General features: G+C 25.1%; 85 protein-coding genes (1 of these 85 cut by a window edge). 69 read left to right on the top strand and 16 right to left on the bottom strand.

All coding sequences use genetic code 11. The annotated features are described in order from the left end of the window. The 17 genes from AYC59_RS04110 to AYC59_RS04190 all read left to right on the top strand — a co-directional run. On the top strand, positions 1-864 hold the 3' portion of the coding sequence (locus tag AYC59_RS04110; protein WP_066895490.1) for a tetratricopeptide repeat protein. The gene continues 54 nt to the left of window position 1, outside the view; the window shows 864 of its 918 coding nt (coding positions 55-918); the start codon falls outside the window, past its left edge; its stop codon occupies positions 862-864. A gap of 7 nt (positions 865-871) precedes the next feature. Beyond that, positions 872-1,717: a D-alanyl-D-alanine carboxypeptidase family protein gene (locus AYC59_RS04115; RefSeq protein WP_066895492.1), complete on the top strand. Its 846-nt coding sequence runs from the start codon at positions 872-874 to the stop codon at positions 1,715-1,717. Further along, a complete protein-coding gene (lgt, locus tag AYC59_RS04120) occupies positions 1,717-2,580 on the top strand; it encodes a prolipoprotein diacylglyceryl transferase (RefSeq protein ID WP_066895494.1) in 864 nt (287 codons plus the stop codon). Before AYC59_RS04115 ends, lgt begins: the two co-directional genes overlap by 1 nt. Before the next feature lie 107 nt (positions 2,581-2,687). Then, positions 2,688-3,083, top strand: coding sequence for a hypothetical protein (locus AYC59_RS04125; protein WP_066895496.1), 396 nt, complete (start codon positions 2,688-2,690; stop codon positions 3,081-3,083). 20 nt (positions 3,084-3,103) lie between these two features. Then, entirely contained in the window at positions 3,104-4,684 is a 1,581-nt protein-coding gene (rny, locus tag AYC59_RS04130; protein ID WP_066895498.1) for a ribonuclease Y, read from the top strand. 75 nt (positions 4,685-4,759) lie between these two features. Next, the gene (locus AYC59_RS04135; RefSeq protein ID WP_066895500.1) at positions 4,760-5,539 is read left to right on the top strand and encodes a TIGR00282 family metallophosphoesterase; all 780 of its coding nucleotides are present in this window, start codon (positions 4,760-4,762) and stop codon (positions 5,537-5,539) included. A gap of 1 nt (position 5,540) precedes the next feature. Continuing rightward, a complete protein-coding gene (gene cmk, locus AYC59_RS04140) occupies positions 5,541-6,191 on the top strand; it encodes a (d)CMP kinase (RefSeq protein WP_066895502.1) in 651 nt (216 codons plus the stop codon). After that, complete coding sequence (gene alr, locus AYC59_RS04145; RefSeq protein WP_066895504.1) at positions 6,160-7,197, top strand: alanine racemase; 1,038 nt, start codon at positions 6,160-6,162, stop codon at positions 7,195-7,197. Before cmk ends, alr begins: the two co-directional genes overlap by 32 nt. Next, positions 7,197-7,763 (top strand): CvpA family protein, encoded by a 567-nt coding sequence (locus tag AYC59_RS04150; protein ID WP_066895506.1) that lies wholly within the window; start codon positions 7,197-7,199, stop codon positions 7,761-7,763. Before alr ends, AYC59_RS04150 begins: the two co-directional genes overlap by 1 nt. After that, positions 7,756-8,979 (top strand): M16 family metallopeptidase, encoded by a 1,224-nt coding sequence (locus AYC59_RS04155; RefSeq protein ID WP_066895508.1) that lies wholly within the window; start codon positions 7,756-7,758, stop codon positions 8,977-8,979. Before AYC59_RS04150 ends, AYC59_RS04155 begins: the two co-directional genes overlap by 8 nt. Further along, a complete protein-coding gene (rodA, locus tag AYC59_RS04160) occupies positions 8,966-10,081 on the top strand; it encodes a rod shape-determining protein RodA (RefSeq protein ID WP_066895510.1) in 1,116 nt (371 codons plus the stop codon). The genes AYC59_RS04155 and rodA overlap by 14 nt, the downstream gene beginning before the upstream one ends. After that, positions 10,078-10,914: an RluA family pseudouridine synthase gene (locus tag AYC59_RS04165; protein WP_066895512.1), complete on the top strand. Its 837-nt coding sequence runs from the start codon at positions 10,078-10,080 to the stop codon at positions 10,912-10,914. The genes rodA and AYC59_RS04165 overlap by 4 nt, the downstream gene beginning before the upstream one ends. 101 nt (positions 10,915-11,015) lie before the next feature. After that, entirely contained in the window at positions 11,016-11,213 is a 198-nt protein-coding gene (locus AYC59_RS04170) for a cold shock domain-containing protein (protein ID WP_066895514.1), read from the top strand. Positions 11,214-11,286: 73 nt separating this feature from the next. After that, positions 11,287-12,210, top strand: coding sequence for an ABC transporter permease (locus AYC59_RS04175; RefSeq protein WP_066895516.1), 924 nt, complete (start codon positions 11,287-11,289; stop codon positions 12,208-12,210). Continuing rightward, positions 12,207-12,968: an ABC transporter permease gene (locus AYC59_RS04180; protein WP_066895518.1), complete on the top strand. Its 762-nt coding sequence runs from the start codon at positions 12,207-12,209 to the stop codon at positions 12,966-12,968. The genes AYC59_RS04175 and AYC59_RS04180 overlap by 4 nt, the downstream gene beginning before the upstream one ends. Next, entirely contained in the window at positions 12,955-13,680 is a 726-nt protein-coding gene (locus AYC59_RS04185; RefSeq protein ID WP_066895520.1) for an ATP-binding cassette domain-containing protein, read from the top strand. Before AYC59_RS04180 ends, AYC59_RS04185 begins: the two co-directional genes overlap by 14 nt. Further along, a complete protein-coding gene (locus tag AYC59_RS04190) occupies positions 13,664-14,311 on the top strand; it encodes an ATP-binding cassette domain-containing protein (RefSeq protein ID WP_066895522.1) in 648 nt (215 codons plus the stop codon). Before AYC59_RS04185 ends, AYC59_RS04190 begins: the two co-directional genes overlap by 17 nt. Positions 14,312-14,330: 19 nt before the next feature. On the opposite strand, the gene AYC59_RS04195 is transcribed toward AYC59_RS04190, so the two are convergent. From AYC59_RS04195 to AYC59_RS04210, 4 genes are read right to left on the bottom strand one after another with little or no spacing between them, the layout of a single operon-like run. Further along, a complete protein-coding gene (locus AYC59_RS04195) occupies positions 14,331-15,224 on the bottom strand; it encodes a DUF4300 family protein (protein ID WP_066895524.1) in 894 nt (297 codons plus the stop codon). Beyond that, positions 15,225-15,761: a YiiX/YebB-like N1pC/P60 family cysteine hydrolase gene (locus AYC59_RS04200; RefSeq protein WP_066895526.1), complete on the bottom strand. Its 537-nt coding sequence runs from the start codon at positions 15,759-15,761 to the stop codon at positions 15,225-15,227. 2 nt (positions 15,762-15,763) lie between these two features. Beyond that, complete coding sequence (locus tag AYC59_RS04205) at positions 15,764-16,321, bottom strand: hypothetical protein (protein ID WP_066895528.1); 558 nt, start codon at positions 16,319-16,321, stop codon at positions 15,764-15,766. Next, positions 16,321-18,513, bottom strand: coding sequence for an ATP-dependent helicase (locus tag AYC59_RS04210; protein ID WP_066895530.1), 2,193 nt, complete (start codon positions 18,511-18,513; stop codon positions 16,321-16,323). Before AYC59_RS04210 ends, AYC59_RS04205 begins: the two co-directional genes overlap by 1 nt. A 122-nt stretch (positions 18,514-18,635) precedes the next feature. Between AYC59_RS04210 and trpS the strand changes: the two genes are divergently transcribed. Both trpS and AYC59_RS04220 read left to right on the top strand, forming a co-directional pair. Continuing rightward, the gene (gene trpS / locus AYC59_RS04215; protein ID WP_066895532.1) at positions 18,636-19,613 is read left to right on the top strand and encodes a tryptophan--tRNA ligase; all 978 of its coding nucleotides are present in this window, start codon (positions 18,636-18,638) and stop codon (positions 19,611-19,613) included. Continuing rightward, positions 19,610-20,119 carry a hypothetical protein gene (locus tag AYC59_RS04220; protein WP_066895534.1) on the top strand — a complete coding sequence of 170 codons (510 nt, stop codon included), beginning with the start codon at positions 19,610-19,612 and terminating at the stop codon, positions 20,117-20,119. The genes trpS and AYC59_RS04220 overlap by 4 nt, the downstream gene beginning before the upstream one ends. Before the next feature lie 69 nt (positions 20,120-20,188). Here AYC59_RS04220 and AYC59_RS04225 read toward each other — a convergent pair whose 3' ends face one another. Next, the gene (locus AYC59_RS04225) at positions 20,189-21,118 is read right to left on the bottom strand and encodes an L-lactate dehydrogenase (protein WP_066895536.1); all 930 of its coding nucleotides are present in this window, start codon (positions 21,116-21,118) and stop codon (positions 20,189-20,191) included. Positions 21,119-21,444: 326 nt separating this feature from the next. Between AYC59_RS04225 and AYC59_RS04230 the strand changes: the two genes are divergently transcribed. The 4 genes from AYC59_RS04230 to AYC59_RS04245 all read left to right on the top strand — a co-directional run bounded on the left by AYC59_RS04230 (position 21,445) and on the right by AYC59_RS04245 (position 24,100). Continuing rightward, a complete protein-coding gene (locus AYC59_RS04230) occupies positions 21,445-22,176 on the top strand; it encodes a MerR family transcriptional regulator (RefSeq protein ID WP_066895539.1) in 732 nt (243 codons plus the stop codon). A gap of 103 nt (positions 22,177-22,279) precedes the next feature. Further along, positions 22,280-22,870 carry a crossover junction endodeoxyribonuclease RuvC gene (gene ruvC, locus AYC59_RS04235; RefSeq protein WP_066895541.1) on the top strand — a complete coding sequence of 197 codons (591 nt, stop codon included), beginning with the start codon at positions 22,280-22,282 and terminating at the stop codon, positions 22,868-22,870. Positions 22,871-22,872: 2 nt separating this feature from the next. Then, complete coding sequence (locus tag AYC59_RS04240; protein ID WP_066895543.1) at positions 22,873-23,826, top strand: DHH family phosphoesterase; 954 nt, start codon at positions 22,873-22,875, stop codon at positions 23,824-23,826. After that, positions 23,819-24,100 carry a hypothetical protein gene (locus tag AYC59_RS04245; RefSeq protein WP_066895545.1) on the top strand — a complete coding sequence of 94 codons (282 nt, stop codon included), beginning with the start codon at positions 23,819-23,821 and terminating at the stop codon, positions 24,098-24,100. The genes AYC59_RS04240 and AYC59_RS04245 overlap by 8 nt, the downstream gene beginning before the upstream one ends. Before the next feature lie 245 nt (positions 24,101-24,345). Here the strand turns inward: AYC59_RS04245 and AYC59_RS04250 are convergent, their stop codons facing one another. Together AYC59_RS04250 and AYC59_RS04255 are read right to left on the bottom strand one after the other, a co-directional pair. Further along, on the bottom strand, positions 24,346-25,017 hold the full coding sequence (locus tag AYC59_RS04250) for a TetR/AcrR family transcriptional regulator (RefSeq protein WP_066895547.1): 672 nt from the start codon (positions 25,015-25,017) through the stop codon (positions 24,346-24,348). A 27-nt stretch (positions 25,018-25,044) separates the two neighbouring features. Further along, positions 25,045-25,737: a copper homeostasis protein CutC gene (locus tag AYC59_RS04255; RefSeq protein ID WP_066895549.1), complete on the bottom strand. Its 693-nt coding sequence runs from the start codon at positions 25,735-25,737 to the stop codon at positions 25,045-25,047. 158 nt (positions 25,738-25,895) lie between these two features. Between AYC59_RS04255 and tpx the strand changes: the two genes are divergently transcribed. The 32 genes from tpx to AYC59_RS04410 all read left to right on the top strand — a co-directional run bounded on the left by tpx (position 25,896) and on the right by AYC59_RS04410 (position 58,634). Beyond that, positions 25,896-26,396, top strand: coding sequence for a thiol peroxidase (tpx, locus tag AYC59_RS04260; RefSeq protein WP_066895551.1), 501 nt, complete (start codon positions 25,896-25,898; stop codon positions 26,394-26,396). Between the two features lie 37 nt (positions 26,397-26,433). Further along, on the top strand, positions 26,434-27,363 hold the full coding sequence (locus tag AYC59_RS04265; protein ID WP_066895553.1) for a tRNA dihydrouridine synthase: 930 nt from the start codon (positions 26,434-26,436) through the stop codon (positions 27,361-27,363). Between the two features lie 50 nt (positions 27,364-27,413). Then, a complete protein-coding gene (gene mnmA, locus AYC59_RS04270; RefSeq protein WP_415635706.1) occupies positions 27,414-28,517 on the top strand; it encodes a tRNA 2-thiouridine(34) synthase MnmA in 1,104 nt (367 codons plus the stop codon). Between the two features lie 9 nt (positions 28,518-28,526). Then, positions 28,527-30,320: a hypothetical protein gene (locus AYC59_RS04275; protein ID WP_066895556.1), complete on the top strand. Its 1,794-nt coding sequence runs from the start codon at positions 28,527-28,529 to the stop codon at positions 30,318-30,320. Continuing rightward, entirely contained in the window at positions 30,321-30,842 is a 522-nt protein-coding gene (locus AYC59_RS04280) for a hypothetical protein (RefSeq protein ID WP_066895558.1), read from the top strand. Beyond that, a complete protein-coding gene (gene rsmB, locus AYC59_RS04285; protein WP_066895560.1) occupies positions 30,842-32,116 on the top strand; it encodes a 16S rRNA (cytosine(967)-C(5))-methyltransferase RsmB in 1,275 nt (424 codons plus the stop codon). Before AYC59_RS04280 ends, rsmB begins: the two co-directional genes overlap by 1 nt. Before the next feature lies 1 nt (position 32,117). Further along, a complete protein-coding gene (locus AYC59_RS04290) occupies positions 32,118-33,860 on the top strand; it encodes an NUDIX domain-containing protein (RefSeq protein ID WP_066895562.1) in 1,743 nt (580 codons plus the stop codon). After that, a complete protein-coding gene (locus AYC59_RS04295) occupies positions 33,860-34,423 on the top strand; it encodes an RNA methyltransferase (protein WP_066895564.1) in 564 nt (187 codons plus the stop codon). The genes AYC59_RS04290 and AYC59_RS04295 overlap by 1 nt, the downstream gene beginning before the upstream one ends. Before the next feature lie 9 nt (positions 34,424-34,432). Further along, positions 34,433-34,825, top strand: a complete 393-nt coding sequence (locus AYC59_RS04300; protein ID WP_066895566.1) for a PTS-dependent dihydroxyacetone kinase phosphotransferase subunit DhaM — start codon at positions 34,433-34,435, stop codon at positions 34,823-34,825. 8 nt (positions 34,826-34,833) lie between these two features. Further along, the gene (locus AYC59_RS04305; protein ID WP_066895568.1) at positions 34,834-35,529 is read left to right on the top strand and encodes a hypothetical protein; all 696 of its coding nucleotides are present in this window, start codon (positions 34,834-34,836) and stop codon (positions 35,527-35,529) included. Between the two features lie 9 nt (positions 35,530-35,538). Further along, a complete protein-coding gene (locus tag AYC59_RS04310) occupies positions 35,539-35,874 on the top strand; it encodes a hypothetical protein (RefSeq protein ID WP_066895570.1) in 336 nt (111 codons plus the stop codon). Further along, entirely contained in the window at positions 35,862-36,350 is a 489-nt protein-coding gene (gene rimM / locus AYC59_RS04315; protein ID WP_066895572.1) for a ribosome maturation factor RimM, read from the top strand. The genes AYC59_RS04310 and rimM overlap by 13 nt, the downstream gene beginning before the upstream one ends. After that, positions 36,351-37,088 carry a tRNA (guanosine(37)-N1)-methyltransferase TrmD gene (gene trmD, locus AYC59_RS04320; RefSeq protein WP_066895573.1) on the top strand — a complete coding sequence of 246 codons (738 nt, stop codon included), beginning with the start codon at positions 36,351-36,353 and terminating at the stop codon, positions 37,086-37,088. Between the two features lie 31 nt (positions 37,089-37,119). Beyond that, on the top strand, positions 37,120-37,815 hold the full coding sequence (locus tag AYC59_RS04325; protein ID WP_066895575.1) for an ankyrin repeat domain-containing protein: 696 nt from the start codon (positions 37,120-37,122) through the stop codon (positions 37,813-37,815). A 21-nt stretch (positions 37,816-37,836) separates the two neighbouring features. Beyond that, positions 37,837-39,546: a phosphoenolpyruvate--protein phosphotransferase gene (gene ptsP, locus AYC59_RS04330; RefSeq protein WP_066895577.1), complete on the top strand. Its 1,710-nt coding sequence runs from the start codon at positions 37,837-37,839 to the stop codon at positions 39,544-39,546. A gap of 8 nt (positions 39,547-39,554) precedes the next feature. Then, positions 39,555-39,884: a hypothetical protein gene (locus AYC59_RS04335; protein WP_066895579.1), complete on the top strand. Its 330-nt coding sequence runs from the start codon at positions 39,555-39,557 to the stop codon at positions 39,882-39,884. Between the two features lie 13 nt (positions 39,885-39,897). Then, positions 39,898-40,449, top strand: a complete 552-nt coding sequence (locus AYC59_RS04340) for a DJ-1 family glyoxalase III (RefSeq protein WP_066895581.1) — start codon at positions 39,898-39,900, stop codon at positions 40,447-40,449. 112 nt (positions 40,450-40,561) lie between these two features. Next, positions 40,562-40,786 carry a hypothetical protein gene (locus AYC59_RS04345; RefSeq protein ID WP_066895583.1) on the top strand — a complete coding sequence of 75 codons (225 nt, stop codon included), beginning with the start codon at positions 40,562-40,564 and terminating at the stop codon, positions 40,784-40,786. 281 nt (positions 40,787-41,067) lie between these two features. Then, the gene (locus AYC59_RS04350) at positions 41,068-42,321 is read left to right on the top strand and encodes a glucose-1-phosphate adenylyltransferase (RefSeq protein ID WP_066895585.1); all 1,254 of its coding nucleotides are present in this window, start codon (positions 41,068-41,070) and stop codon (positions 42,319-42,321) included. 10 nt (positions 42,322-42,331) lie between these two features. After that, positions 42,332-43,723 (top strand): glycogen synthase, encoded by a 1,392-nt coding sequence (locus tag AYC59_RS04355; protein ID WP_066895653.1) that lies wholly within the window; start codon positions 42,332-42,334, stop codon positions 43,721-43,723. A gap of 641 nt (positions 43,724-44,364) precedes the next feature. After that, the gene (locus tag AYC59_RS04360) at positions 44,365-45,987 is read left to right on the top strand and encodes a YadA-like family protein (protein ID WP_156445479.1); all 1,623 of its coding nucleotides are present in this window, start codon (positions 44,365-44,367) and stop codon (positions 45,985-45,987) included. 175 nt (positions 45,988-46,162) lie between these two features. Then, the gene (locus AYC59_RS04365) at positions 46,163-48,736 is read left to right on the top strand and encodes a YadA-like family protein (protein WP_066895589.1); all 2,574 of its coding nucleotides are present in this window, start codon (positions 46,163-46,165) and stop codon (positions 48,734-48,736) included. 385 nt (positions 48,737-49,121) lie between these two features. Then, a complete protein-coding gene (gene acpP / locus AYC59_RS04370; protein ID WP_066895591.1) occupies positions 49,122-49,352 on the top strand; it encodes an acyl carrier protein in 231 nt (76 codons plus the stop codon). Positions 49,353-49,355: 3 nt separating this feature from the next. After that, positions 49,356-50,054: a ribonuclease III gene (gene rnc, locus AYC59_RS04375; protein WP_066895593.1), complete on the top strand. Its 699-nt coding sequence runs from the start codon at positions 49,356-49,358 to the stop codon at positions 50,052-50,054. A gap of 1 nt (position 50,055) precedes the next feature. Beyond that, the gene (gene coaD / locus AYC59_RS04380; protein WP_066895595.1) at positions 50,056-50,562 is read left to right on the top strand and encodes a pantetheine-phosphate adenylyltransferase; all 507 of its coding nucleotides are present in this window, start codon (positions 50,056-50,058) and stop codon (positions 50,560-50,562) included. Further along, the gene (radA, locus tag AYC59_RS04385; RefSeq protein ID WP_066895597.1) at positions 50,552-51,904 is read left to right on the top strand and encodes a DNA repair protein RadA; all 1,353 of its coding nucleotides are present in this window, start codon (positions 50,552-50,554) and stop codon (positions 51,902-51,904) included. Before coaD ends, radA begins: the two co-directional genes overlap by 11 nt. Before the next feature lie 3 nt (positions 51,905-51,907). Further along, positions 51,908-52,966 carry a DNA integrity scanning diadenylate cyclase DisA gene (gene disA, locus AYC59_RS04390; RefSeq protein ID WP_066895599.1) on the top strand — a complete coding sequence of 353 codons (1,059 nt, stop codon included), beginning with the start codon at positions 51,908-51,910 and terminating at the stop codon, positions 52,964-52,966. Positions 52,967-52,976: 10 nt separating this feature from the next. Beyond that, positions 52,977-53,126 carry a hypothetical protein gene (locus AYC59_RS07915; protein ID WP_169792223.1) on the top strand — a complete coding sequence of 50 codons (150 nt, stop codon included), beginning with the start codon at positions 52,977-52,979 and terminating at the stop codon, positions 53,124-53,126. Positions 53,127-53,134: 8 nt separating this feature from the next. Beyond that, complete coding sequence (locus tag AYC59_RS04395; protein ID WP_066895602.1) at positions 53,135-54,607, top strand: aminoacyl-histidine dipeptidase; 1,473 nt, start codon at positions 53,135-53,137, stop codon at positions 54,605-54,607. Between the two features lies 1 nt (position 54,608). Further along, positions 54,609-55,724 (top strand): ribonuclease M5, encoded by a 1,116-nt coding sequence (gene rnmV, locus AYC59_RS04400; RefSeq protein WP_169792224.1) that lies wholly within the window; start codon positions 54,609-54,611, stop codon positions 55,722-55,724. 82 nt (positions 55,725-55,806) lie between these two features. Continuing rightward, a complete protein-coding gene (gene aphA, locus AYC59_RS04405; RefSeq protein ID WP_066895606.1) occupies positions 55,807-56,544 on the top strand; it encodes an acid phosphatase AphA in 738 nt (245 codons plus the stop codon). 125 nt (positions 56,545-56,669) lie between these two features. Continuing rightward, entirely contained in the window at positions 56,670-58,634 is a 1,965-nt protein-coding gene (locus AYC59_RS04410) for a M13-type metalloendopeptidase (protein ID WP_066895608.1), read from the top strand. A 27-nt stretch (positions 58,635-58,661) separates the two neighbouring features. On the opposite strand, the gene AYC59_RS04415 is transcribed toward AYC59_RS04410, so the two are convergent. The 3 genes from AYC59_RS04415 to AYC59_RS04425 are packed head-to-tail and all read right to left on the bottom strand — an operon-like array spanning position 58,662 to position 62,421. Next, on the bottom strand, positions 58,662-59,156 hold the full coding sequence (locus AYC59_RS04415) for a flavodoxin (RefSeq protein ID WP_211260006.1): 495 nt from the start codon (positions 59,154-59,156) through the stop codon (positions 58,662-58,664). Between the two features lie 9 nt (positions 59,157-59,165). Next, positions 59,166-61,805 (bottom strand): single-stranded-DNA-specific exonuclease RecJ, encoded by a 2,640-nt coding sequence (gene recJ / locus AYC59_RS04420; protein WP_066895612.1) that lies wholly within the window; start codon positions 61,803-61,805, stop codon positions 59,166-59,168. Positions 61,806-61,815: 10 nt separating this feature from the next. Beyond that, positions 61,816-62,421: a hypothetical protein gene (locus AYC59_RS04425; RefSeq protein ID WP_066895614.1), complete on the bottom strand. Its 606-nt coding sequence runs from the start codon at positions 62,419-62,421 to the stop codon at positions 61,816-61,818. Between the two features lie 171 nt (positions 62,422-62,592). Between AYC59_RS04425 and AYC59_RS04430 the strand changes: the two genes are divergently transcribed. From AYC59_RS04430 to AYC59_RS04455, 6 genes are all read left to right on the top strand, one after another. Beyond that, the gene (locus AYC59_RS04430) at positions 62,593-62,871 is read left to right on the top strand and encodes a cupin domain-containing protein (RefSeq protein WP_066895616.1); all 279 of its coding nucleotides are present in this window, start codon (positions 62,593-62,595) and stop codon (positions 62,869-62,871) included. Further along, on the top strand, positions 62,868-63,446 hold the full coding sequence (gene coaE / locus AYC59_RS04435; protein WP_066895618.1) for a dephospho-CoA kinase: 579 nt from the start codon (positions 62,868-62,870) through the stop codon (positions 63,444-63,446). Before AYC59_RS04430 ends, coaE begins: the two co-directional genes overlap by 4 nt. After that, the gene (yihA, locus tag AYC59_RS04440) at positions 63,436-64,017 is read left to right on the top strand and encodes a ribosome biogenesis GTP-binding protein YihA/YsxC (RefSeq protein ID WP_066895620.1); all 582 of its coding nucleotides are present in this window, start codon (positions 63,436-63,438) and stop codon (positions 64,015-64,017) included. The genes coaE and yihA overlap by 11 nt, the downstream gene beginning before the upstream one ends. Before the next feature lie 4 nt (positions 64,018-64,021). Continuing rightward, on the top strand, positions 64,022-64,588 hold the full coding sequence (locus tag AYC59_RS04445) for a LemA family protein (RefSeq protein ID WP_066895622.1): 567 nt from the start codon (positions 64,022-64,024) through the stop codon (positions 64,586-64,588). 1 nt (position 64,589) lies between these two features. After that, positions 64,590-66,356 carry a DUF2207 domain-containing protein gene (locus AYC59_RS04450; RefSeq protein ID WP_066895623.1) on the top strand — a complete coding sequence of 589 codons (1,767 nt, stop codon included), beginning with the start codon at positions 64,590-64,592 and terminating at the stop codon, positions 66,354-66,356. Between the two features lie 70 nt (positions 66,357-66,426). Next, positions 66,427-67,008 carry a tetratricopeptide repeat protein gene (locus tag AYC59_RS04455; protein WP_066895625.1) on the top strand — a complete coding sequence of 194 codons (582 nt, stop codon included), beginning with the start codon at positions 66,427-66,429 and terminating at the stop codon, positions 67,006-67,008. A gap of 214 nt (positions 67,009-67,222) precedes the next feature. Here the strand turns inward: AYC59_RS04455 and AYC59_RS04460 are convergent, their stop codons facing one another. From AYC59_RS04460 to dinB, 6 genes are all read right to left on the bottom strand, one after another. Then, a complete protein-coding gene (locus AYC59_RS04460; protein ID WP_066895627.1) occupies positions 67,223-68,788 on the bottom strand; it encodes an Rqc2 family fibronectin-binding protein in 1,566 nt (521 codons plus the stop codon). Position 68,789: 1 nt separating this feature from the next. Further along, positions 68,790-69,455, bottom strand: a complete 666-nt coding sequence (locus AYC59_RS04465; protein ID WP_066895629.1) for a MarR family winged helix-turn-helix transcriptional regulator — start codon at positions 69,453-69,455, stop codon at positions 68,790-68,792. Positions 69,456-69,463: 8 nt separating this feature from the next. Continuing rightward, the gene (gene rpe, locus AYC59_RS04470; RefSeq protein ID WP_066895631.1) at positions 69,464-70,096 is read right to left on the bottom strand and encodes a ribulose-phosphate 3-epimerase; all 633 of its coding nucleotides are present in this window, start codon (positions 70,094-70,096) and stop codon (positions 69,464-69,466) included. A 7-nt stretch (positions 70,097-70,103) separates the two neighbouring features. Further along, positions 70,104-70,976 carry a ribosome small subunit-dependent GTPase A gene (gene rsgA / locus AYC59_RS04475; protein ID WP_066895633.1) on the bottom strand — a complete coding sequence of 291 codons (873 nt, stop codon included), beginning with the start codon at positions 70,974-70,976 and terminating at the stop codon, positions 70,104-70,106. Continuing rightward, positions 70,966-71,859 (bottom strand): PASTA domain-containing protein, encoded by an 894-nt coding sequence (locus tag AYC59_RS04480; RefSeq protein WP_066895635.1) that lies wholly within the window; start codon positions 71,857-71,859, stop codon positions 70,966-70,968. Before AYC59_RS04480 ends, rsgA begins: the two co-directional genes overlap by 11 nt. 91 nt (positions 71,860-71,950) lie before the next feature. Continuing rightward, a complete protein-coding gene (gene dinB / locus AYC59_RS04485) occupies positions 71,951-73,120 on the bottom strand; it encodes a DNA polymerase IV (protein ID WP_066895637.1) in 1,170 nt (389 codons plus the stop codon). 100 nt (positions 73,121-73,220) lie between these two features. On the opposite strand from dinB, the gene AYC59_RS04490 reads away from it, so the two are divergent. The 8 genes from AYC59_RS04490 to AYC59_RS04525 all read left to right on the top strand — a co-directional run. Further along, a complete protein-coding gene (locus AYC59_RS04490; RefSeq protein WP_066895639.1) occupies positions 73,221-74,333 on the top strand; it encodes a cysteine desulfurase family protein in 1,113 nt (370 codons plus the stop codon). Positions 74,334-74,350: 17 nt separating this feature from the next. Further along, complete coding sequence (locus AYC59_RS04495; RefSeq protein WP_066895641.1) at positions 74,351-77,605, top strand: DNA polymerase III subunit alpha; 3,255 nt, start codon at positions 74,351-74,353, stop codon at positions 77,603-77,605. Between the two features lie 60 nt (positions 77,606-77,665). Further along, positions 77,666-78,049: an Asp23/Gls24 family envelope stress response protein gene (locus AYC59_RS04500; RefSeq protein WP_066895643.1), complete on the top strand. Its 384-nt coding sequence runs from the start codon at positions 77,666-77,668 to the stop codon at positions 78,047-78,049. After that, positions 78,042-78,644, top strand: a complete 603-nt coding sequence (amaP, locus tag AYC59_RS04505; protein ID WP_066895645.1) for an alkaline shock response membrane anchor protein AmaP — start codon at positions 78,042-78,044, stop codon at positions 78,642-78,644. The genes AYC59_RS04500 and amaP overlap by 8 nt, the downstream gene beginning before the upstream one ends. Before the next feature lie 12 nt (positions 78,645-78,656). Next, positions 78,657-79,049, top strand: a complete 393-nt coding sequence (gene nusB, locus AYC59_RS04510) for a transcription antitermination factor NusB (RefSeq protein WP_066895647.1) — start codon at positions 78,657-78,659, stop codon at positions 79,047-79,049. A 48-nt stretch (positions 79,050-79,097) separates the two neighbouring features. Further along, positions 79,098-80,441, top strand: coding sequence for a Trk system potassium transporter TrkA (gene trkA, locus AYC59_RS04515; RefSeq protein ID WP_066895649.1), 1,344 nt, complete (start codon positions 79,098-79,100; stop codon positions 80,439-80,441). A 6-nt stretch (positions 80,442-80,447) separates the two neighbouring features. Continuing rightward, positions 80,448-81,917: a TrkH family potassium uptake protein gene (locus AYC59_RS04520; protein WP_066895651.1), complete on the top strand. Its 1,470-nt coding sequence runs from the start codon at positions 80,448-80,450 to the stop codon at positions 81,915-81,917. A 221-nt stretch (positions 81,918-82,138) separates the two neighbouring features. After that, positions 82,139-82,359, top strand: a 221-nt coding sequence (locus AYC59_RS04525; RefSeq protein WP_211260007.1) for a type I restriction-modification system subunit M N-terminal domain-containing protein, incomplete at its 3' end; no start/stop codon positions are given.

The following is an 82,359-nucleotide window of genomic DNA, read 5'->3' on the forward strand; positions in this document are numbered from 1 at the left end:
AATGTGGAAAAAATAAGCCCTAAAAGTAATCCAAAAGATGATGACATGGAAATAGAAATAGTTTCTATAGATTCATCCTCTTTGTCTAAAAGGTTAGATAATAGAAATAAGGATTGGAGTTCAATTTTTACTCAATATCAAATAGAAAATTTTAATAAAGAAAATATATCTTTAGATCAAGTTTATCAATTAGAAGAATTAGCAAAAAAAGGAGATGAAGATGCTATTAATTCATTATCCTATGTTTATTATTTGATAAATGATCAATTAAAATTAAAAGAAATATTAGAATTAGGGTTAAAATATAATGTTAAAGAAGCTATATATAACTTAGTTCTTTTAGAGGTAGTTAATTTTAATTATGATAAATCTTTAAAATATTTAGAAAAATTACCTAAGGGATATAAAGAAAAAGAAGTTTTGAGTATTAAGCAAGAAATATATTTGGATCAAGTTTCACATGCCTTGAGAAGAAAAGAATATACAAGTGCTTTAAATAATTTGAAAAAAGCATATTCTTTAGGAATAAAGGACTTAGATTATGAGATATATAAGGTGTACTTAAGGTTAAAAGATAATGAAAATGCTCTTCATTGGTTAAAATTAGCAGCTGATAGAGGAGATAAATCAGTATTAAAAGAACTTGCTAATATGTATTCTAGTTTAGATAAATCAAAACAAGCAATAGAGATATATAATAGTCTTTATGAAAGTGGGGATATAGAGGTTTCTAGAAATCTTTATTATGAATATTTTAAGATACTAGATGCCAAATCAGCTATAAAATGGTATAAGATATCAAGAAATTTAGATTTAGTTGATATTAATCCAGAACTTGAAAATTTAGAAAATTTATATAAATGAGGTTAGTATGAAGAAATTATTTTTTATTATTTTCTTCCCTATATTATCATTTTCTTTCACAAGTAAGGAAATAAATTTATTGAATAATAAGATGTTTGAACTTAAAAAAGATGATTTTAAATATTATGAAAGTATGTATGTAGGGGATGAAAATAATAATGTTTATTATCAATATGATGCAACTGAAGTAAGACCTCTTGCATCTGTTACCAAACTTATGACAGCACTTGTGGTTTTTGATGATATAAATAGTGGTAAATATAGCTTAAATACTAAAATTACAGTAAGCCAAGAAGCATCGAAAGTACCTTATGGGTTTATTATTAAGACAGGTGAAAGCTATACAATAGAAGAATTGTTGAAATTATTACTTATTAATTCGTCTAATTCAGCAGCTTATCAATTAGCTCTGAATTCAACAGGAAATGTAGATACATTTGTTAATAAAATGAATCAAAAAGCTAAAAAATTAAAACTTAGATCATTAAGATACTACACTCCACATGGACTTCCCCCGAGTGATAGTAATAGAAAAATGGATATAGGAAATGCTCGTGATATATATAAGCTTGCATTAGTTGCGTTAAAAAATAAAGAGTTACTTAGAATATGCAATAATGAAAGTGTAAATATAAATGGAAATAAAATTAAATCTACAAATAGTTTGATAGGTAAATATGCAGAAGTTCAAGGTCTTAAAACCGGTTATCATAGTAAAGCTTTGTATAATATAGTTTATTATATGAATTTTGGTAATCAAAAAGTAGTTCAAGTAATTTTAGGTTCAAGAACAACGAATTTTAGAGAAAAAATTGGAATAGAAACAATAAATATAATGAGAGGAATTAATTAATGAAAACATATTTATTTAAAATAGGTACTTTTGAAGTTAGAATTTATTCTTTAATGTATATAATTGCTTTATTTACAGCAATGTTTTTAGCAAAACATGATGAAGTTGCTGAAAAAAGAGGAATGCCTAAGAAAAAAATAGAAGATTTTGCTTACTTTGAAATAGTTAGTGGGTTAATAGGAGCAAGAATATACTATGTTTTACTTAAATGGGATTTTTATAGTCAAAATTTATCAGAAATTATTAAAGTTTGGCATGGAGGTCTTGCTATTCATGGTGGAATAATAGGAGGTATAATAGGAGCATATATATTTTCTAAAGTTAATAAAATAGATTTTTGGGTTTTAACTGATATGGCTGTGGGGCCTTTAATACTTGGACAAGGTTTAGGAAGAATAGGGAATTTTGCTAATGGTGAAGTTCATGGTTTTCCAGTTATAACTCCAATTAGTGTTATACTAAAAGGTAACTTTTCAGAATGGTGGACAAGCTTTAAAGCTATGCCTTTACTTGAACAATTAAATTTCAAAGAATTAGTTCCATGGGGTGTTAGTTTTCCATTGGATACTCCTGCTGGAAGTGAATTTCCTAATATTAAATTACACCCAGCAATGCTATATGAAATGGTACTTAATTTTATAGCCTTTTATATCATTTGGTTTATATTTAGAAAAAAAGAATATAATCGTGGTGTTTTAAGTATGATATATATAATATCATATGGAATAATTAGAATTATTGTTTCTACATTTAGAGCAGAAGATTTACTTGTATTTGGAATAAGAATGCCATATATAATAAGTGGGATTATGATAATAGTAGGTATTTGTGGTATATTAGTATTAAATAAAAATAAAAATTAAACTTATTTAAGATAATTTTGGAATTAATTTCAGAGTTATCTTTTTTTCTTGCGCTTTATATTGAAAAAAAGATTAAAATGTGATAGACTAAATATAATGGGAGGATTATGAAAAAAGTATTGATTTTCGCATGTTTATTATTGCTTTTTAGTTGTTCTAGTATTGAAAATACTAGTAATTTAACAAATACTGAAATAAATGGTATATATAGTAAAATTAGAGAAGTTCAAAATGAAATAATTATGGATGCTAAAAATAATGATAAACAAAAAATAAAAGAAAGAGTGGTTAGCTCATTAATTAATGACATAAAATTTTCTTACTTAGATAAATATGATCTATCAAAAGCTTTGGTAGTATTTTCAGATGAAATAGAGATACAAAATATAAACAGTGCAAAAAGTGTACTTTTAATTAATTTTGAATTGGAAACTATGTATTTTGATGTCATTTGGAATTATGTAGAAAATAAATGGAAGATAAAGAGTATAGACCCTCAATAATAAATAGAGAGGAGAAATAGATGTTAAATTTTATACTAATTTTGATAGTTTGTGCAATATTAGTAATAGCTGTTTCATTATTTTTTGGTTTTAATATGATAAACAAAAAATTTACAACTAAATATGGTGAATATAGTGATTTAGAATTAATGATAGTTAATTTAAAAAGAAAATTAGAGACAGAAAAAAAAGAAGTAGAGAGAGAAATAGAATCGTTTAGAAAAGAAGAAACTTTAAAGGTTAAAGAGGAAATTTTAAGTCAAAAAAAATCAGCCGATGAAGAAATTAAAATAATGAAAGCTGAAATTTTACTTAAGGAAGAAAGAATTTCTAAAAAAGAAGAAAATTTAGAATTAAGAACTAATAAATTAGAAGAGAAAGAATTAAAATTAGAAGAGAAAAAAGATAAAATAATAGAAATTGAAAATGAATTAAATGTTATGATTCAAAAAGAAAGTGAAGAATTACAAAGAATTTCATCACTTACTCAAGAAGAGGCTAGAGAAATAATATTAGTTAAACTTGAAGATGAGTTAGAACATGATAAAGCATTAATAATAAGAGATTATGAATATAATATTGAAAGAGAAAAAGAAAGATTAGCAAAAAGTGCAATTGCTCATGCAATTAATAAAGCTGCATCAGATTATGTTGCTGATGCGACTATATCTGTTGTTCAACTTCCAAGTGAAGAAATGAAGGGGAGAATAATAGGTAAAGAAGGAAGAAATATTAGAGCACTTGAAGCTGCAACAGGGGTTGATTTAATTATAGATGATACTCCAGAGGCAGTTGTATTATCTTCATTTGATGGAGTAAGACGTGAGGTTGCAAGACTTTCACTTGAAAAACTTATTCAAGATGGAAGAATACATCCAACAAAAATAGAAGAAATAGTTGAAAAATCACAAAGTGAAGTTGAAGAAGAAATGATAAAAGTTGCAGAAGAAGCAATTTTAGAAGTTGGAATACATGCTTTACCTAAAGAAGTATTAAAAACTTTAGGAAGATTAAAATTCAGAACTTCATTTGGTCAAAATATATTACAACATTCAATAGAAGTTGCTCATTTATGTGCAGCACTTGCAGCTGAACTTGGAGCAAATATTGATTATGCTAAAAGAGCTGGATTATTACATGATATAGGTAAAGCCTTCTCTCATGAACAAGAAGGATCACATGCTATAAATGGTGCAGAGTTCTTAAGAAGATATTCAAGAGAAAATGAAGTTGTATTAAATGCAGTTGAAGCTCATCATAATGAAGTAGAGCCTACTTCAATAGAAGCTATAATAGTTCAAGCAGCAGATGCCATAAGTGCAGCAAGACCAGGAGCTAGACGTGAAACATTAACAAATTATTTAAAACGTTTAGAACAATTAGAAGAAATTGCAAATTCTCATGAAGGAATAGAAAGTTCTTATGCAATACAAGCTGGAAGAGAATTAAGATTAATAGTTAAACCAGAAGAAATAAGCGATGACAAAGCTATAATACTTTCAAGAGAAGTTGCAAAAGAAATAGAAGAAAAAATGCAATATCCAGGTCAAATCAAAGTTACTGTAATTAGAGAAACTAGATCAACAGAATATGCTAAATAATTAAATTAGAATAAAAAGTAAATAGGAGCAGTCATATAAAGAATAGACTGCTTATATTTTTAGAATGGAGTATTTATGAAATTTCTCTTAGTTGGAGATATAGTAGGATATCAAGGAGAGGATACATTAAATAAGTATTTAGCCAAACATGGTGAAAAATATGATGTTATAGTAGTTAATGCTGAAAATATAGACAATGGTTTCGGTATTACATCACAAAAAGCAAATAATTTATTAAACAATGGTGTGGATGTAATAACTTTAGGTAACCATAGTTTTGATAAAAAAGATGTGTATGAATATCTTAATAAAACAAAAAGAGTTATAAGACCATATAATTTTTCAGATAAAGCACCAGGGAATGGTTATACTATAATTGAAAAGAAAAATAAAAAAATAGCTATTGTTAGTTTACAAGGTAAGGTATATATGAATACCTTACATTGTCCTTTTATAGCTATAGATAGTTTACTTGAAGATCTAAAAGAAAAGGTAGATATTATAGTTGTAGATTTCCATGCAGAAGTAACGTCAGAAAAAATAGCTATGGGTTGGAATGTGGCTGGTAAGGTATCTATAATTTATGGTACTCATACTCACGTTCAAACTGCTGATGAAAGCATATTGAATAATAAGACAGCATATATTACAGATGTAGGTATGACTGGAGGTCATGATGGAGTTATAGGAATGAATAAAAAAGAAGTGATACAAAAATTTAAAACAGGCTTACCGGTTAAATTTACTGTTTGTGAAACTAATAAAAAAATAAATGCAATTGAAGTTTTAGTAGATGATAAAACTAATTATGCAATTGATATTAAAAGAATTAACCTTAAATATGAGGAGATTTAAAATGAGAATAGCAATTGATGGTCCATCAGGTAGTGGTAAAAGTTCTGTTGCTAAAGAATTAGCAAGAAGACTTAACTTATCACATTTAGATACAGGAGCAATGTATAGATTATTAGGTTATAAGGTATATAAAGATAAATTAGAGCTTGATAATATAAAAGAGATATTAAAAAATTTAGATATTAAAATAGAAGGTGAACAGTTTTATCTAGATGGTGAAGATGTAAGCAATAAAATAAGAGAAAATGAGATTTCTAAATATGCTTCGAATGTTTCAACTATAAAAGAAGTAAGAGAATATATGGTTTATTTGCAAAGAAAAATATCTGAAGATAAAGATGTTATATTAGATGGACGTGATATAGGTACGGTTGTGTTTCCTAATGCAGAAATAAAAATATATTTGACTGCAAGTCCAGAAGTTCGTGCTAAAAGAAGATTTTTAGAAGACGGTACATTAGATTATGAAAAAATATTAGAGGATATTAAAAAACGTGATTTTAATGATCAAAATAGAAAACATTCCCCTTTAAAAAAAGCAGAAGATGCAATAGAAGTTGATACAGATAATATGAATTTTGAAGAAGTTATAAATAAAATTATGGAGATAGTGGCAGAATATGAGAGCAAGAGCTGTAATAAATCTAGATAATTTAATATATAATTTGGAAGTTATATCAGATAAGATTCCAAAAGAAAAGATAATGGCAGTAATTAAAGCAAATGCATATGGTCATGGTTATGAAGAAATATTTAAAGAGTGTTTTAAATTTGGTATTAGATTTTTTGGAGTTGCGACAATAGAAGAAGCACAGGTTATAAGAAAGATAAATAAAGAGGCAAAAATATTAATTCTTTCTGCAGTTGAACCTAATATGTATTATGAGCTTTCAAAAAATAATATAGATATAACAATAACTTCATTTGAAGAAATTGAATATATTATAAACAATAATATTGAAGGTAATTATCATATAGCATATGATACAGGAATGGGAAGATTAGGTTTTAATGAATTTGAAATAGAAGAGGTTATAAAAAAATTAAAACCAGTAGGTATTTTTTCTCATTTGACATCAGCAGATAATGATGAATATTATACAAGATATCAATATGAAAAATTTATTAACATTTCTAAAAAATATGATATAAAATACAAACATCTACTAAATAGTTTTGGTTCTGAAAAATATTATGATTTTTTTGAAAGTTTTGATCTATATAGATTAGGTATATTAATGTATGGTGGAGAACTAACTAATATATATAAGCCTGTCATGAGTTTTGAAGCAAGAATTAGCTATATTAAAACTCTAGTAGAAGATAGTTATATAGGATATTCTAATACATATAAAGCTAAAAAAGGTGATATAATAGCAACAGTTTCTGCTGGATATGCAGATGGTATTTTTAGAAGTTTATCTAATAAATCTAAGGTATATTTAAGAGGAAAATATTATAATATAATAGGAAATATTTGCATGGATCAATTTATGATACTTGCTGATAATGATGTGAAATTAGGAGATTTTGTTGAAATATTCGGAGAAAATATTAAAGTTGAAGAACAAGCAAATTTAGCAAATACTATAAGTTATGAATTACTTTGTGCAGTTTCTCCTAGAGTTAATAGAGTATATGTAAAGGAGGAGATTTAATGATTTTAGATTTACTTTTTATTGCAATAACAATATTGTTTGTATTTTTTGGTTTGAAAAAAGGATTTGTAAAAGAATCACTTAGTTTATTTAAATTATTATTAATAATATATTTAATTCCAAAAGTATTAAGTATAGAGCTTTCATTTTTAGAAATTAATATAGATAATAGTATAACTAAATATGCTATGTATATAATTACATTTATTATAGTTTATGTAGCTATTTCTATACTTTCTATGATACTTTCTAAGTTTATAGATTCAACCCCACTTACATTTTTTAATAAAATACTAGGTGGAGTATTTGGATTTGTTAAATCTAGCATAGTTATATTTATTATATTTATAGTATCACTTGTAATTTCAGATAGAAATCAAGATGTTAAAAATATTCTTGAAAATAGTATAGTAACAGAATATGTATCTATTTATTTAGAACCATATAATACGTTATTTCCTGATTTTATAAAAACTAAATTAGATAATTTTACTATATATAGTAAAGAAAAACAATTTAAAAATAAATTGATTAAAGATATTCAGAAAGGAATTAGCTATGATTAAAATTTTAGATGTTTTAGGATCTAAGCTGATAACAAATAAAATAGATACAGATAGATCATTTACATTATCTATTATCTTTAGAACAGGTGCTAATAATGAAGATGAGAATGAGAAAGGATTATCTCATTTATTAGAACATATGATGTTTACTGGAACAAATAAGAGAACTTCTTATCAAATTAGTGAGGAAATGGATTTTTATGGTGCTAATTTTAATGCATATACTTCAAAAGAGGTTACAAATTACTATTTTTCATCTTTAACAAGTAAACAAAAGGAAACAACAGAAATATTTTTTGATATGATTTGTGATCCTATATTTCCTGAAAATGAATTAAAAAAAGAAAAAGAAATAATATTTGAAGAAATAAATATGAGTAATGATGAAACAAGACAAGTTAATTTTCAAATTATGTCAGAAAAGCTATTTACTGGTAATTTAAAATATAACATATTAGGGAGTATAGAAAGTGTTGGGAGTTTTACTAGAGAAAACTTAATGGACTATTATAGAAGAAGATATACTCAAGATAATATGATGATTTTAATTTCAGGAAATTTTGATGAAGAATTACTTATAAATATGATAAATGAATATTTTGTTAACATGCCTAAAAAATCTGTGAAAAAAGATTTTGAAAAGCCTATGTTGCTTAATAAAGAAGAATATATTAAAAGAGATCAGAATCAAGTCAATGTATACATGATGACTCAATTTAATAGAGAAAAAAAAGAAAGAAAAATAACACTTATTGAAATGATTTTAGAAATAATACTTGGAGATGGGTTTAGTTCAAGATTATTTCAAGAAATTCGTGAAAAAAGAATGTTAGCTTATTCAGTATATTCATTTGGTATGAATTATGATGATTTTGATGGTCTAGGAATATATATAGGAACATCTAAAAATAAATATGAAGAAGCTATTAAAGCAAGTAGGGAAGTTATTGATGAATTAAAGGAAAAAGGAATAAGTGAAAGAGAGCTTGAAAAAACTAAAAACTATATTTTATCTAGTAATGCAAGTGCTAAAGAAAATTCTAGACTTATATCAAGATACTATAATTCATATATTAATTATTCAAAGATATATACTGATGATGAAATAGAAATAATGCTTAAAGATATAACTGTAGAAGATATTAATAATAAGGCAAAAGAATTGCTTAATAATTTTAGTATTTGTGTAATAGGGGATATAGATGATAGACAATAAAAGAACATTAGCATTATTAAAAAATAGAATTTCAAAATTAGATAAGCCACTTTTAGCTATAGTATATACTCTTGTATTTATAAGTACATTATTTGTTTATAGTGCAACTAGATCTATGAGTTATGTAAGAAATAATTTGTTATGGATAGGAATAGGGACGTTAATTCTTTTTGTTATAGCTTTAACTGATTATAGAGCAAGTAAGAGATTTATAAACGGTATATATATATTTTCTATTTTAATATTGATTTATACAAGATTTTTAGGAGTTACTAAATTAGGAGCTAAAAGATGGATAGATCTTGGATTTATTCAAATTCAACCATCTGAATTTGTTAAGATATTCTTGGTTATGATACTTGCTTTTGGTATAGTTAAGAATTTTTCTAATGGAATAAATAATTTAAAAGATATAATAGCTTCATTTTTTCCAGCCATACCTATACTAGGTTTACTTTTAATACAACCTGATTTAGGAACAACTTTAATATTATGTTTTTCATTTTTATGTATATTAATATTATCAAGAGCTAATCTTAAGCCTATAGTTGCTATATTTATAGTTTTGGCAATATTTTCTGTACCTATATATACTTTTGTATTACAAGATTATCAGAAGGTTAGAATACAAACATTTTTAAATCCAGAAAAGGATATAAAAAATAAGGGGTGGCACGTAGCTCAGTCTAAGATTTCTATAGGATCTGGTGGTGTTGTTGGTAAAGGATATTTAGAAGGTAGTCAGAGTAGACTTAAATTTTTACCAGAATCACAAACAGATTTTATTTTCTCAGTTATAGGTGAAGAGGTAGGATTTTTAGGATCTTCATTTGTTCTTTTGCTTTATTTTTTACTAATATATAGCTTAATTAATATATCGAAAATAATAAATGATGATTATGGCCGGATAATACTTTATGGAATATCTGGAATATTTTTAGCCCATGTTATAATAAATGTTGGGATGACTCTAGGTATAGTTCCTGTAACAGGAAAACCTTTATTATTAATGAGTTATGGAGGTTCATCTTTTTTATCTTCATTTGCAATGATAGGACTTGCACAAAGTATTAAAACTAATAATGGTGATGGTAATAAATGATAAATAATTTTAAAGTTGATCAAGAACATGTTAATATGAGACTTGATAAATTTGTTAGAAAATATTCTAAGGAAGAAAGTTTAGCTTTGATTTTTTCTTTAATCAGAAAAGGAAATATTAAAGTTAACGGTAAAAAATCTAAAGAAAATTATAGATTATTAATAAATGATGAAATATATTTTCCAGATAATGCTAAAATTGAAATGGGGAATACAAAGATAAATAATAATATAAATATATCAAAGTTTAAAGATATGATAGTATTTGAAGATGATGATATATTTATAATCAATAAACCTAATAATATACCTATGCATAAAGGGAATAACCATGAATATGGCATATCTGAAATGGCTAAAAAATATTATAATAATTCTAATGTTAATTTTGCAAATAGGTTAGATTTAGAAACTGAAGGATTAGTTATAGGAACTAAGAATCTTAATATATTAAGAAAGATAAATCAAGTTATAAAAGATAGGGAAATATTAAAAAAATATATAGCTATGATTAATTCAAATAATCTTAAATTAAATGAGAAATTTATTGTTGAAAAACCTATAGAAGTAACTGAAACTGGAGTAAAAATATCTGAAAATGGATTATATTCTAAAACTATATTTAAAGTTATTAATATAGAGAAGGATAAAGCTTTTTTAGATGTTGATTTAAAAACTGGAAGAAAGCATCAAATACGTGTTCATTTAAGTAGCATAAATAAGCCAATAATAGGTGATAGGAAATATGGTGGAATTACTAGTAATAGAATGTATTTAAAATGTTATAGGATTAAGTTTTTAAATTATGACATAGAGATTGATAAGGTATTTTAAAAAATTAAAAAAATATTATAATAGAGTATTGACAAATTATAGTTATCAAGGTAAACTATACTATAAACAAGCCTAAGGCTTGGAGAATAGGAGGAAGTATTTTGTTAGGTAAAGTTAAATGGTTCAACGAAAAAAGAGGTATTGGATTTATCGCAGGAGAAGATGGGAAAGATTATTTCTTACATTTCTCTAAAATTATGAAAAGTGGTTTTAAAACTGTTGCTGAAGGAGAAGAAGTAGAATTCGAACTTGAAGAAAGTGAAAAAGGACCACAAGCAACAAACGTAGTTTCTAAATAGTTAAAAATAATTTATATAGAATAGAGTTTGGAGCTATCTCTTATGAGATAGCTTTTTTATTAGGAGGAAAATTTTGAAACAAATATTTAAAAAATTAATAAAAAGCGTTTTAACAATATTTTGTATAATAACTTTAACATTTTATTTAATACATATGTTACCATCTAATTTGATATATAATGATTCAGATATAGATGGGACTATGAAAGAAGCAATAATACAAAAATATAATCTAGATAAAAGTATTAATGAACAATATATATTATACTTAAAAGATATTTTTAAAGGTGATTTAGGAAAATCTATAAAATATGAAGATAAAAATGTAAGTGATGTAATATTAAGTAATTTTCCTGTATCTTTATCATTAGGAATAAGAACTTTAATATTGTCTATTATTATAGGAGTGCCTTTGGGTATATATTCTTCTATTAATAAAAAAATGAATAAATATGGATATATAATTAGTTATATAGTAATATCCATACCAAGTTTTGTAATAATTGGTTTTTTACAATTACTTGTTGTATATGTTAATAATAAATTTAATATTAGATTTCCTATTACAGGTTTTGATACTGAATTACAAAAGATATTACCAGTGTTATCATTATCATTTTTTACAACTTGTATGGTATTTAGAGTTATTAATATTAAAATAAGAGAAGAAATGGATAAGGAATATGTACAGTTTTATTTATCTTTAGGATATGATAAAAAATATGTTATCAAAAAGCATATATTAAAAAATATTTTGCCGACTATAATAACAACTTTAACTCCTCAGGTAATATCTCTTATTACAGGGTCATTTATTGTTGAAACTTTATTTGGAATACCAGGATTAGGAAAATATTATACAAGTTCTATTATAGATAGAGATTATACAATGGTTATAGGTCTTACATTATTTTACAGTATAGTTTTAATTTTATGTATAACTTTAATGGATATAATAACATTATTTTTAGATAAAAGAATAGAAGGTGAAATATGAAATTAAATAGAAAATATATCATATTGATACCTATGTTTTTTATAGTTTTAAATTTATTTAATAAATATGATGGTATTAGTCAAGATTTAGAAAATATTAATTCTAGATTTTTTGTAAATAACCATATCTTAGGGACAGATGAATTAGGTAGAGATATATTAGCAAGATTAGTACAAGGAAGTTTAAATACTTTAATTATATGTATAAGTATATGCTTTATTATTTTTATAATGGGAATTATTTTGGGGTATTTTATGGGCATTAGTAATAAAATAGATAAAATATTAATGGTTATAATACAGTTTATAATGTCCATACCTAGTTTGATTTTAACTATATTTATTTTAGTATTTATAGGTAATAGTATGTTCTTACTTATTTTTTCTTTATCAATAAATAGAAGTTTAAGAATGGCAATAATTGTAAGAAATGAGGTTAAGAAACTTAATGCACAAAATTTTATTTTGATATCAAAAATGATGGGAGCTAGTTCATTTCATGTATTAAAGAAACATATATTACCTAATATTATAGATATAGTATTATTTAGAATAAGTTTTATGATACCGGGAATAATATTTTCAGAAACATTTTTATCTTTTATGGGCATAGGTGTTAGACTACCAAAAGCAACATTAGGAAATATGTTATCTTCAGGTTTTAATGCCTTACTTATAAATCCTACACAATTTATATTGGTAAGTGTATTTATAGTTTTAATTACATTATTCTTTGGAGGTCTTAATGAAAATACTTGATATACAAAATCTATGTATTAAAAATAATGAAAAAACGATAATAGAAAATTTAGATTTATCAATAGAAAATGATAAGATTAATGTTTTAATAGGATCATCTGGAAGTGGAAAAACTCAAATAGCTAAAAGTATAATGAAACTTTCAGAACTTGATATACAAGGTGTAATAAAAATAAAAGGGAATGAAGATTATAAGTGTGGTAAAGATGTAGCATTAATTTTCCAAGATTTTGCAAGATCTTTAAATCCAGTTTTAAAAATAAAAGATCAAATGTTGGGGCCTTTGATATATCATAATATTTATGATGAAAAAACAGCACTAAAAAAAATAGAAGATATGCTTTTAAAATTAAATTTAAACTTAGATAGTTTAGAAAAATATCCACATGAATTAAGTGGAGGTCAAAAACAAAGAATAGTTATAGGTATAGTTTTATTATTACAGCCCAAGATTATAATTTGTGATGAAATAAGTTCAGGACTTGATAAAGAAAATGAAAACTATATTTTTGATTTATTAAAAAAGACGAATATTACTCTTTTAGTAATAACTCATAGTATAAATGTACTTAAAAATTATTCTGATAAAATAATATATTTAGACAATGGAACATTAAAATTTGTAGGGACATATAAAGAGTTTTTAAATATAGATGATCAGTATATTTCTAATATTAAAAAGTTAGGAGAAATTTATGATAAAGGTTGTTAATGTTAATAAAAAAATTGGAAATAAACAAATTTTATCTAATATATCTTTTGAGTTAAAAAAAGGAGATATAATGGGAATAATAGGTAAAAGCGGTGGAGGTAAAACAACCTTAGCGTATATAGTTTCTAATATTTTAAAAGAAGATGATGGGGAAATAATAGTTAATAATAAAAGTAAAAACAGCTATTCTTTAAAAGAATATTCTAGATTGGTATCTATAGTATTTCAAGAATACAGTACATGTTTAAATCCTAAAATGAAAGTATTTGAAATATTAAATGAGGTTTTTGAAATGCGTAATGAGATTATAGATGAAACTAAAGTTTTAGAAGTTTTAAAAATAGTGAATTTAGAAAATATAGATAGAAATAGGGTTTCTGAGAAATTATCTGGTGGAGAAAAGCAAAGATTAAATATAGCGCGTGCATTACTTATGGATACAGATATTTATATATTAGATGAGGTTATATCATCTCTTGATATAAATTTACAATTTCAGGTTTTGAATATATTAAAGGATCTTAACAAAATAGGTAAGACTATTATATTTATAACTCATAATATTGAAATTTTAAATTATTTGACAAATAATATATGGGAAATGAGTAATGGAAAGTTAGTTAAATTATAAAATGGAGCAATGCTCCATTTTATAGTTCACCTTTATTTGGATTAAATCTATAAGTATCTAATAATTTATCATTTTCCATAATTATTGGATCAGCAGTTGGCTGATTAAAATTAACATCATATTTACCCATTAAATAATCATTAAGTTCAGTTTTATCATTAAATAATATTGCTTGATATGGTTCTTGGAAAGCAATTTTTTCTATAAATAGAAATTTATCTTCATAAGGTAATAAAACTCCTATATGACCTATAAATAAATAATTATTTTCTTCTTCTTGCTCATGGAAGAAAACAGAAATTAATTTTATTTTTGAATCTGTAAATTCTATTTTTCTCTTTTTAAATTCATCTTGAATATTTTTAACATGTACTTTATAATCTTTAGTTAAAGTTGTAGGTACAGTTGAAAATAATACAAAGAAGTTAGATGTTTGATTTTCATCAAATAAATCTATAGGAGTATTTTTGATAGAATCTTTATCTATGAATAAATAATCAGTATCACCTATTTCTTTACTATTAACTTTAATTAAATCACTCATTAAAGTATAAGAAGTAATACGGCAATTAAATCCTGAAAATAAAGGGAAATTACTATTCCATTTTTCTTGCATTAAAAATTCATCATAATCAGCCTTTATACCATCTAATTTTTTAAATCCTGAATCAACTAAGGAATAATCATTTATACCATTATTAAATAGATTTACACTTTTTAAAAATATATCTGCTTGTTTTTCACTTACATTATTATCTATAAGAATATCTCTTACTTTATTTTGAATATCACTATCAACTAAATTAGAATAAGTGATTTTAGTTAAAAAATCTTTATTATCATTTCTAATTTCTTTTTCTTTGCAGGAAAGCAAGAATAATGTTGATATAATAATTGTTAGTATTTTTTTCATTTATTCTCCTTCTAAAATTACATTTTCTAGTAGTGGACTATTTAAAAAATCATAGGGTAATATAGGCCATTTATTTTTACCTAATTCAATACCAACTTCTTTATATAAGGTATATATAAATTTAGAACAATAGGTATCTATATTTTCACTACTATTATCAGTAAATACATTATATCTTTTATTGTAGTATTTATCCAAATTATTTCTAAGTTTAAGTTGGGTATCTTTATTTAAATTACTGTATCTCAATATAGTGATTTTTCTTTTTTCATTAATAAAGCTATATATAGGGTTATCAGTATAGTATTCAAAATAGCTTTTAAATTCTATTAATTTTAAATCTTCATTAAGTATATAACAATGACCCCATTGCTGAGTGAATTTATTTCCTTTTTCAAGCACTATTATATCATAGGGTTTTAATTTATCGTAATTAACGACTAAAGTTAAGAAAGAATACCATTTAGTATTATTTATATTGGCACTAAAATTTAAACTTGATAATACTAAAATAAATAAAATAATTAATTTTTTCATAATTAACCTTTTAAAGTAATATTTTCAAGTGTTGTAGTTTCCAAGAAATCAAATGGATATATAGGGTATTTATCAGGGAATAATCTTGTGTTACGTCCTAGTTTTTTACCTGCATCTAAAAATAAAGTATATATAAACTTAGAGCAATAAGTATGTATATCTTCAGAATTAGAATTAGATAAGAAAGAATAGAACTTATTGTAATAAAGTGGAGTATCCTTCTCCATCTGATCAACAAGAGCATCATCTATATATTTGTATCTTAATATTGCTATATTTCTGTTATTAATATTAAAGAAACTATATATAGGTGAATCAGCAAATACTTCAATAGCTCCTTTTATCTCGACTAATTTTTTATCTTTATTTACTAAAAATATATGTCCCCATGTTTGAGAAATTTGACTACCTACATTTAAAACTAAGATGTCATATGGTTGTATTTGATCCATATGAGCAGCAATTTCTTGGAATGTATACCATTTAAAGTCATTTTCGTTAAATTTTGCAAAAGAATTTAAACTAAAGCAAAATAATAATATCATTAATAATTTTTTCATTACTTTCCTACCTTTCTTAAGAATTTATCAATAAGTTTAGTTGCTATTTTTTTCTCTCCATCAAGAAATTGAACAACAACAGATTTTTCAGTTATTTGTTTAATTGTACCTTCACCATATGTATTATGGAATACTTTTTCCCCAACTTTATATCCTATATTAATATCTGTTTTTGGAGTAGTGTTTATTTTATTTTCAGTTATAAACTGAGTATATTCTCTAAATACAGGAGTTTTATTAAGTTCTGTCATAGTTTTTTGATACTTATACATATTAGGATTATGAATATCTTCTAAGATATCTTCATCAATTTCATCAAGAAATCTTGATCTAACTACACCATAAAGGAAATGGTTTCCGTATTTAGTACGTTCTAGTGCATGTGTTAAGAAAAGATTTTCTTCAGCACGAGTAAGTGCTACGTAGAATATTCTTCTTTCTTCTTCAAGTTCAGGATCATCAGGAGATAAATCATCACGAGGGAAAAGACCTTCTTCTAATCCTGTTAAAAATACTGTATTAAATTCAAGACCTTTAGATGAATGTATAGTCATTAATTTTACATAATCTTCATCTTCGTTAAGGTTATCAATTGCTGAATTTAAAGATATGTTTTCTAGATAATCTTGTAGAGATAAAAATCCTATTTCTTGTTCACTAAATGTAATAGAGTTTATAAGCTCATTAATGTTTTCACGTCTTTCATCACTATTTTCAAGAGTATTTAAATAGTCAAAATATGAAATTTTTTCTATTAATTCTTTTAGTAGATCAGAAGTAGTAATATTAGTTATATTTTCTTTTAATTCATTTATCATATTTCTAAATGATATGAATTTATTTTTTGCACTACCTGTAATTTGATCTTCTATAATATCTATAGCTTCAAATAATGATGTATTATTTTTTCTTGCAATTTGAGCTAAAGAATCTATAGTTTTAGGACCTATAGCACGTTTTGGAGTATTTATAACTCTTTCAAAACTTAAATCATCCTTTATATTATTTATTAATAAAAGATATGATATTAAATCTTTAATTTCACGTCTTTCAAAGAATTGTAATCCACCAAATAATTTAAAAGGTATCTTATTTTTCATAAAAGCTTCTTCTATAGCTCTTGACTGTGCATTAGTTCTGTATAAAATACAGAACTTACTAAAATCTTTTCCAGAAGCTTTAAGATCTAATATTTTTTCAGCTATAAATTCTGCTTCCTCTTTATTGTTAGAGGCTTTGAAAACTTTAACTTTTTCACCTAGATTATTAGCTGACCATAGTTTTTTACCTTTAGAAGAGTTATTATTCTTAATAACAGAATTGGCTGCATTAAGTATATTTTGAGTAGATCTATAGTTTTGCTCAAGTTTTATAACACTAGCATTAGGATAGTCGTTTTCAAAATTAAGTATATTTTGAATATTTGCTCCTCTAAAAGAATAAATACTTTGGTCTTCATCACCTACAACACATATATTTTTATACTTATTAGCTATTTTTTTTACCATTTGGTATTGTATTTCATTCGTATCTTGATACTCATCTATAAGTATGTAGACATATTTGTTTTGTATTCTTTCAAGTACATAAGAATCATCAAGTAATGCTTTTGCATTTACAAGTAAATCAGAAAAGTCCATAGAATTATTTTTTTCAAGATTTTCTTGGTACTCTTGAAATACTGTTTTTAATTTTTGGTTTATAGGGACTCTTAAATCTACTTGATTACCCATAGTAGTGTAATTAAGACCTAGTTCTTTTAATCTGCTTATTTGGTTTATAACAACACCAGGTTTAAATGTATTTTCTAAATTATTATCTTTTAATATTTTTTTTATTAAAGTTTTTTGATCAGAAGTATCGTATATATTAAAATTTGTTCCATATCCTATTCTTTCAGAATACATTCTTAATAATTTTACTGAAAATGAATGGAATGTAGATATTAATATATCTGAATTAGAACCTATTAAGGCTTCAACTCTTTCTTTCATTTCACGTGCTGCCTTATTAGTAAATGTAAGAGCTAATATATTTTTAGGACTAATTCCTTTTTCTTTTATCATATGAGCTATTTTAAAAGTGATAGTACGAGTTTTACCACTACCAGCTCCAGCAAGAATTAGTGTTTGACCATCTATTTTTCTAGCTGCTTCTTGTTGTTTTTCATTTAAGTTATCTAATATGCTCACAATTTTCTCCCTCGTTTAAATTTATATGTTATTATATCATAAAAATGGGAAAATATATACTTAAAATTAAGATATAAATATGGTATAATAATAAAAAGAAATTGATAGAGGAGAGTATATATATGAAAAGAAGTTTATCAGGTATTCAACCTAGCGGAGTACTTCATATAGGTAACTATTTTGGAGCTCTTAAACAGTTTGTTGATTTACAAGATAATTATAACGGGCTATATTTTATAGCTGATTATCATTCTTTAACAAGTCAAATAAATCCAGATGTTTTAAGAAAGCATAGTTTAAATGTAGTTCTTGATTATTTAGCAGCAGGTATAGATCCTAAGAAATCTAAAATTTTCTTACAGTCTTCAGTACCAGCACATACAGAACTTATGTGGATTTTATCTAATCAAACACCTATGGCATTACTTGAAAGAGGTCATGCTTATAAGGATAAGGTAGCAAAGGGAATAAAACCTAATGTAGGCTTATTTAATTATCCAGTTCTTATGGCATCAGATATATTAATTTATGATGCAGATGTAGTTCCTGTAGGAAAAGATCAAAAGCAACATATAGAACTTACTCGTGATTTTGCGGTAAGATTTAATGAGTTTTATCAAAAAGAAGTATTTAAATTACCTGAAGCATTAATTTTAGAAACTGTCGCAACAGTGGTAGGAACAGATGGTGAAAAAATGTCAAAATCTTACGGAAATATAATTAATATGTATCTACCAGAGAAAGAATTAAAAAAGCAAGTTATGAGTATAGTAACTGATTCAACTCCGCTTGAAGAGCCTAAAAATCCAGATAATAACGTTACTAAACTTTATTCGTTATTTGCAACTCCAGCAGAAGTTGAAATAATGAAAGAAAAATTTATAGCTGGTAATTATGGTTATGGTCATGCAAAAAAAGAATTATTTGAAAGAATTTTAGATTACTTTAGTAAACAAAGAGAATTAAGAATGAAGTTAGAAAATAATATGGATTATGTGTATGATATATTAAAAGATGGAGCTAAAATTGCAAGAGAAATTACAAGTGAAAAAATGAAAGTTGTAAGAGATACAGTAGGATTAATAGGAGGAGAATTATGAAAAAATATTTAAGTTTGGTTGTTTTATCTATCGTTTTAATGTCATGTTCAGTTCTTTCTTTAGTAGGACAGTATAATGTGTCAAATGAAAGAGTTAAACGTGCTATAGCAGCTAGTGTTGATGGTAGTCAAGATTATGTTGTTGTAAAAGGAAGTACAAAAGTTAGAGATGTTTATGTTCAAAATGGTAAATTACAAGTAGTTATAGATATTGAATCTAGTAATATACTAAGTGCTATATTTACTTCAAGCCCGAGTACTAAAGCAGTAGTTACTTTAGAAAGTGATATTAGATATGCTGATGGAAAACTATATACTAAAAATATTAGAGTTAAAAATATTGATGGTATAATAGGGGAAGATCAAGTTAAACAAATTTCTAATGCTTTAGTTTATACTTTATTAGATAATAAAGAAATATATGATTTTTCTAAAGATGGTATAAGCGCAAGAAGTATAAGAGATGTTTATGTAGGTCAAAATAACATAGTTGTAGATTTTAAATAAAATAGATTATTGAAAAAGGAGATTAATTTGTATGATATTATACATTTTAATCTCCTTATTATATATTTTCTATAATTCTAAACTCTTAATAACTTCTTTAAGAATTTTTTTAGTATTTTCTAGTTTTTCTCTTTCGCTTTCTTCAAATTCAGGACATATTTTCATTTGGAATCCATTTCTACCTATTATACTTGGAACAGAGTAGTAAACATCTTCAACTTGGTTATAAGTTGAAATAGTTAATATGCTATTTTCATCTCTTAATATAGCTTCAACTATTCTTCTAGTTGCCATTCCTATAGCATAATTAGTATATCCTTTTCTTGAAATAATTTCATAAGCTGCATTTTTAACTTTTTCGTGTATATTAGTTTTTAATTCTTCAGCATTTTTACCTTCTCTTTTGCAGTATTCATCAAAAGTTAATGGACCTATTGAAGCTGATGACCAAACAGGGAATTCTGAATCTCCATGTTCTCCTATAATATATGCGTGAACATTTCTAGCATCTAAGTCAAATTCTTCGGCAAGGTAATATCTTAATCTTGAAGTATCAAGTACAGTTCCAGTACCTATTACTCTATTTGCAGGGAATCCTGATAATTTATATGCCACCCAAGTTACTATATCAACTGGATTAGTTGCTATAACTAGTACTGCATTAGGTGAGTAACGTGTAACTTGAGGTATGATATTTTTAAATATTGCAACATTTTTATGAACTAAATCAAGTCTAGTTTCACCAGGTTTTTGACCTGCTCCAGCTGTTATTATTACTATATCTGAATCAGCCGTATCTTTATAATCTCCTGAAACTATATTAACAGTTTTAATAAAAGCTGCACCATGAGCTATATCTAAAACTTCCCCTTCGGCTTTATCTTTATTTACGTCTACTAAAACTACATGAGATGCAAGCCCAGATAATACAACTGAAAGAGTTGTTGCAGAACCTACAAAACCAGCACCTATAATAGAAACTTTTGATGTTTTCTTCATGATTACCTCCACTTTATTTTATTTAAAATTATATCACTTAAAAAATATGAATTCAAGATTTTTGGTTAAAATATATTTAAGAAAATAGTTTTATGAAAGATTAACTTTTTTATGTGGAATTATAAAATATATTATTTTGAATCTAACAGATAAATAGATTGGTTTAGTGACTAAAATGCAAGTGTAGTTTCAAAATGTGGAATTATATTTGTGGGTTAATGACTATATATTTTGAGAAAAATTTTATATTATTTATTGACACTGACGTAACGTAATAGTATAAGATAAGAGTAGATTAGCTAATTAAGTAAATGAAAGGAGAATTGATGTATCATATAAAAGAAGTTGCAAAAATTTCAGGAGTTAGCGTTCGAACTCTACATCATTATGATGAAGTTGGTCTTCTTGTCCCTGAAAAAGGTGACAACAATTATAGACTTTATAATGAATCTGATATAAATAAACTACAGCAGATACTTTTCTATAAAGTTTTAGGATTTAAGTTAAATGATATTAAACGATTGTTGCAAGATAATGAAGTGAATAGATTAGAAAGTCTTTTAAGGCAGAAAGAATTATTAAAAATAGAAAAAGAAAATTTAGAAAGATTATTGATAACAATTGAAAAAACTATAATAGATTATCAAGGAGGGAAAACAATGACGATAAACGAAAAATTTGATGGATTTAATAAAGAAAATTTTGGTATAATGTATGAAGATGAAGCAAAAGAAAAATATGGAGAATTTGCAGTGGAAAATGCCAAAAATAATATGAATGAAGAAGTTTTTAACAAATGGCTAAATATCTTTAAAAGTTTAAAAAAATTTAAAACAGAAGGATTAAATGTTGAAAATAAACAAGTACAAGAACAAATAGCCTTATTATATAATAATTTTAATGAATATGTCTTTGATTGTTCTTTAGAAGTATTTGCTGGTATTGGGAAAATGTATGTTAATGATGAAAGATTTAAAACTAATATTGATAAGGTAGGTCAAGGTACAGCACAATATTTAAGTGATGCTATTGCTTATTATACATTAAATAAAGACTAATTTAATTATATTTTAGGGACGATTATATATCGTCTCTTTTTCTTTCTTATTTAAATTGTTGTATTAATTTTAGAAATAAAGTATAATACTTTAGAGGTGAACTATGAGAATACTAGGAATAGATCCAGGTACAGCTATAGTAGGTTATTCTATATTAGATTATAAAAATAATAAAATAGAACTTATAGACTATGGGTGTATATATACTGATAAAGATTTAGATATGGCTTTAAGACTTGAACAAATATACTTGAAATTAGAAAGTATAATAAACTTATATAAACCAGATCAGATGGCTATAGAAGAACTATTCTTCTTTAAAAATCAGAAAACTATAATCTCAGTTGCTCAAGCAAGAGGAGTTATAGTTTTAAAAGCACAAATGTCTGGAATTGAAATCTTTAATTATACTCCGTTACAGGTTAAAACTGGTATAACAGGTTATGGACGTGCAAGTAAAAAACAAGTACAAGAAATGACCAAGGTAATACTTAAATTAAAAGAAATACCTAAACCAGATGATGCAGCAGATGCAATAGCTATAGGGATAAATCATATTAATACTATAAAAGGTGTAGGGTATATATTAAATAATCCTAGAGGAAACGTTAATAAAGTGACCTTGTTAAAAGAAAAAAAAGGAAATGAAATAAGCCTTGAAGATTATAAAAATATGTTTAATAAAAAGAGGTAGAGATGCTAAATAAAATAAAAGAAACTGTAGATAAATATAAGAATATAATAATATCAGCACATGTTAATCCAGATGGAGATGCTTTTGGTGCTTTATTTACATTAAAATATATTATAGAAGAATATGCGCCTGACAAAAATGTAGATATAGTAATACAATATGAATTACCTAAATATATTTATAAATTTCCTGAAAGTTCGTGTATAAAAAATAGTTATAATGAAAAAGAAGTTGAGCTTGTTATAATGGTTGATACAGCAAGTATGGAACGTGCAGCTATAGACAATAATATATTTAAAATTGCAAAAGAGACTATAAATATAGATCATCATATTAGTAATACAAAATACTTAAATATTAATTATGTGGAAGATATTTCTTCTACATCAGAATTACTTTATAAATTTTTAGAATTATTTAATGTTAAGCTAAGTGAAAAGATAGCTAAATTTATGTATTTAGGAATAATTAATGATACGGGTAATTTTAGACATGGAAATGTGACTAAAAATACATTTGAAGTAAGTGCTAAACTTATGGAAGTTGGAATAAATAATAATGAAATAAGTAATATACTATTTTCTAAATCAAAAGGTAAGGCTAAAGCTTTTGGACTTGCTTTATTTGATTATACTTTTATTAAAGAATTAGGTTTTGCATATTACTTTATTTGTAAAGAAAAAATGAAAGAATATAATTTAACAGATGAGGATGTAGATGGTATATCAGAATTATTAATAAGTATAGATGGAGTAAAAGTTTCTTTATTTATTAGAGAAGATGAAAAATCTAATTTGAAAGGTAGCTTAAGATCTAAAAAAATAGATGTAAATAATGTTGCAGGAGTTCTTGGTGGTGGAGGCCACAAACTTGCTTCAGGTTTTAGAACTAATTTATGCTTTGATGAAGTTATGGATATTATTATCAAAAAATTGGAAGGAGAAGAAAATGCGTAAATATTTAACAGCCTTGTTATTACCTTTAACTTTCTCTTGCTATGTTATTGAGACTCCTATGTCTAAATATACAGCAAAAGAAGTAAGTGCTATTGCAAGTAAAAAGGTTATGGAAGTAGAAAATGAAGAGATTACATATTCAGATACAAGAATTATGAAAAAAGGATATGGTAAATGGTATTTAACACTTTATGGTAAGAAGAATCTGTTTAAATTTGAAATAGATGAAAATGGAAATATATTAAAATATGAAAAACTAGATTATAATAATTAATTAAGTGGAGCATGTCTCCACTTTTAAATTAATACCTGAATTAAAATTAACAGGTAAGTTCTATATCACAGATAATAAAGCCTCATCTTTTGGTCAAAATCTAAACTTGAAGATAATTATAAAATTACAGTTAATTATTCGGGTATAAAAAATGATATCAAAGAACAACTAAATTAGAAATTACATTAAATATGATATATACTTGGTAAAATAAAAAGCGTTTTGAACACATGTTCTTAACGCTTTTAATCATTTATCATTTTTTCTATTAAGATATCAAAGAATTTTAAAAATTCATCAACAGGTTCTAAACTTTGCTCTCTTTTAAGTTTTAGACAACTTCCTTCTAAGTTGTTTATTAAAAGATAAGTATAAAATTCAGTGTAATCAGATCTATATTTTTCATGAACACAGCTAAGAGTCTCAAGAAAAAGATAAATTCTGTTTTCTATTTGTTTAAATGAATCTGAAATTTTTTCATTAATTTCATTACTTAAATTTGAAAGTTCTGCATTTAAGTTTCCTAAAGGTGAACCACCATAGAATTTAATGGTGTTTTCTTCTATATTTCCAAACAAACTATTTTCATTATTTTCTTTTTCTTGATTATCATTTTCTATTTCTATTATTGCTATATTATTAAGAAAGATAGAAAAAAAAGATTTTAATTTAAATATTGATAAATCATCTACAGTATTATCAAAAAGATCTAGTATTCTTTTTGTTTGGTACTCTATTACGTTTAAAAGTAATTCATCTTTATTTTTAAAGTAGTAATATAAAGAACCTTTTGGAATATTACAAACTTCAAGTATTTCATTAAGTCCAGTATTTACATATCCATTACGAAAAAAAAGATTAGCACTTTGTATTATTACATTTTCTTTTTTTTTGGAAAGATCTTTTTTGTTTGCCATATTTTTTCACCTCTATATATTGTAAACTTAAAATGTTATAAAGTCAATAGATTGTAATTTTTCTTCTGATGTAATAGTATTTTTACCAAAATTAATATCATAATCATTCTCTATTAATTCAGAAAAAGAACCATGCATATTTTTAATACCATTTTCTTTGAAAATATGTATATTTTCAGTATTTACACCACTACCTACTAATATATTTTCAAAAATATTACAAGCATTTAATATGTTATCTAGACCATCTAAAGCAATTTTTTCATGTCCTGATGTAAGTATTCTATCAATATTCATATTTTTTAATAGTTTAATATTTTTTAAGTAATTATCAGAAACATCTATAGCTCTATGGAATATTGCTTCTTTTTTGTATTTATGAATTAAAGTTATAAACCTATTTGTTTTATCTATATCTATTGTTTTATCCTTATTTAAAAATCCAAATACTATTCCTTGAACTCCAAGTTCTAAAAAAGTTTTAGCGTCTTCATACATCATATCAAATTCGTGTTTTGTATAATTAAAATCGCCTTCTCTACATCTAATCATAGTTACAACTGGATGTTTTGAAATGTTTATTGCAGTTTTAACAAAATTAAAGCTAGGTGTAAGTCCACCACAGCTTAACCCTTGATTTAATTCTAATCTAGCTATATTTTTAAATTTATTACAAATATAAATGTCTTCTATATTTCCTACACAAATTTCTAAACTCATATTACCTCCATTTATAAATTATACCACAAGATGAACCAAAAATATATTTTTTTAAAATAATTTATTATATACATTTAGAAAAAGGGGAAAAACTGGTAAAATTTTAATAAATTTAGTATAATAAAAAATATAAGAAGAGATATATTAGGAGGTATTTTATGCAAGTTACTATGGGTGGAATTCCTATGGAATTATTAGGGAAAGAAGTTAAAGTTGGAGATAAAGCACCATTATTTAAAGCAGTTAATGTAGATTTATCTGAATTTAGATTAGAAGATCATTTAGGAAAGGCTATAGTTCTTACATGTTTTCCATCAGTTGATACAGGAATATGTGCAGTTCAAGCAGCTAAATTTAATAATGAAGTTGGGAAATTAGGAGATAAAGCTTTAGTTGTTACAGTATCAAATGATTTACCTTTTGCTTTAACTAGATATTGTGCAGCAGAAGGTGTTGAAAATGCAATAACAGTTTCAGATCATAAAGATTTAGATTTTTCAATGCAATATGGGATGTTAATTGGAGATTTAAGACTTTTAGCAAGAGCAGTGTTTGTAATAGATCAAGAAGGTGTAATTAGATATAAAGAACTTGCTAGTGAAGTTAAAAGCGAATTAAACTATGAAAAAGCTTTAGAGGCCTTAAAAGAATTAATATAAACTGAATCGTATGATTCAGTTTTTAAATAGGAGAAAAATGAGAAAAAAGATATATATAGCACCTATGGCAGGTGTAACAGATTATACATTTAGACTTATACATGAAGAGTTTAAACCAGATCTTATGTTTACAGAAATGATAAATTCAAATATAATAGCAAATACAAAAATAAAAGAAGTTCCTAAAATTTTAAGGTTAAGAAAAGGAAATGCTGTTCAAATTTTTGGTGAAAATATTGAAAATCTTAAATTTTGTGCTAAATATGTGGAAAGTTTAGGGGTTGATCATATAAATCTTAATTGTGGTTGCCCTATGAAAAAGATATCTAGTAGCGGTAATGGTGCTGCTCTTTTAAGAGAACCTGAGAAAATTTATTCTATAGTTTCAGAATTAAAGGAAATTTTGAATCCTTATACTAAAATTTCTTTGAAAATAAGATTGGGATATGAAGAAGCAGATAAATATATGGATATAGCTAAAATTGCTGAAAAATTAAAATGCCATCATATTACAGTTCATGGAAGAACCAAAGCTCAGATGTATACAGGGAGTTCAGATTGGAATGCTATAAAAGAAGTAAAAGAAAATATTTCAATACCAGTTATAGGGAATGGAGATATTTTAACACCAGAAGATGCATTGGAAAAAATAAATTATTCAGGTGTTGATGGTATTATGCTTGCAAGGGGATTATTTGGTAATCCGTGGCTTATATCACAAATAAGAGAAATATTAGAATTTGGAAAAGTTAAAACAATAGTGACTGATATAGATAAAATTAATATGTTGATCAAATATTTAAAACAATATGAATTAGATAATAATGGAAAATTTATACCTGATATAAAAAAACATATATTTTGGTATACTGAAAATTTTGAAAATTCTGATTATATAAAAAATGAAGTAAACAAATATGATGATTATACTAAAATTATAAATGTTATAGAAACTAGTATAAAATAATATATATATTCTTGATAATAGTTGTGAAAAAAGGTATAATATAAATACTAATGTTTTATAAGGAAGTAGGAATAAATATGGCAAAAAAAGTTGTTTTAGGAATGTCTGGTGGGGTAGATTCTTCAGTTGCAGCTTTAGTCTTAAAAGAACAGGGTTATGAAGTTATTGGGGTATTTATGAAAAACTGGGATGAAAAGGATGAAAATGGACACTGTAGTGCAGATGATGACTACAATGATGTTATTGCAGTTGCAGAACAAATTGGCATACCTTATTATTCAGTTAATTTTGTTAAGGAATATTGGGATAGAGTTTTTGAATATTTTCTTTCAGAATTAAAATTAGGAAGAACTCCAAACCCAGATGTTATGTGTAATAAAGAAATTAAGTTTAAAGCCTTTTTAGAATATGCAGAAAAATTAGGTGCAGATTATATAGCTACAGGTCATTATGCAAGATTAACAACTAATGATAAAGGAGAAAAGGTACTTTTAAGAGGAGTAGATAATAATAAAGATCAAAGCTATTTTTTAAGTGGATTATCTCAAAAGCAATTAGAAAAAGTTATTTTTCCATTAGGAGAATATGAAAAACCAGAAATAAGAGAAATAGCTTTAAAACATAATTTGAAAACAGCTAAAAAGAAAGATAGTACAGGTATATGTTTTATAGGTGAAAGAAACTTTAAAGAATTTTTATCTAAATATTTACCTGCAATACCTGGTAATATAGTTAATATAGATGGAAAAGTATTAGGGAAACATACTGGACTTATGTATTATACGATAGGTCAAAGAAAAGGTATAGGTCTTGGTAATTCTAAAGATGGAACAGGAGAACCATATTTTGTTGTGGCAAAGGATATGGATAAAAATGAACTTGTTGTTGCACAAGGTGATGATAGTTTACTTTATTCAAAAGGCTTAGTTGTACATGATTTAAATTTAATAAATGATATAACTTTTCCATATGAATGTAGTGTTAAATTTAGATATAGACAAGATGATGTTAAGGCTGTAATAAATAAAGTTGATAATAAATATGAGGTTATATTTGAAAAACCTCAAAAAGCAGTTACAGTTGGACAAGTTGCTGTTATTTATAATAAAGAGGTTTGTTTAGGTGGCGGAATAATAGAAGATATCATAAAATAGGAGGTCGTAATGTTTTGGAATTTATTTAAAAAAGAAAAGAAAAACATTCATAAAGAATCTGTTAAAATAAAAGTTTTTGATGAAAATTTAAATGAAGAAATATTAGTTGAAAAAGACAAGTGGATAAAGACTTTCCTATATCCTAAAATGAAAGAAAATATAAATAATACAGAAAATTTATATAATCTTTTACTTATAGCACTTAATTATAATATATATGAAGAAGTATTAGAATTTGCCCTTATATTAAAAGATAAGGAACACTCATCTTTAAGATCCATGGAAATTTTATCAGAAATATATTTTTGTTCAAGTGATTATAGAGAAGTTTTATTTATTATAGATAAATATATAAGTGATGGAAATAATTTAAGCGGTATACTTTATTATTACTATGCACTTTCTCATCTATATTTAGAACTTGATGTAGAATATGAAGAAATAATAATAGAAGGATTAACTAAGTTTCCTAATAATAAAAAACTTGTTAAAGAATTTATAGAAATGTTAAATTCTAAAGAAGTTCATAATGCAAATGAACTTATGAAAAAAATGTCAGAAATAGATGGAGCGTATAGATTATGTATGATATTTGCAAAAAAAGAATATAAAAGTTCAAGATATCCTAGTGCAAATATATATATCTTAAAATCTATATTGTATGCTAAAAATAGAGTTGATATTTTATGTGAGATATCTGAAATATTGTTTAAGTATAATCAGTTTAGTGAATTTGAAGATCATATACTTACCAAATTTGATATTAATGAAAGAAAACTAGATTTCTGTAATATAGTTTTAAAATATTATTATCTTGTTATGAAATATATAGAAGGTCTAGATCTTTTAAAACAAATGTATGATATAAAACTTTATGATGAAAAGATTTTAAATAAATTAGTGTTTTATGAGAATGAATTTTTAAAAATGAAGTTAAAAAATAATAATATCGTTCTTTATGATAGAATTGAAAATGAAAATACAGATGGAAAGCAACAATATTTTAATATATTACACCCTTTATACTACTATATTTTAAATAGAAATGAAAAATTAGAAGTATCTAAAGATAGTTTAACAAATATAATGTTTCTACCTATAGCATTTGATACTGTTAAGCCTGTAAATAAAGAAATAAAAGATTATTTAAATATTATACCAGTTTTAATATTAGAAAAAATATACAAGTATACAAATATTAAGTTTCAGGTTACATATAATAAAAATGAAACATCTTTTATTGCTAAAAAAGGAAATTATGATTTAAACTTCTTTAAAGGTATATCTCATGTTAATCCAAAATTAAAGTATATAATAAGTGGTGTTTTAAAAGAAGAAAAAGATGGAACTTTTCTAGAAATATATAGATATGAATGTGAAAAAGATCAAATAGTTAGTATGGTTTCTCCAATACTTGTAACTAATGTTGATTCTTATTTGGCTATTAAAGTTATAAAAACTATAACAGATTATTTCAATATTATGCTTAATCTTAATGATTTTGATATTAAATTAGAAGATATTAATAGTATCAAGTATAGTTTGAATTTATTCTTTGATTTTGATAAAAGTAATAAATATAGATATTGGACAATGTTTTCACAATTAGAATATTATATAAAAAATATAAGTAAAGAAGAAGATATATTAAAAGCACTTACAATAATTAAGTTTATGAATATATATAATATGGAATATGATGGAAGATATAGAAATATTTTATATGAATTAAACTTAAAACTAAATGATAATAAAGAAATAACATCTATAATTCGTTCTGTTTTTGATAAAGAGGTGAATTAAATGTTAAAAAAAATTGAAGTTAAGAATATAATATATATATTAATTTGTTTCATATATATTTATGTTTTAACTAATCCTTTAGCTAATTTATATATACTTTTAGGATCTTTACTATTTACTTTTATGAGTATATTTTTTATGCAAGATTTACTTACTAAGTTAGCTTATAAGAATAAAAAAATGTATATTTTTATATTAATATCTACATTTATAGCTTTTATATTTGAAAGTGTACTTAATTCATCAGATTTTATAAATGATTCTATTTTAAAGTTTAATATATTACTTACAATTATGTTTGTCACGAGGGTTATGTATATTCTATCTGGTATAATTATATCTTTTTATGTAGTTGATACTAAACAAAAAAGATATCTATTAATACCTATTTTATTCATACTATCTGGTATATGTCTTTATCTTGAAATTATTAGTTCTTATGTACCTTATTTATATACACTAGCTATAATAGTGTACATAATTAATAATTTTATCAAAGCTGAGGAAGAAGGGGCTAAATAATGAGTATAAAAAAAGATGTTGTTAAGTTAATTGAAGATATAATAGAAGATGGTAAGTATAGTAATATACAAATGAACTATATTTTTAGTAAAAATAGTTATACTAGAAATGAAAAGGCATTTATAAATAACATAGTTAATGTTACAATTAAAAATTTAATGTATATAGATTACATCATAGAAAGTTTAGCTAAGTCTCCTAAAAGATATATTAAACAGATATTAAGAGTGAGTCTTGCCCAAATTCTATATACTAGTGCAGATTATAAAGGGGTAGTTTTTGAAGCAGTAGAGATTGCTAAAGAATATAATGAATTTCAAGCAAAATTTGTTAATTCATTTTTACGTAATTTTATAGAAAAAAAAGAAGAACTTGAAATTAATGCACCACTTAATGTTAAATTATCATATCCAAAATGGTTTGTAGAAAAAATGAAAATAGAATTTGGAGAAGATAAATATTTAGATGTGCTTAGAAGATATAAACAAAATAGTTATTTTTCTGTTAGAGTAAATCATAAAAAGTTATCTAAAGATAATTTTATTAAGTTAGTTAAAGATGTTGAAAGTGAAATCTTATTTGAAGTTGATAATGTATATTATTTAAATAATAATAAAATAACTAAAACAAGGGATTATTTATTAGGGAATATTCATATACAAGATGGTTCTTCTAATTTAGTTGTTAAAATTTTAAATGTTAAAGATACTGACTTAGTATATGATGCAGCAGCAGCTCCTGGTGGTAAATCGCTTGCTATACTAGAGGGGTATAATCCTTTAAAATTAGTTGCAACAGATATACATGAACATAAGGTGAATATGCTTAAGGAATTTGAAAAAGATTATGCTAACTTTGAAGCTATATGTTCAGATGCGACTAAATTTAATCAGGGGATGTATGATAAGATATTACTTGATGTACCTTGTTCTGGTATAGGAGTTTTAACTAAGAAACCTGAGAAAATATATAAATTAAAACAAAATGATGTAAAAGAAATAAAAAAAATACAAAAGAAAATATTTGATAATGTGTATAAGTTATTAAAAGAAGGTGGAGAATTAGTATATAGTACATGTACTATACTTCAAAATGAAAATACTAATAATTTAGAATACTTTTTAAATAAATATCCTGAATTAGAAGTTGTTGATGTAGAATTTCCTAAGGAAGTTAAAATTATTAAGGATAGATTTGGAGGAAATTTAATTTCTTATGAAAATAAATATTTAGATGGATTTTATATAGTTAAATTAAAGAAAGGTAAGAATTAGAATGCATATTAATTTAGATAAAAGAGTTCAATATATATTGAATATTTTAAATGAATATGGTAGTGCATATATCGTAGGAGGTGCTATAAGAGATATTTTGTTAGGTATAGAACCAGAAGATTACGATATAGCATCTAACATATCTATGAGTGAATTATTCTATATTTTAGATGAGTATAATCCAGTGGTTATTTCTGAAAAATATGAAATAGTATCTATTGAAATTGAAGGTATTAACATAGAAATAGCTCGTTTTAGAAAGGAAAATGGAGTTTTAGATGGTAGAAATCCAGAACATTTTTCTTTTGTAGATACTATAGAAGAAGATCTTAAAAGACGTGATTTTACAATAAATGCATTTGCATATAGTTCTAATACTGGACTTATCGATATATATAATGGTTTGGAAGATTTAGAAAATAGGAAAGTAAATGTAGTAGGTGAAGATGCATTCTTAAGATTAAAAGAAGATAATGTAAGAGTGTTGAGAGCCTTATATTTAGTATCTAAATTTGATTTCAAACTATCGTGTGAATTAAAGGAAGCTATAGAAAAATTTGATTTACAGAAAAAATACAAGATATCTAAAACTAATTTTTTTAAGACTTTAAATAAAATTTTATTTAATAAGTATTCATATAAGGCGCTTGATATGGCTATTAATTTAAATGTTTTAAATACTTATATACCTGAAATTAATAGTATTAATAAGAATAAAGTTATACAAAAAGATCTTGTAAATGCATATAAGGTTTACTGTAAATATAATGCTTATGAAGAAAAATCTATAGGTTATGCTATATTTTGTATATATTTAGGTAAATCTTTTTCAACTAAGAATTATATGTTCCCAAGTATATCTTTTGTTGAAGCATATTTGAAACAATTTAACTTAAATATAGTGGATATTATATTGATAAAAAATCTAATATATTATAGTAATATAACTGATAAAAAATTAGGTGTTTCATTTATTAAAAGAATGTTATTTGAATTTAGAAATAATAAGAATGTTTCAAAACTTCTAAATTTGATTTCATTTATAAATCATCACTCAAAAGATTATAATAATATTATGAAAAAAACTCTTGAGTTGTTGAGTAAAATACAATCTATATACTTTAATGGTGACATTATTTTTATGAATGATATGGATATAAGTATAGTAGATATATATAATTTAAAATTACCTATAGATATAAATAGAGATTATATTAGAAAAGAAATATATAATAAATTAATTGAAGGTGAACTTATAAATGTTAAAAAAGATATTATAGAATATATAAATGATAAATATGCTAATGGTTTGAAAATTACTGAAGTTAAATCTTCAGGAGCTTTAGTTTTTAGGTATGATAAAGAAAAAAAACTAGAATTTCTGTTAGTTAAAATTAATGGAGGTAATTGGGGATTCCCTAAAGGTCATATAGAAGAAAATGAGAATGAAATAGAAGCAGCTAAAAGAGAAATTAGAGAAGAAACTGGACTTGATGTAGAACTTTATTATTCAGATGAATTTAAAAAGGTTATATCATATATTACTAATGATGGTAATTTAAAATACGTTACTCTTTATTTAGCTGAGGTTGGAAATGATGATCAGGTTTATATAGATAATTATGAAATAGTTGATTATAAATGGTTAAGTCTTGATGAAGCTCTTAAGGTGATAACTTATTCATCTCAAAGAGATGTTTTACATAGTGCAAGATTATATTTATTTATGAGAAAGGGGATGTAATGAGAAATAATATTTTTTTAGGATTGGTACATTATCCAGTTTATAATAAAAATAGTGAAGTTGTTGCAACTTCAGTTACAAATTTTGATATACATGATATATCAAGATCATGTAGAACTTATGATATTAACAAATATTTTATAATAACTCCAGTAGATGCTCAAAAAGAATTGACTTCTAGAATAATAGGTTTCTGGCAAGAAGGAGATGGAATAGATTTTAATAAGGATAGAAATGAAGCTTTTGAAAATACTTTGCTTTCAGATAGTATAGAAGATAGTATAAAAACTATAGAAAAAATGACAGGGAAAAGACCTGTTATAGTTACAACTTCAGCTAGAATGTTTGAAAACACAGTTTCTTTTTCAGAGCTTAGTAATAAAATATTTAATGATGATGAAGTATATTTATTATTATTTGGTACAGGTTGGGGTCTAACTCAAGAAGTTATGGATATGTCTAAATATATATTAGAACCAATAAGAATAAATACAAGATATAATCATTTATCAGTAAGAGCTGCTGTAGCTATAATACTTGATAGATTATTTGGAGAAAAATAGGAGGAATTTATGGTAGGAATTGTTTTGGTTTGTCATAGTAATGCAATGACAGATGCATTTTTAGAATTTTGTGAAGTATTAAAACAAGAAGATTTTCCTTTGTTAAATGGGGGAGGATCACATTATGATACTTATGGTACTACACCTGAAATGGTTGCTAGTATTGTAAAAGAAGCAGATAAAGGAAACGGTGTACTTGCAATAGTAGATTTTGGTAGCTCTATTAATGCTGTACAAGGTGCTCAAAAAATATTAAAAGGTGAAATCGAGCTTGAAATAGCAGATTGTCCTTTTGTCGAAGGAGCTTTATCTGCTATAGCTGCAAATGATGAAAGTTTGGATTTAAAAACTTTAAAAATGATAGCAGAAGATAGTTCTAATTTTAAAAAAATTAAAGGCTAGGTGAATTTATGATTAGAGTTTTAGATTTGACAAGAGAATTTATAAGGTTTTTTAAAAATAATTGGTTTAAACTGATAATTATACTTTTAGCTAATATATTTATAAATATTTATGTAGCTAATTTTATTGATAATAGTAGTTCTACTTATTTTTGGGTTAGTAGTATATCTTTAATAATATTAGATATATTATTGCTTAATGTATTTATGTATGAATATACAGATAATAAGTTTAATTTCAGAAGGTTTTTAGAATATTTTGCTATAAGAATTGTTATAGTTTTAATAACATTATATACTGGAACTAATCATTTTTTAGCATTACCTTTTTCAACTGTATTAATGGTATTTAGTTTTATATTGATATTTTTTAAATATTTATATTATAGTGATGAAATAAGTTTATCAAATTCTATAGATTATTCTTTTACTTTATTTAAAGCGGTTTGGTTGCAAATTTTATCTATAATATTTATATATACTTTTTTAGTTGTTGTACTTACTCTTATAATGACATTTGCTTATATAGATACTAATACTTTAGCAAATATTAATGATTCTATTTTGTTACAACAATATATTAGAGAAAATACAATGATTATTTCTAAAAATTATTTATATATAACATTAATTGAGTTGTTAGGTATGATTGAATCGGTTTTAATAGGAGTTTATTACTATAGATTAAAAAAGATAAAAAATTAGGTGGTAATTATGTTTAAAGAAGTTTGTAAAGATAATTTTAAATTTATTAAAAGTACTTGGATTATATTATTACTTATGTCATTGTTTTTATCTTTTATAATGTATTTAGATATAAAGGTATTGTTGTTTAATATTATAGTAGCATTAAAGATTATGAGTATTTATCCTTACTTAGGAGGTTATGAATTATATGATGCATTACCAATGTTATTAAGAGCTTTATCTGATCCATTTATGATATTCATAATTATTTTAATTGGATTATTAGAAAATGCTTTAATTGGTTCATATTTCTATAATTTAAAAAAACTATACTACAATGAGGAGAGTGGATGGACAATTTAATATTAATAGGTCAGGTAACTGGTACACATAGATTATTAGGAACTGTTAAGGTTAATAGCAAGTTTCCTAATGTTGAAATTTTAAAAGGGTTAAGTGTAATACTTAAAAAAGATAATGATATTAAAATATCTAAAATTAATGATGTTAAAGGTATTACTGGAGGTAGAGTTCTATTTGATTTAGATAAAATAAATAATTTAGATCTTGCAAAAGAATTAGTGGGATATAAGATATATGTTAGATCAGACTTAGTCCCTGATTATAAAGAGGAAATTTCTATTATAGGGTATAATGTATATGATAAAGAAGAACATATAGGTGAAGTAATAGATATTTTAGAAACAGCAGCACATGAAATACTTATAGTAGATAATTTAGGAAGTGAAATTATGATACCATATATAGATGTGTTTGTAAAAGAAGTTGATGATGTAAAGAAAATAATTAAAGCAGAGTTAATAGAAGGAATGAGATAGATGAAAATAAGGGTACTTACATTATTTGAAGAGTTATTTTCGCTTTACCTTTCTCAAACTATAATGAAACGTGCAGATGACAATGATATAATTTATGATATTGTGAATATTAGAAATTATTCAAATAATAAACATAATCAAGTAGATGATACACCATTTGGTGGTGGAGCAGGTATGGTACTAAAACCTGAACCCTATTGGGCATATTTTAGAGAACTTAGATTAAATAAAGTAAAAAAACCTTATACTGTATTTGTAAGTCCACAAGGAAAAACTTTAGATCAAAATAAACTAATAGAGTTATCTAAAATAGAAGATTTATGTATAATATCTGGAAGATATGAAGGCCTTGATCAAAGAGTTATTGATAAATTTGTTGATGAAGAAATATCTATAGGAGATTATGTTTTAAGTAGTGGTGATTTGGCATCTCTTGTTTTAATAGATGGTATAGTTAGAATGAAAGATGGTATAATAAAAAAAGAATCATATGAAACAGATTCTTTCTATAATGGATTATTAGGATTTCCACAATATACAAGACCTCAGGTTATTGATAATATGACAGTTCCTGAAATTTTATTAAGCGGTAATCATAAATTAATAGATGAATATAGGTTTGAAAAATCTGTTTTTAAAACTTTAAAAAACAGACCAGATCTAATACAAGAAAAAATAGAAGATAAAAATTTCAAGAAAAAATATGATTTAATAATAAATCAAATTTTAAAAAAGTAAAAAATATGATATAATACAATGGTGATATAGAATGAGTAAAAAAATATTTATATTAATTTTTATTCTTTTGAATTTAATATCATATTCAGAAGATGAAAAAATATATATAGTTGGTGAAAAAGCAGAAATAGAAGAAAAAAATGAGAATAGATTAGAAACATTTTTAAATTCTATAAAATATTTTAATAATACAGTTGCACTAAACTATATTAATGGAAGTAAAAATGAGTATTCTACTGTTTATCCAGCTGGTTCATATTCACCAGGATTTCAAAATGTAATTACAAAATCAGAAGTGGATCCTATAGATATAAATCTTAAGAATTCAGTTGGAGAAAGTGCAGTTATACTTGCTATAGAATATGGAAATAATGCAATATTGAAAGAATTACTTAAACATGATGTAAACTTAAATGTTAAACATCCTGTATTTGGTAAATATCCTATACATTCAGCAGTGTATTTTCAAAATAGGGAAGCAGTAGAAATGTTGCTTGAAAAAGAACCGGATTTTGTAAATTTTAAAAATGATGTAGACGGTTGGATGCCACTTGAAGATGCGGTATTAAAAGGTGATGCAGATATAGTAAAATTACTTTTAGATAAGGGAGCAGATCCTAGACTTAGAGATTATTCTGGTAAAAGAGCTATAGATTTGGCGGTTAATTATGGTAAAGGTGAAATAGTTAAATTACTTAGAGATAAGATAGTTGAATTGAGAAAATAAATATACGTGGAGGAAAATGTTATGATGAGATTAACAGGAATAGGTGCATCTGAGGGTGTAGCAATAGGAAAAGTTTTAATTTTTCACCAAGAAGAATTAGAATTTCCTAAAGAGAAATTTTTAAGTAGTGAAACAGCTGAATCTGAAATTATTAAGTTAGAAGAAGCTATGAAAAAATCAAAAACACAATTAATCTCTATTAGAGAAAAAGTAAGGGCAAAACTTGGCGATGATAAAGCAGATATTTTTGACGGACATATACTTTTACTAGAAGACGAAGATTTAATGGATGAGATTACAGCTAAAATTAAAGAAGATGGGTTAAAGGCTCCTTATGCATTAAAAGAAGGAATTGATGGTTATTGTGAAATGTTATCACAACTTGATGACCCTTATTTAAGAGAAAGAGTAGCAGATTTCCAAGATATAGGAACTAGATGGTTAAAAAATTTATTAAATATAAAAATAAAAGATCTTAGTAATTTAGAACCTAATACTATAATCGTTACTAATGATTTAACTCCTTCAGATACAGCGCAATTAGACTTAGAAAATTGTAAAGGATTTGTAACTGAAGTTGGAGGTAAAACAGCACACTCTGCAATAATGGCAAGATCATTAGAAATACCAGCAGTAGTTGGAACTAAATCAATAATAACTACAGTTAAAGATGGAGAAGATATAATAATAGATGGAGATGAAGGAGAAATTTATTTAAGTCCAACTCCAGAATTAGTTAAAGAGTTTGAAGTAAAAAGATTAGAACAAATTAACGCAATAGAAGAATTAAGAAAATTAAAAGATTTAAAACCTATAACAAAAGATGGACACGAAGTTGAAATATGGGGAAATATAGGGAAACCTGAAGATGTAGAAGCAGTAATTGAATCTGGTGCTACAGGTATAGGATTATATAGAACAGAATTCCTATTTATGAATTCAGATCATATGCCTACAGAAGAAGAACAATATAGAGCGTATAGAGCAGTTGTTGAAAAAATGAATAATAATCCAGTAACTATTCGTACTATGGATATAGGTGGAGATAAAGAATTACCTTATTTAGATCTACCAAAAGAATTAAACCCATTCTTAGGATATAGAGCTATAAGAATATCTTTAGTTAACAAGGAAATGTTTAAAACTCAATTAAGAGCTATATTAAGAGCGTCTGCTTATGGAACAGTTAAAATTATGTATCCGATGATAAGTTCTATAAAAGAAGTTAGACTTGCTAATCAAATATTAGAAGAATGTAAAGCAGAACTTGATGCTATAGGTAAGAGATTTGATAGAAATATTAAAGTTGGTATTATGATAGAAACACCATCTTCTGCAATAATAGCATATAAATTTGCAAAAGAGGTTGATTTCTTCTCAATAGGAACTAATGATTTAACTCAATATTTCTTAGCAGTAGATAGAGGAAATGAAATGGTTTCAGATCTTTATTCAGCATTTAATCCAGCAGTACTTGAAGCTATACAAAAAGCAATAGACGCTGCACATAATCAAGGAATTTCTATAAGTATGTGTGGAGAATTTGCAGGAAATAAAGATGCTGCAGAATTATTATTAGGTATGGGACTAGATGCATTTAGTATGTCAGCATCTTCTGTATTAAAAGTTAAAAATAAAATATTAGAATGTAATTATACTGATGCTCAAAAATATAGAGATTTAATCTTAAGTAAAGATACAACAGAAGAAGTTATAGAGTCTCTAAGATAGGAGTTTAAATGAGAAAACTAAGAAGTGATAAAGAAGCAAAGAAAAAACAAAAAGAAGAATTATTAAATGAAGAAAGTAATAAAGAAGTAGATTATTCTAATGAATTACCTTTTACAAAATTTGATTATATAATTTATGCACTATTCTTTGTGGTTACGTTATTTAATAATAATGTTTTAGGTGTAGTAATGGTATTATCAGTAATACTTCTAGGTTCATTTATATATAAACAATTCAGTAAGAATTTATCAAATAATTTTATGTATAGATTATTTGTCTTCCTATTGTTATCAATAATAGCGCTGCCGGTACGTATGTTAATTCTTAAGTTTATGTAAGGAAGTGAATTAAATGAAAAAAATGTTAGTAATTTGGGTGAATGGACTTGAAGAAACTGAAACAATATTTCCTGTAGATTTAATGAGAAGAGCAGGAATAAAAGTTGATGCTGTAAGTATTACAGATAAACTTGAAATTTTAAGTTCTCATAATATATCCTTAAAGGCTGATAAACTATTTGAAGATATAAATATAGATGATTATGATGGAATTATGTTTTCAGGTGGTGCAGGTTATAAAGAATATGAAAAAAATTTATTTTTAAAAGAAACAGTTGAAAAATATATTTTAGATAATAAACTTGTAACAGCAATTTGTGCAGCACCTTCATATTTAGCTAAAATTGGAGTGTTAAAAAATAAGGAAGCTACAGTATATAAAGGGTTTGACCATTTTTTAACTGAAAATGGAGCTATATATGTAGATGTTCCAGTTATAAAAGCTAATAATATTATAACTGCAAGATCTGTAGCAGCTGCAAAAGATTTTGGACTTGAAGTAGTAGAATATCTTTTAGGAAAAGAAACTAGAATTAATTTAGAAGAAGAAATAATAAATTACTAGAAAAAGGCGAAAGCCTTTTTTTATTATTAGATTCATTAATTTTAAAATAAAATTAATTTCTATAGATTTTAATAATAAATTAGTTCAGGTAATATATAGGATAGTAATACTTTTGATAACTTTTTTAGTTACGTGGTATTATAGCACTCTTGCTGAAGCGAATAATAATAAAGGATTTGAAACTTTAATGGTTCATAGGATAGCTTGGATACATTTTGATATAATTATTAAAATAATAAGTTTAATATTAAGTGTTACAATATACCCACCAGCTATGAGCTATTCTATATTCATAACTCTAATATTCTTAGTTATTCCAAATCAATTTAAAAATTAGATGATATTTAAAAAATAGTAAATAAAATTATAGTAGGAGGTTGCTTTGTTTCGGAGTAATCTCTATTTTGTTGATAATAATATAAAAAATAAAGGATAAGATTTATAATATATACCAAAAAAATAGATGGTAAAATTTAAAATTACTATAAAGTTTGAAGGTGTATTTTTTGTATATATTTTTACTAAAAAATTTTTAAAACCAATAATATTTAATCTTGACAAAATATAAAATCAAGATATACTTTTAATAGATATATAAGTATAAAGGAAGTGAATATTATGGAAATGTTAGCTATGATTTTAGCCGGTGGAAGAGGTTCTAGACTTGATATACTTTCTGAAGAAAGAGTTAAACCAAGCGTGCCTTTTGCTGGTAAATTTAGAATAATTGACTTTACTTTAAGTAATTGTTCTAATTCTGGTATTTATGATGTGGCATTACTTACCCAATATTTACCTTTATCTCTAAATGAACATATAGGTTCAGGAAGACCTTGGGATTTTGAAAGAAGAGATTCAAGCATTACATTGTTACAACCTCACGAATCATTAAGAGGTCAATCATGGTATCAAGGTACTGCAGATGCTATAAGACAAAACTTAAAATTTATAAAAAATAAGAATCCTAAATATGTGTTAATATTATCAGGAGACCATATTTATAAAATGAATTATAAATGGATGTTAGATGAACATAAAAAGAATGATGCAGAATTAACAATAGCTGCTATTAATGTTCCTGTGGAAGAAGCATCTAGATTTGGTATTTTTGAAGTAGATGAGGATAAAAAGATTTTAAGTTTTGAAGAAAAACCAGAACATCCAAAAAGTAATTTTGCTTCAATGGGAATATATATCTTTAATACAGACTCTTTAATTAAATATATAGAAGAAGCTGAAGAAGTTGATCTTGACTTTGGTAAACATATTATACCTAAGATGATTAAAGAAGAAAGAAAAGTATTTGTTCATTGCTATGATTCATATTGGATGGATGTAGGAACTTATGATTCATACTTAGAAGCTAACCTTGATTTAATTAAAAAATCTGAAGAAGTTGGAATAAATTTATATGATCCTAATTGGAAAATTTATACTAGAAATGAAAACTTAGCTCCAGTAAGAATAGGTGTTACTGGAAGTGTTTTAAATTCATTAATATGTAATGGATGTAAAATAGAAGGTCGTGTTGAAAATTCAGTTTTAGGACCAGGAGTTACTGTAAGACATGGATCAACTGTAAGAAATAGTATAATATTTGCAGGAACATATATAGATGAAAATACACATATAGGTACAAGTATAATAGATAAAAATGTATATATTGGTAAAAACTCTATAATAGGACATGGAGACGATTATACACCTAATATAGAAAAACCAGACTTATTAAGTAAAGGTATAAATGTAATAGGAAAAGGTGTTAAACTTGGAGATGGAACAGTTATTGAAAGAAATGTTAGAATTTTTTCAAAAGTTGAATTAATGAATTATGGAAACTATATAACTAGTGGTCAAACAATAAAGAAATGAGTTGGGAAATATGAAAATAGTATATCTAGCTTCTGAAGTTTATCCTTTTTTTAAAACTGGAGGACTTGCAGATGTTATGGAAGCCCTACCTAAAAAGATGGTAGAATTCGGTCATGATGTGACAGTTATTATGCCTAAATATGATAAAATAGGATTAAAATATTTAGAAAAAATAGAATTTGTAGATAGAATAGAAATAAATGGAGAAATATTTAATCTTGTGAAATATCCTGATGAAAAAATAAATTACTTATTTATTGAAAATACAACATATTATGAAAGAGGACGTGTTTATGGGGATATGGATGAAGATTATCAATATGCACTATTTTGTGAAGCCTCTTTAATTTTTCTAAAAAGACAAAATATACAAGCAGATATACTTCATTGTAATGATTGGCAAACAGGTCCACTGCCGTATTTCTTAAAGGAAAGATACAAAAAATATGATCCATTTTATTGGGATATGAGGGTTGTATATACTATACATAATTTAATGTATCAAGGAAGATTTAATAATTATTCTTTTGATAGACTTGGATATTATAGAGATAGTGAAAGACTTAATTTTATGGAAATAGGACTTTCTTATTCTGATGTAATAAATACAGTTAGTCCAAGTTATGCAAATGAAATTAAATTCCCTTATTTTGCAGAAGGACTTGAATGGATAACATCATTTAAACATATATATGGTATATTAAATGGTATAAATGAAGAATTATTTGATCCGATGAATACTAAAGATATACTTCCATATAATGTGGATGACTTGAGTAATAAATTAGAAAACAAAAGAAAATTACAAGAAATGTTTTGTTTACCTAAAAATGATGATATGATAATAGGATTAGTATCTAGATTTGTTGAAGGTAAAGGACTTGATATAGTTAGTGCAAGAATAGAAGAACTTATAAAAAATGATTCAGTACAAGTGATATTTTTAGGTTCAGGATCAAGTTATTACGAAGATTACTATAGATATCTTGAAAATAAATATCCTAATAAATTTAAGGCTTATATAGGTTATTCAGAAAGTGTAGCTAATTTAATATATGCTGGGTCTGATTTATTCTTAATGCCATCAAGATATGAACCTTGTGGTCTTTCTCAAATGATAGCAATGAGATATGGAACTATACCGTTGGTAAGAGAAACAGGAGGATTAAGAGATACTGTTATACCTTATGATTTTACTAATGATAATGGTAATGGTTTTTCATTTTTGAATTTTAATGCTGATGATATGTTAAATACAATAAGATTTGCAGAATATGTATATTATGATAGAAAAGATGTTTGGAATAGACTAATTAAAAGAAATATGAAAATAGATAATTCTTGGAATAAATCAGCTAGAGAATATGAAAATTTATATAATATAGCTAAACAAACTCCCTAAAAATATATTGATTGGTATGCATTTTAATGATGCATACCTTTTTATATAATATCATAATAGTAGATTTTTTTGTTTATTATATGGTATAATCAGACATTTCGATAGAAAAAAAGATAAAAAATGCCCTTAACCTACTAAAAATGCAGGTTGTAGGGCATATATTTTTATTTTAAAAGTGTAGACATTAAATCTTAATCTTACAATTTTTCACAATATTTCTAATGTCATTACCATTAACTACAGTCTTATCTATCTGTATATCTAATAATTCAGTTATTTTATTATCTATTATACCTTCTCCTTTCCCTACATTGAAAAAGGAAACACATTTTGAATAAATAGAAAAAAATGAAAGTGTAATAATTATTAGAGTAAACATAAATTCTAAAATTATTACATTTTTTTTAAAATGTAAAAAAATAATTCCGTAATATGAAATATAGAAGGTAGAAAGGTTTGCGCATTATTGTTTGAAAAAGTAGAAAAATAGGGTATTAAGAACATGTTCTTTAGAGTATAATTTTTAAATAGGTAACAAATATTGACAAATTAAATAGGGGGGGGTATAATAATCTCTGATATTAAGAAAACTAGAATAAGGAGAATAAATAGAAAAAATTGATAAATTATTAAAAAGATATTTGAAAAGAAAAGTTAAAATGACAACTGCTTTGTTAGTTGCATTTTTGATTAGTGGGAGTTTGAGTTTTGCAAGTTCTAATGCTAGTGATACAGGTCCAGCTGATGTAGTTGAAGATAATCTTACTGATCTTTATTTAGAACCAGGAACATATACTCCAGATGAAGAAGGAAATATTAATATGACACTTATACATAGGCAAGGTGGTAATGGAGAAGATATGCCTGATGACTATAAGTATAATATGCCTAAAGAAGAATATGATAAGTTAAGTGATCATGATAAAGAAGTATTAGAAAAAAGAAGAGTTATAATAAAAAATGTTGTTAATAAGGATAAAATGACAGGAGATGTAACATCTACTACATTAACAATTACAAATGGAGATAATAGATTATTTGGAGATTCTAATTTAACAGTAGAACTTAAAGAAGATACAGTAGATACAGTACATTTAAAAGAAAATGCAGTAACAGAAAGTAAGTTAGCAACAGATTCAGTTACTGAAGGTAAAATTAAAGATAATGCAGTTACAAGTTCTAAATTAGCAACAGATTCAGTAACAACAGCTAAGATATTAGATAAAAATGTTACAACAGAAAAACTTGCAGATGGAGCAGTAACAACAGAAAAATTAGGAGCAAGTTCAGTAACTGAAGAAAAAATTCAAGATGGAGCAATTTCAAAAGATAAATTAAATACTGCTTTAAAAAATGAAATAGATGGAAAAGTTAATTTAAATGGAGAAAATATTGATGCAGAATCTAAAAAGAAATTAACAGTTAAATTAACAGAAGGAGCAGATGTATTAACAACACCAACAAATACAATAGTTACAGATACAATAGTAAAATCAGGACTAGATAAAAAGGTAGATATAGAATCTGTAAAAGGAAATATTACTTCTAAAACATTAATAATTAAAAATGGCGAAAAGAGATTAATTGGTGATTCTGATTTAGAAATAGAAATTAAAGAAAGTTCTATTACAAAAGAAAAATTATCTCAACCTTTAAAAACTAAGATTGATGAAATAGATAATAAAGCAGATACTAATGCTACAAATATATCAATACCTAACTATGTAAGAGCATTAAGTCGTGGAGCTAGTATTGAAAATCCTAATGAAATGTTAGTTAAAGATAGTGAAGTTAAAAAATATCTAGATTTAAATTACTATACAAAGCTAGAAGTTGATCGTATTAGTTCTAAATCAGATGTTGCACTTAGTGGAGTAGCTAATGCTGTTGCAATGGCAAATTTACCACAAGTATCAAGCTATAATGATTATAGACATATGGTTTCAGCATCTTATGGTAATTATGCAGGTCAAAGTGCTATATCAGTTGGTTTAAGTGGATTAACAGAAAATAATAGAGTGACATATAAATTATCTGGTGCACTTAATACTAAAGGGGAATTAGCACTAGGATTAGGTATAGGAGTAATGATAGGCAAAGCTAAAACACCAACGGTTGAAATGCCTACATCAATAAAAGATAAACTTGCAAAATCTGAAAATGAGAGAAAAGAAATGCAACAAAAATTATTAGAACAATCAAATCAAATAAACGATTTGTATAATATAATAAAAGAATTAAAACAAGAATTGAAAAAAAGATAAATTGAGATAGTTATTGAGAAATACTCCATAAAACTCATGTGAGTTAATGGCGTATTTATATTTAATATAGAAAGTATAATGGTTAAAAATATGATTAATTATTAGATATATTGACATTAACAATATTGACAAATTATGTTGGGGGGGGTATAATTTATACTGAAAAGGAGGTTGTATGAATAAGAAAAAGATTTTATTAATACTAGGTTTAATAATTATTGGAACAAGTATTAAAGCTTCTCCGACAGCCGATGAACTAAATGATAAGATAAATGCATTACAACAACAAATAGATGTATTAAAAAGAAAAAATGCTAATGCTTATTATGTTAAGATTAAAGGTGATGTATATGATACTGCTGTAAATACACCTAATGATACTGCAGATATAGGAGATGTTGGAGTAGATGGAGGATTAACACTATTACAAAGTGGTATTGCCATAGGACCAAGAGCAACAGTAAAAAATGCACCTAATGAACCTACAATAGGAGGGCAAAGAGATGCTACAAATGGAATAGCTGTTGGAGTTAGAGCACAAGTATTTGGAGCTAAAGATGGATTAGCTATAGGGACAGGAGCAAAAGTTGATACTGGAGCACAAGGTTCAATAGCAATAGGAACAGGGACAGAGGTTAGTAGAAAATTAGATGAAAGAAATATCCAAAATTTAGCTAGATGGTCAGTAGCTATAGGGACAAAGAATGTAAAATCACATGCTGAAAATGGAATAGCTATAGGGTCAGCAGATATACTAGCTGAAGATGTTGGTAGTGTAGCGATAGGTTCAAATGAAATAAAAGCAACACAACGTGCAGGTGTGGCTATAGGATCTGCAAAAATAAGTTCTACAAGTATGAGTTCAGTAGCAATAGGGTCATCTGGTATATCTTCAACAGGACATACAAGTGTGGCGATAGGGTCTTGGGTAGTTAGTTCTACGGCGAGTACCAGTGTTGCATTGGGGTCATCATATATAGAGGCAACTGATGAATATGCTCTTGCGGTAGGGTCAGAAAAGGTAAAATCTAAAAAGAATAAAAGTGTGGCAATAGGAGCATATAAAATAGAATCGGAAGCAGATAATTCTGTGGCAATAGGTTCAAACGAAGTATATTCAAAAGCAGAAAAAGCTATTGCTTTTGGTAATAATGTAGAAGTTAATGATAAAAATTCTATTGCGATAGGTTCAAGTTTAATATCACGTGGATTAAATGCGATAACTATTGGTAATAATTCAAAAGTTTCAAAAAATGATACAATAGCAATAGGGTCAAACACAATAGCATCTGGTATAAATGGTATTACTATAGGTAATAATTCTAAAGTATTAAAAGATGATAATGTGGCACTAGGGAGTGATTCTCTAGCTAATAAAGAAAGTAAAATATTAGGGTATAATCCTTATGAAATGTTTAATAAAGATGTTAGTAAGGGTGACCAAAATAAATTTATTACAGATAAAGCAATGGATTATAATAGAATAGATGCAGAAATTACACAACTTGAAACTGAAAAAGTAAATTTACAAACTGAACTTGCTGCAATAGAAAAACAAATGGAAACTACACATGATGATACGGAATATAATAAATTAATGAGACAACAAAGTTTGAAAAAATGGTATATAGGAGAAAAAGAGAAAGAAATTTCAACAAAAATAAAAGAAAGAAATGATTTATATCTACCTTGGATGTCAACATCAGGAGCAGTGTCAGTTGGTAATGTAGAAAAAGGTATAACAAGACAAATAACAAATGTATCGGCAGGAACTTTACTAACAGATGCCGTAAATGTAGCACAACTTAGAAATATTACATTAAATGTTAGAACGACAAAAGATGGAGATATACATAAAATAAAATTGTCTGAAAGTACTCTTAACTTAATTGGAGAAAATGGTATAACAACTAGAGTTGATGATAAAGGTAATATAATGATAGGAATGGCTAATGGAACAACACCACAACCAACTCCAACACCACAACCAACTCCAACACCACAACCAGCCCCACAACCAACTCCAACACCACAACCAGCACCAACTCCAGATAACACTATAGGAATAGGTAAAGTTGAAAAAGATAATTCTAATACTGTAACAGGTGGAACAGTATACAATGCTATAAATCCTATAATAGAAAAAGTTAATACTATAGGAACAGGTAAAGTAACAGTTGGAAATAACAATACTGTAACAGGAGATACAGTAGCTAAAGCTATAAATAGTATTGATAGAGTTAAATTTACTTCAAATTCAGAATACATAACAGTAGATAAAGTTGAAACTACTGATAATAATGGAGTTAAAACAGTTGATTATAAGTTAAAATTTGATGATTCTAAATTAGGTAATGTTAGTAAATCAGCAGATGCTGGAATAGCAAGTGCAATAGCAATGGCAAATTTACCACAAATAAATAATTCAACAGGACATAGATTTAATATAGCGAGTGCTATTGGTATACATAAAGGAGAAACAAGTATAGCGCTAGGTTTAAGTGGAATAAATCATAGAGGAACATTAGTATATAGAGCAAGTGGAACACTAAATACTAAAGGTAATGTATCATTTGGACTAGGTATAGGTTACCAATTTGATAAGAATACAAGAGATAATGATACTGAAAGAAATGATATAAATGAACTTAAAAATAAATTAGAAAATTTATCACGTGAAAATTCTGAATATAAAAATAGTATCAATCAATTGTTAAAGAGATTAGAAGCTTTAGAAAAAAATAAATAATATTTATAATAATTTTAATTAAGGCATGTGATTATAACATTTTATAATCACATGTTTTTTAATTAGATAAAAATTTGGGTAACGATTGACGGTTGATTGGTATTCTTGACAATATATTAATTTTACTAATGATTTTTGGGGGTGAAAATTTGGTTAGTGAGAAACTGATATAAATGAAATAAGTTTATATCTTATTAAAATTAAAAAATTATTATCTAATGGGAAGTATGATTTTGTGCATTTGGGGTTTACAAAAAAATTAATTTAAAAATTTTGTGCATTTTAAACTTTACACTCCATATAATATCATAATAGTAGATTTTTTTGTTTATTATATGGTATAATTAATATAATTGATATGAATGTATATTGAAAGGATAAAAGTATGTTAGAAGGATTAAAAGAGATAATATTAGAACAATTAGATGTTGATTCAAATGAAATAACATTAGATGCAAATATAGTAGAAGATTTAGGAGCAGATTCTTTAGATATTATTGAAATTGCTACAGCTTTAGAAGAAAAATATGGAATAACTATAGAAAAAGAAGAGATGAAAAATATTGTTAAAGTAGGAGATTTAATAAATTTAATAGAAAATAGGAGAACAAAGTAAGATATGAAAAATGATTTTGATGTTTTAATGTCAAAAATCAATTATAAATTCAAAAATATAAGGCTTTTATTTGAAGCACTTACACATAGATCATATTTAAATGAACATGCATCACGTAATATTAAAGATAATGAAAGATTGGAATTTTTAGGGGATGCTGTTATGGATTTAATAACGACTGAATATATTTATAAAAAAAATATAGAAAGTAATGAAGGTGATTTATCTAAAAGTAAAAGTAAAATAATAAGTGAGAAAGTTTGGGCATCGATAGCAAGAGATTTAGAAATAGGAAATTATATTTTCTTGAGTAACGGCGAAGAAATTAATGGAGGAAGAAAAAGAGATTCAATACTTGCTGATGCTTTTGAAGCACTTGTAGGAGCTGTGTTTTTGGATTCTGATTTTGAGACAGTAAAAAACATATTTGTGAATTTAATTGAAGATAAAATAAATAATTTAGATAAAATAGAAGGTATTTCAGATTATAAAACAACTCTCCAAGAAATGACACAAATGAAGTATAAGACTATACCAATATATCAAACGATTTCAGAAACAGGTCCAGACCATGATAAAACTTTTGAAATTGAAGTTATTATATCTAATAAAAGATATGCAACAGCTAAGGCTAAAAGTAAAAAAGAAGCTGAAAAAAAAGCAGCAAGTATTGCTATAGAATTATTAAAATTGGAGAAATAAGATGAATAAAAAAGTTATATATCCAGGAAGTTTTGATCCAATAACTAAAGGACATTTAGATATAATTAAAAGAACATCGATGCTTTTTGATGAACTTATAATAGGAGTTTTTGTAAACTATTCTAAGAAATCTTGGTTTAGTACTAATGAACGTGTTGAACTTATAAAAAAAGTATTAGAATCAGAGGGAATAACTAATGCGAAAATAGTTGAATTTTCTGGATTATTAGTAGACTATATTAATAAGAAAGATATAGATATATTAGTTAGAGGATTAAGGGCAGTATCTGATTATGAGTATGAATTGCAAGTTAATTTAACTAATATGGCATTGACTAATAAAAAATTTGAAACACTATTTTTAACAGCATCAAGAGAATATCTTTATTTGAGCTCTAGTATAGTTAAAGAAGTGGCTATAAATGGAGGCAATTTATTAGAATTTGTTCCTAAAATAATAATAGAAGATGTTATAAAAAAGGCAGAAAGTATAAAAGATGGCAGATAAAAAGAAAATAAAATATGTGTGTAATGAATGTGGTTATCAAAGTACTAAATGGATGGGGAAATGTCCAGCTTGTGATAGTTGGGGAACTATAGAAGAAGAAATAGAAGTTAAAATGTCAGGTATTAGAAAAACTGTTAAGAATGTTTCTTCTACTAAAATAAATGAGGTTAAGTTTGAAAAAGACTTTAGAGTAAAAACAAAATATGAAGAATTTGATAGAGTTTTAGGTGGAGGTCTTACTAAAGGAGAAGTAGTTTTAATTACTGGTAATCCGGGTATAGGTAAATCTACCTTTTTGTTGCAACTTTCAAATGAATATGCTAAAAATAGAAATGTTTTGTATATTTCAGGGGAAGAATCAGTTAAACAAATTAAAGAAAGAGCTGTTAGAATACAGGTTAATTCAAGTAAGTTAAACCTTTTAAGTGAAACAAATCTAGAAGTAATAGAACAAACTATAGAAAATGAAAAACCAGAAGTGATAATAATAGATTCTATACAAACTATATATTCTGAAAATGTGAGTTCAGTTCCAGGAAGTGTAAGTCAAATAAGGGAATGTAGTTTAAAATTAATAGATATAGCAAAAAATAATGATATTTCATTTTATATTGTTGGTCATGTTACTAAAGATGGTAAACTTGCAGGGCCTAAATTGTTAGAGCATATGGTAGATGCTGTACTTTCTTTTGAAGGTGATGAAAATAATTATTATAGAATAATAAGAAGTATAAAAAATAGATATGGATCGACAAATGAAATTTCAATATTTGATATGAGAGAAGATGGTGTTTCTGAAATTAAAAATCCATCTGAATTTTTCATATCAGAAAGAGATGAAAAAAATATTGGTAGTATAATAACAACATCTATAGAGGGTTCCAGAGTAATATTATTTGAAATACAGACTTTATCATTTCCTATAAAATTTGGTATACCCAAAAGAGTTATAGAAGGCTATGATAAAAATAGAGTAGAACTTTTATCTGCTGTTGTATCAAGAGTTTTTGGGATGGATTTATCAGGGAATGATATATATTTAAATATACCTGGGGGTATAGAAATTAAGGATCAATCTGCAGATCTTGCTATAGTTTTATCTTTAATATCAACTATAAGATCTATAGGTATAAGTCAAAAAATAGCTGCTATTGGAGAAATAGGGTTAAGAGGTGAGGTTAGAAAAGTTTCTTTTATTAAAAAGAGAATAAAGGAATTAGAAAAACTTGGTTTTACTGGAGTGTATTTACCTAAATTACATATGACTGAGCTTGAGAATTTTGAAACAACAGTAAAACTAAACTATATCAATAATATATCAGAATTGGTGGAAAGGCTGTGATTTATGTTAGTTAAACCTGAATATGAAAAAATTATGAAAAGTATATTTAAAATAGTGGCACCAGGACAACCTTTAAGAATAGCTATAGAAAGAATACAAGAAGCCTCTTTAGGAGGACTTTTGATATTAAGTTCTATAGAAAGTATAGAAAAATATGTAGATGGAGGATTTGTTTTAAATACAGCATTTAGTCCACAAAAGGTGTATGAACTTGCAAAAATGGATGGTGCAGTTTTAATATCAGAAGATCTTAAAACTATTTATGGAGCAAATGTTCAATTACAACCTGATAAAGAGATTCAAACTGATGAAAGTGGAACAAGACATAGAACAGCAGATAGAATAGCAAAACTTACTAATAAGTTGGTTATTACCATATCAGAAAGAAGAAAAAGAATAACAGTATTTAAGGGTGATTTTAAATACATTCTAGATTTAGTAGGAGATTTATTAACTAAGGCTTCACAAGCTATTATGTCTCTTGAAAAATATGCTATATCAGTTAATAAATATATGGAAGATCTAACATTATCTGAATTTGAAAATACTGTAATTTTAGAAGAAGTTTTAAACGGTCTTAGATATTTTTATCTTATGTTTATTATGGATAAGGAAGTTAATCAATATATTATGGAACTTGGGAATGAAGGTAGATTGATAGAATTACAACATCATGAAATAATGGCAAATCAAAGAATTACTTTTAATAATTTTGTTAAAGATTATACTTTAAAAATTAGTAAGAGTCCAGAAAAGATATTTGATGAATTGATGAAACTTGAAAAAGATGAAATTAGAGAAGATGCAAAAATTGCTAAAATTTTAGGATATGATTTAAAACAAACATTGTTAGATGAAACTTTAGAATCTAAAGGATATAGAATTTTAAGTTCAGCTAATAAGTTAACTAAAAAAGATGTAGAAAATATAGTTGATCATTTTAAAAATTTAAAAAGTTTATTATCATCAGGATATGATGAAATATATAGTATAAAAGGGATGGGGAAATTTAAAACTGAAAGAGTTTTAAGAATGAAAGAAAAATTTGAAAATAAATATTAGTGAGGAGTTTATGGAGTTTTATAAAAAATTAATAGTTAAAATACTTGAAAGAAGTGCTCTTGCAAGTGACGATAAAATACTTAAGAAATTAAAAAATAATGAAGATTTAAATCAAGAGGAAAGAAGATATTTAGAAGAAATTTTAGAAAATATTGTCTAGGAGGAAAAATGAATACAGTAACTAAAGGAATCTATCCTGAAAATGTACTTGGATTTTTTGAAGAAATTTCAAAAATACCTAGAGGATCAGGAAAAGAAAAACAAATAAGTGATTGGTTAGTAAATTTTGCAAAAGAAAGAAATTTGGAAGTATATCAAGATAAATATAATAATGTGGTTATAAAAAAAGAAGCAACAAGTGGATATGAAAACTATATGCCTTTAATTTTACAAGGACACATGGATATGGTTTGGGAAAAAAATAAAGATGTTGACTTTGATTTTGAAAAAGAAGGTATAAAATTAAAAATAGAAAATGGATATTTAATGGCACAAGGAACAACTCTTGGTGCAGATAATGGTATAGCTGTTGCAATGGCACTTGCTATTTTAGATTCAAAAGATATTAAACATCCAGCACTTGAAATTTTAATTACAACTGATGAAGAAGTTAATATGGTAGGTGCAGAAAATTTTGATACAAGTCTATTAAAAGGTAAGAAAATGATAAATCTTGATACTGAAGAAGTTGGGAAAATTTATGTAAGTAGTGCAGGTGGAGCAACTTTAAAATTAAGTAGTAAAGTTGAGAATTATTCATTAGATAAAGAAGATAAAGTATATCTTATAGAAATTCTAGGATTAAAAGGAGGACATTCAGGTGCAGAAATCCATTTAAATTTAGGAAATTCTATTAAGATATTATCTAAATTATTAAAACATCTTTCTATTAATCATAACTATGAACTTATAGAAATTGATGGCGGAAATAAGGATAATGCTATACCTAGAGAAGCACATGCTAAAATTGCAACTAGATCAAGTATTGATAGTATAAAAGAATTATTAGATAAATTTATAGTTGTTGAAAAAGACAATTATCCTGAAGAATTAGGATTAAGATATGAAATAAAAGAAATATCAGATAAATCTTTAAGAAAAATATCTGATAGAGATACACATAAATTAGTATCATTTTATAATGAATTTCCTCATGGAGTAAGAACTATGAGTCAAAGTATAGAAGGACTTGTTCAAACATCACTTAATTTTGGTGTTTTAAAAACAGAATTAGAGGGTAATAATTCAATATTTAAAATCAATACATTACTTAGAAGTTCAAGTGTAAAAGAATTAGATGATTTACAAGAATTTGTAATAGAATTAGCTAAAAAATATGAAACTGAGGGAGTTAAGGTACCATCTTTCCATCCTTGGGAATATAGGGAAGATTCATCTTTAAGAAGATTAAGTGAAAAAGTATTCTATAATAAATTCAATAAGGAAATTGAAATGAAGGCTATTCATGCTGGGCTTGAATGTGGTCTGTTTACAGATAAAATAGAGGATTTAGATGTAATATCATTTGGTCCAGATATTTTTGGAGCTCATACTCCTGAAGAAAGAATGGGACTTGAAAGTGTTAAAATTACTTGGGATTACTTATTAGAAATTCTTAAGGAATATAATTTGGTTGATTAAAATGATGGAAAAGTTAAAAATAGATGATATAGTTATAGTTGAAGGTAAAGATGATGTAAGTAAATTAAATCAAGTTATTGATGCTACAATTATACCTCTTCACGGTAGTGTGGGACTAAGTAGAGAAAAAATAGAGATAATAAAACAATTGTCTGAAAAAAATAATATAATATTATTAACAGATCCTGATTTTACAGGAAAGAGGATAAGAGATAAAATAAACTCTAGTGTTAAGTCAAACATATTTAATCTTTATGTTCCAAGAAGCATAGCAACTAAAAAAGAAAATGTAGGCGTTGAAAATGTTGATAAAGAGGAACTGTATAGAATATTTTTAGAATATTTAGAAAACAAAGAAGAAATTATTAAGAAATCTACATATAAGTATACGATAAAAGACCTTATAGAGCATAATTTAACAGGAACATTAGATTCGAAACTAAGACGGGAAGTTTTAGGAGATTTATTAAAAATAGGATATTTTAATTCTAAATCATTAATCAATGTTTTAAATGGTATGTGTATATCATATGAGGAATTTTGTAAGAAGATTATAATTATGAATAATAAACTTGATAGGAAAGAAAAGGTAGGTATAATATTTGGGAAATTTATACCCGTACATAATGGACATCTGAATTTTATAAAAGAAGCAGCTCAATTAGTTGATAAGTTGTATGTAACTTTGTGTGTTGAAAAAACTCGTGATGATAATTTAATTTTTAATTCAACTTTACCTAAGGTTATAACAGAAAATGATAGATATAGATTTTTGAAAAAAGAACTTTCAGGATTATTCAATGTTGAGATATTAATTTTAAGAGAAGAAGGAATAGAAACTTATCCTAATGGTTGGCTATCTTGGACTAAAAGAGTAGTAGAATTATTAGAAAAAAATAATATAGTTATAAATTCCGTTTTTTCAAATGAAACACAAGATACAGTTAATTATAAAAAATATTTTAAAGGGTATAAAGTTTTTTCTAAAGAACTTGATGTACATGTTATGGATCCTAAAAGATTTGCATATAATGTGTCTGCTACTAAAATTAGAACAAATTATGAAGAATATAAAAAGTATTTACCAAAATCAGTACTCGACTTTTTAGAAAAATAATTATAAATATAATAATAAGTATTGCATTTAAGAAAAATCAAGGTATACTTACTATGTAACTTGTAATTTATTGGAGGTCAAAATGAAAAAAATGATGTTAGTTGCCGCGTTAATGGCATTTGGGGCACTTTCTTATACTGCAGAAAAAGAACCTTATACTCATAAAGGTTATACAACTAAGGAATTAATGGTTGTTGGAGAAAATAATGCAAAAGAAGTTAAATGGGTAACTGTTGATGATATTAGAGAAAGTTTAAAAAATACAGGTCCTATAGTTGTTAGCTTTGACATAGATGATACAGTACTTGCATCAAGCCCATGTTTCTTCTACGGTGAAAAACATTTTTCTAAAGAAGGTGTTAAATACACTCGTAATCAAGAATACTGGAATTTCTTAGATGAATCTAAATGTGATGAATATTCATTACCTAAAAATTCTTCTAAAGAAATAATTAAAATGCATTTAGACAGAGGAGACCAAGTAATATTTATAACAGGTAGAACAGCTGCTAAAGGGTATACTGGAGATAAATTAGACTCAACAGCTATGATTTTACAAAAAGAATTTGGTATAACTAATATGAAACCTATTTCATATAGAACACCTGAAACAAAAGCAGCAAATAAATATGACAAAACTTACTATATTAAAAAATATGGTGTTTCATTACACTATGGAGATAGTGATGATGATATCTTAGCAGCAAGAGAATCAGGAATAAGAGGAATAAGAGTAGAAAGAGCTCTTAACAGTAATAATACATCAGGAGCTTTAAATGGTGGATATGGTGAAGAAGTAGTTAAAAATTCTTCATACTAGATAAATATAACAAACTGAATCAGTGTAAAAGCTGATTCTTTTTTGTTTATTTTAAAGAGTTTTTTACTTGCATCTAAAATATATATATGTTAAAATTAAAAAAAATGTAGAGAAAGGAAGATTAAATGAAGAAAATAATTAAGTTATTAACATTATTTGTATTAGCATCATTTTTATCTTTTTCGTCAAGTAAATCTGTAAGACTTGAAGATGATTTTTATACTTATGTTAATAAAGAGTGGCAATCTAAACATCCTATACCAAAAGGAGAAACTGATATAGATAATTTCTCTATAATTGTAGATAAAACAGAAGAACAATTAAAGAAATTAGTAGCTGAGTTAGTTAAAAATGAAAAGAAATTAAAAGAAGGTAGTGATGAACAAAAACTTGTTACTTTCTATGATATGGCTAAAGATTTTAAAACTAGAAATAAGTTAAGAATAAAACCTATACAAAATGAGCTTAAAGCAATAGGTTCAGTAAAAACAATGAAAGAATTTATTGAACTTAATAAAGAACAAATACTAACAGGTAATAGTATGATTTATTCTATATCTGTATATAAAGATACTAAGGATAATACTCAGAATGTTTTATACATAGATACTCCTGGTATAGGTCTTTCAAAACTTTATATCGAAGGTACTAATTCTTATGCTAAAAAGAGACAAAAAGCATATAAGAATAATTTAATAAATATATTCATGTATAAAGGGGATAGTAAAAAAGAAGCTATAAGAAAAGCTGATTTAGTATTTAATTTAGAAACTAAAATTGCTAAATTTATGAGAACTCAAGAAGAAGATCAAGATGTTGAGAAATCATATAACATATTGAGTATAGAGGATATAAATAATATAGCGAATAAGTTAGGATATAAAGAAATACTTGATAAATATGACTTATCTAAAGCTAAAAAAATTATAGTTTCAGACCCTAATTTCCTTGAAAAATTTACAGAATTATTAACTGATGAAAATTTAGAAGCATTTAAAGCAAAACAAGAATATACGTTAATAAAATCAAATACTATGTATTTAGATAAAAAGTTAATAGAAATATCTGCTAAATATTCACAAGAAATTTTAGGAGTATATAATATGGAAAATAATAGTACTTTAGCATATTATGTTACAAGTAGTATATTTTCTGATGCATTAGGAAAAGCATATGTAGATAAATATTTTGATCCTAAAACTAAGCAAGAAGTTATAAATATGATGGAAGATATTAAAGAAACTTATAGAAGAAGAATAAGAGAATTAGATTGGATTAAAGAAGAAACTAAAAATAAGGCAATAGAAAAAATAAATAAATTATCATTACATGTTGGATATCCTGATAAATGGGAAAATTTAAATGGAATAGAGATAAAATCATATGAACAAGGTGGAAATTTAGTTTCAAATAAAAATAAAATAGTTGAACATGAAATTATTAAGAATTTCAAAGAATTAGGAGAAAAACCTGATAGAAATAAATGGGGATCACCAACTTATGAAGTAAATGCATATTATGATATGGAGGCTAATGCAATAGTTGTTCCAGCTGGAATAATTCAATCACCATTATATGATCCTAAAGGAACTCCTGAACAAAAATTAGGGGGTCTTGGAGCTATACTTGGACATGAATTAAGTCATGGATTTGATAGAACAGGAGCATTATTTGATTCTAATGGTAATTTAAATCCTTGGTGGAATGAAGAAGACTATAAGCAATTCCAAATTAAAGTTAAGAAAGTTGCAGAGCTATTCTCTAAAATAGAAGTTAAACCAGGACATTTTGTTAATGGTGAAATATCAACAGGGGAAATAATGGCTGATATTGGTGGAGTTACAGTAGTTTTAGATATAGCTAAGCAAAAAGGATATGATTTAGATAAAGTGTTTAAAGCATATGCTAAAGTTTGGAGAGGAAATATTCTAGATGAAGCATTAATTGCTAATTTAACTGACAATCATCCACCTGCAAAGTATAGAGTTAATAATATAGTTAATCTTATGGATGATTTTTACAAGACATATAATATAAAAGAAACAGATAAAATGTATGTAAAACCTGAAGATAGAATAAAAGTTTGGTAAAAAAATGGAGATGTTTTATACATCTCCTTATTTCATTTCTTCTTTAAGTTGTTCACACCATGCATTAACTCTATCTTCAGATAAGTCAGGTTGATTTAATTCATCTATTGCAAGGCCTATAAATTTTCCATTTTTAACAGCTGCAGATCTTGTAAATTCATAGCCATCTGTATCTGTAAATCCAATTAATTTTGCGTTTGCTTTTTTTGCTTTATTATACAATATCTCTATAGCATCTATGAATGAATCAGAAAATGATGCTTGATCTCCTGTTCCAAATAATGCAACATACTTATCACTTAAATCCATATCTTCTATTTCATCAATATATATCATCCATTCATCTTGTAGATCTCCTAATCCCCAAGTTGGAGACCCCCATATTAATAAATCATAATCTGGGAAACCATCTATACCATTAGATATTTCAATTACATCTGCATCATCAAAATTATCTGCTATTCTATGTGCTATATCTTCAGTTGTTCCAGTAGTAGTACCATAATAAATTCCAACTTTCATTATTCCTCCTTAATAATAATCAATAATACTATTATCAGTATATATTATTTTTCCTTTTTTTGCTAGTTCTAATATATATTTTTTGTTTTCTATTGGTAAATAGTGTAAAAATATACTTTCATAGTCTATATTTTTTAGTAAATTTTTACTTATTTTCACTATATTTTTGGGTAATTTAGTATTAAATATGATATTTTCTAGTTTATCACTTTTAATTTCTGAATCATAGATAACGATAGCTTTTTCATAATTTATTTTAAAATTAGGTAATTTTATACTATTGAAATCAAATATACATATATCATTTGAATTTCGTATATTTATTTTATCTATGAAGTTACAATAAGTCTTAAATTCTGGTTTTTCTTTGAAATATTTATTTGTTGTATAGAAGTTTATTTTCCTATCATTTTCAAAATAATATTTAATAGATATAGTTAGTAATAAATTGTATAAATAGCTTTCAGTAATATCTACAGGTTCTTCTTCAAGTTCAATCTTTATATTATCTCTATTTATATGTATAGACTTATTTTCTTTATAAAATATAGAAAGAGCTTTTTTTGTAAAATCATTATAAGGTATATCTTTTAATAAGAAGTTCTTAATATTTCTAAATTGAACTGAATCACTATTAGAATAATTTTCAAGCTTATGTTTCTTCTTTATTAAAATATGAACAATATTATGATATTGTCTTTTATCTATTTCTTCTATTTTTATTTCAAATTCATAGTTATAGAAATTATGTAGTTGATCAAGCAAATTAGAAATATTTTGATCAAGTTTTGAAATAGTCTTTTTACCCATCATAATAGAATAATTTGAAAAATTCTTTTTAATATGTAATTTATCTTCGCTATCTATATCTATAGTAGTATAAAATACTGATTTAATTGGGAAAGAAGTATAATACATAGAATGGTAGAAATGAAATCTATCATCTTTTAATTTAGATTTTTTCATATCTTCTATTAATATATTAGGATAAAATCTATCGTTAAATTCAGATGTTTCTAATTTAAATACGATATCATAAAAAATAGAGTCATTAGTTAGTTCAGAAATCTTATCAGAATTATTAAACCAAATAGCATTTTTTACAGAAAATCCTTTTTGATCTATATCAAACTTAAGATGCTGCTTTTTAGCTCCTATTAAGTTTGGGTTATGTATTATACAATTTTCTGTCATAAGTATTGGAGTTGAATTACCAAATCCAAATGGTTTAAGTAGATTTAAACTTTGTATAAATTCATAAGATATTTTCTGTGCAGGAATTTTCATATCTATGTTTATATTTTTTATTAAACTTATTCCTTGTAGTTGTTTAGTTGCATATTCTTCCATATCTTTTTTGAATTTTTCTAAGTTTTCTAGTTTAATAGTAAAACCTGCAGCATTAGAATGACCACCAAATTTTATAAGGTCTTTTGAAAAATATGAAAGAGCTTTAGTAATATTAAATCCTTCTACAGAACGACAAGAACCAACGGCTATTCCTTCATCTAAATTTTCTTCTATTATTATTGCTGGTTTATAATATTTTTCAACAACTTTTGAAGCCACTATTCCTATAATTCCGTGATGAAATTCAGGAGAGTGGAATATTAAAATATCTTTTTTGTTATAATTATTATGTTCTATTTCTTCTAATAGATTATCAATTATTTCATCCTGTATTTTCTTCCTATTAATATTGTTTGATATTAAGTTTTGAGCAAGTGCATTAATTTCTACTGTACTTTCAGAAATTAATAATTTTACTGCAAGCTTAGCATCAGATAATCTACCAACTGCATTAAATATTGGAGCTATTTTAAATGAAACATCCCCCACAGTTATATCTTTATTATTTAATTCTAATTTATTAATAATACTACGAAGTCCAAGATTTTTTGTTGTTTTAAATTTTTCAAGTCCATGTTTTACTATAATTCTATTTTCTTTAATTAAAGGCATAATATCAGCTATAGTACCAAGTGCGACTATATCTAAAAAATCAAAAACTTCTTCAAGTCTATTTAATTTTTTAAACATAGTGTAAACTAACATAAATACGACACCAACACCTGCAAGATTAGGGAAACTATATTTATTATCTAATCTTTTAGGATTAACACAGGCATGGGATTTAGGTATATTACTAGATATATCATGGTGGTCTGTTATAACAACACGCATACCAAGTTCTTTAATATATTCAACTTCTGAATGAGAACTAATACCACAATCAACTGTTATTATTAAATCTACATTTTTACTTTTTATCTCATCTATAGCATTTTTATTTAAACCATAGCCTTCATTTCTTAAAGGAATATAGTATATGATATTACTAGCACCTAACTTTTTTAAAGATAAATACAAAATAGATGTAGAGGTAATACCATCTACATCATAATCACCGTATATACATATTTTTTTATCATTTTTAATAGCATCTTCTATTTCTAAAATTGCTAAATCTAAATCAATTAAACCTTGAGGATCTTCTAAATTTTCAAGTTTAGGATTAATAAATTTAATAATATCATTTTTTTTAGTTATACCACGATTGGCAAGTATATTTAATATATTATAATCTATAGGGATATCAAAAGGGGTTAATTTAGATTTTTTTTCTAAAAGTGACCATTTTGTTTTCATTTTTAACCTACTATCTTAAAATATCTTGAATTGTTGTTAATAATAATGGAACAAATACAACTCCATCAAAATCATCAGATGCACGTCCTTTATCAAAGATTAAAATTAAAGCATCTTCTTCTAAGTAGAATGAACTAACAGAACTCATACCTTTAAAGTGAGAATTAGTTTTAATTCCAAATTGTGCTATTCTATCATTTAATAAATTTTTTAGAGAATCAGAATTTCCAAGAACATTAGAAAGACTTAATACATCACCTGTTTTTGCATCAAATACTAAACCTTTAAATTTAACTTCATCAGAACCAGGGTTAGAATTAATAAGTACAGTTGATATAAAGGCTGAATTATTAGCTGTTAGCATAACCTCTGTAATACTATCAGTATCTTTTGTAAAGTTGTGTACTTCTCTATCTATTCTATCATTTATTTTTTTATTTAATTTAGTATTTTCTGAATTGAATACTAATAATTTATTTTTATCTTTAGTTGTTTCAGAAACTGAAAATAAAGGCTCACTACCAAATCTATATCCATTAAAAGTAAATGCGTTAGATATATTTGATATTCCTAATACTAACAGTCCTATAAGCATAAGTTTTTTTATTGAATTCATTATTTATCATCCTTCCTTTCTTTACTTTAGTATATACTAAAATAATTAAAAAATCAACAATACTAATGATAAAATAAGGGAAAGAAATGTCAACAGTAAGGATAAGAATATTAAAAAAAATAAGGAAAATATTTTGAAAATATAGTATAATAAATGAGGAGGTACTTATATATGAAAAATGAATATGGAGAAAATGTTGATATACTTTTTAATAATAATATAAAAGTAGAAAGAATAGAATCATTTTCAAATACTACAGGGTATATGTCTGATGAAAAAGATGAATTTGTTTATTTACTTGAGGGAGAGGCTATACTTGAAATATATGGTAAAGAAAGCAAGCTATACAAAGATTCATATATATTTATACCTAAAAATACAGTTCATAGAGTTACTTATACAAGTTATGATTGTAGATGGCTTTGTATATTTTTAAAAGGAGAAATATGAAAATAGGATTAACAGGTTCTATAGGTGTAGGTAAAAGTTTAGTTTTTGAATATATTAAGGATATATTTAAGGATGAAGCTACTTATATAGATGCTGATTTAATAACTACAGAAATGTATCAAAAAAAAGAAGTATTAGATACTCTTAAGAGTATGTTTGGTACAAATGATAGAAAAAAAATAGGAGAGATCGTATTTAAAGATAAAGGTAAACTAAAAGATTTAAATACATATATGCATAAAGCTATAATTGAAGAAATAAAGAAAAGAATGGAAGAAAGTGATAAAGCATATATTGTGGTGGATATTCCCCTTCTTTATGAATTAAAACTTGAAAATTTATTTGATGAAGTTATAGTAGTGTATGCAGATAAAGAAACTCAAATAAATCGTATAATACTAAGAAATGGTTTAAATAGAGAAGAAGCAAGAAGAAGAGTAGATTCTCAAATGTCTATAGAAGAAAAAAAAGAAAAAACTAAATTTGTTATTGATAATATGAGTGATAAAGATCATTTATATAAACTTACAAAGGAGGTTGTTTTTAAATTAATAGGAGGTAAAAATGCAGATTAAATCAGCAGATTATATAGCAAGTTGTGTTAAAGAAAGCAATTATCCTGAGAAATTAGAAAATGTTGAAATTGCGTTTGTTGGAAGATCTAATGTGGGTAAATCTTCACTTATTAATTCACTTGTAAAAAGAAAGAATTTAGCAAGAACAAGTAAAACACCTGGTAGAACTCAACTTGTAAATTTCTTTTTAATCAATAAGGATAGATATTTTGTGGATCTTCCTGGATATGGATTTGCTAAAGTTCCGGCAAATATTAAGAAAAATTGGGGAAATATAATGGAAGAATATCTAAATTCTGAAAGAAGAAAAGTTGTTTTTGTACTTTTAGATATAAGAAGAATTCCTAGTGGTGAAGACTTTGAAATGTTAAAATATTTAGAGCATTATGAAATAGAGTATTACATAATATTTACAAAAAGTGATAAATTATCTAATAATGAAAGATTTAAGCAATTAAAGGAAATTAAGAAAAAATTAGTATTTGAAAATGAAGATGTATTCTTTCATTCATCTTTAAAAAATACAGGAAGAGAAGAAATTTTAGAATTTATAGAAAGTTTAGGAGAGTAATAATATGATGATATTTTTAATTATTTTAGTAATTTTAGCAGTTATAGTATTTTATGCTATAGGAGTTTATAATAATTATGTTAATTATGATGTAGAAAATAAGAAAGCTTTTAGTGATTTAGGTACATTTTTACAAAAAAGATTAGACTTAATTCCTAATCTTGTTGAGACAGTTAAAGGATATGCAAGTCATGAATCTAAAACTTTAGAAAGTGTAGTTGAAGCTAGAAATAGAATGCTTAAAATAGATTTAAGTGATTCAAAAAATATCGAAGAAATACAAGCTATGGAAAATCAATTAACAAAAACTTTAAGAAGTCTATTTGCTTTAAATGAATCTTATCCAGATTTAAAAGCAAATACTAGTTTTTTAGAATTACAAGAAACTTTAAAAGAAATTGAAAGTGAAATAGTTGGTGCAAGAAGATATTACAATGCAACAGCCGGAGATTTAAATAAGTTTATAAGAAAATTCCCTGCAGTATTATTTGCTGGAATATTTAGATTTAAAGGAGCAGAATTATTTAAAGAAGATATCGATGCAAAGCAAGCTCCAAAAGTGAGTTTTTAATATGAAAAAATTAGTTTTATTACTATTTTTAAGTATAATTACATTTTCTTCTGAAAGTATAAAGAATTTTAATATGGATGTAGAAGCTCTTAGTAATGGAGTATTAAATGTAAACGAAAAAATAGTATACAGAACGGATGAATACGGGAAACATGGAATTTATAGGATAATGCCATATAAATATTCTAATGGTTCATATTTTAAATTTGAAGATAGAATAAAGTTTGATAATTTTAAAGTAACAGATGAAAACGGAGTAGATATACCTGTAGTTGAAGAATATGAAAAAAATGTTGTATCACTTAGAATAGGAAGTGAAAGAAAATTAATAGAGCCTAATAAAGATTATACATTTAATATTAGTTATAGGATATATAATATAATTAGAAAGAAAAATAATATAGTTCAGATATATTTAAATGCCTTAGGTAATTATTGGGAAATGCCTGTTGAAAATTTTAATTTAAAAATATCTGGTATAAATGGGAATATTGATGTTTATACTGGTCTTTTAGGACAACAAAATAAAGATTATACTATAAGCCAAAGTAATGGAGAATATATTATTTCTACTAATAAAGTTTATTCACCTGGTGAAGGTTTATCATTTATATTAAATTCTACAGATTTTAACTATACGAGTAATGATATGTGGTTAAATAGAATACATGCATATACAGCTTTGTTTATATTACCTATAATAATATGTATTTTAGGTATAATAAACTTACTTATTTATATATATAGAAATAAAAATAGAGTTAAAGATTCAATAGTTGTAGAATATTTACCACCTAAAGTATCTCCTGTTATTGCTAAAAAAATATTATTTTCAGAGATTAATGGATTAAGTAATTATGAGAATACTTTAGTTGTATTATTTCAATTAATAGATAAGAATATAGTTTCATTTAAGGAAAGAAATCCTATACATGAAAATGAAGAATATGTTAGAAAAGTTGGACAAACATATAATAAAAAGGTTAAAAAATTTGAAGATTATGTTGAAAAACAGTATTATGTTAATACTGATATTACTAATAAATATTTAAATGAGAATTTATTAAGTGATGAGGAAAAAATTTCTTTAAATAAGTTACTTTTAGTTAAAAATGATATATTTAAAAATTCTAAAGTAATGTATGAATTGGAACAAAATTTAACTACATATGTAAATAAAAAATATAGTGATAATTATGCTAAAAGAATTTATAGATACTTGTTGATGTTAATTCTTCCAGTTATAGTAATAAGTATATTAACGGTTATTTATTTAGATACAGAACCTATCCCGGTTTCTATTTCAATAATATTACTTATTCTTAGTATAATTAATTCCTTTAATGTATATAAATATACTAGTTTATATAAATTTGACTATCTTAAAGCCAAGGGATTTTATAAATTTTTAAGTACTGTAGAAAAGGAAAAATTTGGTTACTTCAATAATATAGATGATATAGTATCATATTTTAGAAAAATATTACCTTATGCGTTAGCTTTTGGACTAGAAAACAAGTATTTAAGATTGTTAGATTCAGTTATAGATGATTATGGATTTGATAGGGAATTAGTGTATGGTAGAACTAATTATTATCATATAATAAATAGAGCATATTACTATAATATGATAAATGATTTATTAATCAGAGAAACTAAAGTTAGAAATAAAAATAATTATGGAGGTAAATCAAGCTTTTCTGGTGGTTTTTCAAGCACAGGATCTTCAGGTGGAGGATTTTCTGGAGGTGGAGGTCATAGTTGGTGATTTTCCTTGTAAAAATTTATTAAATATGTTAAAATTAAATTAGATAATAAAGATGAAAGGAAAGATATTTATGTTATCAACATTGGTTTTTAGAGAATTTAGATATAAGGGTAATATAGAGGAGTATAAACAAGAATTAAAGGATAAAATATCTAAAGATACTTCTGATGTAGAAACTTTAAAAAAATTAGCTGGTGTTTATCATGCTTATTTTGAAAATGATAAAGCTATAGAGCTTTATGAAAAACTTGCAGAATATCTTCCAAATGATCATGAAATAGAAGGATATTTAGGTTATCTTTATTATGAAAATTCTAATTTAAATGAAGCAGAAGAAAGACTTAAGAATGCTATATATTTAAGTGAAAAAGAACCTTTCTTATTATTCCTTTTAGGTAATGTATACTCTAGAAAAGGTATGATAAGAGAAGCGCTAGATTGTTATGAATTAGCAATATTTTTAGATTTTGATATGTATGGAGCACATATAGATTTTGGTAGAAAATATGAACATATGGGAAGACATAAGAGAGCACTTAAAGAATTTAAAGCAGCTTATGATATAGATTCAAGAGATGTTGAATTATTAAATAAAATAAAACACGTTGAAGAAAGAATAAAAGAAAAAGAATTAAATAAAAAAACAATATAAGAATACACCTTAGGGTGTATTTTTTTAGAAATTTTATCATAATATTCCCTTTAAAATTGATGTATATGCCTATAATAAAAAAATATTCAGATTTAGATAACTTTGATATGGAACAGTTTTTAAATAATTTAAAATACGATGATATAGTATCATATAAATTTAATATGATAAATTAAAAGTAGAATAATTAAAAATCCGAGAGAAATCTCGGATTTTAATATTCACTAACATCTAAACTTTTGAAGTTTGTGAAAGTAACATTACCATATTTATTTGTTCTTTTTACATTAACTCTTTCAGTATAATCAATAGTTTTAGTATGTGTTCCTTTAGAATTACGTGCAGCAAGACGAGCAGCTTCAAGTAATACATTATCTGGAACTTCTTTTTTATTTGTTTGTATAATTACATGAGATCCTGGTATATCTCTAACATGTAACCAAACATCATTATTTTTAGCCTTTTCAAATGTTAGATAATTATTCTCGCTACTATTTCTTCCAACAAAAATTTCAAAATTATCTACCACATATTTCAATAATTCTCTTTTAGCATTTTTGTTCTTTTTATTGTTATTTTTAGTATTTTTGTATATATTTAATTCTTTTTCTATTTCTTCAAGACCTACAAATTCATTTTCTCTTTCAAGGAAATCAAGAGTTTCATTTAAATATATCTGTTCTTCATATAGATTTGATAATCTTTCATTTGATATTTCTAAACCTTTTTTACTTTTTCTATAACGTGTATAGTATAATTTAAGATTATCACTAGGAGATTTTTTTATATCAAGATCTATGTTTATCATCTTATTTGTTGCATAATCCATAACTTCTATATTTTTATCTCTAGGTTTTATTAAATATAGGTTTGATGCAAGTAAATCACCAATATATCTATAGTAATCGAAATTTTTATCTTTTTCTATATCTTCCTTTAATTTTAGTATAGTTTTCTCATTCTTTTTAATCTTATTTTTTATATGTTTTTCTATATTTTTCTTTTTATCACGAATTAAACTAACACCTTTAAAGTTATCAAAGTATGAGTTTATTGCTTCATTTAAATTATTGAATTCATATTTTTCAAGATTTGCATATTTACTAAAATTATTGTAAGTTAGATAAACTGATTTATTATCTAAATATATATATGGAGTATAATTTAAACTAAGTAATTTTCTTTTTTCAATATCATTATATGTATCTTGAGCAAAGATATTACCTATACCATTTATTTTTTCTATCATTTCAGAAGCATTTGTATAGACATCTGTGTAATTTAATATATTTTTTTCGTTTTTAAATGATTCATATTCTGATCCTATAGAATAAAATCTTTTGCTATCTATACTAGAGTTATTATTTAAAACATTTAATATTATCCTATTTTCATTTAGCAAGAATATATTAGAATGTCTTCCCATTAATTCAAAAATTATGTATGTAACATCCATATTTCCAGAAATATTTACTCTATTAAATGTAAATTGAATTATTCTATCATTATTTAAAGTTTCAACATTAATAAGTTCGGCATGATCTAAGTATTTTCTTAAAGATAAAAGAAAATTAGAAGAAAAACTATTATTTTCTTCTTTTTTTTCTTTAATATACACTATAGATTCATTATCCTTTATTTGAAAAAATAATTGTTTTTTAGAGAAAAATAAAGAAAATGAACTATTATCATATTGAAATATTTTATTAACTTTAAATTTATTTAGATCATTTAATTCTTGTGTAAGGAATTTAATACCTATACTATCTAAGTAAATCAAATTAATTTGCTCCTTTCTTTGTAGCAAATACATAAAGAGCTTGTTCTTTTGTTATTAATTTTTCATGATTATTAAGTTTAATTTTTATAGAATCTTTATATATATCAAGAATTTCAACAATAGATTTTAATTGTAGACCTATTTCAGAAATTGCAAGACGAATAACACTATTTCCTTTAACTTCAGTAACTTCTAATATATCATTTTTTGAAAATTTTGTTAAATCTTCAGGTTCTATATTAAGTTTAAGATTTTTTAAGTTATCTAAAATTTCTTGAAAAGTATTCATAAAATCTTCAAGTTTTTCACGAGGTATATCCTTAGTTACTTTTTCAAGAGTAGTAGTATGGAAATTACCGTGGTAGTTATATGCTATTAGTCCTTTTTTATTAAGGTTAACATATACTTTTCTTTTATCTGTTCTTGAACGAGTTCTGTTTAAAAACTTTTTTTCTTCAAGCCTTGAAAGTGCAGCTGAAGTTGAACCCATAGTTATACCTAATCTATTAGATAACTCCTTTATAGTTATTTTTTCAAGACCTATACATTCTATAATATGTAATTCTGTTGTAGTTAAACATTTAATGAATAGGCTTAAGTTTATTTCTTCCATTTTATAGTAAGTTTTATAGAAATTATCTATAATTAACTCCATTTTCTCGTACATAATTACTCCTATAATAGTGAATTAACCTTTTCGTTATAGTTTCCTTTAAATACATAAGAACCTGCAACAAGTATATTTGCACCAGCTTCTTTAACAAGTTTAGCAGTTTCATTATTTATTCCACCATCAACTTGTATATCTATGTGGGGATATTTTTCACGAATTCTTTTTATTTTTTGTAAAGTATTATCTATAAATTTTTGACCTCCAAATCCAGGATTAACAGTCATAACAAGAACTAAGTCTATAAGGTCAATAACATTATCTAATACTTCAATATCAGTTGCTGGATTTAATGCAACACCAGCCTTAATTCCAACTGATTTTATCATTTGAAGAGCTCTATGTAAATGATTAGTAGCTTCAACATGTATAGTAATACTATCTACACCAGCTTTAGCTACAGTTTCAATATACCATTCTGGTTTTTCAACCATTAAATGTGCATCAAAGTATAAATCTGTATATGGTTTTATTGATTTAATAATATCTGCTCCAAAACTAATATTAGGTACAAAATTACCATCCATTACATCTAAATGTAACCATTTTGCTTCTGTTTTATTAATAGCTTCAACTTCTTCTCTTAATTTAGAAAAATCAGCAGCAAGTAAAGAAGGTGCTATAGTTATTTCTTTCATATTTACCTCATTTCTTTATATTTTCTATAAATTTTTTGTAAAAATCATATCTTAAGTTATTTAGTTTTACTTTTACATTACAATCAGGTTCTGATATATGATTGCAATTTTTAAATTTACATTCCATAGATAGTTCTTGTATTTCAGGGAAATATTCCCTTATTTCTAATGCATTATCAATTTTAGGAAATTCTAAACTAGAAAATCCAGGTGTATCTATTATATATCCATCTAAATAGGGGAATACTCTAGTATCTACAGTAGTATTTCTACCTCTTTTAGATTTAGAACTCACTGAATTTGTTCTTAATATTTCTTTTTTAACTATGTTATTAATTAAAGTCGATTTACCAACTCCACTAGGTCCAGATATTATTACATCTTTTCCTTTTATATATTCTTTAAAATCTTTAATATCATTTTTTGATATAAAGAAGGTTTTCATATATGGAAAATTTTCTTTAAATAATAATTCTAGAGATTTTCTTTCATCTTTAGTTAATAAATCTGATTTAGTTATGGTTAATATAGGTTCTATATTATTTTTATGTATCATTAGTAAGTTTTTTTGAAATTGTATTATATCAAAATCAGGCTCATGTGCTGAAAAACACATAGAAATATAGTCAATATTTGATATAAGGGGGCGATTAATATAGTTTTTTCTTTCAAAAACTTCTTCTATAACATTTAATTCATCATCAATTAAAACTAAATCACCAACCATACAATTTTCTTTTTTATTTTTACTTTTTAAACTTCCTCTAAGTTTACATTGTATTAGATTATTTTCAAATTCTTCTATACTGCTATATTCGTTATATACATAGACAAAGAAAAAACCTTGTATTTTTCTTACAACTTTACCTTTAATTAGCATTTTTTTCCTCTTTTGGAGCATTTTTATTTTCTTTTTTTTCTAATTCTTTTAAAGTATTGTCTAATATAGATTCTATATCTTCTTTTTTATCAACCTTTTTATTATTTTTATCATTGTTATTTGTTTTTTCTTCAATGATTACATCAGTTATACTTTTATCAACTTCTATACCTGTATTTAAAACTATACTTATTTTAGTATTTTTATTTACTTCTTCACCAGGTTGTGGATTAGTTGCAACTATTACATTTTGTGCAAAAGAAGGATCTTTAGCATCACTAATTAATGATATACTTAATCCATTTTGTGAAAGTATCTTAATAGCTTCTTCTTTTTCAAGACCTATTAAATTTGGCATTATACTTGTTTTAGTAAGTGATTTTGAAGAAACAAGTAATGATATCTTTTGTCCCATTCCAATTTTTTGACCAGCTTTTGGATATATTGAAAGTATAGTGTCTTCTTGAATATTTTCTGTAGGCATATAGTCTATTCTTTCTATATTTATATCTAAATCTTCTAAAAATCTTCTACCTTCAATTAAACTTTTTCCTATAATATTAGGTATTTCTAAACTATCACTTTTATTTACCCATATTAATATTTCTCTGTTTACTTTAACTATTTGTCCTGCACGAGGATCTTGAAGAAAAGTATAATCTTCTTGTACATCTCCTGATTTAGAATAAATCACCTTATATTTTAATCCTAGTTTTTTAAGTTCACGGATAGCGTCATCTTCTTTCATCATTAATATATCAGGAACGCTAATTTCCTTTTTGTTATAGAAATGATAAACAAATGTGGATCTTCCTAATGTAAAGATTATAATTAAACATATTATATATACTGCTAACCTACCAAAACTTTTATTTCTTTTCATAGCATTACTCCTAACTTTTTTATATATGAATATTATACAAATATTTTTTAAAATAAACAAGAGAAAAAAGATAAATTTAAGATAGATGATACTATTTTTTAACCTTACCAAATGATATGAAATCATCACCAAATTTTTTTCTTATATCATAAATAGTTTTATCTATTTTTTTAATTTTTTCATATTCTTCTTTTTCTTCAAAAAGTGAAAGTTGATAACTATCCTCACTTACTAAGTTTTTAGTATTTATAGTTAAGGAACGTATAGGTTTATCCCACTTATATTTTTCAAGTAGTTTCATTGCAGTTTCTGTGATTATAAATTCACTAGAAGTTTGATCTATCTCACATTGATATTGTTTATCAACAAAATCAACATTTCTAACAGTTATTTGTAGTGTGGTTGTATGTAATTGATATTCTTTTAATTTATTTGATATTTCTATACTAAGATCAGAAAATAAGTCTCTTGCTTCATTTTTAGTGTATATATCCTTGCTTAAAGTTTTTCCATTACTTATACTTTTAGGTGTTTTTTTAAAATTCATATCTGTAACAGGACTATCATCTATACCATTTGCTCTATCATGTAGTATAGATCCATGTTTTCCAAGAACTTTTGATAATTTAATTTTATCAAAATTTGCAAGTTCACCTAAGGTATTTATACCGAGCTCTCTTAATCTATTTTGAGTATTTTTACCTATACCTATCATTTCAGATATATCTAAATTCCATACCTTATCTTTAAAATTTTCTTTTGAAATTATAGTTATAGCATCAGGTTTTTTAAGATCACTTCCAAGTTTTGCAAAAGTTTTATTAAAACTTATACCTATACTTACAGTTATACCCAGTTCATTTTTTATTCTACTTCTTATACTTTCAGCTATATTTTCTGCACTTCCAAATAATTTTATACTTCCTGTTATATCACACCAACATTCATCTATACCAAATGGTTCTACTAAATCTGTATATTCATAATATATATTTCTAGCTAATTTTGAATGTTTTATATATTCATCATAATGTGGAGGGACTATAATTAAATTAGGGCATTTTTTTAACGCAGAATTAATAGTTTCAGCTGATTTAACTCCATATTTTTTAGCAAGTTCAGATTTTGCAAGAACTATACCATGTCTATCTAATTTGCTACCACAAACTGCAATAGCCTTATTTTTAAGTTTTGGGTTAAGTTTTGCTTCAATTGATGCATAACAGTTATTCATATCTATATGTAGTATAATCTTCTCCATTTTTCACCTCTGTTATAATTATACAACAACTTTTTTAATAAAACAATAAATTTTTGAAAAAAATACTAATTTAGAGTATAATATCAGTGAGGAGGAACTCATGAGAATTTACTTTGACAACGCAGCAAGTACAAAAATTTTAAATAGATTTAGAGAAGATATTTTAAAAGTATTTGATTTTTATGCAAACCCTTCATCAGTACATGCTGAAGGTAAAAAAGCAAGATATGAAATAGAAAAAGTTAGAGAATATATATCAAGTAGTTTAAACATATCAAATAGTAAAGACTTAATATTTACATCAGGAGCTACAGAATCAAATAATATGATAATAAAGGGAGTAGCTAATTTTTATGGTAAAGGTCATATAATTACCACAGGTATTGAGCATCCGAGTGTTTTAAATGTATGTAGATACTTAGAGACTAAAGGATTTGAACTTACATATTTAAAACCTAATGAAGATGGTATTGTTACATCAGATAAGGTATTAAATGCTATAAAAGATAATACTATATTAGTTTGTGTTATGGCTGTTAATAATGAAACAGGAGTTAAACAACCAATAGAAGAAATAGGTAATATATTAAAGAGTAAAAATATACATTTCCATAGTGATATGGTTCAGTATCTTTTAAAGGAAAAAATAGATGTTGAAAAACTTAATTTATCATCATTTTCAGCTTCTTTCCATAAATTTCATGGACCTAAGGGATTAGGACTTGCATATGTTAAAAATACATCGAAAATTGAAAAATTTATGCATGGTGGAAGTCATGAAAAAAATAAAAGGGCAGGTACTGAAAATTTACAATCTATAATTTTAGGTGGTATAGTGTATAGATATATGAATGAAAATTTGAGTGAAAATATTAAATACATGAGTAAAATTAGCGATAAATTTTTAAGAGGTTTAAAAGAATTTGAAGGTAAAATTAGACTTAATAATAAAGAAAATAGGGTTTTAAATATATTTAATATAGAATTAATAGATAAAGATATACAATATATTTTACCTATATTAGATATGAATGGAGTAAGTATATCAGGAGGCTCTGCATGTCAGAGTGGATCACTTAGTCCATCTTATGTACTTTTAGAACAAGGTTTAAGTGAAAATCAGGCAAAAGGTTCGATAAGAATAAGTTTATCTATAGAAAATACTGAAGAAGAAATAGATAGATTTTTTGAAATTTTAAGAAAAATTATTTAGAAGGGAGAGTAGGTTTTATGTCTTTTGTAAATATTAAATTACATACTGAATATTCCTTACTTGAAGGAGTAGGAAGTATTGAAGAATATATAAATAAAGCAAAAAAATATAACCAAAATATTTTAGGAATAACTGATACAAATATGTTTGCATCAATGTATTTCTATAACGAGTGCATTGCAAATGATATAAAGCCTATAATAGGGTTTGAGGTATATATACCAGGAGTTAATGCAGATGGTTTTCATGCTCTTACAGTGTATGCTAGAAATTTAGAAGGATTAAAAGAAATTTCTAAACTATCAACAATAAGTTATGAAAAAAGAAAATTAAATTTTCTAAATGTAGATATAGAGGATATAAAAAGTTGTAAGAATATTTATGTGTTAAGTGGAGGTGTTAAAGGTGAGGTTATTCAATATATACTTAATAACGATTATTACAATGCTAAAAAAACTTTAGAGTTTTTAAAAGAAACGTTTGAAAATTTCTTTTTTGAAGTTCCACTGTTTGATATAACAAAAGAACAAAGAGAGTATATATATACATTGTATAGGGAATCTGGAGTAAGTCCTATATATACAAATGACGTATATTATGTTGATCCTGATGATAAAATATTACAGAAAGTATTTTCAGCTATAAAGGAAAATAGAAGTATAAATTCTGTAAATAATGATATTAAATTAAATGGACTTTATTTTAAGTCTGAAAATGAAATATTAAATCTTTATCCTAAAGATTTAGAAGAAAAAGGGATTAATAATTTAAAAACATTGTGTGAAGATATAGATGTATTATTAGGGGAAGATAAAGTTGAATTTCCAAGAGTTGATATACCTAATAATATGAGTGATAGAGAGTATATAGAATACTTAATTAATAATAAAATAAATGAAAAATATGAAAAAAATATTGAAAAGGCAAAAGAAAGAGTTAAGTATGAATTAGATATTATAGATGAAATGGGATATATAAAATATTTTTTAATAGTTCATGATTTTATAAACTATGCTAAGAAAAATGATATATATGTTGGACCAGGAAGAGGTTCAGCAGCAGGGTCTATAATTTCATATCTTCTTGATATAACAGAGGTAGATCCACTTAAATATGACTTGATTTTTGAAAGATTTTTAAATCCACAAAGAATATCTATGCCTGATATAGATGTAGATATAGAACAAGAAAGAAGAATGGATCTAATAGAATATATTAAACATAAATATAGCCCTAGAAATGTAAGTCAAATAATTACTTTTTCAACATTTAAACCAGCACTTGCTATTAAAGATGTAGCAAGAGTATTAGAAATACCTGAAAAAAATATTAGAGGATTAATTAATAAATCATCAAAACTTGGTTTTGATAATTTGGGTGAATTTCAAGAAAAATATTCATATTTAATAAATATAGCAAAAAGAATAGAAAATAAGGTAAAAAATATGTCCACTCATGCAGCTGGAGTTATAATAACTAAAAAAGATATGAGGGAAAATTTACCTTTAGTTTATGATGATTATACTAAAGATTATCAAATACAATATGAGGCAAATATACTTGAAAAATTAGGGTATTTAAAAATGGATATTTTAGGACTTAAGAATTTAAATATAGTTAAGTCTACAGTGAAAAAACTTGGACTTGATATAGATGTGTATAACTTGCCTTATGAAAAAGAAGCTTTTGATTTGATGAATAAAGGGAATGTTTTAGGTATATTTCAAAGTGAATCAACTGGTATGAGATCACTTGCAATGCAACTTAAAGTTAATAGTATAGATGATATTGCACTACTTTTAGCACTTTATAGACCAGGACCTCTTGAAAGTGGATATATTCCTAATCTTATTGAAGTTAAAAATAAAGTAAAGAAAATAGAATATTTACACCCGATACTTGAGAAAGTTCTTTCACCAACTTATGGAATGCTTGTTTATCAAGAACAAGTAATGCAACTAGCTCAAGATATTTCTAATTATTCACTTGCAGAAGCTGATGAATTAAGAAAAGCCATAGGTAAGAAAAATCCTGAAATTTTAAAAATTAATAGGGAGACTTTTATAAACCGTGCTATTATACCTAAAGATATAGCATCTAAAATATATGATCTTATAGAAAAATTTGGGAATTATGGATTTAATAAAGCTCATGCTATAAGTTATGCAATAATAACTTATCAAACTTTATACTTTAAAGCTAAGTATCCTAAAGAATTTTATAGTAGTGTATTAACAACTGAATTAAAAGTTGAAAAAAAATTGATAAATGCATTTTTAGAAATGCTTAAAAAGAAAATATATTTACTTGAACCGAGTGTAAGTAAATCAGGCTTTGAATATGAGGTTGAAGGAAATAATATACGTATGCCACTTAGTGCACTTAAAGAAATGTCGGAAAAAACAGCTAAAGATATATTAAATGAAAGAAATAAAAATGGAGAATTTAAAGATATATTTGACTTTGTTTTAAGATGTAAATTTTTAAATAAGAGTAACTTAGAAGGACTTATATATTCAGGAGCATTAGATGAATTTGGATATAATAGAAAAACTCTTATAAACAATTTAGGGGACTTATCTAAGTGGGTTGATAAAAAAATTAAAATGGAAAAGGATATACATTCAGTTCTATTTTTAAATAATGAAGTCAATGTCGAAGAATATAAGTTTAAAAAGTTTGATGAATATAGTTTTAAAGAGTTAGTGGACATAGAAAAAGAATATATGAAAATATCATTAAGAACACAAAAAATACTTAATGAAAATATATATTCTAGAATATTTAATAATGATGATAAAGTATTTGTAGGATATATAGAAAAAGTAACAAATAGAGTTACAAGAAATAATGATCTTATGGCAAATATAATAATTAATAATCATAATGGTAGTGAAGAGTATATGATATTTCCAAAAGATTATATTAAATATAGTAATATTATAAATGAAGGAAGTATACATATTTTTGTACTTGGAATACTAGATGATAATAAAAAGTTCATATCTCAAGTTCATGAAACTGATAATTTAAAAAACTTTATGCTTAGTTTGAAAATTGAAGATGAAAATTTTGATAAAAGAAACGAACTTATAGACATTATTAAGAAGAATAAAGGAAATAATAGTATAAAAATATATAAAAAAGTTGATGGTAAATACTTGGTTTCAAAAATGGAAAGTAAGTATAATATAGCTATTAATGATCAAGTTTTAAAAGAATTGATAGATCTTTTAGGAGAAGAGAATATAAGAATATCTTTGAATAAGTAATATTGCTATTTATTGTAAAATAGTGTAGAATATACTAAAGTAATTATAGGAGGAAAAGTTATGTCAAATATAGGAAAGATAGAATTAGCACCTAGTGTTATAGTAGATATTGTTTTAGAAAGTATTAATGAATTAAAAGGTGTAGCTTCAGTTGCAGAAAAAGCAAGTAAATCAGAACCTATTACTTTACTTAAAAATATTGTAAATGTTGGTCATAATAGATATATTGAAGTTGAGCTTGGAGAAACTGAATGTGTTATAGATTTAGGATTAAATGTTTATTATGGTGAAAATATAGTTGAAACAGTTAGAGAATTCCAAGAACTTGTTAAGGAAAATGTTGAAAAATTAACAGGAGTTAAAGTTAAGGAAATTAATGTAAAAGTATCAAATATAATAAAAAGAAATGAAGATAAGAATACCGAGGAGGTAGAAAATGTTTAAATTTCTTAATAATTTAATTAAATTCTTGATATTTGTATGTTTAGGAGGATTAGTATACATTACTTTTTCTGATTTTTTCCTTTATACAACATATTATCAAGATTTCTTACTTGAATTTCAAAATTACCAAGATTATTTAATATACATTGGGTTTATAGCACTTGCATATATGATAATAGTTGTGTTTTCTATGATAGAAAAATTATTCAAGAAGGATAAAGTTGTAAGAAGTAAAGGTTCTAATGGAGAAGTAGAAGTAAGTCTTGATACTATAAATGATATCTCTAGAAAATTTTTAGAATCTAAGGTAGTTGTAAAAAATGCTAAAGTTGAATCAGAATCAAGAGGATCTAAGGTTAATATATACGCTAATGTAGAAACTTTTAATACAGAAAATTTAAATGAAAAAATATCAGTATTACAAAATGAGTTAAGAGAGTACATAGCTCTAATGACAGGAGTTGTGGTTAAAAATGTTAATATTAAGATAGTTAAAATAAATTCTGAAACAATAATAGAAACATCAGAATTAGATGACACACCTTTAAATAGTGTTACTGATGAAGAAATAGAATTAGATTCAGAACAAATTTAAGAGGTGGGATATATGACACAAAGAGAAATAAGAAATGAAATATTTAAATTATTATTTGAACACGAACTTATGACTACAGATTTGTTAGAAAGACATAAAGAAGTTTTAGATGGTTTAGATATTAGTAAATCAAAAAAAGAATTTTTTAATAATTATATATTAAAATTAAATGAACATAAAAAAGAAATACTTGATGAAATAAATAAAAATGTAAAAGGATGGAGTTATTCAAGCCTTGGAAATATAGAAAAAGTTATACTTCAAATGTCTTTTTATGAAATTTTAATTGAAAAAATAGGTGAAGAAATTGCTATAAATGAAGCTGTAGAACTTGCTAAAACTTATGGTGATGAAAATACAAAAGGATTCATAAATGGAATACTTGCAAATTTAATAAAAAAATAAAATTAAAATGCACCTACGGGTGCGTTTTGCTTAATTGAAAGGATATGAATGAAAGTTATTGTTGTTGGAAATGGTAAAGTTGGAAAATCTGTTATAGAACAGCTTTATACAGAAGGACATGATATTACTGTTATAGATAAAAAAATGCAAAGATTAGAAGAAATAAATAATAGTCTAGATGTTTTATGTATAAATGGTGATGGAATAGATAATGAGGTGTTAATAGAAGCTGGCGTACCAAATGCAGATCTTGTAATTGCTGTTACTTCAAGTGATGAATTAAATATAGTTTGTTCGATGATGTCTAAAAATTTAGGAGCTAAAAATGTAGTTACAAGAATTAGATCTAAGGAATATGCAAAACAAGGTCAATTTATTAAAAAGAATCTTAATATAGATTTGCCGATTAATCCAGAATTTAGAACAGCAAGAGAAATTGCAAATCAATTTAAGTTTGTAGGTGATTTTAAAACAGAATCATTATCTAAAGGACTTGTAGAAATAGTTTCATTTAGACTTAATGAAAATAATAAGCTTGTAGGGCTTAAATTAAATGAAATAAGTAAAAATATATTAGTTTGTGCTGTAGAAAGACAAGATGATGTATTTATACCAAGTGGTGATTTTAAACTTGAAAAAGGTGATAGAATACATATAGTATTTTCAGGTAAAAATTTAAATGATATATATAGTATATTAGGTGGAAATGAAAAAAGAGCTAAAAGTGCGTTTATAGTAGGAGCTGGTAAGATAACATATTATCTTTCAAAAGAATTATTAAAACTTGGTATGGAAATTAAGATAATTGATAGTGACCTATGTGTTTGTGAAAATATGGCAGAATTATTACCAGAAGCTACTATTATACACGGTGATGCTACTAATCAAGTTGTTCTTGAAGAAGAAGGAGTCTTTGATTCAGACTCATTTGTAGCCCTTACAGGTAATGATGAAATAAATATACTATTATCACTTTATGCAAAGAATAAGAATGTAAATAAAGTAATAGCTAAAATAAATAACACAAGTTATGGAAATTTAGTTAAAGATTTTGGATTAACTAATGTACTTACACCTAAAGATGTTATAATTGATATAATACTTACTTATGTAAGAGCTATAGAAAATAGTGAAGAAATAGCTGCAGATACTGTATATAGATTAGTTTATAATAAAGTAGAAGCATTAGAATTTAGAGTTTTAGATAATTTTAAAGGAATAGGTATACCTTTAAAAGAATTAAAATTATTAAAAGATATTATAGTTGCTGGTGTTGTTAGAAAAGGTGACTTTATAGTTGCTGATGGTAATTTATCAATAGAACTTAATGACAGAGTTATAATAATTTCATTTAATAAAAGATTACATAACTTGAATGATATAATTAGGTAAGTGGCTATGAATAAGAAATTTATGTTAAAAATTATATCAAAAATAGTTATGATAGAAGGATTTTTAATGCTTTTACCAGCCTTGGTTGGTTTTTACTATAATGAAAGTGATGCATATACTTTTTTAGGTATTTCATTTACTGTTATAGCAATAACTTTTTTGATTTCAAAAATTAAATTAAATGATTTGAAATTTTATACTAAAGAAAGTCTGATTATCATATCTGTTATATGGATAATATGGTCATTAATTGGAGCACTACCTTTTACACTTAAAGGATATATTCCCAATTATGTAGATGCTATATTTGAAACAGTTTCAGGATTTACTACTACAGGTTCTACTATACTTACGAATATAGAAGGATTATCAAAATCTATGGCGTTTTGGAGAATATTTACACATTGGATAGGTGGAATGGGAGTTTTAGTATTTGTATTAGCAGTTATACCATTAACAGATGGTGGAAGTATCTATCTTTTACGTGCTGAAGTACCAGGGCCTAGTGTTGGTAAACTTGTTCCAAAAGCTAAAAAAACAGCTATGATACTTTATGGAATGTATCTAGCATTAACTTTAATAGAAGTAGTATTTTTAATGTTTGGTAAAATGAATTTTTATGAAGCATTATTACATTCATTTTCAACAGCAGGAACAGGTGGATTTTCAACTAGAAATGCATCTATTGCAGCATTCAATAGTCCATATATAGAATACGTAATATCTATATTTATGTTCTTATTTGGAATTAATTTTAATCTTTATTTCTATTTATTATTATTTAATTTTAAAGCTATATTTAAAAATGAAGAATTAAGATACTATTTTTGGGCTGTAGTTTTTGCTGTAGTAACTATAACAATAAATGTAAAAGATAGTTTCTCAACTTTAGAAGAAGCCTTTCGTGCTGCTCTTTTCCAAGTTACATCAGTTGTAACTACTACAGGATTTATTACTGTAGACTATAACTCATGGCCTACATATAGTAAGATAATAATTATACTTTTAATAATTATGGGAGCTTGTGCAGGATCTACAGGTGGAGGACTAAAAGTATCAAGAATATTAATTCTGTTTAAAGAAATAAAACTTAAAATAAGACAATTAATACATCCAAGAGCAGTAAATATAGTTAATGCTGAAGGGCAAAAACTTAATATGGATGTTCGTAGTGGAACAATGATATATATAATACTATATTGTTTAATTTGTGTAATATCTATAGTTCTAGTATCATTTGATAATTTTGATTTTGAGACTACTGTTACTGCAGTTCTTACAACTCTAGGTAATGTTGGACCAGGGTTAGGGCAATTTGTAGGACCTGTTGGGAATTTCTCAGAATTTTCAAATTTTGTAAAAATAGTTTTAAGTTTTGATATGTTAATAGGTAGACTTGAAATATTACCAGTAATATTTCTGTTTTCTCCATCTATATGGAAGAATATGAGTAAAGTAAAAAATAATAAGAAATAACAAAATAATACCACTAATTAATATATAGAAATTTTAGTGGTATTTTTTGGTCCTTCACAAATATTTAAGGTATAATGTTAATATTAAATGTATTATTTAAAAGTAGATATAAACAAATATATAAAAATAATATATTGAATTTCTTAGATTATTTTAGGTTTTTAAAAGATATTAAATAATAATATAATAAAAAATAACAAAAAAGTAAAGGGAGATAATTAATGGCAGAAAATGAAGTAATACAAAGAGCAGAATTGCAAAGAAAAATATGGAATATAGCTGATGCTTTAAGGGGTTCAGTAGATGGTTGGGATTTTAAACAATATGTATTAGGAACATTGTTTTATAGATTTATTTCAGAAAATATAGTAGAGTTTTTTAATTCAGCAGAACATGAATCAGGAGATTTAGAATTTGATTATGTAAATTTATCTGATGAAGA

Origin of the sequence: Pseudostreptobacillus hongkongensis (assembly GCF_001559795.1) — a bacterium.
GTDB classification, from domain to species: domain Bacteria; phylum Fusobacteriota; class Fusobacteriia; order Fusobacteriales; family Leptotrichiaceae; genus Pseudostreptobacillus; species Pseudostreptobacillus hongkongensis.

Coding starts and splice junctions, on each gene's coding strand:
- AYC59_RS04115 (WP_066895492.1), top strand. CDS start 872: ATGAAGAAATTATTTTTTATTATTTTCTTCCCTATATTATCATTTTCT.
- lgt (WP_066895494.1), top strand. CDS start 1,717: ATGAAAACATATTTATTTAAAATAGGTACTTTTGAAGTTAGAATTTAT.
- AYC59_RS04125 (WP_066895496.1), top strand. CDS start 2,688: ATGAAAAAAGTATTGATTTTCGCATGTTTATTATTGCTTTTTAGTTGT.
- rny (WP_066895498.1), top strand. CDS start 3,104: ATGTTAAATTTTATACTAATTTTGATAGTTTGTGCAATATTAGTAATA.
- AYC59_RS04135 (WP_066895500.1), top strand. CDS start 4,760: ATGAAATTTCTCTTAGTTGGAGATATAGTAGGATATCAAGGAGAGGAT.
- cmk (WP_066895502.1), top strand. CDS start 5,541: ATGAGAATAGCAATTGATGGTCCATCAGGTAGTGGTAAAAGTTCTGTT.
- alr (WP_066895504.1), top strand. CDS start 6,160: ATGAGAGCAAGAGCTGTAATAAATCTAGATAATTTAATATATAATTTG.
- AYC59_RS04150 (WP_066895506.1), top strand. CDS start 7,197: ATGATTTTAGATTTACTTTTTATTGCAATAACAATATTGTTTGTATTT.
- AYC59_RS04155 (WP_066895508.1), top strand. CDS start 7,756: ATGATTAAAATTTTAGATGTTTTAGGATCTAAGCTGATAACAAATAAA.
- rodA (WP_066895510.1), top strand. CDS start 8,966: ATGATAGACAATAAAAGAACATTAGCATTATTAAAAAATAGAATTTCA.
- AYC59_RS04165 (WP_066895512.1), top strand. CDS start 10,078: ATGATAAATAATTTTAAAGTTGATCAAGAACATGTTAATATGAGACTT.
- AYC59_RS04180 (WP_066895518.1), top strand. CDS start 12,207: ATGAAATTAAATAGAAAATATATCATATTGATACCTATGTTTTTTATA.
- AYC59_RS04185 (WP_066895520.1), top strand. CDS start 12,955: ATGAAAATACTTGATATACAAAATCTATGTATTAAAAATAATGAAAAA.
- AYC59_RS04190 (WP_066895522.1), top strand. CDS start 13,664: ATGATAAAGGTTGTTAATGTTAATAAAAAAATTGGAAATAAACAAATT.
- AYC59_RS04195 (WP_066895524.1), bottom strand. CDS start 15,224: ATGAAAAAAATACTAACAATTATTATATCAACATTATTCTTGCTTTCC.
- AYC59_RS04200 (WP_066895526.1), bottom strand. CDS start 15,761: ATGAAAAAATTAATTATTTTATTTATTTTAGTATTATCAAGTTTAAAT.
- AYC59_RS04205 (WP_066895528.1), bottom strand. CDS start 16,321: ATGAAAAAATTATTAATGATATTATTATTTTGCTTTAGTTTAAATTCT.
- trpS (WP_066895532.1), top strand. CDS start 18,636: ATGAAAAGAAGTTTATCAGGTATTCAACCTAGCGGAGTACTTCATATA.
- AYC59_RS04220 (WP_066895534.1), top strand. CDS start 19,610: ATGAAAAAATATTTAAGTTTGGTTGTTTTATCTATCGTTTTAATGTCA.
- AYC59_RS04225 (WP_066895536.1), bottom strand. CDS start 21,118: ATGAAGAAAACATCAAAAGTTTCTATTATAGGTGCTGGTTTTGTAGGT.
- AYC59_RS04230 (WP_066895539.1), top strand. CDS start 21,445: ATGTATCATATAAAAGAAGTTGCAAAAATTTCAGGAGTTAGCGTTCGA.
- ruvC (WP_066895541.1), top strand. CDS start 22,280: ATGAGAATACTAGGAATAGATCCAGGTACAGCTATAGTAGGTTATTCT.
- AYC59_RS04240 (WP_066895543.1), top strand. CDS start 22,873: ATGCTAAATAAAATAAAAGAAACTGTAGATAAATATAAGAATATAATA.
- AYC59_RS04245 (WP_066895545.1), top strand. CDS start 23,819: ATGCGTAAATATTTAACAGCCTTGTTATTACCTTTAACTTTCTCTTGC.
- AYC59_RS04250 (WP_066895547.1), bottom strand. CDS start 25,017: ATGGCAAACAAAAAAGATCTTTCCAAAAAAAAAGAAAATGTAATAATA.
- AYC59_RS04255 (WP_066895549.1), bottom strand. CDS start 25,737: ATGAGTTTAGAAATTTGTGTAGGAAATATAGAAGACATTTATATTTGT.
- tpx (WP_066895551.1), top strand. CDS start 25,896: ATGCAAGTTACTATGGGTGGAATTCCTATGGAATTATTAGGGAAAGAA.
- AYC59_RS04265 (WP_066895553.1), top strand. CDS start 26,434: ATGAGAAAAAAGATATATATAGCACCTATGGCAGGTGTAACAGATTAT.
- mnmA (WP_415635706.1), top strand. CDS start 27,414: ATGTTTTATAAGGAAGTAGGAATAAATATGGCAAAAAAAGTTGTTTTA.
- AYC59_RS04275 (WP_066895556.1), top strand. CDS start 28,527: ATGTTTTGGAATTTATTTAAAAAAGAAAAGAAAAACATTCATAAAGAA.
- AYC59_RS04280 (WP_066895558.1), top strand. CDS start 30,321: ATGTTAAAAAAAATTGAAGTTAAGAATATAATATATATATTAATTTGT.
- rsmB (WP_066895560.1), top strand. CDS start 30,842: ATGAGTATAAAAAAAGATGTTGTTAAGTTAATTGAAGATATAATAGAA.
- AYC59_RS04290 (WP_066895562.1), top strand. CDS start 32,118: ATGCATATTAATTTAGATAAAAGAGTTCAATATATATTGAATATTTTA.
- AYC59_RS04295 (WP_066895564.1), top strand. CDS start 33,860: ATGAGAAATAATATTTTTTTAGGATTGGTACATTATCCAGTTTATAAT.
- AYC59_RS04300 (WP_066895566.1), top strand. CDS start 34,433: ATGGTAGGAATTGTTTTGGTTTGTCATAGTAATGCAATGACAGATGCA.
- AYC59_RS04305 (WP_066895568.1), top strand. CDS start 34,834: ATGATTAGAGTTTTAGATTTGACAAGAGAATTTATAAGGTTTTTTAAA.
- AYC59_RS04310 (WP_066895570.1), top strand. CDS start 35,539: ATGTTTAAAGAAGTTTGTAAAGATAATTTTAAATTTATTAAAAGTACT.
- rimM (WP_066895572.1), top strand. CDS start 35,862: ATGGACAATTTAATATTAATAGGTCAGGTAACTGGTACACATAGATTA.
- trmD (WP_066895573.1), top strand. CDS start 36,351: ATGAAAATAAGGGTACTTACATTATTTGAAGAGTTATTTTCGCTTTAC.
- AYC59_RS04325 (WP_066895575.1), top strand. CDS start 37,120: ATGAGTAAAAAAATATTTATATTAATTTTTATTCTTTTGAATTTAATA.
- ptsP (WP_066895577.1), top strand. CDS start 37,837: ATGATGAGATTAACAGGAATAGGTGCATCTGAGGGTGTAGCAATAGGA.
- AYC59_RS04335 (WP_066895579.1), top strand. CDS start 39,555: ATGAGAAAACTAAGAAGTGATAAAGAAGCAAAGAAAAAACAAAAAGAA.
- AYC59_RS04340 (WP_066895581.1), top strand. CDS start 39,898: ATGAAAAAAATGTTAGTAATTTGGGTGAATGGACTTGAAGAAACTGAA.
- AYC59_RS04350 (WP_066895585.1), top strand. CDS start 41,068: ATGGAAATGTTAGCTATGATTTTAGCCGGTGGAAGAGGTTCTAGACTT.
- AYC59_RS04355 (WP_066895653.1), top strand. CDS start 42,332: ATGAAAATAGTATATCTAGCTTCTGAAGTTTATCCTTTTTTTAAAACT.
- AYC59_RS04365 (WP_066895589.1), top strand. CDS start 46,163: ATGAATAAGAAAAAGATTTTATTAATACTAGGTTTAATAATTATTGGA.
- acpP (WP_066895591.1), top strand. CDS start 49,122: ATGTTAGAAGGATTAAAAGAGATAATATTAGAACAATTAGATGTTGAT.
- rnc (WP_066895593.1), top strand. CDS start 49,356: ATGAAAAATGATTTTGATGTTTTAATGTCAAAAATCAATTATAAATTC.
- coaD (WP_066895595.1), top strand. CDS start 50,056: ATGAATAAAAAAGTTATATATCCAGGAAGTTTTGATCCAATAACTAAA.
- radA (WP_066895597.1), top strand. CDS start 50,552: ATGGCAGATAAAAAGAAAATAAAATATGTGTGTAATGAATGTGGTTAT.
- disA (WP_066895599.1), top strand. CDS start 51,908: ATGTTAGTTAAACCTGAATATGAAAAAATTATGAAAAGTATATTTAAA.
- AYC59_RS07915 (WP_169792223.1), top strand. CDS start 52,977: ATGGAGTTTTATAAAAAATTAATAGTTAAAATACTTGAAAGAAGTGCT.
- AYC59_RS04395 (WP_066895602.1), top strand. CDS start 53,135: ATGAATACAGTAACTAAAGGAATCTATCCTGAAAATGTACTTGGATTT.
- rnmV (WP_169792224.1), top strand. CDS start 54,609: ATGATGGAAAAGTTAAAAATAGATGATATAGTTATAGTTGAAGGTAAA.
- aphA (WP_066895606.1), top strand. CDS start 55,807: ATGAAAAAAATGATGTTAGTTGCCGCGTTAATGGCATTTGGGGCACTT.
- AYC59_RS04410 (WP_066895608.1), top strand. CDS start 56,670: ATGAAGAAAATAATTAAGTTATTAACATTATTTGTATTAGCATCATTT.
- AYC59_RS04415 (WP_211260006.1), bottom strand. CDS start 59,156: ATGAAAGTTGGAATTTATTATGGTACTACTACTGGAACAACTGAAGAT.
- recJ (WP_066895612.1), bottom strand. CDS start 61,805: ATGAAAACAAAATGGTCACTTTTAGAAAAAAAATCTAAATTAACCCCT.
- AYC59_RS04425 (WP_066895614.1), bottom strand. CDS start 62,421: ATGAATTCAATAAAAAAACTTATGCTTATAGGACTGTTAGTATTAGGA.
- AYC59_RS04430 (WP_066895616.1), top strand. CDS start 62,593: ATGAAAAATGAATATGGAGAAAATGTTGATATACTTTTTAATAATAAT.
- coaE (WP_066895618.1), top strand. CDS start 62,868: ATGAAAATAGGATTAACAGGTTCTATAGGTGTAGGTAAAAGTTTAGTT.
- yihA (WP_066895620.1), top strand. CDS start 63,436: ATGCAGATTAAATCAGCAGATTATATAGCAAGTTGTGTTAAAGAAAGC.
- AYC59_RS04445 (WP_066895622.1), top strand. CDS start 64,022: ATGATGATATTTTTAATTATTTTAGTAATTTTAGCAGTTATAGTATTT.
- AYC59_RS04450 (WP_066895623.1), top strand. CDS start 64,590: ATGAAAAAATTAGTTTTATTACTATTTTTAAGTATAATTACATTTTCT.
- AYC59_RS04455 (WP_066895625.1), top strand. CDS start 66,427: ATGTTATCAACATTGGTTTTTAGAGAATTTAGATATAAGGGTAATATA.
- AYC59_RS04465 (WP_066895629.1), bottom strand. CDS start 69,455: ATGTACGAGAAAATGGAGTTAATTATAGATAATTTCTATAAAACTTAC.
- rpe (WP_066895631.1), bottom strand. CDS start 70,096: ATGAAAGAAATAACTATAGCACCTTCTTTACTTGCTGCTGATTTTTCT.
- rsgA (WP_066895633.1), bottom strand. CDS start 70,976: ATGCTAATTAAAGGTAAAGTTGTAAGAAAAATACAAGGTTTTTTCTTT.
- AYC59_RS04480 (WP_066895635.1), bottom strand. CDS start 71,859: ATGAAAAGAAATAAAAGTTTTGGTAGGTTAGCAGTATATATAATATGT.
- dinB (WP_066895637.1), bottom strand. CDS start 73,120: ATGGAGAAGATTATACTACATATAGATATGAATAACTGTTATGCATCA.
- AYC59_RS04490 (WP_066895639.1), top strand. CDS start 73,221: ATGAGAATTTACTTTGACAACGCAGCAAGTACAAAAATTTTAAATAGA.
- AYC59_RS04495 (WP_066895641.1), top strand. CDS start 74,351: ATGTCTTTTGTAAATATTAAATTACATACTGAATATTCCTTACTTGAA.
- AYC59_RS04500 (WP_066895643.1), top strand. CDS start 77,666: ATGTCAAATATAGGAAAGATAGAATTAGCACCTAGTGTTATAGTAGAT.
- amaP (WP_066895645.1), top strand. CDS start 78,042: ATGTTTAAATTTCTTAATAATTTAATTAAATTCTTGATATTTGTATGT.
- nusB (WP_066895647.1), top strand. CDS start 78,657: ATGACACAAAGAGAAATAAGAAATGAAATATTTAAATTATTATTTGAA.
- trkA (WP_066895649.1), top strand. CDS start 79,098: ATGAAAGTTATTGTTGTTGGAAATGGTAAAGTTGGAAAATCTGTTATA.
- AYC59_RS04520 (WP_066895651.1), top strand. CDS start 80,448: ATGAATAAGAAATTTATGTTAAAAATTATATCAAAAATAGTTATGATA.